We start from the raw sequence: 115,343 nt of genomic DNA, 5'->3' as shown, positions 1-115,343 counted from the left end.
CACACGGTCTTACCGATACGTCGACTACTGGGGCACGGCGGTGACGGCCTTCGACCTGCACGCCCCGCACACCGAGCTGGAGGTGACGTCGTCGTCGGTGGTGGAGACCGAGCGCGGCGAGATGCCCGAGACGGAGGCCGGGTGGGAGGATCTGCGCGCCGAGGCCGTGATCGACCGGTTCGACGAGGTGCTCTCGCCCAGCCACTACACGCCGCAGAGTAGTCGAATCACGCGGGTGGGTGAGCGCATCGTCAAGTATCACGATCCGCGCGAGGCGGTCATCGCCGCCGCGAATTGGGTGCACAGCGAGCTGAGGTACGTACCGGGCACCACCGGCGTGCATTCCTCGGGGCTGGACGCGCACCGCGAGGGCGAGGGTGTCTGTCAGGATTTCGCCCATCTGACGCTGATCCTGTTGCGCAGCATGGGTATTCCGGCCCGCTACGTGTCGGGGTATCTGCATCCGAACAAGGACGCCGTCGTGGGCGAAACCATCGACGGGCAGAGCCACGCCTGGGTGCAGGCGTGGACCGGTGGGTGGTGGAGCTACGACCCCACCAACGACGCAGACATCAACGAGCAGTACGTCAGCGTGGGGGTCGGTCGCGACTACTCCGACGTCTCGCCGCTGAAAGGGATTTACTCGGGTGAGGGGTCGACTGATCTCGACGTCGTCGTCGAGATCACCCGACTCGCCTGACGCTCAGCCCGCGAACGTTCCTTACCGCTCGAAGTTCACGAGAAATATGGAGCGGTAAGGAACGTTCGGCAGGATCGGGGTGGGATCAGGCGCCCAGTGTGCGCTGGATGTCGCCCTTCATCGCGTTCAACTGTGCACCCCAGTAGCCCCACCCGTGCGTGCCGTTGGGCGGGAAGTTGAAGGTGCCGTTGCCTCCACCGCTGGCGAGGTACGCCTGCTGGAATGCCTGGTTGCTGTCCTGGGTGATGCTCTCGAGCACCTGGCCGGGGATGTCGCCGCCGCCGCCGAGGTCGCCGGGCCTGCCGTTACCGGTGTACACCCAGATGCGGGTGCCGTTGGCCGCCAGCGTGCCTGCCTGAAGCGTCGGGTCGTTGCGCTGCCACGCCGGACCGCCACCCGGTCCCCACATCGCGGTGGCGTCGAAGCCGCCGGAGTCGCGCATCGCGAATCCGACCAGCGTCGGCCAGATGCCCTGGGACAGGTTGAGGAAGCCGGAGAGCGAGCCCGCGAAGCTGAACTGCCCGGGGTAGTAGGCCGCCAGGATCAGCGCCGAGCTACCCGACATCGACAGACCGACGACGGCGTTGCCGCTCGGCGAGATGCCTTTGTTCGCCGACAGGTACGCAGGCAACTCGGAGGTCAGGAACGTCTCCCACTGGTAGTTGTAGGTGGTGCCGTTGCCGACTGCCGGTCCCTGCCAGTTGGTGTAGAAGCTGGACATACCGCCGACCGGCATGACCACTGACACACCCGACTGGTAGTAGTTCTCGAACGCAGCGGTTTCGATGTCCCACCCGCTGTTGTCGTCGCGTGCGCGCAGACCGTCGAGCAGGTACACCGCGCGCGGTCCACCGCCCTGGAACCTGACCGGGATGTCTCTGCCCATCGCCGCCGAAGGAACCATCAGGGTCTCGACGGGAAGACCGGGACGCGAGTAGGCCGCTGCGGTAGCCGAACCACCTGCGACGGTGATCAGTCCCGGCAACAGCAGGGCAGCAAGGGTTCCGGCCATCAGCCTGCGAACCCATGTGTTCAGGAGTGTCATCTCATAACCTCTAAGAACGACCGCATCTGGTGCGGTTCGGTTTTCGGATGGCGGGCCGACGCGCTGTGCGCTTGCCGGTTCAGATGCCGCTGCTTCACATCTGCCGCATTTTTCGAGCACTGTCGTGATGCAGCGCTAGCTGCTCGGTACGTCGTCGGTCGACAGTGCAACGTTACGGATGCTCGTTATTCATCGCCGTAAACGTCACAGTTCGGATGAGCGCGGCTAAGCCCTGCGGCAGACACCCGGATGCACCTCGACCCGATGCAGGTCGTCACCCAGTTCGATCTGCCGATCGAACGCCGTCGCCGCCAATGCGCGCCAGTCGTCTTCCTTGCCAGGTTCGATGCTCGGTACGTAGTGGGTCAGGACCAAAATGCCGACGCCCGCGCGGGTCGCGGTGGCCGCGGCCTCCTCCACCGACGAGTGGTAGTCGCAGATGTCGCGGATGCGCTGCATCGGCATGGCCTCGATCAAATCTTTGCGAATCACGGTGTGCACCAACGCTCCCGCGCCGGCGGCGAGCTGGTCGAGGGTCTCGCACGGCACCGTGTCACCGGCCAGCACGACCGACGCACCGGCGTGCTCGACCCGAAATCCGATCGTCGGCGCGACGGGCCGATGGTCTGTCGGCGCCACGCTGATCGTCACGCCGTCGTGGTCCCACACCACGCCGGCGGTGTGCTCGTACACGTCAACCGGCGGGGGAGCCGTGAGGTCGGCGTGGTGCGCGATCCGGTAGCCGATATCGAAGCCGAATGCCTTGAGCGTCGCGTCGACCACTTCGGCCGTGCCGGGGGGTCCGATGATCGGCAACGGCGGGGCGTCGGGCGTGAAGGTGGTGACCCAGCGGGTGATCAACACGTCGCCCAGGTCGGCGATGTGGTCACTGTGCAGGTGCGTGAGCAGCAGCGCGGTCAGCCCGTTGGCGCCGGCGCCTGCCGCCGTCAGGCGCTGCTGCACACCACGGCCACAGTCAACGAGGAACGTCTGCCCGCCCGCCCGGACCAGCGTCGACGGTCCCGCCCGGCGCGCGTCCGGAATGGGACTGCCGGTGCCGAGCAGCGTGACCTCGATCATGGCCCAGGTATACCCCTCGGGCCCGCCTCGCGGGCGTTATTCGCGCCCCGCCGACACCCAACTGAGGTCTTCGAACCGGTTGCCGGACACCGCGGCTCCCGCTGCGTCGAGCGCGGCGCGGTGGTCGGTCGTGAGCGCGACGGTCAGCGAGCCAAGGTTCTCTTCGACGCGGGCCGCTCGACGGGTCCCCGGGATCGGCACCGACGCGATGCGCAGCGCGTCGGCGCGGTACCGCAACCAGGCGAGCGCCACCTGGGCCGGTGTCGCGCCCAGCTCGCCCGCGATCGAGCGCACCACCTCGACCACCGCGAGATTGGCGTCCAGGGCGCCCTCACGGAATCGCGGCAGACCGCGTCGGAAGTCGTTCGGACCGGTCAGGTCGGCGGCGGAGCGCACGGTGCCGGTCAGGAAGCCACGGCCCAGTGGGGAGTACGGCACGAAGCCGACGCCGAGTTCGGCCGCCGCGGGTACGACGTTGCGCTCCACGTCGCGGCTCCAGATCGACCATTCGCTCTGCACCGCGGCGATCGGGTGTACCGCGACGGCCGCCTGTAGCTCGTCGGCCGTCACCTCTGAGAGGCCGAGGTGGCGGACCTTGCCTGCCGCGACGAGTTCGGCCATGGCGCCGACGGTCTCCTCGATCGGCACATTCACGTCGCGGCGATGCATGTAGTAGAGGTCGATCACGTCGGTCTGGAGTCGCTGCAGGCTCTCGTCGACGCACTGGCGGACGTAGGCGGCGTCGCCGCGCGCACCCGGTCGGCCGGCGCCGCGATCGGCGGGATTGCCCGTGATACCGAATTTCGTCGCCAGCGTGACCTCGTCGCGGCGGTCGGCGAGCAGTTTGGCGATCAGCTTCTCGTTGTTGCCGCCGCCGTAGATGTTCGCGGTGTCGATGAAGGTGACACCGAGGTCCACGCAGCGGTGCAGGGTGGCCAGTGACTCGGCGTCGTCGACGTCGCCGTACACCGGGGTGAGGGCCATCGCTCCGAAACCGATTGCGCTGACGGTCAGTTCGTCGCCCAGCTTGACCGCGGGCACAGAGTTGGTCGCTGACATGTTCATTCCTTCGCGTCGGTGGGGGACACGTCGTGCAGCCGAGACGTGCGCGCATCTATTCCGGACACTTCATCCCAAAGCTTCCGCGCAGCGCGATCGAAGCCCTAGCCTGGTGTGAGGCAGATCACGAGCGGAGGCATGATGCGAATCGCGGACGTGTTGCGGAACAAGGGCGCTTCGGTGGCCACGATCACCCCGGAGACCTCGGTCGCGGGGCTGCTCACCGAGCTGTCCGTGCACAACATCGGCGCGATGGTCGTGGTGTCGCCCGACGGGCTGGTCGGCATCGTCTCGGAGCGCGACGTCGTCCGCGCGTTGCACCGCCAGGGCGGTGACGTGCTGACGCGGCCCGTCTCGGAGATCATGACGACGCTGGTCGCGACGTGCGACCCCAGCGATTCGGTGGACAGCCTCAGCGCGTTGATGACCACGAACCGGGTGCGACACGTCCCGGTGATGGAGAACGGCAGGCTCGCGGGCATCGTTAGCATCGGCGACGTGGTCAAAACCCGGATGCAGGAACTCGAAACGCAGCAGGAGCAGTTGCAGGCCTACATCACCCGTGGCTGAGATCGACGTCCGTCCCGCGCAGCGCGGCGACGTGCGGGACATCTCCCGCGTTCTGGCCAAGGCCTTCTACGACGATCCGGTGATGTCCTGGATGCTGCCTGACGACGGCTCGAGGCTGAAGTCGCTGACCCGCGCGTTCGCCGGGCTGACCCGCCATCATTTCCTGTCGCGCGGCGGCTCGGAGGTCGGCCTGAGTGGCGGAACACTCGGCGCGACCACGCTGTGGGACCCGCCGGGGCAACGCAAAGCCTCCCGACGTGAAGAGCTCACGATGTTGCCGCTGATGCTGTGGGCGTTCCGGTCCCGCGTTCCCGCCAGCGTGCAGGTGATGGAGTTGATGGAGGAACACCACCCCGAGGAACCGCACTGGTACCTGATGGTCATCGGCAGCGATCCGTCGGTGCGCGGGGCGGGCTTCGGACAGGCGCTGATGCGCTCGCGGCTGGACCGCTGCGACGCCGAGGGCGTGCCGGCGTATCTGGAGAACAGCAACCCCCGTAACGAGTCGTACTACCTACGCTTCGGCTTCGAGGTGATGGGCGAGATCACGCTGCCTGACGGCGGCCCCAGCATGTGGCCGATGTGGCGACAGCCACGGTAGAGCCGATGTGGCGACAGCCACGGTAGGTCACCCGGGCTAGCTCCAGGAGTATTCGGCGCGCAGGCGCATGGCGACTGCCTCGAACTTGTCCTGCTCGAGGATCGCGCCCTCGCGGCGGATGCCTTCCTCCGGGACGTCGAGCACGCGGTCCAGCCGCACCCAACTCTGCCGTTGTTCGTAATCCCACGAGCCGCTGCCGATGCCCACCCAGTCGGGGTCGTCGCGGTGGTGGTCCTGGCTCGACAACATCAGGCCCAGCAGCGTGGACCGGTCGCGGCCGACGACCAGTACCGGGCGGTCCTTGCCGCGCGTCGGGTCGTCTTCGTAGACCACCCACGTCCACACGATCTCGCCGGGATCGGCCCGGCCGTCGAGGTCGGGGGCGTACACGACCTTGCGCGCGCGGTGCGCCGTCGGGACGAAGTGCTTGCTGACGGGGCGGCCCTCAGTGATGGCAGGAGTGTCCTCGCGCGGTGGGCCCGCGAGGGCGTCGATCCCGATCTTGATTCCCTGCTGGATCCCGCGTGCCACCGCTTCGGACTGCCCGATCTGGCGGATCAACTTCGGCGCCTCGTTGAAGACGAGGTGTCCCGCGAAGCGCTGGAACGTCTTCCACGGCGGGGCCATGAATCCGAGCATAAGTGAAGGCAATGTCGCGCGATTGTGTCGACGGGGTCCGACCTCGATACCCTGGTAGCGCACACGACGCCCTCGAAAGCGACGGTTGCAGAGCGACCATCGGACCGCGCATCAGGAGATTCCCATCAGCAGCTTCGCCGACAAGACGTTCACTGCGCCGGCGCAGATTCGGAACTTCTGCATCATCGCCCACATCGATCACGGCAAGTCGACGCTTGCCGACCGGATGCTCGGGCTCACCGGCGTGGTCGCCGACCGGGACATGCGGGCGCAGTACCTGGACCGGATGGACATCGAGCGCGAGCGCGGCATCACCATCAAGGCGCAGAACGTACGGCTGCCGTGGAAGGTCGGAGAGGGCGAAGACGAGAAGAATTACGTTCTGCACCTGATCGACACCCCGGGCCATGTCGACTTCACCTACGAGGTGTCCCGTGCGCTCGAGGCGTGCGAGGGTGCGGTGCTGCTGGTCGACGCCGCCCAGGGCATCGAGGCGCAGACGCTGGCCAACCTGTATCTGGCCCTCGATCGCGACCTGACGATCATCCCGGTGCTCAACAAAATCGACCTACCGGCCGCGGATCCTGATCGATATGCCGGCGAGATCGCTCACATCATCGGGTGCGAGCCCAGCGACGTGCTGCGGGTGTCGGGCAAGACGGGGGAGGGCGTCACAGAGCTGCTCGACGAGGTCGTCCGGCTGGTTCCGCCGCCCGTCGGCGAGGCCGACGCCCCGGCACGGGCCATGATCTTCGACTCGGTCTACGACATCTACCGCGGCGTGGTGACCTACGTCCGCGTCGTGGACGGCAAGCTCACGCCGCGCGAGAAAATCAAGATGATGTCCACCGGGACGACCCACGAGCTGCTGGAAGTCGGCATCGTCTCGCCCGAACCCAAAGCCACCGAAGGGCTCGGGGTCGGCGAGGTGGGCTATCTGATCACCGGGGTCAAGGACGTCCGGCAGTCGAAGGTCGGCGACACCGTCACCTCGGCGCGCAACGGTGCCACTACGGCACTGACCGGTTACCGCGAACCCAGACCGATGGTCTACTCCGGGCTGTATCCCGTCGACGGCTCCGACTACCCGAACCTGCGCGACGCGTTGGAACGGCTTCAGCTCAACGACGCTGCCCTGACGTGGGAGCCGGAGACGTCCGTCGCGCTCGGATTCGGTTTCCGCAGCGGCTTTCTCGGCCTGCTGCACATGGAGATCACCCGTGAGCGCCTCGAGCGCGAATTCGACCTCGACCTGATCTCCACGGCGCCCAACGTCGTGTACCGCGTCGAGCAGGAGGACGGCAGCGAGATCGTGGTCACCAACCCGTCCGACTGGCCGGACGGCAAGGTCCGCACGGTGTACGAACCCGTGGTCAAGACGACCATCATCGCGCCCAGCGAGTTCATCGGCACGATCATGGAGCTGTGCCAGTCGCGCCGCGGCGAGCTCGGCGGCATGGATTACCTCTCGCCCGAACGAGTAGAGCTGCGCTACACAATGCCGCTGGGTGAGATCATCTTCGACTTCTTCGACGCGCTGAAGTCCCGCACCCGCGGCTACGCGAGCCTCGACTACGAGGAGGCGGGTGAGCAGGAGTCCGAGCTGGTGAAGGTCGACATCCTTCTGCAGGGCGAGCCCGTCGACGCGTTCAGCGCCATCGTGCACAAGGAGTCGGCGTACGCCTACGGCAACAAGATGACCACCAAGCTCAAGGAGCTGATTCCGCGTCAGCAGTTCGAGGTTCCGGTGCAGGCGGCCATCGGATCCAAGATCATTGCTCGCGAAAACATCCGCGCGATCCGCAAAGACGTGCTATCGAAGTGCTACGGCGGTGACATCACGCGCAAGCGCAAGCTGCTGGAGAAGCAGAAGGAAGGCAAGAAGCGGATGAAGACGATCGGGCGCGTTGAGGTGCCCCAGGAGGCGTTCGTCGCCGCGCTGTCGACCGACTCGTCCGCCGACAAGGCCAAGAAGTAACCGCGGTGCTGCGTCCATCGGCCGCCGCGGGTGCTGTGTTGAGCGCGTGCGCGGCGCTCGCCGGCTGCTCGGGCACTCCGGCCGCCGAACCGCAGGCCGTCACGATCGCTGAGGCCGCCAAGCCGGCGCCGTCACCGACGTTGGACTCCGTCCTGCCGACCGCCGACGAACTGTCCAGCATCCTCGGCGCCGCAGGGTTCATGGGACAACTCGTCGACGGCGGTGCCGACATGCTGCTGCAGGGCGTGAAGGAGGCGGACGCGACGCCCGCGGACTGCGTGAGCACCGGTTACCGGCTGCAGAAGGTCGTCTACCAGTCGAGCCCGGTGCTCGGCGTGGCCAGCCGGCCGTGGGCCGGTGGCGACGCCAGTGGGCCGTCGGCCTCGGGCTACTTCGGCGCCGTCGAGTTCGCCACCGCCGATGATGCGCAGGCCTTCTTCGCCGCGTCGGCCGACAAGTGGCACCGGTGCAACGGTCAGACACTGGTGCTGCACCAGGCGGGGCGCGAGGCGCAGGGGTCGAGCAGGATCGCCGATGTCGTGGTCGACGACCGGATCGTGTCGGCGGTCGTGATGCACGACGACGGTTCGACGATCCAGCGGGCACTCGGCTTCGCGACGAATCATGTTGTCGATGTTGAGGTTTCCGATGTCGCGGGTGCATCGGGTGGTGCGCCCGACGCCGTTGCCGTCGCCAATCTGATGCTGCAGAAGGTCGGCACGCCCTAACGGCGCGCCGGCGATTTGCGTTGCGACACTCCGCGTCGTCAGCGGCTACGCCACAATGTGTGAGTGATTCACGTCAGAAAATGTGCGCTGACCGGTGCGCTCGCGTCGGCCGTCCTGCTCACCGGATGCGTGAGCACCGTTTCGGGCAAGGCGGAGCGCGCGCAGAACGCCGCCCCCATCGATGCGCCGCCGTTGCGTGAGTCCGACCTCGATCGTGTGCTGCTGTCGGTCGGCGAACTCAACGGCATCATGGGCTCGACCACGATGACGATCACCAGTGAGCTCGAAGATATGACGGACCACTCCGGTGACGTGTCCGATCCTGACTGCCTGGGCGCGATCTACGGCGCCGAGGAGCCGGTGTACGCCGGCACCGGATGGACGGCGATGCGCGACCAGGTGGCGCGCGAACCCGACGAGAACAACGAACACTGGGTTGAGCAGACCGCGGTCCTCTACCCGACCGCGCAGGACGCGCAGGACTTCTTCGCCATGTCCCAGTCGATGTGGCAGAACTGCGGGGGCGACACGATCTCGGTGAACGACGGCGACTCGACCTACCTGTGGCGGTTGGAGAACGTCACGACGGAAGACACCCTGATCACCCAGACGTCGACGCAAGAGGACGCCGACGGATGGGCGTGCCAGCACGCGCTGTCGGTGGTGTCCAATCTGACCGTCGAGGCGTGGGCGTGCAGCTACGCCATCGGTGACGAAGCGGCCGCGATCGCTGCCGACATCGTGGCCAACGCGGAGAAGTAGGCGTTGCACCCGGTCAATCGGCCTGCGGTGGCATTCTGATCAGCGCGAGCGCAACGCGTGCGCCAGCCGACGCGACGTGACGGTGACGTGAGGGTGGAGGCCGGCATGCAGGTATCGGTGATCGAGACGTCGGGATTGGGCGACCGCAGTTACGTCGTCACCAGTGACGGCAATGCTGTGGTCATCGACCCGCAGCGCGACATCGACAGGGTGCTGGCGGTCGTCGACGAACGCGGCGCCTCCATCACGCACGTGCTTGAGACGCATATCCACAACGACTACGTCACCGGCGGGCTCGAGTTGTCGCGGGCGTCCGGAGCCGAGTACGTGGTGCCCGCAGGCGACGAGCTCGGCTATCGGCCTCGGCGAGTGCACGACGGCGACGTGATCGACGCGCATGCGATGTCGCTGGGCGTGATTCACACGCCGGGTCACACCGAGCACCATGTCAGCTACGCGCTACGCGACGCGGCGGGCGCCACGGCCGGGGTGTTCACCGGCGGCTCGCTGCTCTTCGGCAGCACCGGCCGCACCGACCTGCTCGGCCCCGAGCACACCCGATCGCTCACCCGGGCGCAATTTCGATCCGTCCGGCGGCTCGCCGACGAGCTGCCGGGAGATGCCGCCGTGTACCCGACGCACGGGTTCGGCAGTTTCTGCTCGGCTGCGCCCGCGACGGGTGACGCGTCGACCATCGACGAAGAACTGCGGAGCAATCCGGCTTTGACGAAGACCGAGCAGGCTTTCGTCGACGAGCTGCTCGACGGTTTGTCGGATTTCCCCTCCTACTACGCCCACATGGGAGTGATCAATGCCAATGGTCCGACTGCCGTTGACCTTTCGCTGCCATCACCGATCGACGCCGCTGGCCTGCGGAGGCGGATCGCCGCGGGTGAGTGGGTCGTCGACCTTCGCCACCGGGTCGCATTCGCCGCCGGACATCTCGGCGGCACACTGAGTTTCGAGCTGTCCGGGTCGTTCGTGACCTACCTGGGCTGGCTGTACGACCGGGCGGTCCCGCTGACGCTCATCGGCGAGGACGAGCAGCAGATCGTTGAGGCGCGCCGCGAACTCGTCAGAATCGGGGTCGACGACGTGGCCGGCGCCGCGGTCGGCCCGATCACCGCGCTGTCGGCCGCAGCGCCCATGCGCACCTACCGTGTCGCTGACTTCGCCGCACTGGGCCGCGAGGTCGCCGACTCCTCCGTGCACGTGCTCGACGTGCGGCAGACCGACGAGTTCGCCGAGAACCACGTCGCGGGCGCGGTCAACGTGCCGCTGCACGAACTCACCGACCGTGCCGACGAGCTGCCTGCCGGCCAGATCTGGGTGCATTGTGCCAGCGGCTACCGGGCCTCCATCGCGGCCTCGATACTCGATGACCGCGGCCGCGATGTGGTGCTGATCGACGACGAGTTCGAGGCCGCGGCCCGAGTGGGACTCACGACCGACTGACCGGCGGATCGGTCAGGCCAGCGCGACCACTCGTTCGCGGATCAGCTCGCCCCAGGCATTGAAGGCCTCGGCGTTGTCGGCCGACGCGGTGCCGCTGGCCACCGCGACCAATCCGGCGGCGATGCTGCCGATGCCGATTCCCGTCTGGCGCACGACCTGCACCAATTCGGCGAACGCAACCTCCGGAGTGCAGCCGCGTAGACCGACCAGGACGCCGATGGCGGTGTCGATGACCTTGCGCGAGGTGTCATGGGTGCGAGACGTGCGGTAGCTCATGAATGCCATGGTCGGTGACGGACCGGCGACCGCCAAGACATCCGCCCACGATGATCCTGAAGCGCAACCGCCCCTACATCGGAGCGTTAGCCGGCACGAACACGCCGGAACTGTCGGCCTCCTCCTCGGCGCGGATCACGTGCACAACGGCGTTGATCAACGCCAGGTGGGTGAACGCCTGCGGGAAGTTGCCCAGGTGCCTTCCGGTGCGCGGTTCGATCTCCTCGGCGTACAGGTGCAGTGGGCTCGCGAACGACAGCAGCCGTTCGCACAGATGTCTGGCCCGGTGAAACTCGCCGATCTCGACCAGAGCCGATACCAGCCAGAACGAACAGATTGTAAATGTGCCCTCCTCGCCGGAGAGCCCGTCGTCGGTCTCCTCGACGCGGTAGCGCAGCACGAGCCCCTCCTCGGTCAGCTCGTCGGCGATGGCCAGGACGGTGGCCCGCACCCGCGGATCGTCCGGCGGCAGGAAGCGCGTCAGCACGGCCAGGAGCAGAGACGCGTCGAGCGCGTCGTCACCGTAGCGCTGCGTGAGCACGCCGCGAGCGTCGACGCCGTTCTTGAGCACGTCGGCCTTGATTTCCTCGGCGATCGCCCGCCACTGCTGGGCGTAGGACTTCTCGCCTTGCAGCTCAGCAAGTTTCGAGCCGCGGTCCAGTGCGACCCAGCACATGATCTTGCTGGAGGTGAAATGCTGCGGCTCGCCGCGCACCTCCCAGATGCCGCGGTCGGGCTCTTTCCAGTGTTTGATGGCCTCCTCGACCTGTTGCTTGAGCACCGGCCACAGCGTGTCGGAGATCTGCTCGCGCGATTTGGCGTGCAGATACACCGAATCCAGCATCGTGCCCCAGATGTCGTGTTGCATCTGGTTGTAGGCGCCGTTGCCGATCCGCACCGGACGTGCGCCGTCGTAGCCCGACAGGTGGTGCAGTTCCTCTTCGACCAGGCTGCGTTCCCCGCCTACCGCGTACATGACCTGAAGTGGGTGGCGCTCACCGTTGTTCGCGCCCGACACGTCGGCGATGAATGCGAAGAAGTCGTCGGCCTCACGGTCGAGACCCAACGTGTACAGGCCCCACAACGCGAACGTCGAGTCGCGCACCCATGCGTAGCGATAATCCCAGTTGCGTTCGCCCTGAGGGGTTTCCGGTAGTGACGTCGTTGGGGCCGCCAGCAACGCGCCGGTCGGTGAGTACGTCAGGCCCTTGAGTGTCAACGCGCTGCGCTGCAGGTACGCCCGCCACGGGTGATCGGGGAAGTCGCCGATGTTGATCCACTGCCGCCAGCACTCGCTGGTCTGCCACATCTTGTCGGCTGCCTGGTCATAGGTCTGTGGGGCCGGATGCCTCGACCAGCTCAGCGCCACGTAGGCGTTGTCGCCTTCCTTCATCCGCGTGCGTGCCCTGGCTTCGTGGCCCTCCAGTCCCAGTCGCAGGTTCGTCGTCAGCCGCATCGTCGGGTGGGCATCGGGGTCGCGGCTGGCCCGCGCGATCGCCTCGCCGTACGCCTGCGCCGAGTATTCCCACGTGGCGGCGATGCGGTGATAGTCGAACGCCGGCTCGCAGTTCATCACCAACTCGACGGTGCCGCTCACACAGCGCACAGTGCGCAGCAGGATGTGCTCGGCATCCCAGTCCATCGGGGTGCGGCGGTGGGTGCGCGACCGGGTCTCGATGTCGTGCCACGGACCCATCACCAGCGCGTCGCGCACGATCATCCAACCGGTGTGGGTCTGCCAGGTGGTCTCCAGGATCAAGCTGCCCGGCAGGTAGCGCCGCGCGGCCGGTACCGATACGCCGTACGGCGCCAGCCGGAAATGGCCCGCGCCGCGGTCCAGGATCGCGCCGAACACGCTCGGGGAGTCCGGCCGCGGAACGCACAGCCATTCGACCGATCCAGCCGACGAGATCAGGCAGGTGGTTTCGCAGTCCGACAGGAACGCATAGTCGGCGATCGGCGGAAACGGGTTCCGTAACGACGCAGCGGGCGCATAAGGCACGGGAGCCGTCGTGGTGAGTGGGGCCTCACGCCGCAGATCTGCCGCAGCGGACGGGGACCCGTCGGTCGGCTCGGTGTGTTGCAGCATTCGGACATCATCGACCGCTGGGGTGCCCGGCGTCTACTCGACCAGCAGCGTGTCTACGGTTTGCCGGTCAGCGCCGTCGAGGCCGGAACGCGGCATCGAATAGGCTGGCCGGGTGGGCCGTTTCCTCAGTTGGTGGGACGGGGTGGAACTGTGGCTCTCCGGCCTGCCGTTCATCGCCCAGACCGCGGTGGTGATGCCCGTGGTGCTGGCCTTGGCTTATGGGACTGCGGTGGTACTCGACGGCGCGCTGGGCAACGGCATCCGGTTGTTGCACCGGGCGCGCCACTCCGAGGAGGACGTCGAGTGAGCGGGCTGCCGCGATCGCGGGTGACGCTGGCGCTCGTCCTGCTGGTGGTGCTGGTCATCGTCGCGTGGCTGCTGACGCGCTGACCGATCCGCTCGACATGAGCGGGTTGGCCGACTCTGTTATTCTTCCCGCCATGCAGACAGCGTCCGGCAACAAGAGTGGCCACATCTTGGCCCTCATTGCCGTGGGTTTCTCCGCTGTCGCTGATGTTTGTTGTTGTCGCTGACTCCAAACCCGTCCGTGGTGTGGTGTCGGTAGCGGCTGTGTGATGTCCAGACGCTGAAACCTTCTCCTTTCGACGTGACGGGACTCGTAGTCAAGTCCCCTCAAAGAAAGGTCATCAATGCCCGCTATCGGTAAGTCGTGGCGCACTGCCGCCGTACTGGCCACCACGGCCACCGTCCTGGCCGCCTGCGGCGGCGGGTCGAGTGACGTCGCCGGAGGCAGTGACCAGGGCAAGGCCGAGACGACCCTGACGCTGGTCGCCTACGCGGTGCCCGAGCCCGGCTGGAGCAAGATCATCCCGGCGTTCGCGGCCACCGAGGAAGGTAAGGGCGTGGCGGTCACCACCTCCTACGGCGCCTCCGGTGACCAGTCCCGTAGCGTCGTCGACGGCAAGCCCGCGGACCTCGTGAACTTCTCCGTCGAGCCCGACGTCACCAGGTTGGTCAAGGCGAACAAGGTCGCGCAGGACTGGAACGCCGATGTCACCGGCGGTGTGCCGTTCGGGTCGGTGGTTTCTCTGGTCGTCCGCGAGGGCAATCCGAAGAACATCAGGGACTGGGACGATTTGTTGCAGCCGGGGCTCGAGGTGGTCAGCCCGAGTCCCCTGAGTTCTGGCTCGGCCAAATGGAATCTGTTGGCGCCGTATGCGGCCAAGAGCAACGGCGGTCAGAACACGCAGGCCGGACTGGACTATGTCAACAAGCTCGTCGGCGAGCACATCAAGACCCGGCCGGGGTCGGGACGCGAGGCCACGGACCTGTTCTTGCAGGGCACCGGGGACGTGCTGCTGAGCTACGAGAACGAGGCGATCAACATCGAGCGGCAGGGTAAGCCGGTTGAGCATGTCAACCCGCCGCAGACGTTCAAGATCGAGAACCCGGTCGCCGTGGTGACCTCGAGCGCCCACGTCGACAAGGCAAACGCCCTGAAGAACTTCCTCTACACCCCTGAGGGTCAGAAGCTGTGGGCGGAAGCCGGTTTCCGCCCGGTGGACCCGTCGGTCGCCGAGGACTTCGCCGACGACTTCCCGACCCCGCAGAAGTTGTGGACCATCGCCGATCTCGGAGGCTGGGGCGAGGTCGATCCGGCCCTGTTCGACAAGGACAACGGCTCGATCACCAGGATCTACAAGCAGGCGACCGGATGACAACTGCTCTTGATCCCGAGGCGGCCCGGTCGACATCGGACGGGCCGCCGCGGGGCTTCTTCAAGAGCCGGTACGGCAGCACAAAGCTGCGCGTCGGGGTCGCCACGACCTGGCTGTCGGTCATCGTCCTGCTGCCCCTCGCCGGGATCGTGTGGCAGTCCACCGGCGGTGGGTGGCAGGCCTTCTGGCAGGCGATCACGTCGAACGCGGCACTGGAGTCGTTCCGGGTGACGCTGACGATCTCGGTGGGCGTCGCCGTGATCAACCTGTTCTTCGGACTGCTCGTGGCCTGGGTGCTGACGCGCGACGCGTTTCCGGGCAAGCGATTCGTCGACGCGATCATCGACCTGCCTTTCGCACTGCCCACCATCGTCGCCAGCCTGGTGATGCTGGCGTTGTACGGCCCGAACAGCCCGGTCGGCGTCCACATTCAACACACGAAGTGGGGCGTGGCGGTCGCCCTGCTGTTCGTCACGCTGCCGTTCGTGGTGCGCTCAGTGCAGCCGGTGCTGTTGGAGTTGGACCGCGAAGTGGAGGAGGCGGCCGCGTCGCTGGGCGCCGACAACTTCACCATCTTCCGGCTGGTGATCCTGCCGTCGCTGCTGCCCTCCCTGCTTTCCGGTGCCGGACTGGCTTTTTCGCGCGCGATCGGCGAGTACGGCTCGGTTGTGCTGATCGGCGGCGCGGTGCCCGGTGAAACCGAAGTGTCCTCGCAGTACATCCGTCAGCTCATCGAGTTCGACGATCGAACCGGTGCGGCGGCGGTTTCCATTGTGCTGCTGGTGATCTCCTTCGTCATCTTGTTCATCCTGCGCACCATCGGCTCGCGGGCGGCCAAGCGTGAGGAGCTCGAGTCGTGATCCTGAAACCCGCGACGCGGTTACTGCTCCGGTTCGTCGCCTTGGCCTATCTGCTTTTCCTGCTGGTCGTCCCGGTCGGGTTGATTCTGTGGCGCACATTCGAGCCGGGCGTGGGCGCCTTCGTCGACTCCATCACCACACCAGCGGCGATCTCGGCACTGCAACTGTCGCTGCTGGTGGTCGCCATCGTCGTGCCGCTCAACGTGGTCTTCGGAGTTCCGACCGCTCTGGTCCTGGCGCGCAACAAATTCCGCGGCAAGAGCGTGTTGCAGGCCGTGATCGACCTGCCATTCGCGGTGTCGCCGGTCGTCGTCGGCGTCGCGCTGATCCTGCTGTGGGGCAGTGCGGGCGCTCTCGGATTCGTCGAGAACAACCTGGGCCTCAAGGTCATCTTCGGCATTCCCGGCATCGTGCTCGCCAGCATCTTCGTCACGATCCCGTACGTCATCCGCGAGGTCGAACCGGTCCTGCACGAGCTGGGCACCGACCAGGAGGAAGCGGCCTCCACGCTGGGCTCGACCTCCTGGCAGACGTTCTGGTTGGTCACGCTACCGTCGATCAAGTGGGGACTGATGTACGGCGTCGTACTGACCGTCGCACGCACCCTCGGTGAGTACGGCGCGGTAATCATGGTGTCGTCGAACCTGCCGGGCACCTCCCAGACCCTGACGCTGCTGGTGTCGGACCGCCACGCCCGCGGTGCCGAATACGGCGCGTACGCCATCTCGACACTGCTGATGGCGGTGGCGGTGATCGTGCTGATCGCCCAGGTGATCCTCGACTCCCGTCGCGAGAAGTCCGGCAAGTAAGCCGCAAGGAGACCTGACATGAACAACGCCATCACCGTTCGCGGCGCGAACAAGCACTACGGCGATTTCGCCGCGCTGGACAACATCGACTTCGACGTCCCTGCGGGTTCGCTGACGGCCCTCCTCGGGCCGAGCGGGTCGGGCAAGTCGACGCTGCTGCGCGCCATCGCGGGCCTGGACCAGCCCGACACCGGCACCATCACGATCAACGGACAGGACGTCACTCGTGTGCCTCCGCAACAGCGCGGCATCGGCTTCGTGTTCCAGCACTACGCCGCGTTCAAGCATCTGACGGTCCGCGACAACGTCGCGTTCGGCCTGCGGATCCGCAAGCGGCCGAAGTCCGAGATCACCGAGAAGGTCGACAATCTGCTGGAAGTAGTGGGACTGGCAGGTTTTCAGACGCGCTATCCGAACCAACTGTCCGGCGGCCAGCGTCAGCGCATGGCGTTGGCCCGCGCACTGGCCGTAGACCCACAGGTGCTTCTGCTCGACGAACCGTTCGGGGCGCTGGACGCCAAGGTTCGCGAAGACCTGCGGGCGTGGCTGCGCAGACTTCACGATGAGGTGCACGTCACCACGGTCCTGGTCACCCACGACCAGGCGGAGGCGCTGGACGTGGCTGACCGAATCGCGGTCCTCAACAAGGGGCGCATCGAACAGGTCGGCTCGCCGACCGATGTCTACGACAAGCCGGCCAATGCGTTCGTGATGTCTTTTCTCGGCGCGGTCGCGTCGCTGAACGGCACATTGGTTCGGCCACACGACATCCGGGTGGGCCGCAATCCGGACATGGCGATCGCGAACACCGACGACACCGTTCAGGCGACCGGCGTTCTGCGCGCGACGATCGACCGAATCGTCATGCTGGGCTTCGAGGTTCGCGTGGAGCTGACCAACGCAGCCGACAAGACATCGTTCACCGCGCAGATCACCCGCGGTGACGCCGAGGCGCTGGGGCTCAGGGAGGGTGACACCGTCTACGTGCGGGCGACCCGGGTGCCGACCCTGCCGGGCGGCACCGACATCCCGAAGTCCGACGAGGCCGACGAAGACCAGGCGTTGACGAGGGCCTAGGTAACCGCTGGAGCGCGGTCAAGCGGTCGCGTCGCGCGCGCCGAGACGCAGGTGCTCGATGTGGTAGACGGCCTCGTCGAGCAGTTGAGCGACGTGGTTGTCGTACAGCCGGTAGATGATGGTGCGCCCGTTGCGATCACCGGTCACCAGCCCGAGGGTCCGCAGCAGTCGGAGTTGGTTCGAGACCGCCGGCTGTTCCATCCCGACCGCTGCGGACAACTCGGTGACCGAGCATGGCGAGTGACGCAACCGGGTGAGGATCAGCAGGCGATTGGGAGAGGCCAGGGCCTGCAGAGTCTCTGCGACTTTGGCCGCCGACGACGGGTCCAACGTCGCCGGGGGCGCCGACCGACCTTCCACTCCGTGGCCCATCTGTCCATTGAAACACCGTTTCACCCAGACAGATGACACATTTACATCTCTACATGTATACAGACAAGTATGACGACGAGGACGCCGACGCCTGCCGGCAGTGCACTGTCCGCACGCGACCAACGGCCGGCCAGTACCTGGCAGGTTGTGGCGTGGTCGGTGCCTTCGGTGCGCTGGGCGGCCGCCGCGCTGGCGTTGTTCCTGGTCGGGCTGGCAGCGCAGCTTCTCGAAGTGCCCGTCGCAGTGTGGTGGGCGTGCTACCTGGCGTGTTACCTGACCGGCGGGTGGCAGTCCGCCCTCGAGGGCCTGAAAGCGTTGCGCGCGAAGCGTCTTGACGTCGATCTGCTGATGATCGCTGCGGCTATCGGCGCGGCCGCCATCGGGCAGATATTCGACGGCGCTCTCCTGATTGTCATCTTCGCGACGTCGGGCGCTCTGGAGGATCTCGCGACCAGACGCACCGAGGACTCGGTCAGGAGCCTGCTGACCTTGGCACCCGATCGGACGGCGCGGATTCGGCCCGGCGGCGGCGAAGAGGTCGTTTCGGCCGATGACCTGAGAATCGGTGATGTCGTCGTCGTCAGGCCCGGTGAGCGAATCTCCGCAGACGGCGTGGTGGTGTCCGGATACTCTGACGTCGACCAAGCGTCGATCACCGGCGAATCCATGCCCGCGCAGAAGGCGACCGGCGACGAGGTCTACGCCGGAACTCTCAACGGCAGTGGGGGATTGCGCATCGAGGTCTCGCGCAATCCGTCGCAGACGGTAGTGGCACGCATCGTCGCCATGGTCGCGGATGCCTCCGCCACCAAGGCCAAGACACAGTTGTTCATCGAGAAAGTCGAGCAGCGCTATTCGGCGGCGGTCGTGGCGGCGACGATCGCCCTCGTCGTCGTTCCGATGACGCTGGGCGCGGATTTCGAGTCGACCCTGCTGCGCGCCATGACGTTCATGATCGTCGCGTCGCCGTGCGCAGTTGTGCTGGCGACGATGCCGCCCCTGCTGTCCGCCGTCGCCAACGCGGGCCGCCATGGCGTATTGGTCAAGTCCGCAGTCGCGATGGAACGGCTCGCCGATGTCTCGGTCGTGGCACTGGACAAGACAGGAACACTCACTCGCGGCAGGCCCCGCCTGACCCGAATCGTCCTCCTGCAGAGAGACTTCGACGCCGACGGTCTGTTGGCGGTGGCCGCCGCGGCCGAGCGTTCCAGTGAGCACCCGCTCGGCCGGGCGATCGTCGCGGCGGCGCAGGAACGCGGCGTGGCGGTGCCCGGCGCCGAGGAATTCATCGCGCTGCCGGGCCGCGGGGTGCGGGCGACCGTCCACGGCCGCCGAATCGAGGTTCTGAGCCCCGCCCGTAGCGGCAACCCGGCGGTCGTCTCGGACATGCAGAACGGCGGCGAGACAGTCGTCGTCATCACTGTCGACGGGTGCCCGGCGGGCGTCATGGGTCTGGCTGACGACGCCCGCTCGGACGCGGCCGACGCCGTGCGGATGATCGGCCGTCTCACCGCGACCGGACCCGTTCTGTTGACTGGCGACCACCGTCAGGCGGCGACGCGGCTGGCGGACGAAGTCGGGATTTCCGATGTCCGGGCGGGCCTGCTTCCGGCCCGGAAGGTCGATGCCATCCGCGATCTGCAAGCCGAGGGGGCCAAGGTGCTGTTCGCCGGCGACGGTGTCAACGACGCGCCCGCGATGGCCGCGGCACACTCCTCGATCGCGATGGGTTGCGCCGGCGCGGATCTGAGCATCGAGACCGCCGACGCGGTCGTCGTCCGGGACGACCTCGCGGCCATCCCGACAGCGGTCGCCCTCGCGAGACGGGCTCGCCGAGTCGTCATTGCGAACCTCGTCATCGCCGCGACCTTCATCGCGGTCCTGGTCGCGTGGGATCTGTTCGGGAATCTGCCGCTGCCGCTCGGCGTGGCAGGGCATGAAGGGTCGACGATCCTGGTGGCGCTGAATGGGTTACGTCTGCTTCGAAGTCGGGCGTGGCGCATGCCGTGACTACGCCGCGGTACGGACCTCGGCGACTGCGTCGAAGCGATCCAGTGCGGTCGCGGCGACAAGATTGTGCGAACCCAGCGGTTCGGACATCGCAATGCCGTGTGCCACGGCGTAAGACGCCACCCGGTCGGTGATACGCCCGTGTGCCAGGAACCACGGTGCGATTACCAGCCGGTGGGCACCGACGGCGCGCAACCGTACCGCCGCCTCGTCGAGGCCGGGATGCGGTCCGGTGGCGAACGCGACTTCGGCTCCGGCCCAACGGGTCCCGGTCCGCAACGCTTGTGCGACGGTGGCGGTTCGCGCGTTGGCGCGCGCGTCAGACGAGCCGACGGCGACGACGATCACCCCGAGGCCCGTGTCGTCCGGGGAGGTGCCCATCTCGGCCAGTCGCAGTCGCAGCACGGTCAACAGTGCGGGATCCTCGCCGAGCACCTGGGCCTGTTCCATTACGGCGCCTGACTCGTCGATCGCTGCCGGTATATCGGTTCGCGCGTGGTAGGCGTCGGCGAGCAGAAACGGAACGACGACACCGCCATCGGGCAGGTCGCGCAGCAGGTCGGGCAGGTTCGGGGCGTCCTTCTCGAGGAAGGCCGCCCGGACGTCGAGCCACGGCCGAAGTCGCCGGATCCGGCCCGCCACCGCGTGCGTCACCGCGGCCGACCGCGGATCGGCGCTGCCGTGGGCGGCCAGGACGAGCGTCACGACGCGTGCAGCCCGCATTCGATCTTGCCGGTCCCCGCCCAACGGCCACTGCGCGGATCGGCGCCCTCGACGGGCTTCGACGTGCACGGCGCGCAGCCGATCGACGGATAGCCCTCGTAGACAAGAGGATTGACGAGAACACCGTTGGCGTCGATGTAGGTCTGCATGTCCTCGTCGGTCCAGGCCGCCAGCGGGTTGATCTTGACCAGTCCGAAAGCCTTGTCCCAGCTGATCAGTGGCGCATTGGCGCGCGTCGGAGCTTCGACACGACGGATGCCGGTCACCCATGCGGAATATCCGCGCAGAGCCTTGGACAGCGGCTCCACCTTGCGCATCCGGCAGCACTCGTTGGGCTCTCGGGCGAAGAGGTCCTTGCCGAACAGTTCGTCCTGTTTGGCGACGCTGTTCTCGGGCCCGACGTTGACGATGTTGACGTCGTAGACCGCCTCGACCGCGTCGCGGGTCCCGATCGTCTCGACGAAGTGGTACCCGGTGTCGAGGAACAGAACGTCGACGCCGGGGCGCACCTTTGCGGCCATGTCGACGAGCACCGCGTCCTGCATGTTCGACGCGACGATGTAGTTGCCACCGAAGTTCTCATCGGTCCAGCGCAGCAGGTCCGCCGCGCTAGCGCCGTCCAGTTCGGCGGCGCCGCGCTCGGCCAGCGCCTGCAGGTCGCTCTCGGCCATCACTTCCGTCACCTCAGATCCGCCTCGTCTGCTCGTATCGCCCACGTAGCGAAACGCTCGCCCTGCTCTCTTTGTTTCACGAAGTTGCGAACGACCCGGTCGATGTAGTCGCCGAGCTCGGTCGACACCACTTTGTGCTGGCGCAGTTTGCGGCCGAATCCGCTGTCCAGCCCGAGGCTGCCGCCCAAATGGACTTGGAAACCCTCGACGGAGTTGCCGTCGCCGTCGTCGACCATTTGGCCCTTGAAGCCGATGTCGGCCACCTGAATGCGGGCGCAGGAGTTCGGGCAACCGTTGATGTTGACGGTGATCGGCACATCGAGTTGACCGTTGATGTCCTCGAGCCGCTTCTCCAGCTCGGGCACCAGCACCTGCGCGCGGTTGCGCGTCTCGGCGAACGACAGCTTGCAATACTCGATGCCCGTGCAGGCCATCAGATTCTTGCGCCACGACGACGGACGCGACGGCAGCCCCAGCGCGTCGAGGCCCGCGACCAGCTCGTCGAGCTTTTCGTCGGGGACGTCGAGAATGACCAACTTCTGATACGGCGTGAGCCGGATCCGATCGGAGCCCGCGGCCTCGGCGAGGTCGGCGACCTTGGTCAAGATGGTGCCGGTCACGCGGCCTGCGACCGGAGCGACGCCGACGGCGTTGCGCCCGTTCTTCTGCTTCTGCACACCGACGTGGTCGATCGGATGCTTCAGCGGTTCGGGTGCGGGACCGTCGATCAGCTTGCGACCCAGATACTCCTGTTCGAGAACTTCACGGAATTTTCCAATGCCCCAGTCCTTGATCAGGAACTTCAGCCGGGCCTTACTGCGCAATCGGCGGTAGCCGTAGTCGCGGAACACCGACGTCACGGCCTCCCACACCTCCGGCACCTCGTCCAGCGGCACCCAGACGCCGAGGCGCTGCGCCAGCATCGGGTTGGTGGACAGTCCGCCGCCGACCCATACGTCGAGGCCGGGTCCGTGCTCGGGATGGTTGACCCCGATGAACGCGATGTCGTTGACCTCGTGCGCGACGTCCTGCAGACCCGACACCGCGGTCTTGTACTTGCGCGGAAGGTTGGAGAACGACGGATTGCCGACGAATCGGCGAACGATCTCGTCGACCGCCCAGGTCGGGTCGAGGACCTCGTCAAGCGACTCGCCGGCCAGTGGCGAACCCAGCACCACGCGTGGGCAGTCGCCGCACGCCTCGGTGGTCTGCAGGCCGACCGCGGCGAGCCGGTCCCAGATCTCGGGGACATCCTCGATGCGGATCCAGTGGTACTGCACGTTCTCGCGGTCGCTGATGTCAGCTGTGTCGCGGGCGAACTCGGTGGAGATCTCGCCGATCGTGCGCAGCGCGGCGCTGGTGAGTGCCCCGCCGTCGCAGCGCACCCGCATCATGAAGTACTTGGCTTCCAGGATGTCGGCATTCTCGTCGCCGGTCCAGGTGCCGTCATAACCCTGCTCACGCTGGGTGTACAGGCCCATCCACCGCATCCGGCCGCGCAGGTCCTGCTTGTCGATGCTGTCGAAGCCCTGCTTCGAGTAGATGTCGACGATTCGTGCGCGCACGTTGAGCGCGTCGTCGTCCTTCTTGAACTGCTCGTTGGGATTGAGCGGCTCGCGGTAGCCGAGCGCCCATTGGCCCTCGCCGCGCGGGCGTTTGACGGGCTTTGCGGTGGTCATGTTTGGGCTCCTTCGTGGAGCCGGATCGCGCGGATCACCGGGGGGCTGTCCGGTGGCGCAGATCCGGCAGCCAAACTGAAAATCAGGTGGGCAGGTCTACGACGTCAAGGCAGACAGCAACAGGTACATACGCGCTTGAAGTCGACATGCAGCCGCGCCACCAGCGAGACACGCTGGGTCAAGCCGCGGGTGGCAGTCACGCGTCCAATTGTGCCACGACCGTCGGCGTATGCCCTAACCGGCCGAGATTTGCGCTCAGGGTGAGCAAAAGTCCGCTCTGGGAGACTGGTCGAATGACCGCCCGCACCGCGCCTGTGGAACTGCCACTGCAGGCAGTCACGCCAGGGCGCGCGTTCGGCATCTATATCCATGTCCCGTTCTGCGCGACGCGCTGTGGATACTGCGACTTCAACACCTACACACCCGCGGAGCTGAGCGGGGCGAATCCCGACGGCTGGCTCGAAGCGCTGCGCGTCGAGTTGGCGCTTGCGGCCGCTCGACTGGACTCACCGCCGTCCGTCGACACCGTCTTCGTGGGCGGCGGAACGCCGTCGCTGCTCGGTGCCGCCGGCCTGACGGCGGTCCTCGACGCCGTGCGCACGCACTTCACGCTGGCCGCAGACGCCGAGGTCACCACCGAGTCCAATCCCGAGTCCACATCGCCGGACATGTTCGCGGGTCTTCGCGCCGCCGGTTTCACCCGCGTCTCCCTCGGCATGCAATCTGCCGCGCCGCATGTGTTGGCGGCGCTGGACCGCGTGCACTCACCGGGCCGGGCGCTGGCCGCGGCGCGTGAGGCGCGCGCGGCCGGATTCGACCACGTCAACCTCGACCTGATCTACGGCACGCCGGGGGAAACCGACGACGATCTGCTGCGCTCCGTCGACGTGGTGCTCGAGGCCGGCGTCGACCACGTGTCGGGCTACGCGCTTGTGGTCGAGGACGGAACCGCGCTGGCAAGGCGGGTGCGGCGGGGTGAGATCGCGATGCCCGACAACGACGTGCTGGCGCAGCGTTACGAACTGCTCGACACCCGCCTGCGGGCGGCAGGCCTGGACTGGTACGAGGTGTCGAACTGGAGCAGGCCCGGCGGCGAGTGCCGGCACAACATCGGGTACTGGAACGGCGGGCAGTGGTGGGGCGCCGGACCCGGCGCCCACGGCTATGTGGGCGCGACGCGGTGGTGGAACGTCAAACATCCGAGCACCTATGCCCACCTGCTGAGCGACGGCAGTTTGCCGGTGGCCGACTTCGAGGAACTCGACCAGGTCGCGGCGCACACCGAGGAGGTCATGCTGCGGGTGCGGATGCGCGACGGCCTGCCGCTGGCGCTGTTGAGCGGCGCCGAACGACGGCGGGCCGAGGCCGTGATCGCAGATGGGCTGGTGACCCGCGACGCCGACCGGCTAATCCTCACCGACCGCGGTCGCTTGTTGGCCGACGCGGTGGTCCGCACTCTGCTTGACTGAGAATCTTCCTGCGATTTGAACGATTGACCGGTGGTGTTCCGTTGTGAGCAGTGACGACGACGGAGAGCGAGGATTGTTCGGGTGCACGGCACATGACTGCGCACGCGAGGTGCATCGATGAGCGCTGACGAGCAGGCCGCGCTTCTGCGGGCGATCCACGACGCCCACAGCCGGGACCTGCTGCGCTATGTACTGCGACTCACCAGGGGAGACATGCCGTTCGCCGAGGACGTGGTGCAGGAGTCGCTGCTGCGACTCTGGCGTAAGCCGGAGATCCTCGAGCAGTCGAGCGAGTCGGCGCGGGCATGGCTGTTCACCGTCGCCCGCAATCTCGTGATCGACGACCGGCGCAGCGCGCGATACGCCCGGGAACTGCAGAGCGACAACGTCCCCGAGCGGCCGTCACTCGACGCGATTGGGCCCGCCGTCGACAAGTGGGTGCTCGCCGAGGCGCTGAAGTCGCTGTCGCCCGATCACCGCTCCGTGATCGTCCGCGCCTACTACCTCGGCCAGACGGTCGCCGACATCGCCGGCCACGAGCAGATCCCGCCGGGAACGGTCAAGTCCAGGCTTCACTACGCGCTGCGCGCGTTACGAATTGCATTGCAGGAGAGGGGGGTTGTGCAATGACCAGCCATCTGCCCGACGACAACCTTGCCGAGTGGGACGCCGCTTATGTTCTCGGTGCATTGAGCCTGGAGGACCGACGCGCCTACGAGGACTATCTCGCCGCCAACCCGTCTCGCGCCTCCGAACTGACCGAGCTGGCCGGGATGCCCGCCATTCTCGACGCGCTGAGTCGCGACGAGGCCGTGGCGTTGGCCGGCCTCGACGACAGCGGAGCGGCCGCGGCTGACAACGATGTCGCATCGCTGGCGCACGCGGCGGCCAAGCGGCACCGGCGATCGCGGCGCGCCGGGCTTGGGGTCGCGGTCGCCGCGGCCGCCGGGCTGGCGATCATCGGTGGCGTCGTCGGGGCGACCGTGTTCCCGCGCACACCCGCGGTGCAGACGGTGGCGATGGCACCGATGCAACCCGGTGCGCGCGAGGGACTCACCGCGCAACTCGCCGTCAGCGAGAAGAAGTGGGGCACCGAGCTGAACTGGGCCTGCGAGTACACCAAGGACTGGTCGCGCGACGTCGACAGCTACGACATCGTCGTCACGACCGACGACGGCAGGCAGACCGTCGTGGGGTCGTGGAAGCCGGCTGGAGACGAGGCGACCGGACTCTCGGCAGCCACCAGCATTCCGACGCCGCAGATCCGCACGGTCGACATCCGGGTCTCCGGGACGGATCAACCGTTGGCGGTTGCCTCTGTGTGACGGGCCGTTGTGTGCCACGCCATGGCGCGAAACGCCTGGTAGGTCTCCGGCGGCTCCCGGCCTGTGCGAGTATTACCCGCATGGCGAGCGGCTCCTTAGGGAAGGCTAAGCACACTTGGCCCGGATCGGGGCCGCGCTGACGTGACCGAGTACGCGTCCGAACCGATCGCGATCGTCGGCATCGGCTGCCGGCTGGCCGGTGACATCACGACCCCAGCGAAGTTCTGGCAGTTCCTGCTCGACGGCGGCAGTCATGTCACCGAGATCCCCGCTGACCGCTGGGAGCCGTACCTGCGCCGCGACCCGCGCAACGCGGCGGTGCTCAAGGACACCACCCGGTTTGGGACGTTCCTCGACGATCTCGCCGGGTTCGACGCGGAGTTCTTCGGAGTGTCCCCGCGCGAAGCGGAGTTGATGGATCCGCAGCAGCGGCTGGCGCTCGAAGTCAGTTGGGAGGCACTCGAACACGCCGGTGTGCCTCCGCGGTCCCTCGCGGGCAGCGATACGGCCGTGCTGATGGGCGTCAACTCCGACGACTACGGCAAGTTGATCATGGAGGATCTACCGGGCATCGAGGCGTGGACCGGCATCGGTACCTCGTTGTGCGGCATCGCGAACCGGGTCTCACACCTGCTCGACCTGCGCGGGCCCAGTGTCGCGCTCGATGCGGCTTGCGCCGCGTCGCTGGTCGCGGTCCATCAAGCGTGTCAGATGCTGCGTGCGGGGGAGACGTCGCTGGCACTGGCGGGTGGGGTCAGCGCGCTCATCGGCCCCGGGCTGACGCGTGTGCTCGACGTGGCGGGCGCGACCGCTCCGGACGGCAGGTGCAAGACGTTCGACGCCGCGGCCGACGGCTACGGCCGGGGCGAAGGCGCGGGCGTGGTGGTGCTCAAGCGCCTCGCCGACGCGATGCGCGACGGCGACCGCGTGCTGGCCCTCGTGCGCGGAGGCGCCGTCGCACAGGACGGCCGCACGGTCGGCATCATGTCGCCCAACGGCGATGCCCAGGCCGACATGTTCCGTCGCGCATGCGCTTCCGCGGGCGTCGCGCCCACCAGTGTCGACTTCGTCGAGGCGCACGGAACCGGCACGCCGACCGGTGACCCCACCGAGGTGCGCGCGCTCGCCGATGTCTACGGCGCCGACCGGCCCGCCGACGACCTGTGCCGCATCGGTTCGGTGAAGCCGAACGTCGGCCACCTCGAAGGTGGCGCAGGAGTGGTCGGTCTCATCAAGACGACGCTGGCACTGCACCATGAGGCGATCCCGCCGACGGCAGGTGTCCGGCGGCTCACTCCCGCGATCGACTGGGCCGACAGCGGGCTGCGGGTGCCCACGGACGTCGAACCGTGGCCCCGTACGGACACCGCACCGCGGCGTGCGGCGGTGTGCAGCTACGGGTACGGCGGCACCATCGCGCACGTCCTGCTCGAGGAAGCGCCGACGCGACCGGCGCCCGAGGGCGCGCCTTGCACCTCGTCGCCAGCGGTGATCCCGATATCCGCGCGCTCGGCGACCCGACTGCGCGTGCACGCCCGTTCGCTGTCCGAACACCTACGCACGACCGAGGATTCGCTGGATCGCGTGGCCGCGACGATGTGGCTGCGTCGTTCGCACGAACCTGTGCGCGCGGCCGTCGTCGCCGAGGATCTCGACGGGCTGGTATCCGGCCTCGATGCGCTCGCGAACGACGTGCCCGACCCCGCGGTCGTCACCGCTGCCGCGGTGCCCGCCGCGACCGATGGCGCCGTATGGGTGTTCTCCGGCCACGGTTCGCACTGGCAGGGCATGGGCGGGCAGCTGCTCGACCATGAGCCGGCGTTCGCGGCGGTGATCGACGAGATCGACCCGGTATTCCTGCGCGAGTTAGGATTTCGCGCCCGTGACGCATTCACCTCCGGCGAGCTCGGTGGGACCGACCGCGTCCAGGCGCTGACATTCGCGATGCAGGTCGGACTGGCCGCCGTGCTGCGCGCACGCGGTGTGGCTCCCGCCGCGGTGATCGGGCACTCGGTCGGCGAGGTCGCCGCCTGCGTGACAGCAGGCGTGTTCGACCTGACGGTGGGCGCGGCGGTGGCGTGCTACCGGGCCAGAGGATTTCAGTCGGTGGCCGGACAGGGTGCCATGGCCCTTGTTCGCCTGCCGTTCACCGAGGCCGAGAGGCGGCTGCACGGACGCGCCGACGTGGTCGCCGCGATCAGCGCCTCACCCCAGTCGACGGTGATCTCCGGCGCGGTCGCCGCCGTGGACGACATCTGCACGTCCTGGATCGACCAGGGCGTCATGGTGCGTCGGGTCAACACCGACGTCGCGTTCCATAGCCCGGCGATGGATGCGCTCACCAGCGAATTGGGCCGCCTCACGGCACAACTGCCGACACCGCGAGCCGCCGAAACACCCTTGTACACAACGGCACTGGCCGATCCGCGGTCAACAGCGCCGCGCGATGACCGGTACTGGATGGCGAACCTGCGTGACCGTGTTCGGTTCGCAGAGGCGGTCGGTGCCGCGGCGGCAGACGGTCACCGGCGCTTCCTCGAGGTGTCCGCGCATCCGGTCGTCGCGCACTCGATTGTGGAGACGTTGACGCAAGCGGGGATCGAGGAGAACGCGGTGGTTCCGCTGCTTCGACGCGACCGCCCTGAACTGCAGTCAATCGCCATCGCATTGGCCGCACTTCACTGCGCAGGCGCGACCGTGGGCCACGGCACGGTGGACTCCGCGCGGTGGGCATCCGATCTGCCTGTCACCCAGTGGCAGCATCGCCGCTTCTGGCGCACACCCACACCGCCACCCGGCGGGCGTGGCGTGCACGACGTCGACAGCCACACGTTGCTCGGGGGGAGGATCGAGGTCACCGGAGCGGTCGCGTCGCAAATGTGGCAGACCCGGCTCGACCTGTCCACCCGGCCCTACCCCGGTAGCCATCCCGTGCAGAACACCGAAATCGTGCCTGCGGCAGTCATTCTCAACACATTCCTCGCCGCCGCGGCGGATCTGAAGACCGGCACCGACCTCGTCGACGTGCGACTTCGGACACCAGTGGCGCCGAGCCGCACCCGCGATGTCCAGGTGGTGCTGCAGGACCGGGGGCTGACCTTGTCGACGCGTCTGGTCGACGATGACGAGTCGGCCGACGACGGCGGGTGGCTCACCCACAGCAGCGCGGTCGCCGCCGCGGACGACGACATCGGGGATCTCCTCGGGCAGGTGCTCGACGAGCGCGCCGCCCGACGGCGGTGCGCCGAGGAGCTACCGTCCGGGCACGTGGTGGACACCCTGGCCACCCTCGGCGTCGCGGCGATGGGCTTCCCCTGGGAAGTAGTCCAATTGCACAGAGGTGATGGTGAGTTGATCGCCCGCGTTGCCGCACACACCAACAGGTCGCAGCCCGACACCTGGGCGTCGCTCCTGGACGCCGCGACCTCGGCCGCTTCGACGGTGTTCGACGGTCCGCCGCGGCTGCGGATGCCCGCCCGGGTCGAACGGGTGCGGGTCCACGGCAAGCCACCCTCGTTGGCGCTCTTGCAGGTCCGGCGCCGCCCGGGAACGACGACCACCGACGTCCTGATCTCCGAGGAGTCGGGTAGCGTATGTGCCGCGCTGACCGGAATGTCATTCGAGGAGTTGGAAAGCCCAACGGGCAACGACGTTTCGCGGATGCTGCACCACGTGACCTGGCACTCCGTGCCGTGGCGGCAGGGCAGCCCACCGAGCGCGGTGATCCTCGTCGGCGGCGACGCAGAGACCCGCGGCTTCGTCGCCCGAGATCTCGCGACCGCCGAGGTCCCGTACCTCGCATATACCGATCCCATCGAAATCGTCCCGACAGAAGCGGAATTCGACCCCGACGCGGTGGTACTCGTTCTCCCGGGCCTCGACGAGGCGCCGGCGACGGCGGTCGACCTAGTGATGCGCACGTTGCGACACCTTCTCGATCGGGGCGCGACAGCGCGGCTGTGGGTGCTCACCCATCGTGTGCACGAGGGTGCGAACGTCACACACGCGCCGCTGTGGGGCCTGGCGCGGGTGGCCGCCGCCGAGCACCCGGCGCTCTTCGGCGGCGTGCTCGATCTGGCCGATGCGCATCTTCCCGTGGGCGCGTTCGCCTCGCTGCCAGGCCATTCCGTTGTGGTGCTGCGCGAGGGCGTCGCGCAGGTCGCCCGGCTGGCATCCGCGGGTCCCGGTTACGGGGCGCCGATGCAGTGCTCAGCGGGTGGCACCTATGTCATCACCGGCGGAACCGGCGTTCTGGGGCTGCGAATGGCCCAGCGCCTCGCCGACATCGGCGCGCGGCGGTTGGTGTTGTTATCTCGCAGCGGAATGCCCGACCGGTCAAATTGGCAGGCCGACACCGAACTCGTGCGAACCGTCGCGGGACTCGAGGAGCGCGGGGTGTCGGTGCACGTCGTCGCTCTCGACATCGCGGCACCCGACGCCGCCGACGCACTGCGGGCGGAACTGCGGCACCTGCCGGCGGTGCGCGGTGTCATCCACGCCGCAGGCGTGGAAGCCGGCGCGCTACTGGTCAATACGACGGCGGACGACGTCGCGGCGGCGATGCGGCCCAAGGTCGACGGAACGCTGACCCTGCACGAGGTCTTCCCGCCCGAGCAGCTGGACTGGATGGTGCTGTTCTCGTCGTGCGGTTACCTGGCCGGCTTCCCCGGTCAGGGGGCATACGCCTGTGCGAACTCGTTCCTCGACGTCATGGCCCGGCACCGCCGCAGCCTGGGCGACCGCACCGTCAGCGTGGCGTGGACGGCGTGGCGTGGCCTGGGCATGGGGTCGACCTCCGGCTTCGTCGCCGCGCAGCTCGACGCGCTGGGCATGGGCACCATCGGCGCCGACGAGGCGGTGCGGGCGCTCGATCTGGCCATGCGCAGCGACCAGCCGAATGTCGTCGTACTGCCTGTGCTTCCGGCTGCCGCCGCGGTGCCGATGCTCGCCGATGTGGCACCGGCCGAGGCCGAGGACACCGTGCAGCCGCAGGCGCACGCCCGTGCTCTCGTCGGCGACGACGGGGAACCGGATCGGGAGCGGGTGGCGACCGTTGTCCGCACGGCGGTTGCCGCACAGCTCGGATTGTCCGAAGGCGATGTCGACACGGGCCTGCCGTTGGTGGAGATCGGCGTCGACTCGATCATGACCGTTGGGCTGCTGCGGCAGTTGGAGAAGCAGACGGGTCTGCCACTGCCGCCGACGTTGCTGTGGGAGTACCCGACGGCGACGGCGGTTGCTGCGCGGATTACTGAACTACTCGCGACTACTGCCGAACCGCAAGAGGTCGAGGTGTCCTGACCGGCGCCCGTGCCGCAGCCCCCGTCCTCAGCCCGACGCGAGCTGCGCGACGACCTTCTTCTTGTCGACCTTTCCGACCGCCGTTTTGGGCAGCGTCGGCATCGCCGCGAGTACGTCGGGACGCGCGTGCGCGGACACGCCCCGCTCGTCGAGAAATTGGTTCAGTTCGGCCAAGGTGATCGGTGCAGCGCTGAACACGACGGCAGCGCAGATCTTCTCGCCCAAGTACTCGTCGGGCAATGCGACCGCCGCGGCGGCATAGATCGCAGGATGCGCGAACAGGTGCTCCTCCAGATCCGACGCGGATACGGTCTCACCGCCTCGGTGGATGACGTCTTTGATGCGTCCGGTCACCTCGACGTAGCCGGCCCGCGGGCCGTCGGCGAAGATGCGAACCCGGTCACCCGTCCGGTAGAAGCCGTCCGGGCTGAACGACCGGGCGTTGGCCTCGTCGGCCCGGTAGTAGCCGTTGAGGGTGTAGGGCCCACGGACCAGCAACTCGCCCTCCTCACCGGGTGCCACCTCCGCGCCCGCTTCGTCCACCACGCGCATCTCGTCATGCGGCGACATCGGTCTGCCCTGCGTGTTCACCACGACGTCGATTGGGTCGCCGAGGCGGGTGAAATTGAGCATCCCCTCGGCCATTCCGAAGATCTGCGACAGTCCCGGCGTCAGCCCGTCTCGGATGTATCGGGCTTCCTCGGGTGTCATCCGTGATCCGCCCACCTGCACCAGGCGAAGCGATGTGGGTAGCACCGGTTCCCATTCACACGCCTGGGTCCACACCTTGGCAAGCGCGTTGACCAGTCCGGTGACCGTGATCTTGTACCGGTCGATCAGCGCGAACGCCGATTCCGGACTGGGGTCGGTGGTGAAAACCGTTGTGGCGCCCACCGTCATCGAACCCAGCAGGCCCGGGCAGGCCAGTGGAAAGTTGTGCCCGGCTGGGAGCGCGACGAGGTACACGTCGTCGCCGCTGAGCTCGCAGGCCTGCGCGCAAGCGACAGCGTTGTAGAGATAGTCGTTGTGGGTGCGGGCGATCAGTTTAGGCAAGCCGGTCGTGCCGCCCGAGACCAGTAGCAGCGCGGGCAGGTTCGGGTCGACCGGCTCGCGCTCGGCCGCAGGTGCGTCGAGATCGGCTAGCGCCGACCAGGATTCGAACGGTCCGGGATCGCCGTCGACGAACACGTGACGTAGCCCAGGGTGGGCATCGACCAGCTCCTGGGCCAGTTGCCGGTAGTCGAAGCCGGCGATGGTGTCGGCGACGATGAGGCCAACGGCTCCGCTGACCCCGGCGAAGTGGCTGAGTTCAGCCGCGCGGTGTCCCGGTAGGCACATCACGGGAACCGCACCCGCCCGCAGCGCACCGAACAATGCGACCGCGAACTGGCAGGTGTTGGGCAACTGCAGTAGCAGGCGGTCACCGGTGGCGATGCCGCGTTGGCGCAGCGCCGCGGCGACCCCGTCGGCCCGCTTCAAGAGTTCGGCGAATGTGTAGCTGACATTCGGGTCCGTCACTGCCGTGCGGTCCGGCCACGTGGCCGCCGCGTCGGTGAGGATCGAGTCCAGCGGACGATCCATCCAGTAGCCCAGGCGGCGATACTCGTCGGCACGGTCGGCGGGGAACGGCACGAAACCAGCCGTCAGGTCATCGAGATGAGACTCGAAACCGGTGCTCATGGGTGATATCGCCCCTGTCGGGTAGGTGTGTCCGGCAAATCGAAGATAGGGTAGCGTCCACCCGAGTTAGTTAGGGCAGCCTCTACTAATTTGGAGGAACGTGTGGGCGGTGGGACCACATCAGCGACGGTGCGGGACGAGGTCGCCGAACTTCTCGGCGTCAGCCCCGACGATGTCGACCCGGATGCCGACCTGATCGCCTCGGGTCTCGATTCGATCCGGATGATGTCGTTGTCAGGACGGTGGCGCAAGCAGGGCATCGACATCAACTTCGCGGCGCTGGCCGAGGCGCCCACCGTCGCGGCGTGGACGGCGTTGGTGGCCGAGCGATCCTCGGTCAGGCAGCAAGTCCAGTCCGCCACACCAGCCGACAGCGACGCCGCCGACGCGGACGAGCCGTTTCCGTTGGCCCCGATGCAGCACGCGATGTGGTTGGGGCGCAACGCCGATCAGCAACTCGGCGGCGTGGCCGCACACCTGTACGTCGAGTTCGACGGCGCGGGCGTCGACCCCGACCGGTTGCGCGACGCTGCAACGAGACTGGTTGCGCGCCATCCGATGTTGCGTGTCGAGATCCTTCCCGACGGCACTCAGCGAATCGGGGACCGCGGTCTTCCCGTGACGGTCTATGACCTCCGTGAGCTGAGCGGAAACGCGGCCGAGGAGCGTCTCGAACAGATTCGGCACGAGAAGTCACATCAGCTCCTCGACGGTGACGTGCTCGAACTGAGCCTGTCGCTGTGCCCCGACGGGCGCACCCGGCTGCACGTCGACATGGACATGAACGCCGCCGACGCGGTGAGCTACCGCAAATTCATGGCCGACCTCGCGGTGTTCTACCGCGGTGGGAACCTGCCCGACCTCGGCTACACCTACCGCGAATACCGGGCCGCCATCGCCGCATCGGACCCCGGGCCGTCCGAGGAGGACCGCCGGTGGTGGGCCGAGCGGGTGCCGGAGTTGCCGGAACCGCCGGCGCTGCCGCTGGTTCCGCCGGCCGAACAAGCCGATCCTCGGCGCAGTGTGCGGCTCTGGCACATCTTCGACGTGCCGACCCGCGATGCGCTGTTCGCCGCAGCGCACCGCCGGGGACTCACCCCTGCGATGGCCGTGGCCGCGTCGTACGCCAACGCGTTGGCCCGGTGGTCGAGCGGATCCCGCTTCCTGCTCAACCTGCCGATGTTCGGCCGTGAGCCGTTCCACCCGGACGTCGACAAGCTCGTCGGTTGCTTCACCTCGTCGCTGATGCTCGACATCGACCTCACCGGCGCCGACACGCCCGCAGCGCGGACCCGCGCGGTGCAGGAGACGTTGCACGGCACCGCCCGCCACTCGAGTTACTCGGGTTTGTCGGTGCTGCGCGACCTCGGCAGGCACCGCGGCAACCAGGTTCTGGCGCCCATCGTGTACACCAGCGCGCTCGGCCTCGGCGACCTGTTCGCCGGCGAGGTCACCGACCAGTTCGGCGCCCCGGTGTGGACGATCTCGCAGGGCCCGCAGGTCCTGATCGATGCCCAGGCGACACCGTTGGCGACCGGGCTGATGATCAACTGGGACGTCCGTGTCGACGCGTTCCGGCCCGGTGTCGCCGACGCGATGTTCGAATACCATCTCGCCGAATTGACCCGGCTGGCCACCGACGACTCGGCATGGGAGACCGCCGATCCGCCCGCGGTGCCGCAGTCGCAGCGCGACGTCCGCGAAGCGCTCAACACCACCGCCGCGCCACCCAGCGGCGAAACCCTGCACGGCGGCTTCTTCCGCAATGCAAAGTCGACGCCCGACGCCCCTGCGGTGTTCAGCAGCGCGGGTGACCTGACTTACGGTGAGGTGGCCGCGCAGGCGCGGTCGGTCGCGGCGACGTTGCGCGACAATGGGATTCGTCCGGGCGATCTCGTCGCGCTGATCGGGCCGAAGTGTGCCGAGCAGATACCCGCGGTGCTCGGCATCCTGGCCGCAGGTGCCGCCTACCTGCCGATCGGCGCCGACCAGCCCGCAGAACGCACCGCGCGCATCCTCGAGTCCAGCCACGTGGCCGCGGTGCTGACATGCGGCGCGTTCGATGCGAATGCCGTTGCGGCGGCGCGTATCACGGTGGCCGATGCCGTCCGCAACGACGCACACCCGACGCCGGAGGCCACGGATCCGGGGGCGCTGGCCTACGTGCTGTTCACTTCGGGTTCGACGGGGGAACCCAAGGGTGTCGAGTTGACGCACGACGCGGTGATGAACACCGTGGAGTTCGTGGCGGACCGCTACGCCCTCGGGCCCGCCGACCGCAGCCTCGCGCTGGCCTCGTTGGAGGCCGACATGTCGGTGCTGGAGATCTTCGCGATCCTGCGTGCCGGGGGTGCGGTCGTGGTCGTCGACGAACAGCAGCGGCGTGACCCCGACACATGGGCTGACCTGATTGCCGCGCATTCCGTCACGTTCTTGAACTGGATGCCCGGTTGGCTGGACATGCTGCTCGAAGCCGGCGGCGCCCACCTGTCGACGTTACGAACCGTGCTCCTCGGCGGTGACTGGGTGCGCCCGGAGCTCATTCGCGGACTTCGCCGTTGTGCGCCGGACGTCCGCGCGGCCGGCCTGGGTGGGGCGACGGAGACCGCCGTGCACGGCACGATCTGCGAAGTGGACGACCCGCCGCCGCACTGGACGTCGGTGCCGTACGGCACCCCGTTTCCGAACAACGCCTGCCGTGTCGTCGCCCCCGACGGCTCCGACTGTCCCGACTGGGTCCCCGGCGAATTGTGGTTCACGGGCCGCGGCATCGCACGCGGGTATCGCGGGCGGCCCGACTTGACCGCCGAGAAATTCGTCGAACACGATGGCCGAATCTGGTATCGCACCGGCGATCTCGTCCGATACCTGCCGGACGGCACACTGGAGTTCCTCGGCCGTATCGACCATCGGGTCAAGATCAGCGGCTATCGCATCGAACTCGGTGAGGTGGAAGCCGCGCTCAAACGCGCACCGGGCGTCGACGCGGCGGTCGCCGCGGTGATCCCGGGGGAGCGCGACACTCTCGCCGCGCTGGTCCGGGTCGGCGACCCCACCGTCGACTCGCGCGCCGTCACGGCCGCGATGACCGAGTTGGTGCCGGCCCACATGATTCCGAAGATCGTCGTTGTCAGCGACCGGATACCGTTCACCGTTGCGGGCAAGATCGATCGCACCGCGGCTGCGCGGATATTGGCCGAGGCGGAAGTGCCTGCCGCGCAAACATTTCGGGCGCCCTCCTCCCCGTTGGAGTCGGCCCTGGCCGCGATCGTCGGCGAGGTGCTCGACATCGAACCGCAGGGGATCGGGGTTGACGACGACTTTTTCTCGTTGGGCGGAGACTCGGTGCTCGCCACGCAGGTGGTCGCGCGGATCAGGGACTGGCTGGACACCCCGACGGCGATGGTGACTGACATGTTCGCTGCGCGGCGCGTGTCGGCGCTCAGCGAGAAGCTGATCGCGCGCGAAGCGGGCCGCGAACGCCTGGACATGGTCGCCGAGGTGTACCTGGAGGTCGCGGACATGGACAGCGCAGACGTGCTGTCCGAGCTGGAGTCGTCAGCGTAACGCGGCGGCCAGGCGGCGCCACTGCTCGCGCGGGAACTCCCTCGGATCTGCGGTGAGCACCTGAACGCAGACGTGATCGGCGCCTGCCGCATGGTGGGCGTTGACCCTGTCCAGGACGGCGCTCTCGTCGCCCCAGGCGATGATCGCATCGAACAGACGGTCGCTTACCGACGAAATGTCGTCCTCGGTGAAGCCGGAGCGCAGCAGATTGTTTGCGTAGTTGGGCAGCGCCAGATAGGCCCGCAGCCAATCGGTCCCGAGAGTTCGGGCTTCGTCGCGGTCCTCGGTCAGGAGCACCGTCTGCTCCGGCAACAGCAAGGGGCCCTCGCCCAGCACCTCGCGGGCATAACGAGTGTGGTCCGGCGTGACGAGATACGGGTGGGCGCCACGGGAACGGTCGGCGGCCAGCTGCAGCATCTTCGGACCGAGCGCGGCCAGCACACGACTGCCGACGGGCACGGGCTGGTCGGCCGCGTCGAGTTGATCGAGGTAGGCCCGGGTGGCGGCCAACGGCTTGCGGTACAGGCCGGGTTCTTTCGAGTCGATCAGCGGCGCATGGCTGACGCCGATGCCCAGCAGGAACCGGTCTCCGTGCTCGGTGGTCAGCGATGCGTGCCTGGCGGCGACCTCCGCGGGATCCTGCATCCAGAGATTGAGGATGCCGGTGGCGATCACCACGCGTTTGGTCGACCCCAGCAGATTCGCCACCGAGTCGAGTACCGGGCCGCCGACGTCGGGGATCCACAGCGCCGAGAAGCCGAGTTCCTCCAACTCCGCCGCCGCGTCGGCCGCTTCGGCCGCATCGCCGTATCGCAGTTGCGAGGTCCATACACCGACGCCTGCCAGATCCATGCGCTGTCCCTTCCCGATCACCGACCCCTCACGCTACCGGGGTGGATGGACGGCGCCGGGGGCCGATTCGCGCCCCATGTATGCGACTGAGCACGACTGAAGATAGGCTACCCTTACCCACGGCGCAGCCGGCGCCCGAGTGATGACGGAGATCTCGTGAGCCAGGTCCGAGAGGTGAAGACCACGCGTGACTGACACCGCCGATACTCGTGAGGATGTCGACAGGCACCGGCTCGAGCTCCTGCGACGCAGGCTTACCGAGCAGGGCCTGCGGTCGACTCGCGAGGTCGCTCACGCGTCGGTGACGACGGAGTTGTCCGACGGGCAGCGCCGGATGTGGTTCGTCCAAATGGCTGACCCCACCGGCGTGATCCTCAACATCTGCTTGTCCTACCAGATCACCGGGCAGTTGGATGCGACGCGTTTGCGCAACGCCGTCAACGCCGTCGCGTCACGCCACCGCATGCTGCGAACCACCTATCACGCCGATGTGAACGGCGAACCGCGGCTCACCGTTCACGACGACCTGACCCCGGGCTGGTCCGAACACGACCTGTCGGGACTGTCCGACCCAGCCCGCCGGTTGCGCCTGGAAGTGTTGGCCCAACGCGAATTCAACACTCCGTTCAACCTGACCACCGATGCGCCACTTCGTATCTCGCTGATCCGCACCGAGGCACAGGAACATCTTCTGCTGCTGGTCGCCCACCACATCGCCTGGGACGACGGCTGCTGGCCGGTGTTCTTCAACGACCTCACCCGCGCCTATCTCGGCGAGCGCCTCGTCCCGTCGGAGTCCGCACAGGTGGCGGCCGTCGATCACGAGGGGGCCGACCTCGAATACTGGCGCTCTGTGCTCGCGGACCTGCCCGAGCCATTGGAGCTTCCTGGGCCGAACGGCTCCACCGTTCCGACGAACTGGCGATCGCAACGCACCACGCTGACGTTGTCGAGTGAGACGATGGCGCGGGTCGCAACCGTGGCCAAGGACTGCGGCGCGACACCGTACATCGTGTTGCTCGCCGCGTTTGGTGCGCTGATCCACCGCTACACCCATTCCGACGACTTCCTGGTCGCCTCACCGGTGCTCAACCGTTCCGTCGGATCCGAAGACGCCATCGGGTATCACGGCAACACTGTCGCGCTGCGATTGCGTCCGCGCGCCCGCCAGACCTTCCGCGAGGCGATCCTGCAGGCCCGGGACACCGCGGTGGGAGCATTCGCCCACCAGAGGACCAACCTCGACAGGGTGGTCCGCGAGCTCAATCCGGACCGCCGCAACGGCGTCGACCGGCTCACCCGGGTGGCGTTCGGTGTCCGAGGCAGCGACGGTGAGGGCTTCAGTCCGCCCGGGATCGTCTGCAGAAGAGCGGAACTGCGCGGTCAGTACACCCAGCTGCCGTTGGCATTCATGCTGGAACTCGACGGCGCCGAGGGCGCAGCGGTGGTGGAAGCCGAGTTCCTCGTCGAGGTGCTCGACCGTGCGCTGGCTCACCAGATGCTCGAGCACTTCGCCGTGATCCTCGGTGACGCGCTGGAGAACCCCGACCGGCCGGTCGGGGAGCTCACCATTATGAACGCCGTCGACGCCGAGTGGCTGCACAAGACCACGCTAGGCGAGCGGTTCAGCACTCCGGCAACGACATTGGTAGCCCTGATCGAAGACCAGGTCGCCCGCACCCCGGAGCATGTGGCCGTCGTCCATGAGGGCCGCAGCTACACCTTCCGAGAGATCAACGAATCGGCGAACCGCGTCGCCCACTGGTTGATCGCCCAGGGCGTCGGCACCGAGGACCGCGTCGCGGTCCTGCTCGACCGCTCACCCGAACTGGTGATCACCGCGCTCGCGGTCATAAAAGCCGGCGCGGTGTACCTGCCGGTGGACCCCGCCGATCCGGGCGCCAGGATCGACTTCATCCTTTCCGACTCCGGTCCGAAAATGGTGATACGGAAGGAGGTCGGCGCGCTTGGGGGCGTACGCGTCGACAACCCGAGCGACGATGACCGGGTGCGGCCACTTCGACCCGACAACGCCGCCTACTTGATCTACACGTCGGGATCCACCGGGCTGCCGAAGGGTGTGTCGGTACCTCACCAGCCGATCGCCGAATACTTCGTCTGGTTCAAGGGCGAATACGCGATCGACCACCGCGAACGTCTGCTGCAGGTCGCCTCACCCAGCTTCGACGTATCGATCGGTGAGATCTTCGGAATGCTGGCGTGCGGTGGGCGCCTTGTGGTTCCGCGCTCCGAGCGATTGCGCGACGTCGGATACCTGACCGAGCTGTTGCACGACGAGGGCATCACCTCCATGCACCTCGTGCCCTCGCTGCTGGGCCTGCTGCTGTCCCTGCCCGGCGTCAACCAGTGGCGCGGACTGCAAAGGATACCGATCGGAGGGGAGGCGCTGCCCGGCGAGCTGGCCGACAGGTTCCACGCGACCTTCGATTCGCTGCTGCACAACTTCTACGGGCCAACCGAGACCGTGCTCAACGCAAGCCGCTACCGGGTCGAGGGCAAGCAGGGCCACCGCACCGTCCCGATCGGCACGCCCAAGATCAACACCCAGATCCACCTTCTCGACGACGCGCTGCAGCCGGTACCGGTCGGCGTCGTCGGCGAGATCTACATCGGCGGGTCACACGTGGCGCGCGGCTACCACGACCGGCCTGGGCTGACCGCCGAACGGTTCGTCGCCGACCCGTTCAACCCGGGCGGTCGGCTCTACCGCTCGGGTGACCTGGCCCGGCGCAACGCAGACGGTGACATCGAATTCGTCGGCCGGGCAGACGATCAGGTGAAGATCCGGGGCTTCCGCATCGAGTGCGGGGAGGTGGCCGCGGCCATCAGCGTTGACCCGAGCGTCGGTCAGGCCGTGGTCGTCGCCAGAGATCTGCCGGGCACCGGGCGGAGTCTGGTTGCCTACCTCACTCCTGCCAACGGCGCTGCGGCACAGGTCGACGTGGGCCGCATCAAGGCCCGCGTCGCCGCCGCGCTGCCCGCATACATGACGCCCGCTTTCTACGTCGTGCTCGACGAGATCCCGATCACCAACCGCGGCAAGATCGATCGCGCGGCACTGCCGGCGCCCTCCCACAACGAAAGCGTCACTTTCCGGCCGCCGGCGGCGGGCACTGAACGCCGAGTCGCGAACTTGTTCGCGGAGTTGCTGCAACGCAACGGAATACGGGCCAATGACTCGTTCTTCGAACTCGGAGGTCATTCCCTGTTGGCGACACGTTTCGTTGCGGCCGTGCGCAACCTGTTCAACGTCGACATCGGCGTCAGGGACGTCTTCGAACTCGGTACGGTCGCGAGCCTTGCCGAGCGCATCGACTCGGCGACCTCGGATTGCCCGGTGCGGCCGCGGCTGGTCGCGGCGCCGCACGACGGGCCGCAGCCGCTGTCGGCGTCTCAATCACGGATGTGGTTCCATCACCGCCTCAACGGTCCCGACGCGGTGAACAACATTCCGTTCGCCGCACGCATCACCGGGCCATGCGATGTCGAAGCGTTCGTCGCCGCGGTGCGCGACATCGTCGCCCGCCATGAGGTGCTTCGGACGACCTATTGCGAAATCGACGGCGTACCACACCAGATCGTCAACGACGCCGACACCGTGGCGGTGCGCCGGGCACACGGCGACGATCGCGAATGGCTGAACGCCGAACTCGCCAGAGAGCGCGGGGGTGCCTTCGACCTCGACCGTGAAACCCCATTGCGAGCGGCGGTGTTGTCGACGCCTGCCGAGCACGTGGTCTCGTTGGTGGTTCACCACATCGCCGCCGACCACTGGTCGGCTCCCGTGGTGTTCTCCGAGCTGGTGGCGGCCTACCGGGCGCGGCGTGCGGGCCGGGCGCCCAGGCTGGCGCCTCTGCACATTCAATACGCGGACTTCGCGGCGTGGCAGACGGCCCATCTGGCCGACACAGACGGCATCGTTGCGGCGCAACGAGATTACTGGCGCGATCAGCTTGCCGAGCTGCCGCAGACCGGCCTGAGCCCGGATTTGGCCCGTCCGCCCGTGTTGACCGATGCGGCGGATTACGTCGAGTTCACCGTCGCTGAGGCCACCCGCGGAACCCTGACCGAGCTGAGCAGGCAGCTCGGCATCACCGATTTCATGCTCCTGCAGACGGCGGTCGCCGTCGCGTTGCACAAGGCCGGTGACGGGTTCGACATCCCGTTGTTGGCACCGGTCGCTGGCCGCACCGAAACCGAACTCGACCAGCTGATCGGCTCTTTCGGCAATCTCGTGGTTCTGCGCAACGATCTGCGTGACAACCCCACGGTCCGCGAGATGCTGCGGCGCACCCGCGAAACGGCACTGGCGGCCTACGCCCATTCCGATCTGCCGTTCGACCACGTCGCCAACGTCGTCGGCCCGGTGCCGACCTCGCCGCGCGACCCGTTGTTCGGCGTCGTCGTGCACATGTGGGATGCGTTGCCGAAGAACCAGCTCGTCGAGTCGGGCGTCGACGGCGTGACGATGCTCTCCGCGCTCGAGCCGCCGATCGAGGGCACCCACGCCGATCTGGCCGTGCTGTTTTCTGCGGCCGACAACGGTTTTCGCGGTCAGGTCATCTACCGCACCGACCTGTATCGACGCGCTACCGTGCAACGATTCGCCGATTGGCTGAACCGGGTGCTGCAGGCGTTCGCCGACGATCCAGGTCAGCGGTTGCGGGACGTGCAGATCGCCGACCGCGAGGAGCGTCGTGCGGTGTGGGAACTGAGCGTGGCGAACGGTGTCAGCGTGCTCGACCGCTGGCGCGACCCGGTAGCCATCAACGCCGTCGGCGACGTGTACGACCATGTGCCCGACGAGCACGGCGGTACTCGACTGCGTCCGAGTGACAAACGGGCCAGGTGGACTACGGCCGGTCAGCTCGAGTACGTCGTGGCGACACGATCGGTCGGCGGGCTGTCGCGACACGACGCTCAACGGGACGGGGTGCTGTGACCGCCACGCTCGCGGTCGTCGGTGCGGGCGCGAAGGCGATCGCGGTCGCCGCCAAGGCGGCCGAGTTGCGCGCCATGGGCGTCGACGTGCCCGAGGTGGTTTCCGTCGAACGCACCGCGGTGGCCGCCAACTGGCAGGCCTGCGGCGGCTGGACCGACGGCCAGCACCGCCTTGGTACCAGCCCGGAGAAGGACGTCGGTTTTCCGTACCGGTCGTCGCTGGTGCCGAGGCGCAACGCCGAACTCGACGAGCGGATGACCCGGCACAGTTGGCAGTCGTACTTGATCGCCACCGGGCAGTTCGCCGAGTGGATCGACCGGGGCAGGCCATCGCCGGCGCACCGCAAGTGGAGCCAGTACCTGCGTTGGGTGGCAGGCAACATCGGCATGCGGGTCATCGACGGTGAGGTACAGCGCATCGCGGTCGAGAATCAGCGGTGGGCCTTGCACGCGAACAACGTGACTGTGCATGCCGACGCGGTGATGATCACCGGCCCGGGACGGGCGGAGCGGTCGATCCTGCCCGGCGATCCCCGGGTGCTGTCCATCGCCCAGTTCTGGGAACGCGCCGCGGGAAACGAACTGCTCAGTGCCGAACGGATCGCGGTCATCGGCGGCGGCGAGACAGCGGCGTCGATGCTCAACGAGTTGTTCCGGCACCGGGTTTCAATGATCACGGTGATTTCGCCGCAGGTCACGTTGTTCACCCGCGGCGAGGGATTCTTCGAGAACACGCTGTACTCGGATCCCACGCACTGGTCGAGCCTGACGTTGGCGGAGCGGCGCGACGCGATGTTGCGCACCGACCGCGGTGTGTTCTCAGCGCGGGTGCAGGAGGCGCTGCTGGCCGATGACCGGATCCGGCACCTGCGGGGCCGAGTCGCCCATGCCGTCGCCCTCGACGACCGAATTCGCTTGACGCTGAGCACGAATCGCGGCAGCGAAAGTTTCGAGACGGTCCACGGCTTCGATCTGGTGATCGACGGATCGGGCGCCGACGGGCTGTGGTTCGTGCCACTGCTCGGCCAGGAGACCAGAGACCTGATCGAACTCGGCATCGGCGCTGAACTCACCGGTGATGCGCTAGCGGAGAACATCGGCTACGACCTCGCCCTGGCCGGTGTGACGCCGAAGCTGTTCCTGCCCGGCTTGTCCGGGCTCACGCAGGGGCCCGGGTTCCCCAATCTGTCGTGCCTCGGCTTGCTGTCGGACCGGATCCTCGGCGCGGACTTCGGCACGGAGCGAGGCTTGGCCGAGCGACCATCGAGCACGGAGCGAGGCTTGGCCGAGCGACCATCGAGCACGGAGCGAGGCTTGGCCGAGCGACCATCGAGCACGGAGCGAGGCTTGGCCGAGCGACCATCGAGCACGGAGCGAGGCTTGGCCGAGCGACCATCGAGCACGGAGCGAGGCTTGGCCGAGCGACCATCAGAAGCGGGCGTCGATTCCGCACACAGGAGAAGCGATGAGCAACAACCCATTCGATGACGACAACGGCACCTTCGTCGTGTTGGTCAACGACGAGGAGCAGTACAGCCTGTGGCCGACCTTCGTCGATGTGCCGGCCGGCTGGCGGGTGGTGTTCGGCGAAAGCACGCGCGCCGAATGCGTCGCCTACGTCGAGCAGCACTGGACCGACATGCGCCCGCGGAGTCTGCGCGAAGCCATGGCTTCCGATGAGCGCTCGCGCGAAGAGGTGACGGCTTCCGATGAGCGCTCGCGCGAAGAGGTGACGGCTTCCGATGAGCGCTCGCGCGAAGAGGTGACGGCTTCCGATGAGCGCTCGCGCGAAGAGGTGACGGCTTCCGATGAGCGCTCGCGCGAAGAGGTGACGGCTTCCGATGAGCGCTCGCGCGAAGAGGTGACGGCCAACGACTGACCGACGCGCGGTGGCCTACCGTTAGGAGCCGTGGCGACGATCGAAACGACCAGGCGGGCATCCGCTTGGGTCGGCCCTGCGGCGTGGCTGGTCGGCGGCATCGGCTATCTGATCATCGAGGCGGTGGCGGCTGCGGCGGTCGAACCGTCCTACAGCTACGCCAACGCCTACATCAGCGCGCTGGGGGTGCCCGCGTGGTCGCCGCTGGCGCACTTGATGAACGCGGGCTTCGTCATGCAGGGCCTGTTGTACTTCGTCGGCGCCTATCTGGCGGTCCGTGTTTCCGGCCGGCGCGCGGTCGTGTTTCTGGTCCTCGCCGCCGCCAACACGGTCGGCAACCTTCTGGTGGCGACGGTCCACGGTGGCTCACCGCTGGCCGAAGGCGACGGGATGCGCTGGCACACGGCCGGTGCCTTCCTGGTGTTCCTGTGCGGAAACGCGGCGATCATCGCCGGATCGTCGGTCGTCGCCCGCGCGGCGGGGGTGCGGTGGTGGTACCGCGCCGTGTCGTTACTGATAGCGCTGACGGCGTTCGCGGCCGTCGTGATCATGGCGAATTACGCGGTGTGGCCGATCGCGCCGCTCGGCGCCGTTGAGCGCACCGCGGTGTATTCGATCATCGGGTGGCAGCTGTTGAGCGCCGCCGTGCTGTTGTCGGCGCGGCACGGCAGAAGCCGTCAGATCTGCTGACCGAGAGGCACGTCCATGTCGAAGACCCGGGCGTGCAGGACGGTCCGGTTCCGCAGCGCCGCCCGCACGGCGCGATGCAGCCCGTCCTCCAGATAGACGATGCCCTTCCACCGGACGGCGTGGGGGAACAGATCGCCGTAGAACGTCGAGTCCTCCGACAGCAGGCGATCGAGGGCGAGCACAGTGGTGGTCATGACCAACTCGTCGAGCCGGATTTGGCGCGGCGGAATTCGCGCCCACTGCCGGTGCGACAGCCCGTGGTCCGGGTAGGGTCTGCCGTCGCGGACCCCTTTGAAAATCATCGGGTTGACCTCCCCCGCATCATCCCCCCGGGAAAAGGCGTCACCCTGCGAAGGCTAGTCGTCACGGGGCTGTTCGCCACGCTAACCACCTCTCGGGCGACATCGGCCCAGTTAGACACCGTAAAATGAAACCCTGTCTCGCGTGGGAAGGGAAGGTGAACAGTGGGTAGTGCCGACGACCGTCGCTTCGAGGTGCTGCGGGCCATCGTCGCCGACTTCGTTGCCACCAAGGAGCCGATCGGTTCCAAGACACTCGTCGAGCGCCACAACCTCGGCGTGTCCAGTGCCACCGTGCGCAACGACATGGCGGTGCTCGAGGCCGAGGGGTACATCACCCAGCCGCACACCAGCTCGGGTCGCGTGCCCACCGAGAAGGGCTACCGCGAATTCGTCGACCGGCTCGACGACATCAAGCCGCTGTCGGCGGCCGAGCGCCGCGCGATCCTGGGCTTCCTGGAGTCCGGCGTCGACCTCGACGATGTGCTGCGCCGCGCGGTGCGGCTGCTGGCGCAGCTGACCCGCCAGGTCGCGATCGTGCAGTACCCAACCTTGTCGGCGTCGACGGTGCGCCACCTGGAGGTCGTCGCACTGACGCCTGCGCGCCTGCTGCTCGTGGTGATCACCGACTCCGGACGCGTCGACCAGCGCATCGTCGAACTCGGCGACACGCTCGACGAGCACGAGGTGGCACAGCTGCGAGACCTGCTGGGCCAGGCCCTCGAAGGCAAGCGGCTGACTGCGGCGTCGGTCGCCGTGTCGGACCTGGCCACCAATCTCAACGGCCACGGCGGTCTCGCCGACGCCGTCGGCCGGTCGGCGACGGTGCTGGTGGAGACCCTGGTCGAACACAGCGAGGAGCGTCTGCTGCTCGGCGGCACAGCCAATCTGACGCGCAACACCGCCGACTTCGGGGGCTCCCTGCGGCCCGTGCTCGAAGCGCTCGAGGAGCAGGTGGTGGTGCTGCGCCTGCTGGCCGCCCAGCAGGAGGCAGGCAAGGTGACCGTGCGCATCGGCCACGAGACGGAGGCCGAGGAGATGGCGGGCACCTCGGTGGTGTCCACCACGTACGGCAGTTCGGGCACGGTGTTCGGCGGCATGGGTGTGTTAGGTCCCACTCGGATGGACTATCCGGGAACTATCGCTAATGTCGCTGCGGTTGCTCTCTATATCGGGGAAGTCCTAGGTAGCCGCTAGTCGGCTAGAGACCAGTAAGCAAAGACAGGCGAGGTCAGCGTGGCACGCGATTATTACGGGCTGCTCGGGGTGGGCAGAGGCGCGAGTGAATCCGAGATCAAGCGCGCCTATCGCAAGCTGGCCCGCGAACTGCATCCCGACGTCAACCCCGACGAAGAGGCGCAGGCGCGGTTCAAGGAGATCAGCGTCGCCTACGAGGTGCTCAGTGACCCGGAGAAACGCCGGATCGTCGACTTGGGCGGCGATCCGCTCGAGACGGCGGGGGCCGCGGGCAACGGGTTCAGCGGCGGCTTCGGCGGCCTCGGTGACGTGTTCGAGGCGTTCTTCGGTGGCGGCACCGCGTCTCGCGGGCCGATCGGGCGGGTGCGGCCGGGGTCGGACTCGCTGCTTCGGATGCGGCTGGACCTGTCGGAGTGCGCCACCGGAGTGACCAAGCAGGTAACCGTCGACACCGCGGTGCTCTGCGATCTGTGTCAGGGCAAGGGCACCCACGGCAATTCCACCCCGGTCACCTGCGATACCTGCGGCGGCCGCGGCGAGGTGCAGACCGTGCAGCGCTCACTGCTGGGCCAGGTCATGACGGCACGCCCGTGCCCGGTGTGCGGCGGGGTCGGCGAGGTCATCCCGGATCCGTGTCACCGCTGCGGCGGCGACGGCCGGGTCCGCTCCCGGCGCGAGATCAGCGTGAAGATCCCCGCAGGTGTCGGCGACGGGATGCGGGTGCGCTTGGCCGCCCAAGGTGAGGTCGGACCCGGCGGCGGCCCCGCGGGTGACCTTTACGTCGAGGTGCACGAGAAGGCGCATGACACGTTCGTGCGCGACGGCGACGACCTGCACTGCACGATCTCGGTGCCGATGGTCGACGCGGCGCTCGGCGCCTCGGTCACCGTCGACGCGATACTCGACGGCCCTATCGAGGTCGAGATCCCGGCGGGCACGCAGCCCGGGGCGGTCATCACGATCCGTGGGCACGGCATGCCGCACCTGCGCTCCGGCGTGCGCGGCGACCTGCATGCACACGTCGACGTGATGGTGCCGACCCGGTTGGACCACGACGATATCGAGATTCTGCGCAAGCTCAAGGAGAAGCGGGCCCGCGATGTGGCCGAGGTGCGGTCGACGCAGAGCCAGGGCGCTGCGGGCGGCGGCTTCTTCAGCAGGTTGCGCGAAACCTTCACCGGCCGCTAGGCCAGCGTGATCGGCACGCTGTTCTACGTCGACGCCCTGCCGTCGACCGGTGAGCTTGCCGTCGTCGACGGCGACGAGGGCTTCCACGCCGCGAATGTGCGCCGGATCCGGACGGGGGAGCGAGTGGACCTCAGCGACGGCGCCGGCGCCTTGGCGCACTGCGTCGTCGAAGAGACCGGCAAAGGCCGGTTGACCGCGCGGGTACTCCAGCGCTTCACCGTCGGAGAAGCGATCCCGAAGGTCACCGTCGTGCAGGCGTTGCCGAAGTCCGACCGCGCCGAACTGGCCGTCGAACTGGCCACCGAAGCCGGCGCGGACGCGTTCGTCGCGTGGCAGGCCGCGCGCTGCGTGGCGCGGTGGGACAGCCCAGCCAAGGTCGACAAGGGGCTGCGGCGGTGGCAGGCGGTGGCCAGGTCGGCGGCTCGGCAGTCGCGCCGCCCGCACATCCCGGCCGTGACCGGCATGGTGAAGACCCCCGAGTTGGTGGAGCGCATCCGCGACGCTCGCGGCGCGCTGGTGGTCGCACTGCACGAGTCGGCGACCCGACCGCTGGCCGATCTTCCTGTGGCGCAAGCTCATTCGCTGATGCTTCTGATCGGGCCTGAGGGCGGAATAGCCGATGACGAGGTGGCCGCACTCACGGATGCGGGCGCCGTCGCGGCGCGGTTGGGCCCCACGGTGCTGCGAACGTCGAGCGCGGCGGCCGTCGCGTTAGGGGCGCTGGGCGTCTTGACGAACCGGTGGATGTGAGTTGACCTGCGCAGATAAGCATTGGGTTGGGTAGGCACCCGACGGTAAAGTGGGTACTCACGAGCAAACCACCAGGCCACGACCCAGAAAGTAGGCAGAAAGCCCCACGTGACGCCTCGCGAAACGAACGCTGACTCGGACGCTCTCGTTCGCAGCAGCATCGATGTTCCGCCCGACCTCGTCGTGGGCCTACTGGGTTCCGCCGACGAGAATCTGCGCGCACTCGAGAGCCTCCTGGCCGCTGACATCCACGTCCGCGGCAACGCGGTCACCCTCGTCGGCGAGCCCGCTGACGTGGCGCTGGCCGAACGGGTGGTCTCCGAACTCATCGCGGTCGTTAACAGCGGCCAGACCCTGAGGCCCGACGCGGTACGCCACAGCGTCGCGATGCTCACCGGCACCGGAAATGAATCGCCCGCCGAGGTATTGACCCTCGACATCCTGTCGCGGCGCGGCAAGACCATCCGACCGAAGACGCTGAACCAGAAGCGCTATGTCGACGCGATCGACGCGCACACCATCGTCTTCGGAGTCGGCCCAGCGGGCACCGGAAAGACCTACCTCGGAATGGCGAAGGCGGTCAGCGCTTTACAGACCAAGCAGGTCAGCAGGATCATCCTAACCCGCCCCGCGGTCGAGGCCGGGGAACGCCTCGGCTTTCTGCCCGGCACGCTCAGCGAGAAGATCGACCCGTACCTGCGGCCGCTGTACGACGCGCTGCACGACATGATGGACCCCGAGCTGATTCCCAAGCTGATGAGCGCCGGTGTCATTGAGGTCGCGCCGCTGGCGTACATGCGAGGCAGGACGCTGAACGACGCGTTCATCATTCTCGACGAGGCGCAGAACACCACCGCTGAGCAGATGAAGATGTTCCTGACGCGATTGGGGTTCGGCTCGAAAATCGTTGTGACCGGCGACATCACGCAGGTCGACCTGCCGGGTGGTGCGGAGTCCGGATTGCGCGCCGCGATGCGGATTCTCGACGGCATCGACGATATTCACTTCGCCGAGCTCACCAGTGCCGACGTCGTTCGGCACCGGCTGGTGTCCGACATCGTCGACGCTTACGCCAGAGTCGAGGACCCTGCGCTGGCCAACCGCGCGCAGCGTCGCGCCTCGGGCAACCGGCCGCGACGGTAGACCGCGATGAGCATTGAGGTGTCCAACGAATCGGGCATCGACGTCTCCGAAGACGAGTTGATCAGCGTCGCCCGATTCGTCATCCGCAAGATGAAGGTGCATCCGGCGGCCGAGTTGTCGATGGTGCTGCTCGACACCGCCGCGATGGCCGACCTGCACATGCGATGGATGGACCTGCCGGGTCCGACCGACGTCATGAGCTTTCCCATGGACGAGCTCGAGCCGGGTGGCCGGCCCGACGCGCCGGAGCCTGGACCGTCGTTGCTCGGCGACATCGTGTTGTGTCCGGAGTTCGCGGCTACCCAGGCCACTGCGGCCGGACACTCGCTCGGTCAGGAGCTGGCCCTGCTGACGGTGCACGGGGTGTTGCACCTGTTGGGCTACGACCACGCCGAGCCGGACGAGGAGAAAGAGATGTTCGCCCTGCAGCGCCAGCTCCTCGCGGAGTGGGTGGCCGAGCAGGTCGAGGCGTACCACCAGGACCGTCAGTCCGACAAGGACCGGCGGTTGCTGGAGTCCCGATATTTCGACGAGCCATGAACGGGACCGCCCCGCTGTTCGGCGCGATTGCGCTCGTCGCATTCGGTGGACTCTTCGCGGCCGTAGACGCCGCGCTGAGCACCGTGTCGGTGGCGCGCGTCGAGGAGTTGATGCGCGACGAGCGCCCAGGCGCGGTGCGGTTGGCACGGGTGATGGCCGAGCGGCCGCGCTACATCAACCTGATCGTGCTGTTGCGCATCGCCTGCGAAGTCACCGCGACCGTGCTGCTCGTCGCGTATCTCGACGGCCTGCTCGGCGTGGCGTGGGGTCTGACCGCCGCGGCCGCGATCATGACTGTGGTCAGCTTCGTCGCGATTGGTGTCGGTCCGCGGACGTTGGGCCGCCAGCACGCCTACTCGTTCGCGCTGGTGGCCGCGCTTCCGCTGCAGGCGATTTCGGTGCTACTGACCCCGATCAGCCGGCTGCTGGTCCTGATCGGCAACGCGCTGACGCCCGGGCGCGGCTTTCGCAATGGGCCGTTCGCTTCCGAGATCGAGCTGCGTGAGGTCGTCGACCTGGCGCAGCAGAGCGGGGTGGTGGCTGACGACGAGCGCCGGATGATCCAATCGGTGTTCGAGCTCGGCGACACCCCGGCGCGTGAGGTGATGGTGCCGCGCACCGAGATGGTGTGGATCGAAGTTGACAAGACGGCAGGACAGGCCACGTCGCTGGCGGTGCGCAGTGGACATTCGCGCATCCCGGTGATCGGTGAGAACGTCGACGACGTCGTCGGTGTGGTCTACCTGAAAGACCTGGTGCAGCGGACGTACTACTCGCGAAACGGCGGCCGGGACACCAAGGTCTCGGATCTGATGCGACCCGCGGTCTTCGTGCCGGACTCCAAGCCGCTCGACGCCTTGCTGCGAGAGATGCAGCGCGACCGCGTGCACATGGTGCTGCTGGTCGACGAATACGGTGCGATTGCGGGCTTGGTCACCATCGAGGATGTGTTGGAGGAGATCGTCGGGGAGATCGCCGATGAGTACGACACCGACGAAGTCGCCCCGGTCGAGGAGTTGGGCGACGAGAGCTACCGGGTGTCGGCCCGGCTGCCGATCGAGGACCTCGGCGAGTTGTACGACATCGAGTTCGACGAGGGCCTTGACGTCGACACCGTCGGCGGACTCGTCGCGCTGGAACTCGGTCGCGTCCCGCTGCCTGGAGCCGAGGTGACGTGGGACCGTCTGCGACTTCGCGCTGAGGGCGGGCCCGACCATCGCGGCCGGGTGCGCATCGGTACGGTCCTGGTCAGTCCGACCGAGCCGGGGTCCGAGGAGACACATGACGGATCTTGACGCCGAGGACGCCAAGTTGGTGACGCTGGCCCGCGGCGCCATGGGCCGGGCCGAAGCGAGCACTGGCGCGGCGGTTCGCGACGCCGACGGCCGCACCTACGCCGGAGCGCCGGTGACGCTGAAAGCGTTGCAGCTGAGCGCTTTACAAGCTGCTGTTGCCGCCGCGGTGTCCAGCGGCGCCACCGGGCTCGAGGCTGCGGTGTTGGTCGGCGGTGCCGAGGACGACGCGGGCGTGGCCGCGGTGCGAGAGTTGTCGGCCGACGCGACGGTCATCGTCACCGACCGGTCGGGCAAGCGCATATGAGCGTCGAGACTGCGCACAGATCGCGAAATCGCGTCACAGCGCGACCTCCCCGCAGTCTCGGTGCGAAATGAACGACGAATTCCGTTCCGGCTTCGTCTGTTTCGTGGGGCGGCCGAACACCGGCAAGTCGACGCTGACCAACGCGCTCGTCGGCGCCAAGGTCGCCATCACGTCGAACCGGCCGCAGACCACCCGCCACACCATCCGGGGCATCGTGCATCGCGAGAACTTCCAGATCATCCTCGTCGACACCCCCGGTCTGCACCGGCCGCGCACCCTGTTGGGGCAGCGTCTCAACGACCTGGTGAAGGACACCTACTCCGAGGTCGACGTCATCGGACTGTGCATCCCGGCCGACGAGAAGGTCGGACCGGGGGACCGGTGGATCTACGAGCAGATCCGCGCCGTCGCGCCGAAGACCACTCTGGTGGCCGTCGTCACCAAGATCGACAAGGTGGCCAAGGACCGCGTCGCCGCGCAACTGCTCGCGGTCAGCGAGCTCGTCGGCCAGGACACCGAGATCGTGCCGGTGTCGGCGACCGCCGGCGAGCAACTGGATGTGCTGACCGACGTGCTCGTCGAGCAGTTGCCGCCCGGTCCGGCGTTCTATCCCGACGGCGAGCTGACCGACGAGCCCGAGGAGACGTTGATGGCTGAGCTGATTCGGGAGGCCGCCCTCGAAGGCGTGCGCGACGAGCTGCCTCACTCACTTGCCGTCGTCATCGAGGAGGTCAGCCCGCGTGAAGGCCGAGACGACCTGATCGACGTGCACGCCATCCTGTTCGTCGAGCGTGACAGCCAGAAGGGCATCGTGATCGGCAAGGGCGGTGCGCGTTTACGTGAGGTGGGCACCGCCGCGCGCACGCAAATCGAGAAGCTGCTGGGGACCAAGGTGTATCTCGACCTACGGGTGAAGATCGCCAAGAACTGGCAACGCGACCCGAAACAGCTTGGCCGACTGGGCTTTTAGCCCGGTTGACCGAACGCACGACCCGGGCCCTGCGCGGGCGGCGCGCTGTCGCCCTTCCCGTACACCGCGACGACAACCGTGCGGTCGATCAGGTTCTCTGACCACACTCCGATGTCGACGTTCGCGCAGTCGGCCATGATCGCGTGGTAGTCGGGCCGGTGATACCACTGGTTGATCAGCTCGACGCCGCTGATGGCCAGCGCCGGATTGGTCGCCACCGTCTCGGCCACCGCGCCGTCGTAGCCGGCCTTGCGCGCGCGGTCGGTGACCGTCGACCCGTCAGAACCGATGTCGCCGTTGAGTGCGCGGTTGTTCACAACGTCATTGGTGTGCCACTGCGCGGCCAGCCGCAACTTCGGGTTGATCTCGATGTCTGTGTCACAGCCGGCCTGGTGCTGCACGGTGTAGACGTTGGCGACGACCCCGTCGTTGAGACGCTTGTTGTCGGCGACGGCCGTGGGTGTCCCCAGAACCGCACCGCCGAGGACGGCCAGTGCCGGAAGCGCATAAGCGCAGCGCAGCGCTCTCATGACCGAGGACATTACGCGACTTCGTCGGACCGCTCCTCGTGGACCGGAGTTACGTCGGCGGGGGTCGGAAACCACCACGCCTCGGGCTGTTTGTTCACCCAGCCGTTGATCGCCTCCAGCTCCGCGGCCAGCGAGATCAACAGCGGCTCACTGTTGGCCGGGCCCATCAGCTGAACGCCGATCGGCAGGCCGTCGGAGGTGAAGCCCGCGGGCACATTGATCGACGGCCAGCCCAGCAGGTTCCACGGCCACGTCACCGGGCACGCCTTGATCATGGTGCGGTCGGTCGACAGCCCGCCGCGCCGATCGAAGTCGTGCACCGGCGGCGGCGGCTGCGCGGTCGTCGGCGCCAGCACGACGTCGGCGATGTTGAACGTCCACCCGATGCGCCGGTGCGCACGCGCTTCGTGTGCGCGGGCCTTGCGCAACACGTTCTGCGACAACAACCAGCCCGTGCGGATGTTGGCTCGGGTGCGCTTGTCGAGCTCCACGTCGTGGCCCAGCCGGTCGGCCCACTCGACCAGCCCCGACGTGGACCGGGACAGGAAGTTCCACGACATGCCCAGGGTGTAGTCGGGATCGTGCGGCTTGACCGTGTGCCCCAGCTCTTGGAGTTGACCGGCGACGGTTTCGAGTGCGGCGCGGATCTCGGGGTGCAGTTTGGCGCGGAACACCGTGTACGGGAACTTCGTCGACATCGCGATCCGCAGCGGACCGGGCGCCTGGCCGACGAAGTCGGTGGCCCGCACCGGCGGTGGTTGGTGCAGGTCACCCGGGGCGTTGCCGGAGGCGGCATCGAGGACCAGAGCCGCGTCGGTGACCGTCCGCGCCAGCACCCCGTTGACCGTGATCCCGTTGAACGCCTCGGGCAGTGGCCAGGTGGAGATGCGTCCGCGCTGCGGCTTGATTCCCACCAGATGGGTCCACGCGGCGGGAATGCGGACGCTGCCCGCACCGTCTGATCCGATGGCCGCGGCCACCAGGCCCGCGGCCACCGCCGCCGCACTGCCGCCCGACGATCCGCCCGGTGTGTGCGCACGCGACCAGGGGTTGCGGGTATGTCCGAACGCCGGCCCGCTGGTGAACGGCCATTGGCCCAACTCGCATGTATTGGTCTTGCCGACGATCACCGCACCCGCGGCCTTCAGCCGGCGCACCACCTCGGCGTCGGCCGCCGCGGGACGCACGTTCCCGTCGGCGCCGAACCGTGTCGGCACACCCGCAATGTCGACGTCGTCCTTGACCGCGATCGGAATCCCTAAAAGGGGATGTTGTGAAAGATCCTGGCCTGCCGCACGTTTGCGGTCCGCCTTGGCCGCGTCGGCCAGAGCCTGTCGGCGCAGCACCACCCGGAAGGCGTTGAGCGACGGCTGGCTGGCGGTGATCGCGTCCAGCGACCGCCGGACCAGCTGTTCGGACGTGACTGTGCCGCTCGCCAGCTGGAACAGCTGCTGAGTCAGGGTGGGGAAGCGGGAAGAATGAACCATCGCTTAGGAGGATAATCGGCGCTGCGTTCCGGGTTCTGTCAGAACACAGTGCGAGACTGTACTGATGCGGCTGTATCGGGACCGGGCGGTGGTGCTGCGCCAGCACAAGCTCGGCGAGGCCGACCGCATCGTCACCCTGCTCACCCGCGACCACGGGTTGGTGCGCGCGGTGGCCAAGGGTGTGCGCCGCACCCGCAGCAAGTTCGGCGCCCGGCTCGAACCGTTCGCGCACATCGACGTTCAGCTGCACCCCGGCCGCAACCTCGACATCGTCACCCAGGTGCAGGCCATCGACGCGTTCGCCACCGACATCGTCTGCGACTACGGCCGCTACACCTGCGCATGCGCGGTGCTGGAGACCGCCGAACGGCTGGCCGGGGAGGAGCGGGCGCCGATGCCCGCACTGCACCGGCTGACCGTGGCCGCTCTGCGGGCGGTGGCCGACGGAAGCCGGCCGCGCGAGCTTGTCCTCGACGCGTACCTGTTGCGCGCTATGGGGATCGCGGGGTGGGCGCCCGCGCTGACCGAATGCGCCCGCTGCGCCACGCCGGGCCCGCACCGGGCGTTCCACATCGCGGCGGGCGGTGCCGTGTGTGTGCACTGCCGGCCGTCGGGTTCGGTGACACCGCCGCAGGGCGTGCTGGACCTGATGACCGCACTGCACGACGGAGACTGGGAGCACGCCCAGGCGTCGCCGTCGTCGTACCGCAGCCAGGCCAGCGGTCTGGTTGCTGCGCATCTGCAATGGCATCTGGAACGGCAGCTGCGAACATTGCCGCTGGTGGAGCGCGTCTACCGGGTCGATAGGACGGTCGCTGACCAGCGGGTGGCTCTGGTCGGGAATGATATGCGCCATGGCAGCGAGAACCGGCGGGCGACGGGTGAGCAAGCGCACCTACCCACAGCTGCCCCCGGCGCCTGAGGACTATCCCACCTTCCCCGACAAGTCTTCGTGGCCTGTCGTGTTCCCGGAGCTGCCGCCGCGCAGCAACGGCCGATTCGCGCGTCCGCCCCAACACACGTCCATGGCGGCCGCGCCGGAGATCCCGGCCGACCAGGTGCCCAAGCACGTGGCCGTCGTGATGGACGGCAACGGCCGCTGGGCGACCCAACGCGGACTGCACCGCACCGAAGGCCACAAGATGGGTGAGGCGGTGCTGATCGACATCACCTGCGGCGCCATCGAAATCGGTATCAAGCACCTGACGGTCTATGCGTTCTCCACCGAGAACTGGAAGCGCAGCACTGAAGAGGTCCGGTTCCTGATGGGCTTCAACCGCGAGGTGGTCCGCCGGCGCCGTGAGAACCTCAACGACATGGGCGTGCGCATGCGCTGGGTCGGCTCGCGGCCGCGGATGTGGCGCAGCGTCATCAAGGAGTTCGACATCGCCGAGCAGATGACGGTCGGCAACGACGTCATCACGATCAACTACTGCGTCAACTACGGCGGGCGCACCGAGATCGTCGAGGCGACCCGCGAGCTCGCACAGGCGGCGGTCGACGGCAAGGTCAATCCGGGTCGGATCAGCGAGGCGACGTTCGCCAAACACCTTCACCGGCCCGATATTCCGGATGTCGACCTGTTCATCCGGACCTCGGGGGAGCAGCGGGCCAGCAACTTCCTGCTGTGGCAGGCCGCGTACGCCGAGTTCGTTTTCCAGGACAAACTGTGGCCCGACTACGACCGTCGCGACCTGTGGGCGGCCTGCGAGGAGTACGTGCACCGCAACCGGCGCTTCGGCAGAGCCGAATGATGTATCTGAGCGGTTGGGCCTGATGGATTTGCAGGAGCGGCTGGTCGCCGTCCTGGACGGGGTGCTGACGGTTCAGCGCGAGGACGACGGCGCGGTGACGGTGCACCACGACGGCACGTTCGCGTCGCTGCGGGTGGTCACCGTCGCCGAGGGGCTCGACCTGGTGTCGCTCACCCAGATCCTGGCGTGGGATCTGCCGTTGGACGCCAAGCTGCGGGCCAAGGTCGCCGATCACGCCCACGCCACCATGCTCGGCACGGTCTCGCTGGCGGCCAAGAGCGGACACAAGGAGATCGCCGCCGGCGCCAAGCGCAACTCCAAGAAGGTCGCGGATGTGTTGTTGCGGTACAACTTTCCGGCGGCCGGCCTGACCGATGACGCGCTGCGCACGCTGGTGCTCATGGTGCTGGCCACCGGGGCTGATGTGCGGCGCGCGTTAGCCGGCTGACGCGGCGGAGCTCAGGTCGGCGTGGCCTTGGTGCAGGCGCCGCAGATCCCGAAGATCTCGATGGTGTGGCTGACGTCGGAGAAACCGTGCTTGCGGGCGACGTCGGCGGCCCACTTCTCGACCTCGCGGCCCACCACTTCGACCGTCGATCCACACGCCCGGCATACGAGGTGATGGTGGTGGTCCTCGGAGCATCGGCGGTAGACCGACTCGCCGGTGTCGGTGCGCAGGGTGTCGACGACACCTGCGGCGGCCATCTGCTGCAGGGTTCGGTAGACGGTCGTGAGCCCGATGCCCTCTCCGCGACGGCGCAGCTCGTCGTGCAGGTCCTGGGCCGAGCGGAAGTCGTCGATCTTGTCCAGCAGCGCGGAGATCGCTGCGCGCTGGCGGGTCGCGCGCACGGCGGGCTGGGTCACTGCGTGCCCTCGGCGGCGTGGGTGACTGCCGCGACGACGATGTCGGCGAGGTGGTGGTCCACGAGCCGGTACATCACTTCGCGCCCCGACCGTTCACCGGCCACGACACCCGCGGCCTTGAGAATGCGCAGGTGCTGGCTGACCAACGGCTGCGGCACGGCCAGCGCGTCGACGAGTTCGTGCACGCAGCGCGCCGACTCCCGCAGCTGAAGGACGATCGCGATGCGCACCGGCGCGGCCAGTGCGCGCAGCAGATCGCCGGAGGTGTCGAGCAGTTCACGTTCCGGCAGCTCCGGGTACGGCGCCCCGCTGTGTTCGTGGCCGGTCTCAGGCAAAGTGGAAACGATTTCCATTATGACGCCAACAATACATGCGGACCCATGCATGTCAACGCCGGCCCGGCCGGTCGCTAGGCTGTGTGCCCGTGGCTTCCATCATCGACACCGTCGCCAACCTGGCCAAGCGTCGCGGTCTGGTTTACCAGTCCGGCGAGATCTACGGCGGCACGAAGTCGGCGTGGGACTACGGCCCGCTCGGGGTGGAACTCAAGGAGAACATCAAGCGCCAGTGGTGGCGCTCGGTCGTCACCAGCCGCGAGGACGTCGTCGGCCTCGACTCGTCGATCATCCTGCCGCGCGAGGTGTGGGTGGCCTCAGGTCACGTCGAGGTGTTCAACGACCCACTGGTCGAATGCCTGAACTGTCACAAGCGGCACCGGCAGGACCACCTGCAGGAGGCATATGCAGAGAAGAAGCGCCTCGATGACCCCGACGCGGTGCCGATGACCGAGATCGCCTGCCCGGACTGCGGCACCAAGGGGCAGTGGACCGAGCCCCGCGACTTCAACATGATGCTCAAGACCTACCTCGGGCCGATCGAGACCGAGGAAGGTTTGCACTATCTGCGGCCGGAGACCGCGCAGGGCATCTTCGTCAACTTCGCCAACGTGGTGACGACGTCGCGGCGCAAGCCGCCGTTCGGTATCGCCCAGACGGGCAAGAGCTTTCGCAACGAGATCACGCCGGGCAACTTCATCTTCCGCACGCGCGAATTCGAGCAGATGGAGATGGAATTCTTCGTCGAACCGTCGACCGCGCGTGAATGGCATCAGTACTGGATCGACGAACGGCTGCAGTGGTATGTCGATCTGGGTATCGATCGCGACAACCTTCGGCTCTACGAGCATCCCAAGGAGAAGCTGTCGCATTACTCGGACCGCACCGTCGACATCGAGTACAAGTTCGGCTTCCAGGGCAGCACGTGGGGCGAGCTGGAAGGTGTCGCCAACCGCACCGACTTCGACTTGTCCACGCACTCCAAGCATTCCGGTGCCGACCTGTCGTACTACGACCAGGCCACCGACACTCGTTACGTGCCGTATGTGATCGAGCCGGCCGCGGGGCTGACGCGGTCGTTCATGGCCTTCCTGGTCGACGCGTACGCCGAGGACGAGGCGCCCAACGCCAAGGGCGGCGTCGACAAGCGCACCGTGCTGCGGCTCGACCCCCGGCTGGCGCCGGTCAAGGCGGCGGTGCTGCCGTTGTCGCGGCACGAGAACCTGTCGCCGAAGGCGCGTGACCTGGCCGCCGAACTGCGCCGAAACTGGAACGTCGAGTTCGACGACGCCGGCGCGATCGGCAGGCGTTACCGCCGCCAGGACGAAATCGGCACACCGTTCTGCGTGACGGTCGACTTCGACACGCTCGACGATCAGGCGGTGACGATCCGCGAGCGTGACGCCATGACTCAAGACCGCGTCGGCCTCGACAACGTCAGCGACTATCTCGCCGCCCGCCTCAAGGGCTGCTAGAAGCGGCCGCCGCCACCGCTGTAGCTGCGGCTCGACGAGCGTGAGGATCCGCCGAACGACGTCGACCGTCCCATACCCATGCCACCGCCGAAGCCGCCCCCAAAGCCACCGAAGCCTCCGCCGAATCCGCCGCGCCCGCTGAACCCGCCGCTCAGGACGTTGCCGATGATGATGCCGCCGATGACGGCGCCCATGTCGGAACTGCCACCACCGCCACCCCAGCCTGAGGTGTAGAGCTGCTGCGCGGCCTGCACATCGTCGTTGGCCAGCGACTGCGCCTGCGCCGCAAGCATGGACGCGCCGTTGGCGTGCGCGATCGCCTCGGCCAGATTCGTCGACTTCTTGTCCTGTGCGGCTTGGAGTTGACGCACCGCCTCGGCTAACCGGGTCCGCGCTTCAGAACCGATGCTGCCCCGGCGGGTGTCGATGAAATCCGACACCCCCTTGACGCGTGCCTGCGCGGTGAACAGCGCCTGATCGAACGCCCTGCTGAGCCGATTGGCGGCCTCGCGTTCCTCCGCGACGCTGGCCAGTAGCTGATCCAGATCCGCGTCGGCCTTGGTCAGTTGTGTGAACGCGCCGAGCGGATCGTTGCCGCCGTCTTTTTGCGCCTCGGCCACCGCGGCGACTGCGGCGTCGCGCGCGGCCGCGAGCTCGGTCTGCTTCGGCGTGTTCGGTTGTTGCAGTTGACCAGTCGCCGCGTTGATGCCGTTCTGGATGTCGGCGATGGCCGACGGCAGCGCGGCTACGGCCCGATTGATGTCGAAACCTGCGCTGTCCACCGCGTCGAGCAACGAACGAGCCTGCCCCAGTGCCGACTCCGCCGCGCGGATGGCGTCGACCAGTCCCATCTGCTGACCCGCCGGGCGCGCGACCAAACTGCGGGCGTTCGTGATGTTCTGATCGGCGAACGACAGCCGTTGCCTGGCGGTCTCGACATTGCCCTCGACGGACGTCAATGCAGCGGCCGCGAACTGGTTGTGCAGCGCTGCCAACGCCTGCTCGGAAGGGCCCAGTCGCGCGGTGAGGTCGACCATCTGCTGGGTCAGCGCGTCGAGGCGGGACGGGGCGTTGATCACCAGATCCCGCAGCTTGTCGAAGGCCTCGGTCTGCGCGTCGAGTTCGCGGTCCGCCTTGGCCGCGGCGACGATCGCCCGGATCAACAGATCGCGTCGCTGCTGCGGGGACTCGGGGGCGGCGTCGTCGAGAATCTGCCGGACGTTGAACGCCTGCGCCAGCGTCGTCTTGGCGTTGCCGAGCGCCCGGCTGAACGGTTCGGTCTGCGTTGGGCCGAATTCCTCGACAGCCAAACCCAACTCGCTGTCGCTGGTGCGTACCGCGTTGTCGACGTCCACGACGATCGCCTTGGACAGGTCGTCGAGCGCCTCGATCGGCACCGATGCCAGGGCGTTGGGGTCGGTGGGGTCGATCCGTCGCGCCGCAGCGAACTCGGCCTCGCGTCGATTGCGTCGCCGCCGACGGGTCCACAAGACCTGGACGAGCAGGAGCACCGCGATGATCCCCAGCACAACGGTGATCCCGACCCACGTGACGCCCGTACCCGTCGATGCCGACGCCGTATTCAGTCCCTCGGCCGCGGCAACGGCCGCGCCGGCCCAATCGCTCTGGCGCAGGTGCGGCTCGATCTCGTTGCGCTGCAACGACGTCGTCTCGGATTGGTCGGCGATGGTGGTCGGTACCTGGAACGCGAACGCACGCTCCTCGGTGGCGACGGCGAGCAGAGCGTCGTAGTCACCGAAGCTGCTGATCTGCATGGTGGTTCGCGCCCAGCGGACGGGGTCCTGTCCGAAGCTGTCGACGTAGACGACCCAGAGCCGGATCCGCCGGTCGTTGTACAGCCGCTCGACGGCATTCTCGACCTCGGCGCGCTGGCCGCTCGTGAATGCGCGCGCGTTGTCGGTGACATAGTCCGGCACCCGAAACGGCGGTTCAGCGCCTGCCGCGGGCGCCAGCAGGAGTAGAGAAGCGAGCACCGCGAGCACGAGGCTCTGCAGACGGGCGAGGCGCATGGTCGCCATCCTGGCAGACTGTCCGACGGTGGCTACGAATAAAGACCCATACAGCGAGTTCGACCGGCAGCGCCCGGTGGTCGAACCGCGCAAGGGTGCTGCGCTGCCCGGTACCGACACCGAGCATCGGACCGCGTTCGCACGCGACCGGGCCCGCGTGTTGCACAGCGCCGCGTTGCGCCGGCTCGCCGACAAGACCCAGGTCGTCGGACCGCGCCAGGGCGAGACGCCGCGCACCCGTCTGACGCACTCGCTCGAAGTGGCCCAGATCGGCCGCGGCATGGCCATCGGGTTGGGTTGCGACCCCGACCTCGTCGACCTGGCCGGCCTGGCGCACGACATCGGTCATCCGCCGTACGGCCACAACGGCGAACGGGCACTGGACGAGATCGTCACCGAGCACGGCGGCTTCGAAGGCAATGCGCAGAACTTTCGCATACTGACCCGCCTGGAACCGAAAGTGCTTGACCCACAAGGTCACAGCGCCGGACTCAACCTCACCAGGGCCGCGCTGGACGCGGTGACCAAATATCCGTGGCGGCGCGGCACGCGGGCGCGCAAGTTCGGATTCTATGAGGACGACACGGTCGCGGCCAGGTGGGTACGTGACGACGCGCCCACGGACCGGCCGTGCCTGGAGGCCCAGGTGATGGACTGGGCCGACGATGTCGCGTATTCGGTGCACGACGTCGAGGACGGGGTGGTGTCGGGCCGTATCGACCTGCGGGTGCTGGCCGACGACGACGCAGCGGCCGAGCTGGGCCGACTCGGAGAGTCCAGCGGGATGGGGGCGGGTCTGTCCGCCGGCGTGCTGGTGGCCGCGGCGGCGCGACTATCGGATCTGCCGGTCGTGGCGGCCGTCGGTAAGTACGACGGAACCCTGGCCGCGTCCGTCGCGCTCAAGCGGCTGACCAGCGAGCTGGTCGGACGGTTCGCCTCGGCCGCCATCACGGCGACCAAGGAATCCGCAGCACGCTTGCCACTCGTTCGGTATGCCGCGGACCTGCAGGTGCCCAAGCTGGTCAGGGCCGAGGTCGCGGTGCTGAAGATCCTCGCGCTGCAGTTCATCATGTCCGACCCGCGGCATCTGGAACTGCAGGCGCGTCAGCGTGAACGTGTCCAGACCGTCGCACACTGGCTACTGGCGGGCGCGCCCGCCACGCTCGACCCGATCTTCGTGCCCGCGTTCAACGGCGCGGCCGACGACGGCGGGCGAATGCGGGTGGTCATCGACCAGATCGCGTCGTTCACAGAAGGCCGATTGGAGCGCATCGAGCCCGGCCTAGACTAGGCCGGTGGCCGGCCGAATCTCTGATCGCGATATCGCGGCCATCCGTGAACGCGTGCGCATCGAAGAGGTCGTAGGCGACTACGTGCAGTTGCGTCGCGCGGGCGCCGATTCGATGAAGGGCCTGTGCCCGTTCCACGACGAGAAGTCTCCGTCGTTCCATGTGCGGCCAAATCACGGTCACTTCCACTGCTTCGGCTGCGGCGAGGGCGGCGACGTGTACGCGTTCGTCCAGAAGATCGAGCATGTCAGTTTCGTCGAGGCGGTCGAACTGCTCGCCGACCGCGTCGGGCACACGATCACCTATACAGGGGCGTCGTCGACGACCGTCCAGCGCGACCGTGGTAGCCGCAGCAGGCTGCTGGCCGCCAACGCGGCCGCCCAGGAGTTCTACGCGCAAGCACTGCAGTCCGAGGAGGCCGCGCCGGCTCGGCAGTACCTGCTCGACCGCAACTTCGACGCCGACGCTGCCGCGCGATTCGGCTGCGGGTTCGCCCCCTCGGGTTGGGAGACGCTGACAAAGCATCTGCTGCGCAAGGGATTCGAGTTCAAGGAACTCGAGGCCGCCGGGCTTTCACGAGAGGGTCGTCGCGGCCCGATGGACCGCTTCCACCGTCGGCTGCTGTGGCCGATCCGGGCCAGCGGGGGCGAGGTCATCGGATTCGGTGCGCGCCGCATCTTCGACGACGACCAGATGGAAGCCAAGTACATCAACACCCCGGAGACCGTGCTCTACAAGAAGTCGGCGGTGTTGTTCGGCCTCGACCTGGCCAAGCGCGACATCGCCAAGGGCCACCAGGCCGTCGTGGTCGAGGGCTACACCGACGTGATGGCCATGCACCTGGCCGGAGTGACCACGGCCGTGGCCTCCTGTGGCACCGCCTTCGGCGACGAGCACCTGTCGATGCTGCGCCGACTCATGATGGACGACAACTTCTTTCGCGGCGAGCTGATCTACGTCTTCGACGGCGACGAGGCCGGCCGGGCGGCGGCGGTCAAGGCGTTCGAGGGTGAGCAGAACCTGGCCGGCCAATCGTTCGTGGCGGTGGCCGACGACGGGATGGACCCGTGTGACCTGCGCCTGGCATCGGGCGACGGTGCACTTCGCGACCTGGTGGCGCGTCGAACTCCGTTGTTCGAGTTCGCCATTCGCACTGCGTTGAGCGAACACGATCTCGACAGCGCCGAGGGCCGTGTCGACGCGTTGCGGCGGTGTGTCCCGATGGTGGCGCGCATCAAGGAGCCGATGCTGCGCGACGAGTACGCGCGGCGGCTGGCCGGTTGGGTCGGCTGGGCCGACGACGCTCAGGTCCTGTCACGGGTCCGCGAAGAAGCGCAGAAGCAGGGGCTGCCGGAGCGGGCCAGGCGCCGGACGGCCGCGGAAGCCCAGACGAAGCGGGCCCGCCAGGATCCGGCCTCGCGGCCTGACCCCGCCGACCCGACGTTGTGGCCGCAGCGCGAGGCGTTGAAGTCCGCGCTGCAGTACCCGGCGCTGGCCGGGCCGGTGTTCGACTCGCTGACGATCGAGAGTTTCACCCACCCGGGGTACGCGGCAGTCCGCGCCGCGGTCGACGGGGCGGGCGGTACGTCGGCGGGCAAGTCGGGCGCGGAGTGGATCGAGACCGTGCGCGGCCAGACCGCGTCACCGGCGGCGGCGAACCTGATCAACGAACTGGGCGTGGAAGCCATCAACGTCGACGACGACGAGAGGCTGCCGCGCTACATCTCCGGGGTGCTCGCCCGGCTGCAAGAGGTATGGGTGGGCCGGCAGATCGCCGAGGTGAAATCCAAGCTTCAGCGGATGTCGCCGGTGGACCAGGGCGACGAGTACCACGCCCTGTTCGGCGACCTCGTCGCGATGGAGGCCTATCGGCGCAGCCTGCTCGAACAGGCCAGCGGCGACGACCTTACTGCGTGATCGGCGTCGGCGCGTTAAGGTAGACCCGCTCACCACCGTCGGGGAACGGTCAGAAAGGCACTCTCGTGACATCGACCAACATCCGCGCACGTCGGATCATCGCCGCGGGCGCATTCGCGGCGGCCGCCATCGCGGCGCCCTTCGCGGCAGCGCTGACTGGTAGCGGTGTGTCCGAGGATCTGGCGGGCCCGGCCTGCCTGGCGTGGTTCGGCAACAAAGAGGACGGCAAGTGCCTGTCCTACTCGAACGGCAACGGGGTCAACGTCGGAACCCCTGAGTTCGGCCTGTGGGGCCCGGACGGCGCGGGCATCAGCACCGGGCCGCTGTTCCCGGGCCGGATCTACGGCAACCCCTAGGACCTGCGCGTCGCGCTGTTCTGCCCGGCCTCGGGACCGATCACTGCGGTCCCGGGGTCGATTTCTGTAAGCGTGACCATCGGCGCGTCCGGTGACACCCGGTCGGCGATCTTGCGGCGTCCTGCGTCCAGCACGGCCTTGGCGGCCGGGCTCTCGGTCACGGCCTTGTACGTGCCCGCGATCTGCTCATATCGACGACGGCCGGCCTTGGTGCCCATCACGTAGCCGACGGCCAACACGGCCAGATACCGGATCACAGGACCCCTCCCAGACGACGGTTCGTTCGACTCCATCCTGCCTCACCCGCAGGGGTGCGCGCCGGGCGGCAACACATTGGCGACCCAACCGGCACGTACGCTAGAGTCATCCCTCGGTCCGTGGACATCGCTTCGCGGGAAGGGCAATCCCCTGTAGCTCAATTGGCAGAGCATTCGGCTGTTAACCGAAGGGTTGCTGGTTCGAGTCCAGCCGGGGGAGCAAGGTCAAGGCGATAGTCGCCCATTGTGCACAACATCTGCACAACGTTGGACCCGAGTTCGTGTCGCGTCGTGCCGGCGACTTGCGGGCGTCCGGACGTACCGTCCTCGAATCAATCTGCAGAGCCGTAGCAAGCGGTGGCTCGCGGCGATTGAGCTGGCCAAGCCGGTCACGACCGGGATGCTGCTGTACCGCAAGAACATTATCGGGAGAGCCGGAATCCCACAGCAGGCGCAGGATCTTTTGTTAAGAAGATGCTGGACCCCGCTTCGGCTGACTATTGAGTCCGACCGGGTGCCACCCGGGCAATCCGCTTGACGGTGTGTTGGGCGAGGTGGTGCGCACGGTCAACGAGGTGACGCGGGAGACGGAAGCAGCCAATCATTCGGGCGCGGTTGGACGCTTTTTGCGCAGACTTCGCCAGGCCGGGGCGTGTCCCATGGCACCACCAATCGAGGAGTCGCAGGCGGAAAGTGGCGACGGCCACGACGATGGAGTCACTGACGACGACTCTGGGTCGCACCAGCGTGAATGCTGCAGGCGTGCTGCCGCTTCGGATCATGGCCAGCTCAATGCTGCCCGGCCCGCCACGGTCGGCGAGTCCCAGCGCGGCGCAGACCTGGGGGTGGTCGATGGCTGAGCCATAGCTCGCGTTTGACGATCACGTCATCACCGTACGTACCATCAGATTCGACTTGGTGATCAGGACAACGCACAGCGCTGGGAGTTTGCACCGTGACCACGACGGACTTCCGGAGCGGCGGCGTCTTCGCCCTGTCCACCTCCGAACGGGTCGCATACGGCGCTGGGTCCTTGGCGACGGCCACCTATGCCGTAGTGCCGGGGCTCGTATTGCTCTACTACCTGACGAACGTGCTCGGAGTCGAAGCCGCGGCGGCGGGGTTCGTGGTCTTCCTGCCCAAGCTCCTCGATGTCGTGTACAACCCGATTGTTGGCAGGTTGTCCGATTCCACGGTGTCCCGACTGGGGCCTCGGAGACCGTGGATGATCGCTGGGATGATCACGTTTCCGCTGGGATTCGGGTCGATCTTCTTCTCGCCGTTCACCGGGGTTGCGGCTGCGTGGTGGGTCGCGATCGCTCTGGCGCTGACGGGGCTGGGGTTCTCAGCGTTCGTCGTCCCCTTCGGCGTGCTTCCCGCTGAGCTCGGGGCCAGCACCGAGGAACGAATGTCGATGACGGCGTGGCGCATGGCTTTCCTTGGTGTGGCGATCTTGGGGGCGGCCGCTGTCGCTTCGTTGATCACCGCGGTCGATGGTGGCGGGCGGGAGGGATATCGCGTCATGGCGGTCGTGATGGGCTGCGTGGTCTTCCTGGGCACGTGCGCCGCGTTGTACAGCGCGCGTCGTCCAGCCCGCACAACGGTAAGTGCAGCGCCGAAGGGGGCCGGATCTCTGCGGGAAGCATTGGCTGCGGCCCGCCGCAATCGACCGTTCTGTGTTCTCTTCGGTGTGTTCATGCTCATCGAGGTGATCATCTCGGTTGCGTTGGCAAGTCTGCCCTACATGGCGGAACAGATTCTTGGTAGCGCAGAGGCGGTTGCACCGCTGTTCGTGTGCGTCCTGGGGCCGATGCTGCTGACGATGCCGGTGTGGAGTCGCTCCGCGCGCCGATACGGTGAGAAGCGTTGCTTGCAGGTCGCTTTGGCCATCTTCGGAGTCGGGACGTTCACGGTGACTGCCCTGCCCTGGGTTGCCGACCCGAGCAAGTTTTCCATCGCTTGGGCCGCTTTTCTGATGGCCGGCATCGGTTTCGCCGGTGCGCAATTACTGCCCACCACGATGCTGGCTGACACCTTGGCCGATGACGCCGGTGAGTCGGGCCAGCGGCGCGCCGGGGTGCTGGTGGGACTGTGGTCGGCCGGTGAGACCACTGCAGCGGCCGCTGGAGCGGGGGCTTATGGCTTCGTGCTCGCAGCCAGCGGTTTCCTCTCGGCGACAAGCGATGAGGTCGTGATCCAGCCGCGAAGCGCCCAGTTGGGCATCGTCCTCGGCTTCTCCGTCATCTCAAGCGTGTGCATCCTCGCCGCGCTCGCTCTAATGACGCGCTACACGCCACACGGCGACCGCACCGACGGCTCGACTCGGCGGCGGCCGGCAAAACAGCCGGGCGACTGAAGAAACAACATAAGGCCCGCACCGACCCGTGTGGACGGTGCGGGATGTGCTGCAGTCGCAGCGGGTAACCGGTCGCCTGCATATGAGTGAACCGCTGCGAGCGATTTCGACGGGAAAGCGTGGTCGTCTGTCTGGTGACCCCTCACCGTGTTCGGGCATCGAGGGTGCGTGCCGCCGCCGCGGCTCGCCTATCGGGCAGGGTCCACGGCACGGTGATTTGCGGCTCGCTGACGTGCCAGGCGGTTGGCGGCGGTGCCCGCGCAGCGCACGCCGTGAAGGGGGTCGGTGCGCTTGGCGCGCATTCGAAGGGGTCCGCCGCTGTGGGCTTTACGCGGCTGACCCTGCGTCGTCGCTCGCGGCGATGTCGGGCAGGGGCTGCGACGTGAGCTGTTGAGCCTGCCTGGCCGTCATGCCGAACAAGCGCAAGACGTCTCGTGCGACCTCGTCGGTGGCGTGAGCGTCGTCTCGGTCGGGCTGTTCGAGCAGCAATTGTCCCAGTCCCAGTAGCGCACCACCGGCAACGGCGAGTGCAATGTCGGGATCGTGCACCTTGAAGCGGCCAGCGTTCGACGCGGCGACGATGTCGCGCTTGGCACGGGGGGCGAGCCCGCGGTCGGAGGATAGCAATGACAATCCGATGGACAACATGATGCGACTTTCCTGCGGTTGCTGCCGGAAGAGTCGCCCGCACAGGCGGTATCGGCAGGCAAATCTCTCCGCCGGATCGGTCAACGTCTCGGTGAGTTGATCCAGCAGATCGCCTTGGGAGTCGAGGACGTCGGTGACTGCGGCCGCGAACAGGTCATCCTTGGATTCGAAGTGGTTGTAGAACGATCCCATGCCGACGTCGGCGGCTTGGGTGATCTCCAGAATCGGAGCATTGAGCTTGCCCGCGGCGATGAATGCCTGCGCCGCTTGGAGCAACGCCCCGCGGGTGCGTTGCTTCCGTCGCGCCAGCCGGTTCTGCGGCTGATTCTGTCCGTCGTTCACCAGTGACACCTCCACGTTTGCGACCAGTTTAAGCCACGGAATCAGTCATGATTCTTTCGTCAGTTTGGTGCGCAGGGCGCGATTGCCGCGCCGCCGCATCCCAGCAGGCCGGCGACCGCGGGGTCGGCCTGCGGCTCGACCTTCGTGCACTGGCCGGCGGCGACGAGGGTCTTGTCGGCGAAGGCCCCGATGCCCACGGCGGGCGTGAGTTTCGTGCCGTCGATGAGCGTCATCTTCTGCTCGGCGGTGAATGTGTTGAGGCAGTACCATGGCCGTCCCCGCTTGCAGGCCGGGCAATGGCCGCAGACCGCGCGCCAGTTCAGCACCGAAGTCGCCGGGAGCCACGGCCGTGACGCCGGGGCCCACCGACTCCACGGTGCCCGACGCCTCGTATCCGAGCAGGAAGTGGTAGTCGTCGTTGATGCCACCTTCGCGGTAGGTCAGATCGATGTGGCAGACGCCGCAGGCGATGACGTCCACACCACCTCGCCCGGGCCTGGGTCGGGGATGACGATGTCGACCAGTTCGACGGCTTGCTTCTTACTCGGGCTGATCGTTCCGCGCACAGTCTGAGGCATGGGTCAGGGCGATTCGCTCAGCGCTGCGACGGGGCACACGCCGATCGCCGCGCGAACGTCGTCCTCCATGTCGGCTGGCACGTCGTCACCGTCGAAATGGTAGTCCAGCTCCCCGTCGTCGTTGAGCGAGAAGGCATCGGCTGCTTGCGTCACGCACAACCCGTGGCCCTCGCAGCGGTCAAAGTCGACGTTGACCTTCATGACTTTTCCTCTCCAGCGGGAATCAACTCGAGCGGGAGTCGCTCGAACTGGTGAATGACGTTGTTGACCGCCCAGATTGGTTCTGCGGTGCCTCGAATGGTCTCGACCCGCTCGGCGAGGGCGGTCAAGATCGCCTGCGTTTCCATCCGTGCCAGGCCCTGACCCGCACAGCCGTGAGTCCCATAACCGAAGCCGAGCTGGCCGGTGGCGTCACGGTGTATGTCGAAGGTGTCCGGATCGGTCCACTCCAGTGCGTCGCGGTTGGCCGAGGCGTAGATCACCAATATTCGGGCGCCCTTGGGGATGGTTGTGCCGGCGAATTCGACGTCGCGGGTGGTGCTGCGGGAGAAGGCGCGCAACGGGGATTCGATGCGCAACACTTCGTTCACTGCGTTGGGGATGAGGCTGGGATCGGCGCGTACCGCCTGCCATTGATCCGGGTGGGCGGCGAAGAGGTGCAGGGCACTGGCGATCGCACTGATGGTGGTGTCCAGCGAGGGGGCCAGGTAGTCGATCATCAGCGGGGGGACTTCAGACTTGTCCAAGGTGCCGGCGTCGACGGCGGCCATCACGTCGTGGCCCATGCTGCCGTCGAGGACGGATCGCTCGCGGACCACCCGGCGCGAGAAGCGCAGCATCTGCAGGGTGGCGGGTATGGCTCGGATGCTGACTTTGTTCAGCGGGCCGAGGGCGTCGAACGTTGCTCCGGCCCACTCGATGAGGTGGTCGCGGCCATCGCGAGGCCATCCGACCAAGTCGGGCACAATGGCCAGGGGCAGTGCGGTCGCGAGATCTCGGACTCCGTCAACGGTGCGCTTGGCAACCGCCGCATCCACTATCTGCTCTGCTTGGCTGGCGACCGCGTCGGACATGGTGCGCAGTGCCTTGGGTGTCAGGCGGTGTGCGACGAGTTTGCGTCGCTTGTTGTGCTCGTCGCCGTCGCTGGTCAGTGTGGTGCCACGGGATCCGCGGTTGGTGAACGGGTTGAGGGCCACCCCGCGGCCGGAGACGAACGTCTTGTCGTCGCGCAGCGCGGCCTTGCATTCGGCGTAGCGGGGTAGCGCGTAGACCCGTTGTTTGGACAACCACACGACGGGACCGAGTTCCCGCAGGCGTGCGTAATGCGGGTAGGGGTCCAGGATGGCCTCGGTCGAGTAGATATCCGGGCGGTAGGACGGGACGTTCCGGCGTTTAGGCATCGGCGACTCGCTTCGACTCGGGGCTGTCGGCAGTGGAGGTCGGGGGCGGTGGTGGGGGCGTGAACACCGGCACACGTCGGCACAACGTTGCGACGCTGCGTCCGGCGCGCATCACGGTCATGTCCGGGCGAATGATGGCCGCGGTTGCGTGGCCACGGTCGAGCCACTCGGCGAGTTCGCTACCGGAATCCGCGTGAACGACAACGGCACCTCGACGTTCCAACATCTCGCGCTCTCGTGAGTCCAGCAGCGCTTTCGAGACCAGGGCGAAGCGGTTGGACGTTACGTCGTTGAGCCGAACATTCGGTCCGACTACGGCGTTGGGACTCAAAGTGCCCGCCAACGGACGAAATGCCGGGGTCTTGACGACGAGTGCCGACCGGCGCAGGGGTGGAGTTCGGCTGTCCACGACGCGGGTCCGCAGCCCGGGTAGGAGATGGAGCCGAGGTACCACCGCTCGACGGATGAGGTCGCCGATGTCGCCGCCGGCGGTCATCGTCCATCCGATGGCCAGGGTGAGTCGAATGAGTGCACGGACGTGGCGTTTTCGTTCCTGCTCGTACGTGTCGAGCACCGTGGGGGAGAGGGTGCCCGCCAGCACGCCGGAGATCTTCCATGTGAGGTTCATCGCGTCGCGAACGCCCGCCCCCATGCCTTGTCCGATGAACGGTGGGGTGAGGTGTGCGGCGTCACCCAAGATGAACACGTTGCCCCTCCGCCACCGACTCGCGAGCTGGGCACGAAAGGTGTACTCGGTGACCCGAATCAGATCTAGTCGATCGATGGGCGTGTCTGCCACCCACGGTGTGATGAGCGGCATGACGCGCTCGATCGCGTCGAAGTCGGCGGCCGACTCTTCGTCGAGCAGGCGAAATTCCCAGCGATAACGGGTAGGGCCGATCCGCATGTAGGTGGCGGCGCGGGTCGAGTCACAGACTTGGTGCACACCCTCCCACTGGCCCAGATCGGCGTCGGTGTCGACGTCGATGACCAGCCATCGTTGCTCGAACCGCAGGTCGTCCATGTGGGCGCCGATGTCTGATCGGACGAGACTGTTCGCGCCGTCGCACCCGAGCACGAAATCCGCGCGCACCGCGTGCTCGGTGCCGGTGTCCTTGTCGGTGAATAGCACTCGTGCGGGTCCCGACTCGTCGGGTGAAACGCTGGTCACCTCCACGTTGCCTCGGAACGTCACGGCGGCATGGCGTTTCATCTGGGCCCGCAGCAGGGATTCCAGCTCCGGCTGGTCGAACATGTTGGCCTGTGGAAATCCCTGACGGCCGGGTGCGCTGTCCCGCTGGAACTCAGCGAGAACGTTCAAGTGTTTGTCGAGCAGTTGCAGTCCGCGCGCCGGCCGGGAGATGGCCGCGAAGGACTCGGCCAATCCGAGCCGGTCCAGTATCCGGTAGACCTCGTCGTCCAGGTGCACCGCGCGCGGTTGCGGGTAGACGTCGTCCCAGCGATCGAGGACCAGACTCTTGATGCCGTATTGGGCCAGCAGGATGGCGGCGGTCACGCCAGTTGGCCCGGCGCCGACAATGACAACAGGAACGCGGGATGACTCCGAGGAGAGGGGCATGGGTTAGTCCTGTGGGTCAGCCGAGTAATCCGCGCCGGCCGAGGGCATCGCCTCGATGTCGGCGAGGTCATTGGGACCGGCGTAGCGCGGCCACAGCAACTCCTCGTGGAGCTGTTGGCTCACGCGTCTTTGACCACCGTGCGTTGCCGGCCGAGGTCGAGGGCCCCGTCGTCGGTGGCTATTGCAAGTTCGACGACGTCACCGTGCTTCAGGTACTTGGGGTTTCGGGCCTGTTTTTTGAAGAAGACCTTCCACTTCAGCTCAGGTGGCAGCAGGGCGCCGATCTTCTCGACGGGTTTGGGCGGCGCGCTCAACGCAGTACCCACCGGCGTTCCGGTCAGGACGAGATCGCCGGCTTGCAGGTGCTGGAAGCGGGCCAGTGCCTGGAGTGTGTGTAGCGGTGGGTAGATCATGTCGGCGACGGTCATGTTTTGGCGGGGTTCGCCGTTGACCCACAGTTGCAGGCGCAGGTCGGTGAAGCGTCGCAGTTCCTCGGCGTCGATGAGAACCAACCGCGGTCCGACCGGAGTGAACGTCGGGTACGACTTGCCCTCGAAGAACTGGGTTTTCGACAGTTGGACGTCGCGCGCGGAGACGTCGTTGGTGATCACCAGGCCGGTGATGTACTCAGCCAGATTGGCCTGGGTGAGGGACGATCCGACGGGCATGTCGCGACCAATGACCAGGCCGACTTCCACTTCGTAGTCGAGCAGGGTGACGTGGCTGGGCTTGATGATGTCGTCGAATGGTCCGCTGATCGAACCGGAGGTCTTGCGGAAGAAGGTGAGCGGCACGGTTTTCGGGTTCATGTTGGCATCGACGACGTGGGAGACGAAGTTCGTCATCTGTGCCACGACCCGGCATGGCGCGGTGATCGGCGACAGTAGATGTAGCTCGTCGACGGGCACGGTGTGGCCGCGCGCCGCGGCATCGCTGATGGCGGTGCGCTCGGCCAGGAGCTGCGCGGTCGTCTGCGCGTTGGTGTCGACTTTGGCGGCGCCGGTGGGGGTCAGTACCCACCAGGCTTCGGCGGTTCTCATGATGGACACGGTCACGAGGTGGCAACTTTCATTAGGCCGCGCAGGCGGGTGAGGTCGAATTCGTTGTCGTTGCGGATGGCTGTGACGATGGACTTGAGTTCATCGAGGGCTTCGCGCCCCGGCGCGATGCCCAGGAAGTCCTTGGTGGCCGGGGGGCCCCATTGCGCGAGGCCGGAGGCGGCCATCGGCGCCCAGCCCGGTTCCAGTGTGTCGTCGAACATGTCGCCATCGCTGAAGTGCTCGACCAGGAAGCCGTCGGTGTCGCGCCAGTAGTCGAAGATCTGACTGCCCTGGATGTGACGGCCGATGCCCCACGAATGTTGGTAGCCGCGGTCTTTGAGGTACTCCCCGCCTGCTGCCATGGCGTCGAGGTCGCAGACTTGGTAGGCCGAGTGCACGTACCGGTTGCGCGGGCCCAGGGCCATCGCCAGGGAATGGTGGTCGGCGGGTGATTGCCCGCGGTCGCAGCGGATGAAGCTCATGACGGGGCCACGCTCGCGCTGCCCGGCGTAGTAGAGGAAGTCGCTGACGATCAGCCCGAGGTGATCGAGATACCAGTTCAACGCTTCTTGGAATTTGGTCGTTTGGAGCACCACGTGGCCGAGCCGCTCAACCGTAGCCGGCGTCTGTGGTGGGCGCTGCGTCGCGTTCGTGCGGTGAAGTTTGCCGCCGAAGTTGAAGGTGTGCGGGGTCTGGGTGGGCAGCGCTGAGAGCTGGTGCATACCCGAAGCCACCCGAACCGGCAATCCACTGGGATCAGTGAGTTCGACGGCGATACCGCCCAAAGTTTCCGGCAAAGGCTGAGTGCGGGTACCGGTCGCCTTCGCCAGCGTGACCACGTCCGCCGCGTCCTGGGCGGCGAATGTTGCGCCGACGAACCTTGAACGATTAGACCGCCGGATGAGGACACACGGCGCTCCGACGCCGGTGCCGCGCAGATGCAGCTCATCGCGGGTCTGCAGGGTGATGCCGAAGCCGAAGTCGTGGGCGAAGGTCGCCGCCCGCGTCAGATCGGGCTTCTCGAACTCCAGCCACGCCAGGTCGTGCACTTTGATGATCGGATTCTTCGAACGACCCGAATGTTCGCCAGGCAGGGCCCCCTGGTCGAAATGCATATCACTGTGGGCATCCGCATGCGTGGTAAACACTGACACCTCCTCCACCTGCAGTGACGAAATCGTCACATACGAGCTGATGATCAGTCAAGTCTGCTGAGGAAATCCTCACTAATGAAGAATTGTGTTAGAGGGCATTCGGGGGTCGTATTTTACGCGGCCGAGCTCATCGCCGGGTGGCGTCGTCCCGTTGACCTGCACTGGAGATCTGCGCGCAGACCGGTGATTGACTGACGCTGTAGTCGCATGTGACGATTTCCTCACTTGCTGATCGGTGTGTGCCGTGCGATGCCGGGTCGCGTGAGGACGAGAGGTCGTGGTCATGTCCAGCGAAATAAGCGTGTACGACGTCGTCATCGTCGGCTTCGGCCCCTCTGGGGCGGCCGCGGCTAACGCTGCGGGGGGCCTCGGCCTGCACACTTTGGTCATCGAGCGCGATCTCGCCATTTTTGAGCGCCAGCGGGCGATCGCCCTAGACGACGAGGCATTGCGGGTGATTCGCGGGCTCGGTCTCTACGACGAGGTCACCGCCCACATGCACTTGGGTGTGACGGCCAGGTTCGTCGGGCTGGACGGAAAACCGTTTCTGGCTACCCCGGCGGAGCCGACTGCATACACCGGGCATTCGCTGACCAACTTCTTTCACCAGCCGTCACTGGAGCGCGCCCTGCGGGACGGCCTGAAGCGCTATGCCGCGGTCGAGATCAAAGCGGGCTGGACCGCTCAGTTCGTCGACCAGGACTCCGATGGGGTGACACTTCGGTTGGGCAACGACGATGGTGATCGACGGGACGTGCGAGCGCAGTACGTGCTGGCGTGTGACGGTGGTAGCAGTTCTCTGCGAAAGCAATTAGGCGTCGCTTTCGCCGGGACGTCGTACGCGGAGCAGTGGATAGACGTGCAGGCGCTCGTCAAGCGTCCCCTGCACCGCGATCCGCATTTCGACTTCGTCTGTTCGCCCGATCGCCCGGGTGTGCGGTGCCCGTGCCCCGGTGGTTATTACCGATGGGAGTGGAGGGTCAACCCGGGCGAGGACGCCGAAGCCATGCTCGACGAGGACAACGTGTGGAAGTTGCTCGCCGAAGAGGGGGTCACCCCCGATGACGTCGACATCGCCCGCACCTGGTCGTACACGTTCCACGTCCGGAAGGCCCAGCAGTGGCGGGTGGGGCGGGTGCTCCTACTCGGCGATGCCGCCCACGTCATGCCACCCTTTGCCGGTCAGGGCATATCGGGTGCATTCCGCGACGCAGCGAACGTCGTCTGGAAACTCGAGGCCGTGGTGCGTGGCCGAGCCAGCGACGACCTGCTCGACACCTATCAGACCGAACGCGAACCTCACCACGACGCGATGACCCACCGCGCCGTGACCTTCGGCCGCATCGTCATGACATCGAATCACACCATAGCCCGGTTGCGCGACAGAGCGTTTCGTGCCGCCACGAAGATTCCGGGAGTCATGGCAGCGCTCCTACGCCGCTTCGGCGCGCCGACGCCTCTGGGGCCAGGATGCCTGCGCGCGCGGGACGGCGGAACGCACTGGTCGGATACCTGATCGCACCATCGCGGGTTGCCTTACCCGGAACTCACATGACCTCCATCGACGAGGCCCTCGGGCCGGGGTGGGCCATCCTCGGGCTCGACGAGGACCCGCGAACGGCGATGTCAGCGGCCGCCATGGATGCGTGGGAGCGCTATGGGGCGCGATTCTTCACGATTCGGCCCGGTACCTCCGTTGTCGAACGTGACGAACTCGGCGATCCAACGGGCCAGCTGTGGGACGTCATGTGCTCCCACGGCGTGAAGTTTGTGGTTGTCCGGCCCGACCGCTACGTGTACGCCGCCACTGCTGACGCACACGCTATCGGCATGCCCTTGTTAGCCGCCGCAGCCACGCGCCCCGGGGGCGTCCCGAGGTCCACATAGATCGATGACTCGCGAACCGAACCGAAGTTCTGATCGCTGACCACGATTTGACCGTTCTACCTCGCGCTGCTCACCGCGAGCATGAGCGAGCACGACCTGGGCGGGCTACCGGGACCCGGCGAGGTATCTCTCCCCTCGGTCAACACCCGGTAGCTCTCGTGACCCGGCGATCACTCAGCATCGCCGCTCGGATGCGCAGGTGACTGTCGGGGCCTGGCGCCGAGATAAGGCCCTCCCAGTGCCCTGAGTCGGCTGTGCCGCCAACCCCCGACCGCCTGCCGCCTCAAGCCAACCGTTCCGTGCCGTGGATTGGCTTTGCTGACGGCATTAGGAAATACATATCTTTCCGATGTTTGCTAATTCGACGACAAAATCATCCATAAGCCAGGTTATGGGGCCCTCGAGTAGCAAAGAACTTTGCTTAACTCGCGCGCCGATGTAACGATTGGCATCCCGCAGATCTGATCATGATCGCGCAAACAAGATCACCTTGTAACCCTCCTGAAATGGGGTTATTTTGTTTGCGCAGAAGTTAATTTTGCAGTCTCACTAATTGCACGCCACCGCCCCGGCTCGGCGCGGTACACGCACGAAACTCTCAGCAAGCGGGGGTTCCAGAAATGGGATATAGCAAACACATCGGACGCGTCGGCGCTTTAGCTGTGGCACTGGGAATCGGGTGCGCTATTGCACCGCCGGCCGGCATCGCCTTCGCCGAGACGACGGACGCGTCCGCTCCGTCCGCGGATGGCGATTCGGACACGGCCTCGGTCGACTCCGTCGGCGCCGCCGCGAACGCTCCCGCGGGTCCCGCAAGCGAACACACTGATGTGGGTGAACCCACAGACGTCGGAGGCAACCCCGCAGCGGATCCTGCACCGCAGCCGTCGTCATCCCCGTCGGCTCAGACAGTCGAGGTCGCACCCGGAGTCGTGGTGTCGAACTCGGGCGGAGCTCAGACCTCGACCGACGACGAAGAGGAACTCGAAGACACAGACTCCTCGCCGGGACCGGCCGACGACGACGCGGTGCCCGACACGGACGGCCGCGACCAGGTCGACCAGGACATCCCGTCCTCCATCGATTCTCCGGCGACGCAGACAAGCGCACAGACCGTAGAGGCCGTGGGGGCCGACACCGCCGAGGTCGTCGTCCCCGCGATTGAAATAGACAAGCCTTCCGAGACGGCCAGCGTCGTGCTGAGCGCACCCAACCCGTCGCGAGCGAGCACACAGCCGATCGCGGCAACGCCCGTCACGACGATCAACGCGATGCTGCAAGCCGTTCTGACGCCGATCCTGTCGCGGGTCTTCGACGCGCTGCCCGGCGGCCCGGACAGCTCGCCCCTCGGCTGGGCGCTGCTGGCCGTAGCCCGCCGCCAGGTCGGGGTCGACGCGCCAAGCCTCACGCTGGCGACGGAATCGGCGCCCGCGCTCTTGAGCCTTGCCGCCGCCGCCGACAGTCCGCCGGACGTCGAGGTCGTCCTCGGCAAACCCGTCGTCGCGACGGGCGCCGTCTCCGGCCAAGTCGTCGCCGTCGATCCTGAAGGCGGCACGCCCACCTACGCCGTGACCACGCCTCCGAACGGCGGAGCACTGGTATTCAACAACAGCACAGGCAAATTCACCTACACGCCAACCATTTCCCAGCGCATCGCAGCTGCGCTCACCGGCAACGCCACCATCGCCATGACCGTCACCGTGTCCGACGGCGCCAACAGCGTGGCCACCGTCGTCAACATTCCGGTCAGCGCGTACCCGCTCAACAGAGCGGCAGTAATCGGCGGCGTCGGCGGCGCACATGCCATAGCCATCAGTGGCACTCGTGCCTACGTCACCAATAAGGCAGCGGGCACCGTCACGGTGATCGACACGGTCACCAACGCCGTGATCCGTACCATCGCGGTCGGAGCCGCGCCCGACGGCATCGCCGTCAAGCACGACGGAACGCGAATCTATGTCTCCAGCTTGGAAGGCAACACCGTCAAGGTCGTGAACACCACGACTGGCGCCGTCGTGAAAACTCTCTCGATCGCGACGCCGAGCGCCGTCACCATCCACCCCAATGGAACCGTCCTCTACGTCACCAGCCTGGACGCAGGCACGTTGCGCAAAATCAACCTGACCTACTGGACCACAGCCACCGTCAAACTGCCGACGGGAGCGCGACCGACCGACATCGTCATCAGCCCCGACCGCACCAAGCTGTATGTCATCAGCGGTACCGCCGCCGGTGGCGGTACGGTGGCGCTTGTCGGCAGTTCGTCCTCGGCGGTGATCGCGACATTCTCCAGCACACCAACGTCTTTGGCGATCAGCGGCGACAGCAAGCGGCTGTACGTCGCCTCGGCGGACGGCACGGTCAAGGTCGTCGACGCCGCCACGCGGGCCGTCCTCGCCACCCACACCGTCGGAGGTGTGCCCGCAAGCGTCACGGTGAGCCGTGACGGCAGTGCGTTGTTCGTCACCGATGCCCGGGGAGCGGTCAGGGCGCTGGACACGACAACCGGGGCAGTGCTCGGCTCGTTCGCGACCCGGACCCCAACAGCGACGCCCTCGACTGCTCCGCGAGCCGTCCAGAGCGCAGACGGTACAAAGCTATACGTCACCGACTCAGCCTCCGGTGCGGTGCACGTCGTCTCGCTACCGCCAACCAACAGCGCACCGCAGGTCGGCCCCCCGAACCTCAGTGCCCCCATACCGACGACAGGTGTGGTCACGGGGAAGGTCCAGGGGACCGACCCCGACAACGGCGACGTGCTCAAGTACTCAGTGGCGACGGGCCCGAAGAAGGGCACCCTCAGCGTCAGAGCGGACGGCACCTTCACCTACACCCCGACCGCCGCGGCCCGGCACGCGGCAGCGAAGGTCGGCGCGCTCACCGACGTCACCGCAGACACGTTCTCCGTGACCGTGACCGACCTCAAGGGCGCGACGGCCATCGCCCAGGTCACCGTTAATATCCTGCCCGCCAACAAGACTCCCGTCGTCTCGGCGACTGTGGGCACACCCAACACCACGACCGGCGTCGTCACCGGCAAGGTCAGCGCCACCGACGGCAACAACGATGTCCGCACCTACACCGCGGCCGCGTCCCCGCTGAAGGGAACAGTCGTCGTCAACACCGCCACCGGGGCGTTCACCTACACGCCGACCGCGACCGCACGCCACCAAGCCGCCAAACTCGGCGCACCCGCAGATGCCAAGGTCGACACATTCAGCGTCACCGTCGACGACGGGCACGGCGGGGTCGTGGTCAAGACGGTCACGGTGAGCATCAGGCCCAGTAACTCGATACCCAGCACGCCGACCATCGGCTCCTCCACCAACACCGCCACCGGAACGGTAACGGGCACAGTAAAATTCGCCGATATCGACAACGACACGCTGACCTACAAGGCGACGGCGGCGGCGAAGGGCACGCTCACGATGCAGCCCGACGGTTCGTTCAGCTACACACCGACGGCGCCCGCGCGTCAGGCCGCCGCGGCGCCCGGGGCCACCACCGCAACCAAGACCGACACCGTCAAGGTCACGGTCACCGACGGATACGGCGGCACCGCGACGATGACGCTGACGCTGACCGTCGCACCGGCGATGCCCGCGAACAGCGGGTACCAGGCCGCCAATCCGACACTCGCGATCGGAACCGTCACCGGCAAGATCACGGCGGTCAACCCCGCCACCGGCGTGTCCTACACCGTGGCAGCGGGGCCGGCCAAGGGCCTGGTGAAAGTCGACGCGGCCGCCGGGACATTCGTCTACGTGCCGAATGTCGACGCCCGGTACGCCGCCGCGGCCACCGCGGGTGTCGACACCGACATGTTCACCGTCAGTGTCACCGATGCTCTGGGAGTGAAGACCTCGGTGACGGTCACGGTCGAGGTGGCCCCGCCGCTGACGTCGGCCATGGACCAGCGCTCCACCACCATCGCGGTCACGGCACAGGAGATGTACTTCTTCACCCAGGCCGAGACCGACAAGGCCCTCGATCTGCTGAAGGCGGCCGGCGTCACCAACATCAGGATCCTGGTGCCGTGGATGGGCGTCGAAGCCTTCGACGACTGGTGGTCATGGGGTGCGGTCGACCGGACGGTCAACGGCGCCGCCGCACGGAACATCGAAGTGCTCGCGGTGCTGAACTCACCGCCGATCTGGGCTTCGGTGCCCAACGTTCCGATACTCACCGGCCGGCCGGCCAACCCGGCCGAGTTCGCCGAGTACGCCGGGATGGTCGCGACGCGATACGCCGGCAAGGTCTCGGCCTACGAGATCTGGAACGAGCCGAACTACGTCGGGTTCTGGGCTCCGGGCCCCAACGCCGCGCAGTACACCGAGATCCTCAAGGCCGCGTACCCGGTAATCAAAGCCGCTGACCCGAATGCGGTCGTGATCGCAGGCTCGGTCGCTTCGGTCATCGATTGGCTCAACCTCACCGCCAACCCGGTCCGGTTCGTCAAGGAGATGTACGCCGCGGGCGCGGCAGGCTACTTCGACGCGTTGTCGTTCCATCCGTACCTGTACAGCCTGCAGTTCTCGAAGGGCGGCAGCACCATCAACGCGCCACTGTGGCAGGCCAAGGAGATCTACAAGCTGATGGTGGCCAACGGCGACGGGAACAAGAAGATCTGGGCGACCGAATACGGTCAACCCTCGCACCTGGTGTCGGAGGACAGTCAGGCCGCATTCATCGGTGACTTCCTGCGGACCTGGCGGAACCTCGCGTTCGCCGGACCGGCATTCATACAAACCATCAAGGACAACACCGAGTCCGACGTCAACGCCGCCAATATGGGACTGCTGCGCGCGGACTGGAGCGCCAAGCCTGCGATGGGCATGGTCACGACGATCATCCTGGAGAACGTGCGGTTGCGCACCTAGGAACACCGTTCATCGATCGGTCCAGTGAACGGCTTCGCCGTCGTTGCGAACTCTCACAGAACCCGGACGCTGAGCGCGGTGCCGTTGTTGCCGGGATTGGCGTCGGCGCCGGGTCCGCTGATCGACGCGTGAATGGTCCCGTTACCCGGCCCGGTGAACCTGACGATCACCGCCGGACTGGTCGTTTGACCTTTCGCGAGTTTGCCTCCCGTGCAGCGCAATGCCGCCGTCTCACCCCCAGAGGGGGCGCGGGGTGCGCACGCGAAGCCAGCCGCCGTCCAGCCCCCGGCTCCAGCGCTCTGATCGGACAGCGTCGCCACGCCCGAGGTGCTGACGTCGACCGTGATGCCGGTGGCGTCCCCGCCGGGATTGCGGATTGCCACGAGATAGGCGGGCGCCTGACTCTGCACCGTCGTCCATTGCTGCTCTGCCTTGCCCCTGATGTTCTCCAGCGCAAGATCGGTGGCGCTGGCCGCGGTCGCGGGATCGGCGCAAACGGTGTTCGAGGGCCCCGAAACCCTTTCGAGCCCGGCGAGTTCAGCGACACCGCCGTCGGTGCTCAACCCCCATGATTGGACGGAGGCACACAGCGGCACTCCCGACGGCAGGTTGCCGACCTGCTGGGTGACGACGCGGTTCCTGCCGGGAGCGCCGCCGCCGGGCAGCGGGGCATGGTCGAGGACCACTCGGTCCGGATTGTCGCGTTCTCGCACGGTGATCGTGAAGCCGCTCTCCTCCTCGCTCAGGTCCTGGAACGCGACGTAGGCTTGCGTGCCTTCCAACCGCAGGCTCTGAAGCTTCGGCGCGGGAAGCGACTGGGCCGCGGCCGGGCTGACGCCGACGGCAACGACGAGAACGGTTGCAGCTGCGGCAGCGATGCCGAACCGCACCGCGGGTGGATGAGTCATGCCGGGCTCCTGTCGGATTGGGTGTTGTCGGGTGTCAGCGGGCGGTTACGCCGGAGGCGGCAAGATGCCGTCGCCGCGGTACGGATCGCCGATCTCTTCGATGCGCAGAGTGCCGCCCCATGAGGCCAGCCTTCCGGTATTGCAGCCGCCGGTGACGCCCTCGGCCTGTACGCCGATGTTGTGCTGGCCGGGGCCCAACGGAATCTCGTGGCCACCGTCGCTTTGACCGGGTGCGACGACGTTGCTGCCCCACTCGTTTCCGTCGACGAAGATGTGGGCGATGATGGCCGAGCAGTGGTCGGAGCTGGCGCTGAAATCGACTTTGACGGTGGGGGTTCGGGGGTCGATCGGTGGCGCGGACGATATGCCGGGACACAGTTGTCCCTCCGGCTGGGTGCAGTTGGCCACCCCGACGGGCTGCACGATCGGAAACGGTGGCCGTGCGTGAACGGGGCCGGCCCACGCGAGTGCCGCAGCTGCGGTCGCTGCCGCGACCACGGTGCGGGTGATCGAGATGGAGGCGGTAGCAGTCGTCATCGTTTCTCCTCAGCTCATCGCAACCCTTTGCCTAGCCCGTCGGATCGGAGCCGACCCAGACTTCTTCGCCGTCGCGCATCCCATCGCCGTCGGTGTCCGGGTTGTCCGGATCGGTCCCGTACACCTCTGTTTCGTCACTGTCGAACAGTTGGTCACCGTCCCGGTCGGGGCGCTCTTCGGTCGGCGGGGGCTTCTTTCCGATCGACTTGGTCGGTCTCGGCGCGAGGTTGCTCACCAACGGATCGGTGCCAGTAGCGATTTCGAACGTGTCGCTCTCCCCGTCGCCGTCGGTGTTGGGATTGTTCGGATCGGTTCGATGTCGAAATACCTCGTCCGCATCGTTCGTCCCGTCCCGGTCACTGTCCGCGCTGTCCGGATTCGTCTTGTACTGGTTGATCTCGACGTGGTTGACGATCCCGTCCCCGTCGGCGTCACCGCGATCGAGGGGCGCGCCGGAGGCATAGGGCGCCAAGACCACCATCGATACACAGGCCGCCAGCCCCACCGTCGAAGACTTCTTGAGTCTGCTCATCGGATTCTCGCTCCCCTCACCAGTTCCGCACTGCGGCGGTGAATCGACGGTAAGCAGCGACTCGATGATTTGAATTAGGGATTCCCCTATGGTTTGACGACCCGTGATTCGGAGCGGTTCAGGGCTATGCCGCGATGACCGCCCGTAGGCTTGGCGCCATGCGACGTATCGGCATCATCGCCGCGGTTCTGCTCTGCGCCCTTTTCTGCGTCGGCTGCGGGTGGAGCCCGCCGTCGGCGTCACCGACGACGTCGGTCGCCTGCACCCCGGCCGACGGTCCGACTGCGGATGCGATCTCCGATGAGATCAATCGGTTGCCGGCCGGACAGTGGCGGGAGGCGTCGCGCGGTCACGCGGCCGACTGCCGTCTGCACTGGGTGGTGGTCGCCGGGGGAGATGCTTCCGACAGTCCCCAGCAGGTGTTGTTCTTCGACCGCAGCACGCCGATCGGCACGCCGACGCCCGAGCCGCGGCCGTACATCACCGTGACGCCCACGGGCAACGACAACGCCACCGTTCAGTACCAGTGGCGCCAGGGTCAGGAGCCGGCGTGCTGTCCGACGGGTATCGGCCAGGCGCGCTTCTCGATCGAGGACGGCAAACTCAAGGCGCTTGACCCGATCCCGAACTCGTAATCACACGTCGCGAAACTGCTGCGGCCGACGCTACTTCGGCCCGATGGTGCCCGCGCTGGTCGCGTCTTTCTCTTCGTGCTCATCGGCGTCAGGAATGTTCTCCGGGTGCAGCATCTCCGCGTAACGCAGCTGCTCGGGGATGCCGAAACCGTCGACCAACATCTCGGCGTACGGACGCAGGTTGCGACACCGCTCGTTGATGCCCCGGGTGACGGCCTTGGCGCGCTCGGTGGACAGGAAACGGTGCTCCATGAACCATGCCCGATCCTTTTCGATCACCGACAGCGCGTACAGGTCGCACACCATGTTCAGGATCTTGCGGGCCTCCTCGTCCTCGCACGAGTCGATACCGGCGACGAACGCCTCCAGAATGATTCGCTCGATGTGCGTCCGCGCGGTGTGCAGCACGTGATCCTGTACGGAGTTGAACGCGTCGAACGCGCTCATCTCCTTGGACTTGCCCTGCAGGCGCCGTGCCACCGTGGCCAGCATGTACTGCTCGCGATCCTCGAACATCTGGACCTGGGTGCCGCGGTTGAACAGGCTGCCTTCCTCTTCGTTGTCCTGTCGGGTGTCGAGGATGGTCTGCATGATCGTCTCGGCCGCAGTGCGTTTGAGCACCCGCTCGCCGGCGAAGTTCGCGGCGAACCGCACCCATTCAACCGGACTCATGCCCTTGATGTCGTCGGCGTAGGCGGTCAGCAGCTCTTTGGCCACCAGCTGAGTCAAGACGTGATTGTCACCCTCGAAGGTGGTGAACACATCGGTGTCGGCTTTCAGCGCAATCAGGCGGTTCTCGGCGAGATAGCCTGCGCCGCCGCATGCTTCACGCGCCTCCTGAATCGCGGCGGTGGCGTGCCAGGTGTTGGCCGCCTTGAGGCCCGCGGCGCGGGATTCCAACTCCCGCTGCTCTTCTGGATCGGGTTCCTCGGCGGTCTGCAGTTCGTGGCACTTGGCCACCAACTCGTTCTGCGCGAACTGCAACGCATACGACTTCGCGATCAGCGGAAGCAGTCGGCGCTGATGGACCAGATAATCCATCAGCAGGACCTCTTTGTCGTCACCCGGCGCCTCGAACTGTCTGCGCTTCAGCGCATACCGTGTCGCGATATCGAGCCCGACGCGCGCGGCGGCGCCCGCGCTGCCGCCGACCGTCACGCGGCCCCGGATCAGCGTGCCGAGCATGGTGAAAAACCGGCGGCCCGGATTCTCGATCGGTGACGAGTAGGTGCCGTCCTCGGCCACATCGGCGTACTTGTTGAGCAGGTTCTCCCGCGGGACGCGGACCTTGTCGAACTGGATGCGGCCGTTGTCCACACCTGGCAGCCCACCTTTGTAATGGCAGTCCGAGGTGGTCACGCCCGGCAGGTCGTTGCCCTCGTCGTCGCGGATCGGCACGACGAAGCAGTGCACGCCGTGACCCTCGCCCTGCGTGATCAGCTGTGCGAAAACAGCGGCCACGCGGGCGGTTTCAGCGGCGCCGCCGATGTAGTCCTTGCGCGACGTGGGGGTGGGGGAGTCAATGACGAACTCCTGCGTGTCCGGATCGTAGGTCGCAGTCGTCTCCAGCGCCTGCACGTCGCTGCCATGACCGGTCTCGGTCATGGCAAAGCAGCCCAGCAGATCGAGGTCGATGATCTTCTGGACGTACGCCTCATGGTGGCGTTCGGTGCCGAGGTTCTCGACCGCCCCGCCGAACAGGCCCCACTGCACACCTGCCTTGACCATCAACGACAGGTCGGACATCGCGAGCATCTCGATCTGAGTGATGGCAGCGCCGACGTCACCGTTGCCGCCGTACTCCTTCTTGAAGCCGTCCTCGGCGGCGCCTTGTGCCGCCATGATCCTCATCTGCTCGCCCACCTTCGTGCGGGCGATCACAGTGTTGGGCGTGTAGTGCGGACGGAAGATCTCGCTGGAGAGTTCGTTCCGCATTCTGTTCTTCACGTCGCGCCAGCGACCGTCGAGCGTGTTGCGTAGGTGCTCCGCAGTGGTGGTCATACCTCGACGGTAGCCCGGGATCAGGCCAGGCAAACTGTGATGTCGCAAACCCAGGTGATCCTGAGTAGATCCGTCACAACTGGTAGGCGTTCAATCGAGCCATGACGCAGGGTGATCGCCCCAGGGAACTCCGAACGTGGCGACCGCATGAGTTCGACCACCGGCACGGTGACGTGAGCGGGGGCTGGTTGCGGGCGGCGACGTTCGGCGCCATGGACGGTTTGGTGTCAAACACCGCGCTGATCGCCGGGGTGGGCGCGGTCGCCAACGCGCACACCGTGATTCTCAGCGGTTTCGCAGGCCTGGTGGCCGGAGCCTTCTCGATGGCGCTCGGCGAGTTCACGTCGGTGCGGACCGCCAACGAGCAGATCGAATCCGAGGTGGGCGTCGAGCGGCGAGCGTTCCGGAGGCATCCGCAGGCCGAACGCGCTGAGCTCACCGACATGCTCACCGACATGGGCATGACGCAGGAGACGGCGGCGCGGGCCACCGACGAGATCCATCGTGACGAGAACCGGGCGATCAACTTCCACCTCGTCCAGGAGATCGGCGTCGACCCGCGCGAGAAGCCGTCGCCCTATGTGGCGGCGATCTCATCGTTCGTCACATTCGCTCTCGGCGCGGTCACCCCGCTGATCCCCTATCTGATCGGTCTCGAGAGTCTGTGGCTGGGCCTGCTGTTCGGCGCGCTGGGCCTTGTGGTGGCAGGGGCGCTGGCGGCACGTTTCACCAGGAAACCGCTGTGGTTCGCGTCGATGCGGCAGCTGACGCTCGGAGCGGTGGCCGTCGCCGCCACCTACGTGGTCGGCATGCTCGTCGGCACTGTGACAACCTAGGGCCATGCTGCGCGGCGCCGTTCTGGCGTGCTGTCTGGTGCTCGGCGCCTGTGCCACGGCCGAGACGCCCCCGCCCGACGGGCCGACGTATCTGGGCCAGCAGCGTCTGACGCCCGGGGAGACGTTCGATGGGACGGCGGTCGGCGGCCTGTCGGGCATCAGCTACGACCCGGGTAGCAGGCTGTACTACATCGTCAGCGACGACCGTTCCGCCAAGAATCCCGCCAGGTTCTACACGGCGCGCATCACGCTGTCGGACAACGGCATCGACGGCGTTGAGTTCGTCTCGACGCACCCGTGGCGCAACGTGGACGGCAGACCGTTTGCGCCGCTCGACACCGCGACGCGGCCGCCGGTGGTGCCGCCTGACCCCGAGGGCATCGCGTTCGACGGCGGGCGGCAGCGCCTGTACTGGTCCAGTGAGGGCGAGCGGGAGGGTGAGGCGTTGCTCGATCCGTGGGTGCGCATCGCCACGCTCGACGGTGCATACGTCGGAGAATTCGCATTGCCGCCGTCGCTGCACGTGTCGGCAGGTCAGGCGGGCCCCCGGCAGAACCGCGCACTGGAGGGACTCGCGTTGACGCCCAGCGGGCGGTACCTGTGGGTGGCGATGGAAGGCCCCGGCTCGCCCGACGGACCGCTGCCAACCGAAGCGGACGGCGCCCTCACCCGCGTCACCCAGCTCGACGTCGAAACTCGTTCGGCAACAGCGCAATACGCCTACCCAGTCGACCGCGTGAGCGCCGGACCCGACGGCGACAACGGCCTGACGGATTTGGTGGCACTTGACGACCAGACGTTCCTGACCGTCGAACGCGGCTACGGCACGCACGTCGCGGCGCGCCTCTACCGGGTGAGCGTCGGCGATGCCGAGGACGTGCTGGCGCGGCCGTCGCTGGCCGGGGCGAGGCCCATGACCAAGACCTTGCTCGCCGATCTGACGGCGACTGTCGAGAAGTTGGACAACATCGAGGGCATCACCCTGGGACCGCAGTTGCCCGACGGGCGTCAGTCGCTGCTGTTGGTCAGCGACGACAACTTCTCGCCGCAGCAGGTCACCCAGTTCGTGGCGTTCGCGCTCTAGCTGTCGCTGCCGACGGTGATTGCCTCGGCCTCGGCGATCTCGTCGAGCTCCTCGTCGGCGTCGATGCCGCGCAGGTGCGGCCACGTCAGCGCCAGTACACCGGCGCCGAGCAGCACGGCCGTTGCCCCGACCCAGTACGGCATGTGCATGTTGACCTGCTCTCCGAGCACGCCGGCCAGCCACGGCGCTAGGGCAGCCCCGGAAAAGCGCACGAAGCTGTACGCCGCGGAGGCGACCCCGCGTTCGACCGGCGCCGCCTTCATCACGGTCTCGGTGATCAGCGTGTTGTTGATACCGATGAACAGACCCGCGACGACGATGCACGTCGCCAGCACGCCCTTGTTCTGCGTCTCGACGGCCATCACCGCCAGCGTCGCGGTCATCGCCAGCAGGTTGACCAGCAGCGTTGGGACGGTCCCGAAGCGGAGCTGTAATCGCGGTGCGACGACGACCGACGTGAAGGCCAGCGCGACGCTCCAGCCGAAAAAGATGAGTCCGATCTCGCGGGCGCCCATGTCGAGTGGGAAGGGGGTGAACGCCAGCAAGGTGAAGAAGCCGAAGTTGTACAGCAGCGCGGTGACCGCGACACCGAGCAGGCCGCGGTGGCGCAGTGCGCGGAACGGGTCGGCCAATGTGGTTGCGCGCGCGGCGCGCGGAGTGGATGGGAGCAGGAACACCGTGACGACGAGTGCGAGGGCCATGAGTGCCGAGACGCCGAAGAACGGCCCGCGCCAGGAGATCTCACCGAGGAGTCCGCCGACGAGGGGGCCGACGGCGATGCCCAACCCCAGTGCGGCCTCGTAGAGGATGATCGCCTGTGCGACCGAGCCGCGCGCGCTGTTGACGATGGTCGCCAGCGCGGTCGCAATGAACAACGCGTTGCCCAGGCCCCAGAGTGCCCGCCAACCAACGATTTCGGAGATGGTGTCGGACATTCCGGCCAGCCCCGCGCCGGCGATGATCACCGCCAGGCCCAGTAACAGGGTCCGCTTGGGCCCGATGCGGCTCGCGACGACGCCGGTGATCAGCATGGCCACACCCATCACCGCCATGTAACTGGTGAACAGCAGCGACACCTGCGACGCAGACGCGTCGAGGTTCTCGGCGATGGGCTTGAGGATCGGATCGACCAGGCCGATGCCCATGAACGCCACAACACACGCGAAAGCAACGGCCCAAACGGCTTTGGGTTGACGCCACATAAGGGCGATGACTCCTTACGTCGTTATTTGCTGGTGGATTTGGGGACGGCGGCATCGGCGAGCAGTCGGCGCAGTACCAGGACCGCCTCACCGAGCGTCTCGCGGTCGGCGGCATCCAGCCGCTCCAGATACGGGTCGATGGCCGCACCGCGGTCCAATCGGACTTGCCGCAGTGTCTCGACGCCCTTCGAAGTGATGCGGATCAACACCGCGCGTGCATCGCCGGGATCGGTGGTGCGCGATACGAGGCCCGCGTCCTCGAGCCGACGGACCTGGGTGGTCATGGTCGGCTGCGAGCAGTGGTCGAGCGCGGCCAGGTCGGAGATGCGCGTCGCGCCCTCGTCCTCGATGGTCGACAGCAGCCGAGCCTGAGCGAAGCCGAGCGGCATCCGCGCCCGCTGGGTGGCCAGTCGATTGATCCGGGCGACGACGGACAGTAGGTCGGCGCCGAGCGTCTGAGACATGCGCCCATGGTTACATAGGTTCACTATGTAGATCAACTGGGGCCGGGCGCAGTCGCCGGTCACGGCGTCGCCGTGCAGGCGCTTATCCCGCGACTGGCAGAATCGTGCAATGACCGCGACCGGGGGCCAGACTCGACGATCCGGTCGTCTGCGTCCCGGAGAACTCGCGCAGGCCTCGGTGATGGCGGCGCTGTGTGCGGCCACCGCGATCATTGCCGTCGTCGTTCCGTTCGCTGCGGCGCTGTCGCTGCTGGGCACCGTCCCGATGGGCCTGCTGGCATACCGCTACCGGCTGCGGGTGCTGATCACCGCGACCGTGGCGGGCGGGATCATCGCGTTCCTGATCGCCGGCATGGGTGGGTTCATGACCGTCATCAACTGCGCTTACATCGGCGGTCTGACCGGCATCGTCAAGCGCCGCGGCCGGGGCACCCCGACGGTGATCCTGGCGTCGCTGGTGGCGGGCGCGCTGTTCGGGGTGGCCGTCGTGGCGGCGCTGACCGTCCTGGCCCGGTTGCGCCATCTGATCTTCGAGTCGGTGACCGCCAACATCGACGGTGTCGCCGCCGTACTCGCCCGCTTCCCCGACATGCAAGGCGCCGCCGACCGGCTCAAGAGCGATTTTGCCACCGCGCTGGAGTACTGGCCGTACGTGTTCTTCGGGTCCTCGATATTGTCCATTGCCTTCGTCAGCCTGGTCGGCTGGTGGGCGCTGTCGCGTGTGCTGGGCAGGCTGCTCGGCGTGCCCGACGTGCACAAGCTTGAGTCCTCGGCCGACTCTGCGCCGGTCGCTCCCGTTCCGACAACGTTGCACGACGTCCGGTTCCGCTATCCCACCGCCGACCACGACGCGCTCGGCCCGGTGTCCATGACCGTCGAACCCGGCGAGCACCTGGCCGTCACCGGCGCCAACGGATCCGGGAAGACGACGCTGATGCTGGTGTTGGCCGGGCGTGAGCCGACCGCGGGCTCGGTCCAGCGGCCCGGTGCCGTCGGATTGGGCAAGCCGGGCGGCACGGCGGTGATCATGCAGCATCCGGAGAGTCAGGTCCTCGGCACCCGCGTCGCCGACGACGTGGTCTGGGGACTACCGCCGGGCATGAGCACCGACGTGCACCGACTGCTCGCGGAGGTCGGCCTCGACGGGATGGCCGAACGCGACACCGGCGGCCTGTCCGGCGGCGAATTGCAGCGCCTTGCCGTGGCCGCCGCGCTGTCGCGCGAACCGTCGCTGCTGATCGCCGACGAGGTGACAAGCATGGTCGACCAGGATGGCCGCGACGGCCTGATGGCGGTGCTGTCCGGGTTGACCGAGCACCATCAGATGTCGCTCGTGCACATCACCCACTACAACGACGAAGCGGACAGCGCCGACCGCACCGTCAATCTCAGCGGGAACGGCGGTGCCGCCGACAACACGGAGATGGTGGAGACGGCGGCGGCGCCGAAGGCGACGGTCAACTCCAGTCACCGCGGCCACGCGCCGGTACTCGAGCTGACCGATGTCAGCCACGAGTACGGCAGCGGAACACCCTGGGCCACAACGGCACTGCGTGATATCACGTTCACGGTGAACGAGGGCGACGGGCTGCTGATCCACGGCCTGAACGGTTCGGGCAAGTCGACGCTGGCCTGGATCATGGCCGGCCTGGCCGAGCCGACGTCGGGCACCTGCCTGCTCGACGGGGCGCCGGTTTCCGATCAGGTGGGGGCGGTCGCCCTGTCGTTCCAGGCGGCGCGTCTGCAGTTGATGCGCAGCCGCGTCGATCTGGAAATCGCCTCAGCGGCGGGCTTTTCGTACCGCGACCGCGACCGGGTGGTCGACGCGCTGGCCATGGTCGGCCTGGATGGGGGGCTGGCCAAGCGGCGCATCGACCAGCTCAGCGGAGGGCAGATGCGGCGCGTTGTGCTCGCCGGTCTGCTGGCACGCGCGCCGCGCGCGATCATCCTCGACGAGCCGTTGGCCGGTCTCGATGCGGCCAGTCAGCGTGGGCTGCTGCGGCTGTTGGAGGAACTGCGACGCGACGCCGGCCTGACCGTCGTCGTCATCTCCCACGACTTCTCGGGCCTCGACGATCTGTGTCCGCGCACACTGCATCTGGAGAACGGCGTGTTGATGCCGGCGTCGACGGCGGCGGGAGGCATGGCATGAGCTCACAAGCCGGTGCTCAGCGCGCGCGCGGGACCCGACAGCAGCGCAGGCCCGTGGTGCTGCTGCGGCCCGTGCCCGGCGACAGCGTCGTGCACCGACTGTGGGCGGGCACCAAACTGCTTGTGGTGGCGGCCATCGGCGTGCTGCTGACCTTCTACCCGGGGTGGGTTCCCATCGGCGCGGTCGGCGTGCTGGTGCTGGTGGCCGCCAGATTGGCCCGCGTGCCGCGTGGTGCGTTGCCGTCCGTTCCGGGTTGGTTGATCTTCCTCGTCTTTCTCGGCGGCCTGACCGCGACGTTCGCCGGCGGTAGTCCCGTCATCGACCTGGGGTCTGTCGAGGTCGGTCTCGGGGGATTGTTGAACTTCCTGCGAATCACGACGTTGTCGATCGTGTTGCTCGGGCTCGGCGCGATGGTGTCGTGGACGACGAATGTCGCCGAAATCGCCCCGGCCGTCGCGACTTTGGGCAGGCCGCTGCGGCCCTTGCGCATCCCGGTCGACGAGTGGGCGGTGTCGCTGGCGCTGGCGCTGCGGGCGTTCCCAATGCTGATCGACGAGTTCCGGGTTCTCTACGCCGCGCGCAGGCTGCGCCCCAAAGAGGTGCTGACGTCGCGGCGCGCACGGCGGCGACGGTGGTTGATCGAAGTGATCGACCTGCTGGCGGCCGCCATCACGGTGGCGCTGCGACGCGCCGACGAGATGGGCGACGCGATCACCGCACGTGGTGGTGCGGGTCAGATCTCAGCGGCGCCGTCGCGGCCCAAAGCCATTGACGGGTGGGCGTTTCTGCTCGTGCTCGTGGTGTGTGGTGTCGCCCTCGCGTTGGAGCTGACGGTGTTGGGCACCAGCGCCGTCACGCGCTGAGCTTGCGCTGAGAGGCGCGGACTTCGCTGATGTCGTTGCGGCTCATGTAGCCGATGAGTTGCGCGCGGGAACGAACTCCGAGTTTGCGGTAGATGCGGGTGAGGTTCACCTCGACGGTCTTGGTGCTGACGAACAGTTGCGCGGCGATCTCGCGATTTGTCATGCCGGAGGAGGTCAGTTCGGCAACCAGTTGCTCTGTCGGCGTGATCCCGTCGGGATTGCGAACCACATCGGCCCGGTTCAGCTCCGCTCGGGCGCGTTCGGCCCACGGCTGCACGTCGACCTCCTCGAAGGAGGCAACCGCGTCGGCCAATACCGCCGCCGCGGCGGTGTTTCGGCGGCGACGCCGCAGCAGCTGCCCGAGCAGTAGCTGCGCGCGGCCCCGCTCGAAGGGCATCACGATGGTCCGGTGCATGGCCACCGAATGCTGTGCCGCGGCCAGCGCGGCGTCGAGGCGTCCCTGATGCGCCAGTATGGTCGCCCGGCACCGCGCGCAGATCGCCGCCGTCCACGCCGGCTGTGTTTCGTCTCCCTCCAAGAGTTCCACGAGCCGGTGCGCGTCCGTGGTGCGTCCCAAAGCGATCAGCGCGTCGACGGCATCGACGATCAGACATGCGACAACGGTGTGCGTCACGTCGTCGTCCCCGGCTGCCGTCGCCACAAGAATTGCCCGCACGAGGGCGGTTCCCTGCGTGTCCACGGCGCTTGCGCGATCCATAGGCGGGTCGGACATCACGGGGGCGGGCATCAGATTCTCCTCGTTCGGCGTGTCGGTCCGCTTCCTGACCGGCTCACTCGGGCTGTCGCCCTTCACGTGCGGTAGCCGTCTGGACGGACTCGAACTTCGCTTCGGCCATGCGGTACAACCCGTCGAGGTGATCGAGATCGAGGTCGAGGTACTCACTGACGACCTCAGGGGCGGCCCCGGAGGCCCGCAGTCGCAGCGCCAGCGAGTACGGCAGCGGCAACCGGCGCAGCGTCGATTCGTCCGACCACGACTTGTCGACCATGAGACCTCCGCTCGGAACGTCGGGTGGCTGACCGTGTGGAAACGTCGGTCGGCACCTCATCGTCATGCTCTGTTCCGCCGGCCGTCTCAGTGGTGCACTACTGCAATACGGGGCCCGCGCATGAAATCCTTGAGGCTCTACTGAATCGGAAGGGGTGCTACATGGGTGTCCAGCTTCGTCGGGCGACGTCGGCCGACGTCGAGCACTGCGGGCGGATCTGCTACGACGCGTTCGGTGCCATCGCCGATGCTCATCGCTTCCCGCGCGAGTTCCCGGCGGTCGAGGCCGCCATCGGGGTGATCGGGGAGTTGACGAACAGTGCCGGTTTCGTCGGCTTCGTCGCCGAACTGGACGGCAGGATCGTCGGCAGCAACTTCCTCGACGTGCGGTCACCGATTCACGGGCTCGGGCCGATCACCGTCGACCCCGGCATCCAAGACGGAGGCGTCGGCCGCGCGTTGATGGCCGCGGCACTCGACTACAGCGACGATCAGGGGGCCCAAGGGGTGCGACTGCTGCAGGCCGCCTACCACAACCGGTCGCTGAGCCTGTACGCCAAGCTGGGCTTCGCCGTGCGCGAACCCGTCGCCGTCCTGCAGGGCCCACCTCTCGGGGGTCTGCCCGGCGGACCAGACGTCCGGGCGGCGCACCGGAACGACCTCGAGGACGCCAGTCGACTGTGCGTACGGGTGCATGGGCACGAACGATCCGGTGAACTCGGCGATGCGCTCGACCGGGGGACTGCGACGGTCGTCGAACGTGACGGTCGTATCACCGGTTACAGCACGGGAATCGCATTCTTCGGGCACTCGGTTGCCGAGACCAACACGGACATGCAGGCGCTCATCGGAGCGGCCCCGGGCTTCGGCGGTCCAGGCTTCCTGCTGCCGTTGCGCAACGCGGATCTGCTGCACTGGTGTCTGGATCACGGTCTGCGCGTTGTGCAGATGATGAACCTGATGAGCATCGGATGGTACCGCGAACCGGAGGGCGCCTATCTGCCGTCGGTCACCTACTGAGCATGTCCAATGCTCGTAGCGCGAACACGTGCTTGATTACGCTGTACGGGTGCCATGCAACTGGGCGCTGACCGGCAGGGAACAGGAGATGCGTCTCATCGAGGCCGCACTCTGCGATCCCGGCACGTCGGGCGTCGTCGTCGGCGGGGGCGCAGGCGTCGGTAAGAGCCGGTTGGTCAAGGAGGCAACAAAAGCCGCGGCGGTGCACGGGTTCGTCACGCAATGGATCACCGGGTCGACCGCCGCGCGCTCAATTCCTTTCGGAGCGTTGAGCGACTGGGCCACCGAATTATTCGACGAGTCGGTGCCACTGGTCCAGCTTGTCCGCGGCTTGATCGACAGTCTCACGTCCGGCGCGCCCGACACGTCGCTGATCGTCGCAGTCGACGATGCGCATCTGCTCGACGATATGTCGATCTTCGTCGTGCAGCAGCTCATCGCGCGGCGCGCCGCGAAGGTGGTGCTCGTCATCAGGGACGGCGATCCGGTCCCTGAGGCTGCGCGAGATCTATGGAAGGAGAACAGGTTCGAGCGGCTTGTGCTGCAGCCGCTGGCCCGCCAGGAGGTTGCCGAGCTGATGGAGTCCGCCCTCGGCGGCCTGGTGGATGCCGAAGATGTAGCGCGGCTGTGGAGACTGACCCGCGGCAACGCCTTGTACGTGCGGACCTTCGTCGAACAGGAGTTGGCGGCAGGCCGACTGGCGCTCCGTACCGGTCGGTGGCGATGGCTCGACGAACCCGTTGTGCCAGCGGATCTGGCCGACCTGATCGAATCACGGATGGGAGCCCTTGGCCCGGCCGTGAGCGAGGTCGTCGATCTCCTCGCGGTCGCCGAACCCCTACCGCTCGAGATGCTGATCCGCATCGCCGAATCCAGAGCCGTCGAGGAGGCCGACGACCGGGGACTGATTACCGCGCATCGCACCGACACCGACATGTCCGTCCGGCTGTCTCATCCGCTCTACGGGGAAGTCAGACGACGTCGGGCGTCGCCGATCCGGTTGCGGCGGCTACGCGGACTGGTGGTCGAGCAGCTCGCGAACGCGCCCGATGCCGACGATCTGCGTGCCGTGGTGCGGCGGGCGACGCTGTGGATCGACTCCGACCTTCCACCCGACGCAGGCCTACTCGTGCGCGCCGCCAGGGGTGCCTTGTCGATGGCCGACATGCCGTTGGCGGATCAACTTGCCGCGGCGGCGGTCCAGGCCGGAGCCACGGGTGAGGCACACTTGTTGCGGTCCTTCGCATTGAGCTGGATGAGCCGGCCTCAGCAAGCGGAAGAAGTCGTGGCGAGCATGCCGGCGAATGCGCTTGGCGCCGAGGTCCAACCGATGCTCCTGGCTCACCGCGTGGTCAACATCCTGTGGGGGCTACGAGACCCACAACGAGCCAAGCGACTCCTCGACGAGGCGGCCAGCGCAACCGGGCCGGGCGGCAGCGTCTGGGTTGACGCGCTGCGGGCCATGTACTGGGCGACCATCGGCAGGCCCGACGAGGTGGAAGACACCGCCGCCCGACTCGATCTGTCCGAAATACCCAGCGACATCGGCGGCCTGACAGCATGGGCACTCGCCGTCGCGGCCGGGGATCGCGGACGGACAACCGAAGCGCTCGGGGCCGCCGGTACCGGATATGCAATCGTCCGCCGCGACCTCGCCGCTCCGCAGGTTCGGTTCGCCATTGCAGACAGGCATGTTGGTGTCCTGCTGCAGGCGGGACTCCTCGACAACGCGAGGTCAGTCGCAGCAGAACTCCAACGCGATGCGGCCGACTTGCCCGGCGGTGCGCAGGCCATGGCCGCGGCCGTCTCAGCCCGGGTGGCACTGGCCGCAGGTCGTCTCGAAGAGGCGCAGGTGCTGTTGAAACCTGCCATAGACCGCACGATCTCGGCCGGCGACACCAACGGTTTCCTGTACCGATACCAGCTGACGCTCACCCTGGCCACCGCTCAACGCGGAGAGGCGCACGCCGCGGCGGCCGAGTTCAGACGGCTCGACCAGAACCGCCATCCGGGCTGGGGCTTCATCGACTACGAGTTAGCCATCGCCCGAGCCTGGGTGGCTTCTCTCCAGGGAGTCGTGTCTGAAGCCGTCGACACGGTGTTGAGCGCCGCCGAAACTGCGCGGGCACGAGGCCGATTCGCCGTAGAGGTCATGTGCTTGCAGGCCGCTGTGCAGTTCGGCGACGGGCGTTGCGCGAGCCGGTTACGCGAACTCGCGGATGTGGTTGAGGGGCCACGCGTCGGTCTTGTCGCCCGGTTCGCCGAAGCGCTGCACGCCGGCGACGGGGACGGCTTGCACGCGGTCTCGGTCGACCTCGAATCGATGGGCGACGTCGTCGCGGCGCTCGACTGCAGCGCGCATGCCTCGCTGGCCTATCGGCGCGCGAACCTACGTGGTTCGGCGCTGAAAAGCGCTACCAGAGCGCAGTTCCTCGCCGAATGTTGCGCCGCGAATACCCCTGCACTGCGGCAGGTCGTCGCGCCTCTGCCGCTGACCGATCGGGAACGCGAGATCGTGATGCTGCTGGGCAGCGGAGCGTCCAATCGCGACATCGCGGCGCGCCTGACGCTGTCCATTCGTACCGTCGAAAGCCACGTTTACCGTGCGATGGCCAAGACCGGTACCACCACGCGCGAGGATCTGGCTGCGCTCTTGTCGAGGGGCCAGCACTAAGTTGGTGGACGTGACAGCAAGCCGACGCGTCGACGCCGACTTCCTCGCACTGCCGCGACACCACCTCGCCGATGCCGCGTTGTCGGCCGCGGTGGCCTCCGGTGCGAGTCATGCCGACCTGCGTATCCACGCGATCACCGAGGAACTCGTGCAGTTGCGCGACGGCGATCTGGAGACGGCGGTCGTCAACCGGGAGATCGGCCTGGCGGTGCGCGTCATCGTCGACGGCACGTGGGGTTTCGCCTCCCACGCCGAATTGACCGCCGACGTCGCGGCCGAGACCGCGAGGCGGGCCGTGCGGGTCGCGACGACGCTGGCGCCGCTGAACGCCGAGCGGATCGAACTGGCACCCGAACCGGTGTATTCCGACGTGAGCTGGGTGTCCGACTACGGCGTCGACCCGTTCAGCGTCGCGTCGACCGAAAAGGTCGCTGTGCTCGGCGACTACTCCGAGCGCCTACTGGCCGCCGACGGCGTCGACCACGTGTCGGCGGGCCTGCACGCGGTCAAGGAACAAACCTTCTACGCCGACACGTTCGGTTCGTCGATCACCCAGCAGCGGGTGCGGGTGCAGCCGTCGCTGGATGCGGTGGCCGTGGACGCCGCCGCCGGAACGTTCGAGACGATGCGCACGCTGGCGCCGCCGACCGCTCGCGGCTGGGAATACGTCGCCGGCGACGAAGTGTGGGACTGGTCGGCGGAACTGGCGCAGCTTCCGGCACTGCTGGCGGAGAAGGCGAAGGCGCCCAGCGTCATCGCGGGACCGACCGACCTGGTGATCGACCCGTCGAACCTCTGGCTGACGATCCACGAATCCATCGGCCACGCCACCGAATACGACCGCGCCATCGGGTATGAGGCGGCGTATGCCGGGACTTCGTTCGCAACTCCCGACAAGCTGGGATCGATGCGATACGGCTCGCCGGTCATGAACGTGACCGCCGACCGCACTGTCGACTACGGTCTGGCCACTGTGGGTTTCGACGACGAAGGCGTGCGCACGCAGAGTTGGGATCTGGTGCGCGACGGTGTCTTCGTCGGCTATCAGTTGGACCGGGTGTTCGCGCCGAGGTTGGGCATCGCGCGGTCCAACGGCTGCTCGTATGCCGACTCGCCGCACCACGTGCCGATTCAGCGGATGGCCAACGTGTCGCTGCAGCCGGGCTCCGACGGCTTGAGTACCGACGACCTCATCGCCCGCGTCGAGGACGGGATCTACATCGTCGGCGACAAGTCGTGGTCAATCGATATGCAGCGCTACAACTTCCAATTCACCGGTCAGCGGTTCTTCCGCATCCGTGACGGCCGGTTGGACGGACAGCTGCGCGACGTCGCCTACCAGGCGACCACGACAGACTTCTGGGGTTCGCTGGAAGCGCTTGGGGGACCGTCGACGTGGCGTCTCGGTGGTGCATTCAACTGCGGTAAGGCGCAACCGGGGCAGGTCGCCCCGGTCAGCCACGGGTGCCCGTCGGCGTTGTTCCGCGCAGTGAACGTGCTCAACACGCAGGCAGAGGCGGGGCGGTAGGCAGTGATCGGGGCACAGCAAGTCGTCGATATCGCGCTGGCCGAAGCCGGTCGGCTGGGCAAGGTCGACGAGACGATCGTCTTGGTCACCGACCGGTCGGATGCCTCGCTGCGGTGGGCCGGCAACTCGATGACCACCAACGGCGAATCGGTGAGTCGGCACACGACGGTGATATCGGTTGTGCGGCAAGGTAACAACGCGCGCGTAGGATCTGTGCGGTCCAGCGATGTGGATCCGTCGACGCTCGGCGGGCTCGTGGCCGCGTCGCAGGACGCAGCGGTGTCGGCACCTGACGCCACGGACAGCGCGCCACCACTGCCGGGCGGCGATCCGCCTGGGGACTGGGATACGCCGGTGCCCACCACCGGAGCGCAGGTGTTCCTGCCGGTGGCCAGTAGTCTCGCCGAACACGGGTTCCGTGGCGCTGATCAGTTGTACGGCTACGCCCGCCACATTCTGGAGACGACGTTCGTGGCCACGTCGGATGGACTGCGGCGCCGCTACACGCAACCGACGGGCTCGGTGGAGATCAACGCCAAACGCGACCGAGCCAGCGCGTGGGCGGGGATCAGCACGCCTGACTTCGCGGACGTGTCAACGGATTCGATGCTCGAGCAACTGTCGACACAGCTGGGCTGGGCGCAGCGCAGCGTCGAGTTGCCTGCCGGAAGGTATGAGACCATTCTGCCGCCGTCGACCGTGGCCGACCTGATGATCTACCTGACGTGGTCGATGGACGGCCGGGGCGCCCAGCAGGGACGTACTGCGCTTTCGGCGCCCGGCGGCGGGACGCGCGTGGGGGAGAAGCTCACCGATCTGCCCTTGACGCTGTATTCCGATCCGCTTGCCCAGGCGTTGGCCTGCACGCCGTTCGTGGTGACGGCCAGCTCGTCGGATCGCGCGTCGGTGTTCGACAACGGGATGGACATCGGTCGGGTCGACTGGATCCGGGACGGGGTGATCAACGCGCTGGCGTATCCGCGCGCCGCGGCGGCGGAGTTCGGCGCGCCGGTTGCGGCGGCCGCCGACAACCTGCTGATGACGGGCGGGTCGGCCGACATCGCCGACATGATCGCTCGCACTGAGCGCGGTCTGCTGCTGACGACGCTGTGGTACATCCGGACGGTCGATCCGACGGTGCTGCTGTTGACCGGGCTGACGCGCGACGGCGTGTACCTCGTCGAGGACGGTGAGGTGACGGCGGCGGTCAACAACTTCCGGTTCAACGAGAGCCCGCTGGATCTGTTGCGTCGCGCGACCGAGGCCGGCCAGAGCACGACCACGCTGCCGCGCGAATGGGGCGACTGGGCGACCAGGGCGGCGATGCCGACGCTGCGAATACCTGACTTTCACATGTCTTCGGTCAGCCAGGCGCAATAATCCTTGCGTGGGGCAAGAAACACTGGCCGAGCGGCTGGCCGGGCTGGTCGCGATGTCCTCGGGCAATGGGCGGCTCGACACGGTGATCCGGTTGACGTGTGGCAGGGCGCTGTGCCTGCCGCCGCTGCCGCCGGAGGAAGACGTCTCCGACGGGGCCTCGGACACCGACGCGGTGGTGGCGGCGTTCGCTGAGCAGTTCGCCGTAGATGTGTCGCGGATCGGCGACAATCAACGGGCGTGTCTGATGTCGGCGTTGGGCGACAACGCATTTCGCACGGTAGTGGCGATCTTCATCGCCGACTTCGTGCCCCGGGTGTGGGCCGGCTGCGAGGCGCTCGGGCTGGGGAGACCGGGCAACGGGTCGGCGGTGTCCTGGGACCATGCGGGCGATCCGATCGACGCGCTGCTGAACGGGTTCGTCCCGGCGGTCGCGCGGCTGCGCACGTTGGACCCGGTGACGACCGAAGTCGTGCGGTTGCGCGGGGCGGCGCAACACAACTGCCGGCTGTGTAGGTCGTTGCGGGAGGGCCATGCGCTGGACGCGGGCGGGTCGGAGGACATGTACGAGCAGATCGAGGCCTACGAGTCGGCGGCCGATCTGAGCGAGGCGCACAAGGCGGCGCTGCGCTACGTGGACGCGTTGATCTGGACGCCGTCGCAGATCTCGGCCGAAGTCGCGGCAGGCATGCGCAAGCACTTCTCCGAGGAACAGGCGTTCGAGTTGACGCTGGATGTGATGCGTAACGCGTGCAACAAGATCGCGGTGTCGCTGGGTGCCGACGCGCCGCGGGTTGCCGACGGCACGGAGCGATACGAGGTCGATGCGGATGGGCAGACGGTGTACGCCGACATCGCGTGAGGGCGCCGGCGGGGCTGGCAGGTGAGCGCCCGGATAGGCGATTGCCGATGTGCGACCATAGTGGCCGCATATCGCGCTGGGGGCGGTAGCTCAGTCGGTTAGAGCCGTGGACTCATAATCCATTGGTCGCGGGTTCGAGCCCCGCCCGCCCCACTTCACAGGCCTCGAACCCTTGACCGGAAAGGTCCGACAAGGTGAGTGGGTCTGTCGAGGAATGAGAGAAAGCCTTCGCACGGCGCGGGGGCTTTCTTGTTGCCTGATGTCGGACCGGCTGGCCGAGTCCGCCGCGGCGCAAATCTCAGCGAACAGCAGTGTCTTCTCGTGTGTTGGCGACCTTGAGGTCATCGATGTAGAAACCGCTTGTAGAACGTCTGGTTGAGATGGCGGCGGACTAATTTCGAACCATCGCGGTACAGCCTGTGGATCTTCGACTAGGTCCAGTGCGTCGCGAAAACTGCGGCGTCAACCCCGATTCCGCAGTGGTGTTTGTGAGGCTGGCGCGGCTACGTTCACGGTCGAGGTGGAGCTCACTGAGCTATCGCGGATCTTCCCCTGCGACAGCGCAGAGCCCGATCACCTGACTGAGTTCTTCCCCTCCACCGGCTGAGTCCGCCGCCGAGAACCGGAGCGTGTCGGATCTGGCGGTCAGGCCCTCGCCGCAACTGGCCGTGACGGCTCGTCGGCCGGGGTGTCGTCGAGGCGCAGAAGCCGAAACAGTCGGTAGGCGACACCGGTTCGTGGCCACACCACGGCCACCCAGATTGCTGCCGCAGCGACGAGAACGCCCATGAACCAACCCAGCAGGTGGACAAGCACACTGGCCACGATCGCCGACAGCACGCACACCCCGAACACCATGCCCAGCAGAGTGACAAGCAGTAGTGCGGTGCTGGGTTCACGGTGAATGCCGGCGTCGCGGTACCCCTCCCGCAGCGAATCGAGCATCACCCATAGCAGCACGATGACGATGACGCTCATGGCGGCCAAGGTGAAGGCGACCGGTGAGGTGAGCCAGCGGCCTATTCTGTCGAGTGCTTCGCCGAAGGACGGATCGGCGGGCCATGTCTTGAATGTTTCTTGGTCCGCAGAGAAGAACCGCTGGTAGCCCCGTCCGTCCCAGCCGTGGACCAGAACGAAGAACATGGCGAAGTATCCGAGGCCGGCTTGCAGGAGCGCTGCGTAGCGGTGCCCGGCGAGGATCAGCCGCTCGGCGACCCAGTACCCGAGCAGCCCCTGCGTGACGTTCGTGATGGCGAACAGCGTCACCAACCAGGCAGGTATCGATTCGTGATCGGTGGCGACCTGCATGGTTTCCCAATCCGGGAACGCCCACAAGAGGTATATCCCGCTCGCGGCGAACAGCACCGCGCAGTACAGCAGTGTGACGGCTCGATGCGGGGAGCTGAACCGCACCCAGCGGTTCGGCGCCGGGCTGGACGCGGAATTGTTGCGGCCGGCACGAGCGATTTGACGTGTGGCCGCGACGGCGAAACCGGCGCCGATGGCGTAGGACCAGAAGACGTCGACTTGAACCATGTTGCCTACCTTCGAGATGGTGCTCAGCGGTCATGAGTGGCCGAAGCGGGGAGTTGATGTGGTTTCATCCGGATATCGATTGGCGGTTGAGGCGACGCCGTCGGAGAGCAGCCCGCGAATCACTGTCCGGGCGGTAAATCGCACCGTGTCGTCCCACGTGTAGCGATGCATGAGATGACGGACGCTGGTGAAGTGATCGGCCAGGCCGCTGACCGTCGACCACAAAAGCGACAGGACCAGGTCAGGGTCCGGCGCGTCAGCAGGTTCGAACTGCGCGAGTGCGCGTTCGACGATCACACGGACCGCATCGAGCACACGGCCGGTGGCTTCGACGAGGCGGTCGCGGATTTCCGGCTTGAGCCGCGATCCGTCATTGATCGCGGCCAGAATGTCAAGGTTCCCGCCAGAATCAACGTAGACGTCGCGGTAGCTCGTCGCGACTGCGACGAACAACTCTTCGAGGTCGGTCACTGCTGCCAGCGTCGGAGCGAGTTCGGCAGACATCTGCTCTAGCCGCTCAGCAAACAACGCGACGAATAGCGACTCCTTGGTTGGGAAATAGATGTAGACGGTGCCCAGCGCCACACCCGCGCCACGCGCCACCTCACGCATCTGAAGCGCCGCGAGCCCCTGCTCACGCAACAGCGACCGCCCAGCGCGCAAAATGTCGCGCCGCCTCGACTCCTTATCGCTGGCCCTCGGCACCACTCGCGTATTCCCTAAAGTTTGATGAACCATGTTCAGTGAACGATGTTCATAGTTCACTGCCAATTCGGCGGTGTCAAGACACCCAGCACGGGCGCCTTGGGCGCCCGCTGAGCAAGCGCCCTACCCCGCAGCAAGCAGGCATCTTCCCCTCAGGGGGTCGAGTTCATGCTGGCGTCTGAGGTGAGCTAGCGCAGACACCCCGAGGCCCACCAGCAGCATCGGGTCGGCATCGACGTGACCCCGACACCATCTGGCGCCAGCTCAACGCCGCGGCGCGAGGAATCGCGAGTGCCGGCTATCGAGTTGTATGCAACGAGCGGCAGGCCTATGGAAAACCTGGTCACCGGCGGCCACCGCCGCGGTGCGGTTCCCCGTCGTCCGGGCGACATCGGTGAACCCTTACTGCGGGTGCTCGGCCAGGTATTCCTCGACCAGGATCGGCGACGTGGACTCGTAGCCGATGGGCAGCAGTACGTCACCGGCGGCTGTGCGGTAGTAGACGTCCCATCGGTAGTAACCGACGAACGCGGCGGGGTCGGCGGCCAACACGGCGGCATAGTCGTTGACCGCGCGTACGTAGTGGTCCGAGTTGTTGTACCGGAAGATGGCCTGATCGCGATCTTCGGCAAAGCCGTTGGCGGCGAGGTGGCGGCCCGCCGCCATGATGCTGTCCCGGGGCGAGCGGATGTCGCCTCCGTTGCCGTAGGCCTCGAACGTCGACGGCAGGAACTGCATGGGGCCTTGCGCACCGGCCGTGCTGAGGCCCTCGATGCTGCCGAACCGGCTCTCGATCAGATTGATCGCGGCCAGATAATTCCAGCCGACACCGGACGCCGCCTCCGCCTCGCGGTAGTGCGCCAACAACGTATCGGCCGGGGCCGGCGCCACGATCCGCCACGCGGGCAGCGTGTCCTTGACCTCCGTCAACACGTTCAGCTGCCGTCGGGCGTCGACATTGAGGTCGTAGATCTTGAGAAGTTCCGGCGGTATTCGAGGCCGCGTGATCGCGTCCCAGTCGGGGTGGCGCCCGATGGCTCGGTACGCCGCTTGCTGGCGGCGTGCGGCGGCGACCAACGCCGACTCCGGCGCCGACGGATCACGCAGCGTCCGCTCGTCGGCGACGAGGTCGTCGGCCAGTCTCGTTGGGTCTGGCGAGATCTGGGGCTGCGCTCGCGCGGCGGTCGTCGCTGCGGGAGGTGCGGTCGTCGCGGGCGCCCGGGTAATCGCGGGGACCGTCACCGTCGCGCTGGATGGGGGTGCGGGCGGGGCACTGTCCGTGCAGCCGAGCAGTGCGCACAAGACGGCGGGAAGCATCAATGAGGCGCGTTGGCGCCCTGCCGCGCGGAGTCCGCTCACCGCGCCGAGTCTTCCGGGTCGACGAGCAGCGTCGCCTGATGGACGGTCCCGGGGTTGGTAGCAATGGAGCCAGCATAATGCCGTCGAACACGAGCAAAAAGGCTCATGCACCTGCTGCGGCCTCCGCCGCCGTGGATTGCGGCCCCAATGCGCAGACCTGCATCGCGGTGTGAGATCAAGATGACACACTGCGAGCATGGCGTGGGATTTCAGCACCGAACCGGAGTTTCAGGAAAAGCTCGACTGGGTCAAGCAGTTCTGTGAGGAAAAGGTAGAACCGCTCGACCACGTCTTCCCGCATGCGGTGCGCTCACCCGATCCGGCGGTCAAGGCTTATGTGCGCGAACTGCAGCAGGAAGTCAAAGACCAAGGTTTGTGGGCGATCTTCCTCGACAAGGACCTCGGCGGCCCGGGTTTCGGACAGCTCAAGCTCGGCCTGCTCAACGAGATCATCGGGCGCTACGCGGGCGCCCCGCACATGTTCGGTGCGTCGGCTCCCGACACCGGCAACATGGAAATGCTCGCCGCCTACGGCACCGAAGAACAGAAGAAGCGATGGCTTGAGCCGCTGCTGAACCAGGACATGTTCTCGGCCTACTCGATGACCGAACCTCAGGGCGGCAGCGACCCCAATCTGTTCAAGACTCATGCTGTGCGCGATGGCGATGAGTGGGTGATCAACGGCGAGAAGTGGTTCACCTCTGCCGGCCGCGTCGCCGACATTCTGTTCGTGATGTGCACCAACGGCATGTTCGTCGTGCCGCGAAAAACGCCCGGTGTGGAGATCATGCCGGAACCCCGCAACCACAACCACATCGTCTATCGCGACGTGCGCGTCCCGCTGGACCATCTGCTCGGTCCTGAGGACGGCGCAAAGACGTTGGCGCAGCGACGACTTGGCGGAGGGCGCATCCACCATGCGATGCGTACGATCGCGCAGTGCAACCTGGCCTTCGACATGATGTGTGAGCGTGCGCTGAGTCGCCAGTCGCACGGCAAGGTCATCTCCGAGCATCAGATGGTGCAGGAGAAGATCGCCGAGTCCTACGCGATGATCAGGATGCTGCGCCTGTTCGTTCTCGAAACGGCGTGGAAGATCGACAACACCTCGACGCAGGAAGCCCGCACGGAGATTTCCGCGGTCAAGTTCACGATGGCGAAGGTGCTGCGCGAGGTGTCGTTCAACGCGCTGCACATCCTCGGGTCGCTCGGCACCACCGATCTCACGCCGATTCAGGCGATGTACGCCGGCGCTCCGACGATGGGTATCGCCGACGGCGTGGACGAGGTGCACAAGGCCACGGTGGCCCGTCGCGTGCTACGGAGCTATCGCCCGCACGAAGGCGACTTCCCGACCGAGTTCGTGCCGTACAAGCGCGAAGAAGCCAAGAAGAAGATGCAGCAGGTGCTCGACGCCAGACCGGAACTGGCCACCGCAGCCGAGGCGTATCAGAAGTACTTCGCAGGCAGGCGCTGAGCGCTACTTGCCGTTGCGTTCGCGGTGCTTGCACCCCGGCCAGCAGCAGGGCCGGCGCATACCTTCTTCCAATTCCTCCTGAGTCCGGCGGATGCGGCGCTCGCGGGTCTTCTCCTGCTTGGCGTCCTCGACCCAGCAGATGAATTCGTTGCGCGCCAGCGGCGTGATGTCCTTCCATGCCGCGAGCGCCGAGTCATTGCCGATGAGCGCCGTGCGCAGGTCCGCCGGCAGCTTGTGCACCACTCCGCCGGGTACTTTCTGGCTGCTCACGCGGTCAGGTTAACGCGGTTCAGCCACTGGTCGACACCGTGAACGGCCGGCGTGCCGTGCCCAACCCGTTCAGCGTGCCGTCGGCAGTGACCGCCGTCGCGGCGACACCGCCCTCACCGTCGACCATGTTGGCGTCCAGTGCGAACCGGTATCGCAGCGTCAAGGCCTTGCCCTTCGGCAACGGTTGCACGTTCATGAACGCGCCGAGGTAGTCCATGCCCGTGCCTGCCGACGGGTAGTCCGAGGCTGTCCACGTCCCGGTGACCGGGTCGAGCGTCTCGACCGAACCTCGCGCGATCGGCAGCGGGCCGGGTGCGCAACTGCACTGCTCCAGGAACACCGTCAGGCCGACCGACGGGTAGGAGACCGGCGAGTCGTTGCATACCGTCACCTCGAACTCGATCGGCGCCGCACCGGGCCGGACCGTGTCCGACGCTAGGCCGCCGAGCGCAACCGACACCTGATCGGCCTCTGGCACCGTGTCGTAACGCTCGACGGTCGGCACCGGCGCATTCGCCGGATTCACCGGGCATCCGGCGTCCCCAGAGGAAACGGGCGCGGTCGGCGAACTGCTCGGCGCCGCGGTGGTCGGACCGCTGGGCGCCGGCGCGGTCACGGTGACCGTGGACGCAGTCGGTGCCGCCTCCGGCGCGTTTGTCGAACACGCAGGCGCGACGACGGCGACCGCCGCCGCGATCAAAGCGAGTCTGCACTTCATCGGCTTGATGCCTTCCGGTCGGTATTTGCTGACGCATTTCACATCGCTGGCCGTGCTACCGATCCCAACTTGGATTCAGAACGTCTGTATTGTGGTGACAATTAGCTTGTGCCGCTTGCGAACTCGCAGCGTGCGTTAGTCGAGCGCCAAACTGGGAACATGGACCGGAGCTGCTCGTCAATGTTGACGGCGGCGACAAGACTGTGTCGGGGAATGCAATGAAGGGAACGCAGATGGTCTCGCCGAAGGGCGGCTCTCGCCTCGGCACCCGGTTCGGCCCCTATGAGCTGAAGTCCCTGATCGGCGTCGGTGGCATGGGTGAGGTCTACCGCGCGTACGACACGACCAAGGGCCGCACCGTCGCGGTCAAGCTGCTCCGCACCGAAGTGGCCGCTGACCCGGGCTTTCAGGAACGATTCCGGCGCGAGTCGCGAGTCGCGGCCCGGCTGCAGGAACCGCACGTCATCCCCGTGCACGACTTCGGCGACATCGACGGCGTCCTCTACATCGATATGCGCCTGGTAGAGGGCCCCAGCCTGAAGGACGAACTGCTCCGCACCGGCCCGTTGCCGCCGCAACGCGCCGCCTCGATCATCGCGCAGGTCGCGGCGGCGCTGGACGCCGCGCACGCCGACGGCCTCGTGCATCGCGACATCAAACCCGAGAACGTCCTGCTGACCTCCGATGACTTCGCCTATCTGGTCGACTTCGGTATCGCCCACGTCGGCGGCGACGCCAGCGTCACCTCGACGGGCATGGTCATCGGATCGTCGGCGTATATGGCCGCCGAACGGTTCAGCGGGGGCCAGGTCGGACCCGCATCCGACGTCTATTCGCTGACCTGCCTGCTCTACGAATGCCTCACCGGCCGGCCGCCTTTTGAGGCCGGCGACCTGCGGCAGATGATGAGCGCCCATATGTTCTCGCCGCCGCCGCGTCCCAGCATCATGGCCCGCGGCGTCAACCGCGCATTCGACGACGTGGTCGCCCGCGGCATGGCCAAGGATCCCGCCGCGCGCTTCCCGACCGCCGGTGCGCTGGCGAAGGCGGCGAAAGCCGCGGCCGCCGCGGCCCCGCCGCCATCAGCGCCCGCTCCGCCTGCTCCGCCAACGCACACTCGTCAGTTCTCGACGCTTTATCCGAGTCCCGCCGCGACGGGGTACACCCCGTATCGCGAAGCACCTGCCCCTGCGCCCCCGCCGCGCAAGTCGCGGTTCAGTCGGACGCAACTGACGCTGATCGCGGCGGTCATCGTGTTGTTCGGCACCGCGGCCATGCTCGCCACCGTCTTGGTGCTGGGCAATCACAACTCTTCGCAGACGACGGTGGCTGAGGCTCCGCCGAGCAGCAGCACGGTCGAGGCTCCGCCGCCGTCGACCACCACCATCACCAAGACTCCGACTTCCACCCCGACAACCACGCCGACCACAACCGGCACTGCGCCACCCGGGATAACCGGCGCCGATGGTCAGGGCTTCGTGGGGCACTCGGCTCGCTGTGACTCCGGCAGTTCACCCGCGGCGATGGTCCGCACCGCCAATTCGCTGGCGGTGGTGTGCGAAACCGCGTCGGGGTCCTACTACTACCGGGGCGAGCGCCTGCGCGACGGGGCCAACATCGAACTCGCCGGAGCGGTGCCGTCCTCAGGCGGCGGATACGACGTCGTCAACCCCGCTGATGGCACCCGTTACGAAGTGCGACCCGACCGGCTGACAATCATCAGCTTCGGCCGGGTCGACACCAACGAGTCGGTCCTGCAGTACGCAGCGCGCTAGCCGCGGTCTGCCTTGCGCTTCTCCTTCTCGGAATCGGCGAGCTTCTCCACCGCATCGGCTTGGGCGCGCTTGGTCGCGGCCGTCGTGCGCTTGTCGCTTGCGTCGTCGAGCTTGGCATCAGCCGCCGAGGCGGCCGCGCGCTCGGCCGCACGAGTGACGGCTTCCTTCTGCCGCTTCTCGTTCTCGACCGCCTTCACCCGCGCAGCAGCGGCGTCTTCGGCCTGCTTGGACACCGCCGCGTTGCGCTTCTGGGCGGTCTCCACCGCGGCCTGCTTGCGGTTCTCGGCCTCAGTCCGAGCCTGCTCGGCCTCGCGCTCCTTCTCGGCTCGGGCCTCCTGCTGCTCCCTGTTGGCCTGCTCGCGTGTCGCCTTCAGTTCGGCTTCCGCCTGCTGCTCGGTCCGCTCAGCAGCGGCGTCCAGACGGGCGGCCCTGCTCAGGGCGTCACTGCGCTCGATGAGCTCGGCGCCCCGCTCGACCAACTGCTGGTCCCGCAGCACGCCGCCGACGGTCGCGTCCAGCGTCCCCAGCGTGCGCTCGTAGAACAGTCTCGCGGGTGCCTCGGCATCGAACCGCGCGACGACACGGTCCTCGATGACCTGCAGCGGTAGCCGCGCAATCTGGTACTGGAATCGAAGTACGGCGAATGGGATATCGGTGATCGGCATGGTCAGCTCCTGTCCTCGACCTGGCGGCGGATGCGGTCGGCTTCGGCTCGGGCACTCTCGGCGGCTTGATCTGCGGCCTTCTGGTCGAGAATCGCGTCGACCACTTCGTCAGAGGCCTCGGCGACTTCCTGATGCTCCTCGGCCTTGGCTTCCTGAATTTTGCGCTGCGCATCGACTTCGGCTTGCGCCTTCTGCCGCGCGGCGTCCTGGTGCGCGGCCTGCATTCCCGCCTGCTTCTGCGCGGCTGCCTCGGCCCGGATCTCGGTCTCGGCGGCCGCGGCGTCGGCGTTGACCTCGGTCCGCGCCGCAGCGGCCCGCTGTCGCGTCTGCGCCATGTCGGCACGCGCCTGCTCGGCTTCAGCGTCGGCGATCGCCTCCGCGCGACTCGCTTCCTTGCGCTGCTGAGCCTGCGTCTGCTCGAGTTGGCCCTCTGCGGTCAGTGAGTCGTTGCCGGTTACGGCTCCGGCGACTTCTTTCGCTTTGCCCTTGATTGAATCGACGAAACCCTTACGAGTCTCGTCGGCCTTACTTTGCTCGGTCATGACACACCCATTCCCGACTGAGCAGGATTCAATCGCGATGTGGCATGGACCACTACGCCAAACTGAAAGCGGCCCGCCGAGCTGCCGGTATCTTTCACCGGCCGGCCTCTAGGGTGGAGCCATGCGCATCGCCATTGTCGTGCTCGGTGTCCTGGTCGCGGCGGCCGGTCTGTTGTTCACCTTCCAGGGGCTTGGCGCCGTCGGCGGTAGTCCGATGAGTAACACGACCACGTGGTCGATCCTCGGGCCGATCATCGCGATCATCGGCATCGCGCTGGCCGTCGGCGCCTGGCGCGGACGCAATCAACCGCCGCTGTAGCGGTCGCGCCGAACTGTCGCGGTGGCCCTGTAACTACTTTGGCCGGGTAAGCGATCTATCTCCTGAGCGTCGCGGCAACTGCTGGAACAGGCACCAGCGTTGGGGGAGTTACACCTGCCGCGGGACTGTTAAGGAGCCACGCACTATGGGTTCACCGCTTGAAATATGCCGTAAGCGCGGCGTTGTCGCCGTGCTCGCGTCGGGAGTGGTGATCTCCCTGACGGCACTCACCGGTGGAATCGCTCCCGCGTTCGCCAAACCCGACGACGAACAGCCGGTTGTGCCCTCGACGACCTTCGTCGTTCCGGCACCGGAAGTGACGGCGCCGGAGCCCGAAGAGGTCGCACCGGCACCCGAGCCCGATGTCGTTGCTCCCGAGCCCGCTGCGCCGCGGCCCGCCCCTGCGGTCGAGGAGGCCCCGAAGGTGCAGGCCCCGAAGGTGCAGGCCCCGCCGCAGACGCAGGAACCCGCACCGGCTCCGATCGTCGCACCCGAACCCGAGCCCGTCGCTGAGCCGGAACCCGAACAGCAGTCGCAGGCGCCTGCGGCACCCGCTCGTCCGCCGGTGACTAGCGTCGAGCCTGCCGCCCCGAGTGCTCCGGCCGCGCCGAGCGAAGAGACCGCGACCTCAAAGCCCGAGCCGTCGACCGCGCGCCGCGCGCCGGTCACGGAGTCCGATGCGCCGACGGCGACGTCGCCGGCAGAAACCCCGGCCGAAGCCGGCGATGTCCCACAGCCGTCTGGCACTGCTGTGCCGCCGTCGGAAGCCCTCGCGCCGGCGACCGCAGACGAGAATGCGCCGTCGAGCGCCACCGAAAAGCCGACCAGCGGCTCGGCCACCGAGGAGTCGGAGGCGACCACTGAGGCCGAGGACTCGTCGGGTTCTGAGAGCGCGACGCCGCAGGGGCCCGAGGCCGCGCGGGTGCTCAAGACCGCGCAGCCCGAGACGCTGCAGGCCGACAAGCGCGACATCGAGGTGGCCAAGACCGCCAAGGTGATCGAGGAGAAGCCGGCCCCGGCCGCCGCCAAGGACGTCGACGACTTCGCCAGCTCGGTCAACCTGAGCCTGGGCCTCGGCGGCCGCGACGGCATCAAAGCGGGCGCCAACGCTGACTTCCGCGTCGGCGTCGACCGTGACCGCGACTGGGAGTGGGGCCGCAAGGTCCGGCAGTGGCGGCCCGACTGGGTGGAGTACGACCAGTTCTACCGGCCGATCCTGATGAACCCGTTCCGGGCACCGGTGCGCATCGTCTACATCTACGATTTCGCCCCGCGGATCGTCTACATCCCACCGCTGGCCCGGATCGTGCTCGACGTCGCCCGGTACGCGGCGTACAGCTTCACCGCGCTGGTCCTCAACCCGATCAACACCGCGATCGATCTTGCACAGGACGTGGTGCAGACGGCGGCCAACATCGCGGTCGGCAGCTTCTTCGGCGGCGGATTCGTTCCGCGGTTCGGATTGCCGTTGCCGCCACCGCCGCCGCGGGTGCTGCGTTACGACAACGTCCCGGTGCTTGTGCGCTATCCGCAACAGACCTACGAGCCGTTCCGGGTGCGGCGCATCGTCGACGTCGGTGACGACGCACAGTACGGCGAGCGCAAGGTGCTGCTCGACGGCGTCACCCCGGCGTGGGGCCAGTGGACGCAAACAGCAACCGGTGAGCGGCAATTTGAGGTGCACAAGACCCAGCAGTTCCCGGGTCTGGACGCGCCGGCGCACGGTCCTCTGCCGGGCGACTACCCGCTGCGGCTTGCCGCAGACGAGTCGTCGACCGCAGGACTGTCCGGGCGTGACGTGTTCCTCTACGTCGCAGCCGGAGTGGTTGGCACGCTGGGCTTCGCCGCTCTCGGTGGGGCGTTCTTCCTCGGGCGTCGCCGGCTGGAGCACTGAGCCATATTCACGAGTAGCGCCTCGCCGATGGGAGACGGTGGGGCGCTACTCCTCTGTCCGGGACCGGGGTGATAACCGAGGTGGTGTGCTCGGGTCTGCGCAAGAAGCCCAGCCGGCCGGCGAGCGAATCGTGTTGCGGCTCGGGCACACCCGATTCGCTGTGGCCGGCGCAAGCCGCATGTCATCGAGCGCGAGCTCCGCTATCCGGCGCCCTTGCCGTTGTCGACGCGGTACACCGCACCGTGGATTGCCGCGGCGTCGTCGCTGGCTAGGAACGCGATCGCTTTCGCGACGTCCTCGGTCTCCATGAACCCACGCGGCGACGCGATGCGCATGATGAGGTCCCAGTCGGCGTTGTCGGGTGCGGTGAATTCCGTCGCCTGCGGCGTCGGCATGCCGCCCGGGCACAGCGCGTTGACGCGGATCTTCTCCTTGGTGTACTCGACCGCCAGGGCGCGCGTCAGCCCGACGAGTCCGTGCTTGGCCGCGCAGTAACCGGCCGAGTAGACCTCGCCCTCCACGCCCGCGATGGAGGTGACATTGACGATGTTGCCTGCGCTTTGCAGCAGGTGTGGCAAGGCAGCGCGGCACAAGTAGAACGGCCCGTTGAGGTTCACGGCCAGGTCGTGGTTCCACTCCTGGTCGGTCATGGTCGTGGTGTGGCGCATTTGATGGAACCCGGCGACGTTGACCAGCACATCGAGCCGGCCGAACTCCGCGACGCATTGGGCAACAGCGTCATTGCAGGCGTCGGCGGTGGTGATGTCCACCGACGCGTACTTGCCGCCGGGAACCGATTCGAACACCGTGGCCATCTGGTCGGCGCTGCGCGCGATGCCGAATACCGATGCGCCGCGTTGCGCGAATACCCGCGCGACGACCGCGCCGAGACCCGACGATGCGCCGGTGACCAACGCGACCTTGCCGCTGAGCTGAGTCATGGGCATGACTCTCTCATGCGGCTGCTCAGGTGGTGACCCGCGGTCGCTCGGGCGGAACGGCGGCCAGCAGCGCGCGGGTGTACTCCTGTTCGGGCGTGGCGAACAACTCGGTTGCGGGCCGGTACTCGACAGCTCGACCGTCGCGCATCACCAGCACGTCATGGCTCATCTGCTGCACGATCGCCAGATCGTGTGCGATGAACAGAAAAGTCAGACCCAGGTCGCGTTGCAATGACGTCAGCAAGTCAAGTATGCGCGCCTGTACCGAAACATCCAGCGACGCAGTCGCTTCGTCGAGAATCACCAGGTCCGGCTCACCGGCGAGCGCGCGTGCGATGCTGATCCGTTGACGCTCACCGCCAGACAGCTCGTGCGGGTAGCGCTCTGCGAAAGACGTTGGCAATCCCACAACTTCGAGCAGCTCGGCGATCCGCGCCCGGCGGGCCTGTCTCCCCTTGGTGAGCCGGTGCACCGACAGCGGTTCACCGATCGCGTCGCCTACCCGGGCCCGCGGGTTGAGCGACGAGAACGGGTCCTGAAACACCAGGCTGATTCGCCGACGAAGCATCTTGCGCTCCGGACCTCGCACACCCAGCACGTCGGTGCCGTCCAGCGTGGCGGTGCCCGCCTCGGGCCGGATCAGACCCACCAGCGCGCCGGCGACCGTCGATTTGCCCGACCCCGATTCGCCGACCAGGCCGAGCGTGGCGCCGCGCCGGATGGCGAAGCTCAGGTCCCTGACCGCGTGCACGGTTGATTTGCCGACCGGCGTCGTCACGTCGAACCGTACGTCGAGACCGTTCACCTCCAGCAGCACCTCGGCGTCGGCGGGCGCGGGCTGCGGTCCTGGCCGTCCGACGATCGGCCTGGCGGCCAACAGTTCTCGGGTGTACTCGTGCTGCGGGCGGTCGAAGACGCTGCCGATCGCCGCCTGTTCCACCGCTTGGCCCTCCCGCAGCACGGTGACCTCGTCGGCGACCTGCCCGATAACCCCGAGGTCGTGACTGATCCACACCACCGCGGTGCCGAAGTCGCGCTGCAACGTGCGCACCAGTTCGATGATCTGCGCCTGCGTCGTGACGTCGAGCGCGGTTGTCGGCTCGTCGGCAATCAGGAGTTCCGGGTCGCACGCCATGGCGATCGCGACCATCACCCGCTGCTTCTGTCCGCCCGACAGTTGGTGCGGGTACGCGTGCAAGCGGGACTCGGGGTCGGGCAGGCCGACAGCCTCCAACAGCTCTAGCGCCCGCGTGCGTGCCTGTCTGCGCGTCGAATGACGGTGAGTCTCCAGTGATTCGGTGATCTGCCGTTCCAGCGTCAACAGCGGGTTCAGCGATGTACCGGGATCCTGGAACACGAAGCCGATGCGGCCGCCGTGGACCGTGCGCAGCAGCCGTGCCGACGCGTCGACGAGCGCAGTCCCGCCCGACGGACCGGCCAGTGTGCTGGTTCCGGTGACCTTGGCGCCCGGGGCGTCGAGCAGGCCCGTTGCCGCGAGGACCGTCATCGACTTGCCCGACCCCGATTCGCCGACGATGCCCAACGTCTGTTCGCGGGCCACGTCGAACGAGATGCCGCGCACGATCTCACGGCTGCCGATGCGCACCCGCAGATCGGCCACACTCAACACCGGGTCACTCACTGCTGCATCCCTTGTCGCCGGGCCTCGATCATGGTGCGCTGCTTCGGATCCAGCACGTCGCGAAGGCCGTCGCCCAGCAAATTGAATGCCAGCACCGCAACGAAGATCGCCGCGCCCGGGAATACCGCCATCCACCACGCGAGCGTCACGAAGCCCTGCGAGTCGAAGATCATCCGGCCCAGCGACGGCTGCGGCGGCTGAATGCCGAGCCCGAGAAACGACAGCGCCGCCTCGGAGAGGATGGCGAACGCCAGCGACAGCGACGTCTGCACGATCAGCGGTCCGGCGATGTTCGGCAGGATGTGACGGCCGAGGATGTAAAGGTGGCCGGTGCCCATGCTGCGCGATACCGACACAAACGGTTCCACCCGCACGCTCATGGTGCTCGCCCGCGCGACGCGTGCGAAGATCGGCGTGTACACGATGCCGATCGCCAGGATCGTCGTCGTCATGCCGGGGCCGAGGATCGCCACCACCGCCAGCGCGAGCAGCAGCACCGGAAATGCGAACATCACGTCGACGATCCGCATGAACACCGCGTCAACCCAGCCGCCGCGGTAGCCGGACACCACGCCGATCGCCACGCCGACCACCACTGCGAACAGCACGCTCACGACGGCGACCCGCATGGAGGCCTGCGTGGCGACCAGCACGCGCGAGAACACGTCGCGGCCCAACTCGTCGGTGCCGAACCAATGTTCGCCGTTGGGCGGGCGCAGGGCGTTGGGCACATCGACGTCGTTGACACCGTACGGAGCGACCCAATTGGCGGCCACTGCGACGAACACGATTACGGCGAGTATCGAAGCGCTGACGACCGTTACCGGGTTGCCCATCAGCAGCCGCCACGACGAGACCCGGGTGTTGGTGGTCATTGGAGCCGAATCCTCGGGTCGACGACCGCGTAGAGCACGTCGACGATCAGGTTGATCAGTAGGAACAACGCCGCCATCAGCAGCACTGCGCCCTGGATCACCGGATAGTCCCGTGCAGCGACGGCGTTGTACACCAACCGCCCCAGCCCCGGCCACGCGAACACCACTTCGACGACGATGACGCCGCCCAGGATCGTCGCGAGCTGGATTCCGGCGATGGTGAGCACCGGGATGAGCGCATTGCGCACGGTGTGGCGGAACGTCACCACGCTCGGCGCCAACCCCTTGGACCGTGCCGTGCGCACATAGCCCATCGCGGCGACCTCGAGCACCGCGGAGCGCACGTAGCGCGTCATGATGGCGCCGGCCACCAGGCCAACCGTCACCGCGGGCAGCACGATGTGCCGCAGCCAGCCGGCTGGATTGTCCAGCAGCGGTTGATAACCCGAGGTGGGCAGCCAGCCCAGTGTCGAGGCGAACAACGCGATCAACAGAATGGCCATCCAGAAG

98 protein-coding genes, 2 tRNA genes and 3 pseudogenes (2 of these 103 only partly in view) are annotated in these 115,343 nt (G+C 67.1%); 58 read left to right on the top strand and 45 right to left on the bottom strand.

Translation table 11 applies throughout. The annotated features are described in order from the left end of the window. On the top strand, positions 1–700 hold the 3' portion of the coding sequence (locus N4S67_RS18495) for a transglutaminase family protein (protein WP_260994449.1). It extends 140 nt beyond the left edge of the window; the window shows 700 of its 840 coding nt (coding positions 141–840); its start codon lies beyond the left edge, outside the window; its stop codon occupies positions 698–700. A gap of 85 nt (positions 701–785) precedes the next feature. Here the strand turns inward: N4S67_RS18495 and N4S67_RS18490 are convergent, their stop codons facing one another. The 3 genes from N4S67_RS18490 to N4S67_RS18480 form a co-directional block, all read right to left on the bottom strand. Continuing rightward, positions 786–1,745 (bottom strand): esterase family protein, encoded by a 960-nt coding sequence (locus N4S67_RS18490; protein ID WP_260994448.1) that lies wholly within the window; start codon positions 1,743–1,745, stop codon positions 786–788. A gap of 225 nt (positions 1,746–1,970) precedes the next feature. Then, on the bottom strand, positions 1,971–2,825 hold the full coding sequence (locus N4S67_RS18485) for a ribonuclease Z (RefSeq protein WP_260994447.1): 855 nt from the start codon (positions 2,823–2,825) through the stop codon (positions 1,971–1,973). Between the two features lie 36 nt (positions 2,826–2,861). Continuing rightward, positions 2,862–3,884, bottom strand: a complete 1,023-nt coding sequence (locus N4S67_RS18480) for an aldo/keto reductase (protein ID WP_260994446.1) — start codon at positions 3,882–3,884, stop codon at positions 2,862–2,864. 141 nt (positions 3,885–4,025) lie between these two features. Here N4S67_RS18480 and N4S67_RS18475 point away from each other — a divergent pair, with 141 nt between their 5' ends. After that, positions 4,026–4,454, top strand: coding sequence for a CBS domain-containing protein (locus N4S67_RS18475; protein ID WP_260994445.1), 429 nt, complete (start codon positions 4,026–4,028; stop codon positions 4,452–4,454). After that, complete coding sequence (locus N4S67_RS18470) at positions 4,447–5,055, top strand: GNAT family N-acetyltransferase (protein ID WP_260994444.1); 609 nt, start codon at positions 4,447–4,449, stop codon at positions 5,053–5,055. Before N4S67_RS18475 ends, N4S67_RS18470 begins: the two co-directional genes overlap by 8 nt. Positions 5,056–5,091: 36 nt before the next feature. On the opposite strand, the gene N4S67_RS18465 is transcribed toward N4S67_RS18470, so the two are convergent. Next, complete coding sequence (locus N4S67_RS18465) at positions 5,092–5,694, bottom strand: type II toxin-antitoxin system PemK/MazF family toxin (protein WP_260994443.1); 603 nt, start codon at positions 5,692–5,694, stop codon at positions 5,092–5,094. An 85-nt stretch (positions 5,695–5,779) separates the two neighbouring features. Here N4S67_RS18465 and lepA point away from each other — a divergent pair, with 85 nt between their 5' ends. The 4 genes from lepA to N4S67_RS18445 all read left to right on the top strand — a co-directional run bounded on the left by lepA (position 5,780) and on the right by N4S67_RS18445 (position 10,617). Then, on the top strand, positions 5,780–7,672 hold the full coding sequence (gene lepA, locus N4S67_RS18460; protein WP_260994442.1) for a translation elongation factor 4: 1,893 nt from the start codon (positions 5,780–5,782) through the stop codon (positions 7,670–7,672). A 5-nt stretch (positions 7,673–7,677) separates the two neighbouring features. Next, positions 7,678–8,400 carry a sensor domain-containing protein gene (locus N4S67_RS18455; protein WP_313959962.1) on the top strand — a complete coding sequence of 241 codons (723 nt, stop codon included), beginning with the start codon at positions 7,678–7,680 and terminating at the stop codon, positions 8,398–8,400. A gap of 63 nt (positions 8,401–8,463) precedes the next feature. Continuing rightward, positions 8,464–9,162: a sensor domain-containing protein gene (locus N4S67_RS18450; RefSeq protein ID WP_260994441.1), complete on the top strand. Its 699-nt coding sequence runs from the start codon at positions 8,464–8,466 to the stop codon at positions 9,160–9,162. Between the two features lie 105 nt (positions 9,163–9,267). Beyond that, positions 9,268–10,617 (top strand): MBL fold metallo-hydrolase, encoded by a 1,350-nt coding sequence (locus N4S67_RS18445; protein WP_260994722.1) that lies wholly within the window; start codon positions 9,268–9,270, stop codon positions 10,615–10,617. Between the two features lie 12 nt (positions 10,618–10,629). On the opposite strand, the gene N4S67_RS18440 is transcribed toward N4S67_RS18445, so the two are convergent. Further along, on the bottom strand, positions 10,630–10,893 hold the full coding sequence (locus N4S67_RS18440; protein ID WP_260994440.1) for an ANTAR domain-containing protein: 264 nt from the start codon (positions 10,891–10,893) through the stop codon (positions 10,630–10,632). A 73-nt stretch (positions 10,894–10,966) separates the two neighbouring features. Continuing rightward, positions 10,967–12,982 carry a glycoside hydrolase family 15 protein gene (locus tag N4S67_RS18435; RefSeq protein WP_260994439.1) on the bottom strand — a complete coding sequence of 672 codons (2,016 nt, stop codon included), beginning with the start codon at positions 12,980–12,982 and terminating at the stop codon, positions 10,967–10,969. A 112-nt stretch (positions 12,983–13,094) separates the two neighbouring features. Here N4S67_RS18435 and N4S67_RS18430 point away from each other — a divergent pair, with 112 nt between their 5' ends. The 6 genes from N4S67_RS18430 (at position 13,095) to N4S67_RS18410 (ending at position 17,407) form a co-directional block, all read left to right on the top strand. Beyond that, positions 13,095–13,289: a hypothetical protein gene (locus N4S67_RS18430; RefSeq protein WP_260994438.1), complete on the top strand. Its 195-nt coding sequence runs from the start codon at positions 13,095–13,097 to the stop codon at positions 13,287–13,289. Next, entirely contained in the window at positions 13,201–13,515 is a 315-nt protein-coding gene (locus N4S67_RS28060; RefSeq protein ID WP_390893420.1) for an Ms4533A family Cys-rich leader peptide, read from the top strand. Before N4S67_RS18430 ends, N4S67_RS28060 begins: the two co-directional genes overlap by 89 nt. Positions 13,516–13,632: 117 nt before the next feature. Beyond that, a complete protein-coding gene (locus tag N4S67_RS18425) occupies positions 13,633–14,661 on the top strand; it encodes a sulfate ABC transporter substrate-binding protein (protein ID WP_260994437.1) in 1,029 nt (342 codons plus the stop codon). Continuing rightward, positions 14,658–15,521 (top strand): sulfate ABC transporter permease subunit CysT, encoded by an 864-nt coding sequence (gene cysT / locus N4S67_RS18420; RefSeq protein WP_260994436.1) that lies wholly within the window; start codon positions 14,658–14,660, stop codon positions 15,519–15,521. The genes N4S67_RS18425 and cysT overlap by 4 nt, the downstream gene beginning before the upstream one ends. After that, entirely contained in the window at positions 15,518–16,330 is an 813-nt protein-coding gene (gene cysW, locus N4S67_RS18415; protein WP_260994435.1) for a sulfate ABC transporter permease subunit CysW, read from the top strand. Before cysT ends, cysW begins: the two co-directional genes overlap by 4 nt. 18 nt (positions 16,331–16,348) lie before the next feature. Then, the gene (locus N4S67_RS18410) at positions 16,349–17,407 is read left to right on the top strand and encodes a sulfate/molybdate ABC transporter ATP-binding protein (protein ID WP_260994434.1); all 1,059 of its coding nucleotides are present in this window, start codon (positions 16,349–16,351) and stop codon (positions 17,405–17,407) included. A gap of 18 nt (positions 17,408–17,425) precedes the next feature. Here the strand turns inward: N4S67_RS18410 and N4S67_RS18405 are convergent, their stop codons facing one another. Continuing rightward, on the bottom strand, positions 17,426–17,779 hold the full coding sequence (locus tag N4S67_RS18405; RefSeq protein WP_260994433.1) for an ArsR/SmtB family transcription factor: 354 nt from the start codon (positions 17,777–17,779) through the stop codon (positions 17,426–17,428). Between the two features lie 69 nt (positions 17,780–17,848). Between N4S67_RS18405 and N4S67_RS18400 the strand changes: the two genes are divergently transcribed. Further along, the gene (locus N4S67_RS18400; protein ID WP_260994432.1) at positions 17,849–19,789 is read left to right on the top strand and encodes a heavy metal translocating P-type ATPase; all 1,941 of its coding nucleotides are present in this window, start codon (positions 17,849–17,851) and stop codon (positions 19,787–19,789) included. Here N4S67_RS18400 and N4S67_RS18395 read toward each other — a convergent pair whose 3' ends face one another. The 3 genes from N4S67_RS18395 to N4S67_RS18385 are packed head-to-tail and all read right to left on the bottom strand — an operon-like array spanning position 19,790 to position 22,862. After that, positions 19,790–20,512: a sirohydrochlorin chelatase gene (locus tag N4S67_RS18395; RefSeq protein WP_260994431.1), complete on the bottom strand. Its 723-nt coding sequence runs from the start codon at positions 20,510–20,512 to the stop codon at positions 19,790–19,792. Beyond that, positions 20,491–21,183: a phosphoadenylyl-sulfate reductase gene (locus N4S67_RS18390; protein ID WP_260994721.1), complete on the bottom strand. Its 693-nt coding sequence runs from the start codon at positions 21,181–21,183 to the stop codon at positions 20,491–20,493. Before N4S67_RS18390 ends, N4S67_RS18395 begins: the two co-directional genes overlap by 22 nt. Before the next feature lie 8 nt (positions 21,184–21,191). Next, positions 21,192–22,862: a nitrite/sulfite reductase gene (locus tag N4S67_RS18385; RefSeq protein ID WP_260994430.1), complete on the bottom strand. Its 1,671-nt coding sequence runs from the start codon at positions 22,860–22,862 to the stop codon at positions 21,192–21,194. 293 nt (positions 22,863–23,155) lie between these two features. Between N4S67_RS18385 and hemW the strand changes: the two genes are divergently transcribed. The 4 genes from hemW to N4S67_RS18365 all read left to right on the top strand — a co-directional run bounded on the left by hemW (position 23,156) and on the right by N4S67_RS18365 (position 30,957). Beyond that, positions 23,156–24,331 (top strand): radical SAM family heme chaperone HemW, encoded by a 1,176-nt coding sequence (gene hemW / locus N4S67_RS18380; RefSeq protein WP_260994429.1) that lies wholly within the window; start codon positions 23,156–23,158, stop codon positions 24,329–24,331. A 117-nt stretch (positions 24,332–24,448) separates the two neighbouring features. Beyond that, positions 24,449–24,961 (top strand): sigma-70 family RNA polymerase sigma factor, encoded by a 513-nt coding sequence (locus N4S67_RS18375; protein ID WP_260994428.1) that lies wholly within the window; start codon positions 24,449–24,451, stop codon positions 24,959–24,961. Next, positions 24,958–25,656: a hypothetical protein gene (locus N4S67_RS18370; protein WP_260994427.1), complete on the top strand. Its 699-nt coding sequence runs from the start codon at positions 24,958–24,960 to the stop codon at positions 25,654–25,656. Before N4S67_RS18375 ends, N4S67_RS18370 begins: the two co-directional genes overlap by 4 nt. A 141-nt stretch (positions 25,657–25,797) precedes the next feature. After that, positions 25,798–30,957: a type I polyketide synthase gene (locus N4S67_RS18365; protein ID WP_260994426.1), complete on the top strand. Its 5,160-nt coding sequence runs from the start codon at positions 25,798–25,800 to the stop codon at positions 30,955–30,957. Positions 30,958–30,984: 27 nt separating this feature from the next. On the opposite strand, the gene N4S67_RS18360 is transcribed toward N4S67_RS18365, so the two are convergent. After that, complete coding sequence (locus N4S67_RS18360) at positions 30,985–32,637, bottom strand: (2,3-dihydroxybenzoyl)adenylate synthase (RefSeq protein WP_260994425.1); 1,653 nt, start codon at positions 32,635–32,637, stop codon at positions 30,985–30,987. Positions 32,638–32,739: 102 nt separating this feature from the next. Here N4S67_RS18360 and N4S67_RS18355 point away from each other — a divergent pair, with 102 nt between their 5' ends. Further along, positions 32,740–36,204 (top strand): non-ribosomal peptide synthetase, encoded by a 3,465-nt coding sequence (locus N4S67_RS18355; RefSeq protein WP_260994424.1) that lies wholly within the window; start codon positions 32,740–32,742, stop codon positions 36,202–36,204. Here N4S67_RS18355 and N4S67_RS18350 read toward each other — a convergent pair. Further along, positions 36,196–37,056 carry an LLM class F420-dependent oxidoreductase gene (locus N4S67_RS18350; protein ID WP_260994423.1) on the bottom strand — a complete coding sequence of 287 codons (861 nt, stop codon included), beginning with the start codon at positions 37,054–37,056 and terminating at the stop codon, positions 36,196–36,198. The genes N4S67_RS18355 and N4S67_RS18350 overlap by 9 nt on opposite strands. 187 nt (positions 37,057–37,243) lie before the next feature. Here N4S67_RS18350 and N4S67_RS18345 point away from each other — a divergent pair, with 187 nt between their 5' ends. The 4 genes and pseudogenes from N4S67_RS18345 to N4S67_RS18330 all read left to right on the top strand — a co-directional run bounded on the left by N4S67_RS18345 (position 37,244) and on the right by N4S67_RS18330 (position 44,587). Next, positions 37,244–42,019 carry a non-ribosomal peptide synthetase gene (locus tag N4S67_RS18345; protein WP_313959961.1) on the top strand — a complete coding sequence of 1,592 codons (4,776 nt, stop codon included), beginning with the start codon at positions 37,244–37,246 and terminating at the stop codon, positions 42,017–42,019. Then, a pseudogene (locus N4S67_RS18340) lies at positions 42,016–43,257 on the top strand (SidA/IucD/PvdA family monooxygenase); the annotation flags it as partial. The gene N4S67_RS18345 and the pseudogene N4S67_RS18340, both read left to right, overlap by 4 nt. Before the next feature lie 226 nt (positions 43,258–43,483). Then, positions 43,484–43,696: pseudogene (locus N4S67_RS18335) on the top strand (MbtH family protein); the annotation flags it as partial. Positions 43,697–43,927: 231 nt separating this feature from the next. Continuing rightward, positions 43,928–44,587, top strand: a complete 660-nt coding sequence (locus tag N4S67_RS18330; RefSeq protein ID WP_260994422.1) for a DUF998 domain-containing protein — start codon at positions 43,928–43,930, stop codon at positions 44,585–44,587. On the opposite strand, the gene N4S67_RS18325 is transcribed toward N4S67_RS18330, so the two are convergent. Then, the gene (locus N4S67_RS18325; protein ID WP_260994421.1) at positions 44,575–44,889 is read right to left on the bottom strand and encodes a type II toxin-antitoxin system VapB family antitoxin; all 315 of its coding nucleotides are present in this window, start codon (positions 44,887–44,889) and stop codon (positions 44,575–44,577) included. The two genes, N4S67_RS18330 and N4S67_RS18325, sit on opposite strands and share 13 nt — an antisense overlap. A gap of 162 nt (positions 44,890–45,051) precedes the next feature. Here N4S67_RS18325 and hrcA point away from each other — a divergent pair, with 162 nt between their 5' ends. The 8 genes from hrcA to era all read left to right on the top strand — a co-directional run bounded on the left by hrcA (position 45,052) and on the right by era (position 52,273). Beyond that, a complete protein-coding gene (gene hrcA, locus N4S67_RS18320; RefSeq protein ID WP_260994420.1) occupies positions 45,052–46,083 on the top strand; it encodes a heat-inducible transcriptional repressor HrcA in 1,032 nt (343 codons plus the stop codon). 39 nt (positions 46,084–46,122) lie between these two features. Beyond that, positions 46,123–47,271 carry a molecular chaperone DnaJ gene (dnaJ, locus tag N4S67_RS18315; RefSeq protein ID WP_260994419.1) on the top strand — a complete coding sequence of 383 codons (1,149 nt, stop codon included), beginning with the start codon at positions 46,123–46,125 and terminating at the stop codon, positions 47,269–47,271. 6 nt (positions 47,272–47,277) lie between these two features. Beyond that, complete coding sequence (locus N4S67_RS18310) at positions 47,278–48,021, top strand: 16S rRNA (uracil(1498)-N(3))-methyltransferase (RefSeq protein ID WP_260994418.1); 744 nt, start codon at positions 47,278–47,280, stop codon at positions 48,019–48,021. Between the two features lie 108 nt (positions 48,022–48,129). After that, positions 48,130–49,164, top strand: a complete 1,035-nt coding sequence (locus N4S67_RS18305) for a PhoH family protein (protein WP_260994417.1) — start codon at positions 48,130–48,132, stop codon at positions 49,162–49,164. A 6-nt stretch (positions 49,165–49,170) separates the two neighbouring features. After that, entirely contained in the window at positions 49,171–49,704 is a 534-nt protein-coding gene (gene ybeY, locus N4S67_RS18300; RefSeq protein WP_260994416.1) for an rRNA maturation RNase YbeY, read from the top strand. Beyond that, positions 49,701–50,999 carry a hemolysin family protein gene (locus N4S67_RS18295; RefSeq protein WP_260994415.1) on the top strand — a complete coding sequence of 433 codons (1,299 nt, stop codon included), beginning with the start codon at positions 49,701–49,703 and terminating at the stop codon, positions 50,997–50,999. Before ybeY ends, N4S67_RS18295 begins: the two co-directional genes overlap by 4 nt. Then, positions 50,986–51,303 carry a cytidine deaminase gene (locus N4S67_RS18290; protein WP_260994414.1) on the top strand — a complete coding sequence of 106 codons (318 nt, stop codon included), beginning with the start codon at positions 50,986–50,988 and terminating at the stop codon, positions 51,301–51,303. Before N4S67_RS18295 ends, N4S67_RS18290 begins: the two co-directional genes overlap by 14 nt. Before the next feature lie 67 nt (positions 51,304–51,370). Next, on the top strand, positions 51,371–52,273 hold the full coding sequence (gene era, locus N4S67_RS18285) for a GTPase Era (RefSeq protein ID WP_260994413.1): 903 nt from the start codon (positions 51,371–51,373) through the stop codon (positions 52,271–52,273). On the opposite strand, the gene N4S67_RS18280 is transcribed toward era, so the two are convergent. Together N4S67_RS18280 and N4S67_RS18275 are read right to left on the bottom strand one after the other, a co-directional pair. Then, positions 52,270–52,803: a CAP domain-containing protein gene (locus tag N4S67_RS18280; protein ID WP_260994412.1), complete on the bottom strand. Its 534-nt coding sequence runs from the start codon at positions 52,801–52,803 to the stop codon at positions 52,270–52,272. The two genes, era and N4S67_RS18280, sit on opposite strands and share 4 nt — an antisense overlap. Before the next feature lie 11 nt (positions 52,804–52,814). Next, entirely contained in the window at positions 52,815–54,290 is a 1,476-nt protein-coding gene (locus N4S67_RS18275) for an amidase (RefSeq protein WP_260994411.1), read from the bottom strand. A 64-nt stretch (positions 54,291–54,354) separates the two neighbouring features. Here N4S67_RS18275 and recO point away from each other — a divergent pair, with 64 nt between their 5' ends. From recO to N4S67_RS18260, 3 genes are read left to right on the top strand one after another with little or no spacing between them, the layout of a single operon-like run. After that, entirely contained in the window at positions 54,355–55,212 is an 858-nt protein-coding gene (gene recO, locus N4S67_RS18270; protein WP_260994410.1) for a DNA repair protein RecO, read from the top strand. After that, on the top strand, positions 55,145–56,044 hold the full coding sequence (locus N4S67_RS18265) for a decaprenyl diphosphate synthase (protein WP_260994409.1): 900 nt from the start codon (positions 55,145–55,147) through the stop codon (positions 56,042–56,044). The genes recO and N4S67_RS18265 overlap by 68 nt, the downstream gene beginning before the upstream one ends. A 22-nt stretch (positions 56,045–56,066) precedes the next feature. Continuing rightward, a complete protein-coding gene (locus N4S67_RS18260) occupies positions 56,067–56,492 on the top strand; it encodes a hypothetical protein (protein ID WP_260994408.1) in 426 nt (141 codons plus the stop codon). Between the two features lie 11 nt (positions 56,493–56,503). Here N4S67_RS18260 and N4S67_RS18255 read toward each other — a convergent pair whose 3' ends face one another. Next, the gene (locus tag N4S67_RS18255; RefSeq protein WP_260994407.1) at positions 56,504–56,908 is read right to left on the bottom strand and encodes a Fur family transcriptional regulator; all 405 of its coding nucleotides are present in this window, start codon (positions 56,906–56,908) and stop codon (positions 56,504–56,506) included. Next, positions 56,905–57,261: an ArsR/SmtB family transcription factor gene (locus N4S67_RS18250; RefSeq protein WP_260994406.1), complete on the bottom strand. Its 357-nt coding sequence runs from the start codon at positions 57,259–57,261 to the stop codon at positions 56,905–56,907. The genes N4S67_RS18255 and N4S67_RS18250 overlap by 4 nt, the downstream gene beginning before the upstream one ends. A 17-nt stretch (positions 57,262–57,278) precedes the next feature. Here N4S67_RS18250 and N4S67_RS18245 point away from each other — a divergent pair, with 17 nt between their 5' ends. Then, on the top strand, positions 57,279–58,718 hold the full coding sequence (locus tag N4S67_RS18245; RefSeq protein ID WP_260994405.1) for a glycine--tRNA ligase: 1,440 nt from the start codon (positions 57,279–57,281) through the stop codon (positions 58,716–58,718). Here N4S67_RS18245 and N4S67_RS18240 read toward each other — a convergent pair. Then, positions 58,715–60,748 (bottom strand): TPM domain-containing protein, encoded by a 2,034-nt coding sequence (locus N4S67_RS18240; RefSeq protein WP_260994720.1) that lies wholly within the window; start codon positions 60,746–60,748, stop codon positions 58,715–58,717. The two genes, N4S67_RS18245 and N4S67_RS18240, sit on opposite strands and share 4 nt — an antisense overlap. On the opposite strand from N4S67_RS18240, the gene N4S67_RS18235 reads away from it, so the two are divergent. The 3 genes from N4S67_RS18235 (at position 60,747) to N4S67_RS18225 (ending at position 64,310) form a co-directional block, all read left to right on the top strand. Further along, positions 60,747–62,039, top strand: a complete 1,293-nt coding sequence (locus N4S67_RS18235) for a deoxyguanosinetriphosphate triphosphohydrolase (RefSeq protein WP_260994404.1) — start codon at positions 60,747–60,749, stop codon at positions 62,037–62,039. The two genes, N4S67_RS18240 and N4S67_RS18235, sit on opposite strands and share 2 nt — an antisense overlap. Positions 62,040–62,043: 4 nt before the next feature. Beyond that, the gene (dnaG, locus tag N4S67_RS18230) at positions 62,044–63,954 is read left to right on the top strand and encodes a DNA primase (protein ID WP_260994403.1); all 1,911 of its coding nucleotides are present in this window, start codon (positions 62,044–62,046) and stop codon (positions 63,952–63,954) included. Positions 63,955–64,019: 65 nt separating this feature from the next. Further along, positions 64,020–64,310: a DUF7155 family protein gene (locus N4S67_RS18225; protein ID WP_260994402.1), complete on the top strand. Its 291-nt coding sequence runs from the start codon at positions 64,020–64,022 to the stop codon at positions 64,308–64,310. Here N4S67_RS18225 and N4S67_RS18220 read toward each other — a convergent pair. Then, a complete protein-coding gene (locus tag N4S67_RS18220; RefSeq protein ID WP_260994401.1) occupies positions 64,307–64,567 on the bottom strand; it encodes a hypothetical protein in 261 nt (86 codons plus the stop codon). The genes N4S67_RS18225 and N4S67_RS18220 overlap by 4 nt on opposite strands. 147 nt (positions 64,568–64,714) lie before the next feature. On the opposite strand from N4S67_RS18220, the gene N4S67_RS18215 reads away from it, so the two are divergent. Then, positions 64,715–64,787: transfer RNA gene (locus tag N4S67_RS18215), tRNA-Asn, on the top strand. A 735-nt stretch (positions 64,788–65,522) separates the two neighbouring features. After that, positions 65,523–66,923, top strand: coding sequence for an MFS transporter (locus N4S67_RS18210; RefSeq protein WP_260994400.1), 1,401 nt, complete (start codon positions 65,523–65,525; stop codon positions 66,921–66,923). Between the two features lie 327 nt (positions 66,924–67,250). On the opposite strand, the gene N4S67_RS18205 is transcribed toward N4S67_RS18210, so the two are convergent. From N4S67_RS18205 to N4S67_RS18175, 7 genes and pseudogenes are all read right to left on the bottom strand, one after another. Then, positions 67,251–67,913, bottom strand: a complete 663-nt coding sequence (locus N4S67_RS18205) for a TetR/AcrR family transcriptional regulator (protein ID WP_260994399.1) — start codon at positions 67,911–67,913, stop codon at positions 67,251–67,253. An 80-nt stretch (positions 67,914–67,993) separates the two neighbouring features. Further along, positions 67,994–68,491: pseudogene (locus tag N4S67_RS18200) on the bottom strand (alcohol dehydrogenase catalytic domain-containing protein); the annotation flags it as partial. 3 nt (positions 68,492–68,494) lie between these two features. Then, on the bottom strand, positions 68,495–68,692 hold the full coding sequence (locus tag N4S67_RS18195; RefSeq protein WP_260994398.1) for a ferredoxin: 198 nt from the start codon (positions 68,690–68,692) through the stop codon (positions 68,495–68,497). After that, on the bottom strand, positions 68,689–69,891 hold the full coding sequence (locus N4S67_RS18190) for a cytochrome P450 (protein WP_260994397.1): 1,203 nt from the start codon (positions 69,889–69,891) through the stop codon (positions 68,689–68,691). The genes N4S67_RS18195 and N4S67_RS18190 overlap by 4 nt, the downstream gene beginning before the upstream one ends. Then, positions 69,884–71,470, bottom strand: coding sequence for a bifunctional 3-(3-hydroxy-phenyl)propionate/3-hydroxycinnamic acid hydroxylase MhpA (mhpA, locus tag N4S67_RS18185; protein ID WP_260994396.1), 1,587 nt, complete (start codon positions 71,468–71,470; stop codon positions 69,884–69,886). The genes N4S67_RS18190 and mhpA overlap by 8 nt, the downstream gene beginning before the upstream one ends. A 119-nt stretch (positions 71,471–71,589) precedes the next feature. Then, a complete protein-coding gene (locus N4S67_RS18180) occupies positions 71,590–72,525 on the bottom strand; it encodes a fumarylacetoacetate hydrolase family protein (RefSeq protein WP_260994395.1) in 936 nt (311 codons plus the stop codon). Further along, entirely contained in the window at positions 72,522–73,625 is a 1,104-nt protein-coding gene (locus N4S67_RS18175) for a VOC family protein (RefSeq protein ID WP_260994719.1), read from the bottom strand. The genes N4S67_RS18180 and N4S67_RS18175 overlap by 4 nt, the downstream gene beginning before the upstream one ends. Before the next feature lie 322 nt (positions 73,626–73,947). Here N4S67_RS18175 and N4S67_RS18170 point away from each other — a divergent pair, with 322 nt between their 5' ends. The 3 genes from N4S67_RS18170 to N4S67_RS18160 all read left to right on the top strand — a co-directional run bounded on the left by N4S67_RS18170 (position 73,948) and on the right by N4S67_RS18160 (position 80,431). Continuing rightward, the gene (locus tag N4S67_RS18170) at positions 73,948–75,180 is read left to right on the top strand and encodes an FAD-dependent monooxygenase (protein WP_260994394.1); all 1,233 of its coding nucleotides are present in this window, start codon (positions 73,948–73,950) and stop codon (positions 75,178–75,180) included. A 35-nt stretch (positions 75,181–75,215) separates the two neighbouring features. Beyond that, on the top strand, positions 75,216–75,551 hold the full coding sequence (locus N4S67_RS18165) for a hypothetical protein (protein WP_260994393.1): 336 nt from the start codon (positions 75,216–75,218) through the stop codon (positions 75,549–75,551). 620 nt (positions 75,552–76,171) lie between these two features. After that, on the top strand, positions 76,172–80,431 hold the full coding sequence (locus N4S67_RS18160) for an Ig-like domain-containing protein (RefSeq protein WP_260994392.1): 4,260 nt from the start codon (positions 76,172–76,174) through the stop codon (positions 80,429–80,431). A 53-nt stretch (positions 80,432–80,484) separates the two neighbouring features. Here N4S67_RS18160 and N4S67_RS18155 read toward each other — a convergent pair whose 3' ends face one another. Genes N4S67_RS18155 through N4S67_RS18145 form a run of 3 tightly spaced genes read right to left on the bottom strand, consistent with a single transcriptional unit; the run spans position 80,485 to position 82,408 of the window. Continuing rightward, complete coding sequence (locus N4S67_RS18155) at positions 80,485–81,339, bottom strand: hypothetical protein (protein ID WP_260994391.1); 855 nt, start codon at positions 81,337–81,339, stop codon at positions 80,485–80,487. Positions 81,340–81,384: 45 nt separating this feature from the next. After that, positions 81,385–81,876 carry a hypothetical protein gene (locus N4S67_RS18150; RefSeq protein WP_260994390.1) on the bottom strand — a complete coding sequence of 164 codons (492 nt, stop codon included), beginning with the start codon at positions 81,874–81,876 and terminating at the stop codon, positions 81,385–81,387. Positions 81,877–81,907: 31 nt separating this feature from the next. Further along, positions 81,908–82,408, bottom strand: a complete 501-nt coding sequence (locus N4S67_RS18145; RefSeq protein ID WP_260994389.1) for a binary toxin-like calcium binding domain-containing protein — start codon at positions 82,406–82,408, stop codon at positions 81,908–81,910. A 158-nt stretch (positions 82,409–82,566) separates the two neighbouring features. Between N4S67_RS18145 and N4S67_RS18140 the strand changes: the two genes are divergently transcribed. Beyond that, on the top strand, positions 82,567–83,043 hold the full coding sequence (locus tag N4S67_RS18140) for an LppP/LprE family lipoprotein (protein WP_260994388.1): 477 nt from the start codon (positions 82,567–82,569) through the stop codon (positions 83,041–83,043). Positions 83,044–83,073: 30 nt separating this feature from the next. Here N4S67_RS18140 and N4S67_RS18135 read toward each other — a convergent pair whose 3' ends face one another. Continuing rightward, positions 83,074–85,044, bottom strand: coding sequence for an acyl-CoA dehydrogenase family protein (locus N4S67_RS18135; protein WP_260994387.1), 1,971 nt, complete (start codon positions 85,042–85,044; stop codon positions 83,074–83,076). Between the two features lie 101 nt (positions 85,045–85,145). Between N4S67_RS18135 and N4S67_RS18130 the strand changes: the two genes are divergently transcribed. After that, positions 85,146–85,880 (top strand): VIT1/CCC1 transporter family protein, encoded by a 735-nt coding sequence (locus N4S67_RS18130; protein ID WP_260994386.1) that lies wholly within the window; start codon positions 85,146–85,148, stop codon positions 85,878–85,880. A 4-nt stretch (positions 85,881–85,884) separates the two neighbouring features. Further along, positions 85,885–86,964, top strand: a complete 1,080-nt coding sequence (locus tag N4S67_RS18125) for an esterase-like activity of phytase family protein (protein WP_260994385.1) — start codon at positions 85,885–85,887, stop codon at positions 86,962–86,964. Here the strand turns inward: N4S67_RS18125 and N4S67_RS18120 are convergent. Together N4S67_RS18120 and N4S67_RS18115 are read right to left on the bottom strand one after the other, a co-directional pair. Further along, on the bottom strand, positions 86,961–88,166 hold the full coding sequence (locus N4S67_RS18120; protein ID WP_260994384.1) for an MFS transporter: 1,206 nt from the start codon (positions 88,164–88,166) through the stop codon (positions 86,961–86,963). The two genes, N4S67_RS18125 and N4S67_RS18120, sit on opposite strands and share 4 nt — an antisense overlap. 23 nt (positions 88,167–88,189) lie before the next feature. Further along, positions 88,190–88,630: a MarR family winged helix-turn-helix transcriptional regulator gene (locus N4S67_RS18115; protein WP_260994383.1), complete on the bottom strand. Its 441-nt coding sequence runs from the start codon at positions 88,628–88,630 to the stop codon at positions 88,190–88,192. Between the two features lie 109 nt (positions 88,631–88,739). Between N4S67_RS18115 and N4S67_RS18110 the strand changes: the two genes are divergently transcribed. Together N4S67_RS18110 and N4S67_RS18105 are read left to right on the top strand one after the other, a co-directional pair. Continuing rightward, positions 88,740–90,782 carry an ABC transporter ATP-binding protein gene (locus tag N4S67_RS18110; RefSeq protein ID WP_260994382.1) on the top strand — a complete coding sequence of 681 codons (2,043 nt, stop codon included), beginning with the start codon at positions 88,740–88,742 and terminating at the stop codon, positions 90,780–90,782. After that, positions 90,779–91,645, top strand: a complete 867-nt coding sequence (locus tag N4S67_RS18105) for an energy-coupling factor transporter transmembrane component T family protein (protein WP_260994381.1) — start codon at positions 90,779–90,781, stop codon at positions 91,643–91,645. Before N4S67_RS18110 ends, N4S67_RS18105 begins: the two co-directional genes overlap by 4 nt. Here N4S67_RS18105 and N4S67_RS18100 read toward each other — a convergent pair. Continuing rightward, positions 91,635–92,393 (bottom strand): helix-turn-helix transcriptional regulator, encoded by a 759-nt coding sequence (locus tag N4S67_RS18100; protein ID WP_260994380.1) that lies wholly within the window; start codon positions 92,391–92,393, stop codon positions 91,635–91,637. The genes N4S67_RS18105 and N4S67_RS18100 overlap by 11 nt on opposite strands. 43 nt (positions 92,394–92,436) lie before the next feature. Then, positions 92,437–92,655: a hypothetical protein gene (locus N4S67_RS18095; RefSeq protein ID WP_260994379.1), complete on the bottom strand. Its 219-nt coding sequence runs from the start codon at positions 92,653–92,655 to the stop codon at positions 92,437–92,439. Between the two features lie 161 nt (positions 92,656–92,816). On the opposite strand from N4S67_RS18095, the gene N4S67_RS18090 reads away from it, so the two are divergent. The 6 genes from N4S67_RS18090 (at position 92,817) to N4S67_RS18065 (ending at position 100,268) form a co-directional block, all read left to right on the top strand. Beyond that, positions 92,817–93,674 (top strand): GNAT family N-acetyltransferase, encoded by an 858-nt coding sequence (locus N4S67_RS18090; protein WP_260994378.1) that lies wholly within the window; start codon positions 92,817–92,819, stop codon positions 93,672–93,674. Positions 93,675–93,723: 49 nt separating this feature from the next. Then, positions 93,724–96,348: a helix-turn-helix transcriptional regulator gene (locus N4S67_RS18085; protein WP_260994377.1), complete on the top strand. Its 2,625-nt coding sequence runs from the start codon at positions 93,724–93,726 to the stop codon at positions 96,346–96,348. 10 nt (positions 96,349–96,358) lie between these two features. After that, on the top strand, positions 96,359–97,876 hold the full coding sequence (locus tag N4S67_RS18080) for a TldD/PmbA family protein (protein ID WP_260994376.1): 1,518 nt from the start codon (positions 96,359–96,361) through the stop codon (positions 97,874–97,876). Between the two features lie 3 nt (positions 97,877–97,879). After that, the gene (locus N4S67_RS18075; RefSeq protein ID WP_260994375.1) at positions 97,880–99,256 is read left to right on the top strand and encodes a metallopeptidase TldD-related protein; all 1,377 of its coding nucleotides are present in this window, start codon (positions 97,880–97,882) and stop codon (positions 99,254–99,256) included. Between the two features lie 52 nt (positions 99,257–99,308). Continuing rightward, on the top strand, positions 99,309–100,115 hold the full coding sequence (locus N4S67_RS18070; protein WP_390893447.1) for a carboxymuconolactone decarboxylase family protein: 807 nt from the start codon (positions 99,309–99,311) through the stop codon (positions 100,113–100,115). Positions 100,116–100,194: 79 nt separating this feature from the next. Beyond that, positions 100,195–100,268, top strand: a tRNA-Ile gene (locus N4S67_RS18065). 492 nt (positions 100,269–100,760) lie between these two features. Here N4S67_RS18065 and N4S67_RS18060 read toward each other — a convergent pair. From N4S67_RS18060 to N4S67_RS18050, 3 genes are all read right to left on the bottom strand, one after another. Then, entirely contained in the window at positions 100,761–101,651 is an 891-nt protein-coding gene (locus N4S67_RS18060; RefSeq protein ID WP_260994373.1) for a hypothetical protein, read from the bottom strand. Between the two features lie 30 nt (positions 101,652–101,681). After that, the gene (locus N4S67_RS18055; protein WP_260994718.1) at positions 101,682–102,416 is read right to left on the bottom strand and encodes a TetR/AcrR family transcriptional regulator; all 735 of its coding nucleotides are present in this window, start codon (positions 102,414–102,416) and stop codon (positions 101,682–101,684) included. Between the two features lie 342 nt (positions 102,417–102,758). Next, positions 102,759–103,673, bottom strand: coding sequence for a lytic transglycosylase domain-containing protein (locus tag N4S67_RS18050; protein WP_260994717.1), 915 nt, complete (start codon positions 103,671–103,673; stop codon positions 102,759–102,761). 238 nt (positions 103,674–103,911) lie between these two features. On the opposite strand from N4S67_RS18050, the gene N4S67_RS18045 reads away from it, so the two are divergent. Next, positions 103,912–105,192, top strand: coding sequence for an acyl-CoA dehydrogenase family protein (locus N4S67_RS18045; RefSeq protein WP_260994372.1), 1,281 nt, complete (start codon positions 103,912–103,914; stop codon positions 105,190–105,192). A 3-nt stretch (positions 105,193–105,195) separates the two neighbouring features. Here N4S67_RS18045 and N4S67_RS18040 read toward each other — a convergent pair whose 3' ends face one another. After that, positions 105,196–105,462 carry a YdeI/OmpD-associated family protein gene (locus tag N4S67_RS18040; protein ID WP_260994371.1) on the bottom strand — a complete coding sequence of 89 codons (267 nt, stop codon included), beginning with the start codon at positions 105,460–105,462 and terminating at the stop codon, positions 105,196–105,198. Between the two features lie 19 nt (positions 105,463–105,481). After that, positions 105,482–106,180 (bottom strand): hypothetical protein, encoded by a 699-nt coding sequence (locus N4S67_RS18035; RefSeq protein ID WP_260994370.1) that lies wholly within the window; start codon positions 106,178–106,180, stop codon positions 105,482–105,484. Positions 106,181–106,413: 233 nt separating this feature from the next. On the opposite strand from N4S67_RS18035, the gene N4S67_RS18030 reads away from it, so the two are divergent. Then, positions 106,414–107,955 carry a serine/threonine-protein kinase gene (locus N4S67_RS18030; RefSeq protein WP_260994716.1) on the top strand — a complete coding sequence of 514 codons (1,542 nt, stop codon included), beginning with the start codon at positions 106,414–106,416 and terminating at the stop codon, positions 107,953–107,955. Here N4S67_RS18030 and N4S67_RS18025 read toward each other — a convergent pair. Both N4S67_RS18025 and N4S67_RS18020 read right to left on the bottom strand, forming a co-directional pair. After that, a complete protein-coding gene (locus tag N4S67_RS18025) occupies positions 107,952–108,620 on the bottom strand; it encodes an IF2 family translation initiation factor (RefSeq protein WP_260994369.1) in 669 nt (222 codons plus the stop codon). The two genes, N4S67_RS18030 and N4S67_RS18025, sit on opposite strands and share 4 nt — an antisense overlap. Positions 108,621–108,622: 2 nt before the next feature. Continuing rightward, positions 108,623–109,162 carry a CsbD family protein gene (locus N4S67_RS18020; protein ID WP_260994368.1) on the bottom strand — a complete coding sequence of 180 codons (540 nt, stop codon included), beginning with the start codon at positions 109,160–109,162 and terminating at the stop codon, positions 108,623–108,625. 121 nt (positions 109,163–109,283) lie between these two features. Between N4S67_RS18020 and N4S67_RS18015 the strand changes: the two genes are divergently transcribed. After that, entirely contained in the window at positions 109,284–109,481 is a 198-nt protein-coding gene (locus tag N4S67_RS18015) for a hypothetical protein (RefSeq protein ID WP_260994367.1), read from the top strand. 145 nt (positions 109,482–109,626) lie between these two features. Then, on the top strand, positions 109,627–111,375 hold the full coding sequence (locus tag N4S67_RS18010) for a hypothetical protein (RefSeq protein ID WP_260994366.1): 1,749 nt from the start codon (positions 109,627–109,629) through the stop codon (positions 111,373–111,375). Positions 111,376–111,575: 200 nt separating this feature from the next. Here the strand turns inward: N4S67_RS18010 and N4S67_RS18005 are convergent, their stop codons facing one another. The 4 genes in view from N4S67_RS18005 to N4S67_RS17990 are tightly spaced (at most 25 nt apart) and all read right to left on the bottom strand, a layout consistent with a single transcriptional unit that may run on beyond the window. Further along, on the bottom strand, positions 111,576–112,316 hold the full coding sequence (locus N4S67_RS18005; protein ID WP_260994365.1) for an SDR family NAD(P)-dependent oxidoreductase: 741 nt from the start codon (positions 112,314–112,316) through the stop codon (positions 111,576–111,578). Between the two features lie 25 nt (positions 112,317–112,341). Next, a complete protein-coding gene (locus tag N4S67_RS18000) occupies positions 112,342–113,958 on the bottom strand; it encodes a dipeptide ABC transporter ATP-binding protein (RefSeq protein WP_260994364.1) in 1,617 nt (538 codons plus the stop codon). After that, entirely contained in the window at positions 113,955–114,833 is an 879-nt protein-coding gene (locus N4S67_RS17995) for an ABC transporter permease (RefSeq protein ID WP_260994363.1), read from the bottom strand. Before N4S67_RS17995 ends, N4S67_RS18000 begins: the two co-directional genes overlap by 4 nt. After that, positions 114,830–115,343 carry the 3' portion of an ABC transporter permease gene (locus N4S67_RS17990; RefSeq protein WP_260994362.1) on the bottom strand. The gene runs 455 nt beyond the window's last position, so 514 of the gene's 969 nt are visible here — the last part of the coding sequence; its start codon lies off the right edge, out of view; the stop codon is at positions 114,830–114,832. Before N4S67_RS17990 ends, N4S67_RS17995 begins: the two co-directional genes overlap by 4 nt.

The sequence above is a fragment of the Mycobacterium deserti genome, assembly GCF_025345615.1.
In the GTDB taxonomy this organism is placed as follows: domain Bacteria; phylum Actinomycetota; class Actinomycetes; order Mycobacteriales; family Mycobacteriaceae; genus Mycobacterium; species Mycobacterium deserti.
Note: the sequence above shows the minus strand (reverse complement) of the source record. Positions and strands in the feature narration are given on the sequence as shown.

Coding starts and splice junctions, on each gene's coding strand:
- N4S67_RS18490 (WP_260994448.1), bottom strand. CDS start 1,745: ATGACACTCCTGAACACATGGGTTCGCAGGCTGATGGCCGGAACCCTT.
- N4S67_RS18485 (WP_260994447.1), bottom strand. CDS start 2,825: ATGATCGAGGTCACGCTGCTCGGCACCGGCAGTCCCATTCCGGACGCG.
- N4S67_RS18480 (WP_260994446.1), bottom strand. CDS start 3,884: ATGTCAGCGACCAACTCTGTGCCCGCGGTCAAGCTGGGCGACGAACTG.
- N4S67_RS18475 (WP_260994445.1), top strand. CDS start 4,026: ATGCGAATCGCGGACGTGTTGCGGAACAAGGGCGCTTCGGTGGCCACG.
- N4S67_RS18465 (WP_260994443.1), bottom strand. CDS start 5,694: ATGCTCGGATTCATGGCCCCGCCGTGGAAGACGTTCCAGCGCTTCGCG.
- N4S67_RS18445 (WP_260994722.1), top strand. CDS start 9,268: ATGCAGGTATCGGTGATCGAGACGTCGGGATTGGGCGACCGCAGTTAC.
- N4S67_RS18440 (WP_260994440.1), bottom strand. CDS start 10,893: ATGAGCTACCGCACGTCTCGCACCCATGACACCTCGCGCAAGGTCATC.
- N4S67_RS18435 (WP_260994439.1), bottom strand. CDS start 12,982: ATGCTGCAACACACCGAGCCGACCGACGGGTCCCCGTCCGCTGCGGCA.
- N4S67_RS28060 (WP_390893420.1), top strand. CDS start 13,201: ATGGGACTGCGGTGGTACTCGACGGCGCGCTGGGCAACGGCATCCGGT.
- N4S67_RS18425 (WP_260994437.1), top strand. CDS start 13,633: ATGCCCGCTATCGGTAAGTCGTGGCGCACTGCCGCCGTACTGGCCACC.
- cysT (WP_260994436.1), top strand. CDS start 14,658: ATGACAACTGCTCTTGATCCCGAGGCGGCCCGGTCGACATCGGACGGG.
- N4S67_RS18410 (WP_260994434.1), top strand. CDS start 16,349: ATGAACAACGCCATCACCGTTCGCGGCGCGAACAAGCACTACGGCGAT.
- N4S67_RS18405 (WP_260994433.1), bottom strand. CDS start 17,779: ATGGGCCACGGAGTGGAAGGTCGGTCGGCGCCCCCGGCGACGTTGGAC.
- N4S67_RS18400 (WP_260994432.1), top strand. CDS start 17,849: ATGACGACGAGGACGCCGACGCCTGCCGGCAGTGCACTGTCCGCACGC.
- N4S67_RS18395 (WP_260994431.1), bottom strand. CDS start 20,512: ATGCGGGCTGCACGCGTCGTGACGCTCGTCCTGGCCGCCCACGGCAGC.
- N4S67_RS18390 (WP_260994721.1), bottom strand. CDS start 21,183: ATGGCCGAGAGCGACCTGCAGGCGCTGGCCGAGCGCGGCGCCGCCGAA.
- N4S67_RS18385 (WP_260994430.1), bottom strand. CDS start 22,862: ATGACCACCGCAAAGCCCGTCAAACGCCCGCGCGGCGAGGGCCAATGG.
- hemW (WP_260994429.1), top strand. CDS start 23,156: ATGACCGCCCGCACCGCGCCTGTGGAACTGCCACTGCAGGCAGTCACG.
- N4S67_RS18375 (WP_260994428.1), top strand. CDS start 24,449: ATGAGCGCTGACGAGCAGGCCGCGCTTCTGCGGGCGATCCACGACGCC.
- N4S67_RS18370 (WP_260994427.1), top strand. CDS start 24,958: ATGACCAGCCATCTGCCCGACGACAACCTTGCCGAGTGGGACGCCGCT.
- N4S67_RS18360 (WP_260994425.1), bottom strand. CDS start 32,637: ATGAGCACCGGTTTCGAGTCTCATCTCGATGACCTGACGGCTGGTTTC.
- N4S67_RS18350 (WP_260994423.1), bottom strand. CDS start 37,056: ATGGATCTGGCAGGCGTCGGTGTATGGACCTCGCAACTGCGATACGGC.
- N4S67_RS18325 (WP_260994421.1), bottom strand. CDS start 44,889: ATGATTTTCAAAGGGGTCCGCGACGGCAGACCCTACCCGGACCACGGG.
- ybeY (WP_260994416.1), top strand. CDS start 49,171: ATGAGCATTGAGGTGTCCAACGAATCGGGCATCGACGTCTCCGAAGAC.
- N4S67_RS18295 (WP_260994415.1), top strand. CDS start 49,701: ATGAACGGGACCGCCCCGCTGTTCGGCGCGATTGCGCTCGTCGCATTC.
- N4S67_RS18290 (WP_260994414.1), top strand. CDS start 50,986: ATGACGGATCTTGACGCCGAGGACGCCAAGTTGGTGACGCTGGCCCGC.
- era (WP_260994413.1), top strand. CDS start 51,371: ATGAACGACGAATTCCGTTCCGGCTTCGTCTGTTTCGTGGGGCGGCCG.
- N4S67_RS18280 (WP_260994412.1), bottom strand. CDS start 52,803: ATGAGAGCGCTGCGCTGCGCTTATGCGCTTCCGGCACTGGCCGTCCTC.
- N4S67_RS18275 (WP_260994411.1), bottom strand. CDS start 54,290: ATGGTTCATTCTTCCCGCTTCCCCACCCTGACTCAGCAGCTGTTCCAG.
- recO (WP_260994410.1), top strand. CDS start 54,355: ATGCGGCTGTATCGGGACCGGGCGGTGGTGCTGCGCCAGCACAAGCTC.
- N4S67_RS18265 (WP_260994409.1), top strand. CDS start 55,145: ATGGCAGCGAGAACCGGCGGGCGACGGGTGAGCAAGCGCACCTACCCA.
- N4S67_RS18260 (WP_260994408.1), top strand. CDS start 56,067: ATGGATTTGCAGGAGCGGCTGGTCGCCGTCCTGGACGGGGTGCTGACG.
- N4S67_RS18250 (WP_260994406.1), bottom strand. CDS start 57,261: ATGGAAATCGTTTCCACTTTGCCTGAGACCGGCCACGAACACAGCGGG.
- N4S67_RS18245 (WP_260994405.1), top strand. CDS start 57,279: ATGCGGACCCATGCATGTCAACGCCGGCCCGGCCGGTCGCTAGGCTGT.
- N4S67_RS18235 (WP_260994404.1), top strand. CDS start 60,747: ATGGTCGCCATCCTGGCAGACTGTCCGACGGTGGCTACGAATAAAGAC.
- N4S67_RS18240 (WP_260994720.1), bottom strand. CDS start 60,748: ATGCGCCTCGCCCGTCTGCAGAGCCTCGTGCTCGCGGTGCTCGCTTCT.
- N4S67_RS18195 (WP_260994398.1), bottom strand. CDS start 68,692: ATGAAGGTCAACGTCGACTTTGACCGCTGCGAGGGCCACGGGTTGTGC.
- N4S67_RS18190 (WP_260994397.1), bottom strand. CDS start 69,891: ATGCCTAAACGCCGGAACGTCCCGTCCTACCGCCCGGATATCTACTCG.
- mhpA (WP_260994396.1), bottom strand. CDS start 71,470: ATGCCCCTCTCCTCGGAGTCATCCCGCGTTCCTGTTGTCATTGTCGGC.
- N4S67_RS18175 (WP_260994719.1), bottom strand. CDS start 73,625: ATGCATTTCGACCAGGGGGCCCTGCCTGGCGAACATTCGGGTCGTTCG.
- N4S67_RS18170 (WP_260994394.1), top strand. CDS start 73,948: ATGTCCAGCGAAATAAGCGTGTACGACGTCGTCATCGTCGGCTTCGGC.
- N4S67_RS18165 (WP_260994393.1), top strand. CDS start 75,216: ATGACCTCCATCGACGAGGCCCTCGGGCCGGGGTGGGCCATCCTCGGG.
- N4S67_RS18160 (WP_260994392.1), top strand. CDS start 76,172: ATGGGATATAGCAAACACATCGGACGCGTCGGCGCTTTAGCTGTGGCA.
- N4S67_RS18155 (WP_260994391.1), bottom strand. CDS start 81,339: ATGACTCATCCACCCGCGGTGCGGTTCGGCATCGCTGCCGCAGCTGCA.
- N4S67_RS18150 (WP_260994390.1), bottom strand. CDS start 81,876: ATGACGACTGCTACCGCCTCCATCTCGATCACCCGCACCGTGGTCGCG.
- N4S67_RS18145 (WP_260994389.1), bottom strand. CDS start 82,408: ATGAGCAGACTCAAGAAGTCTTCGACGGTGGGGCTGGCGGCCTGTGTA.
- N4S67_RS18140 (WP_260994388.1), top strand. CDS start 82,567: ATGCGACGTATCGGCATCATCGCCGCGGTTCTGCTCTGCGCCCTTTTC.
- N4S67_RS18135 (WP_260994387.1), bottom strand. CDS start 85,044: ATGACCACCACTGCGGAGCACCTACGCAACACGCTCGACGGTCGCTGG.
- N4S67_RS18130 (WP_260994386.1), top strand. CDS start 85,146: ATGACGCAGGGTGATCGCCCCAGGGAACTCCGAACGTGGCGACCGCAT.
- N4S67_RS18125 (WP_260994385.1), top strand. CDS start 85,885: ATGCTGCGCGGCGCCGTTCTGGCGTGCTGTCTGGTGCTCGGCGCCTGT.
- N4S67_RS18120 (WP_260994384.1), bottom strand. CDS start 88,166: ATGTGGCGTCAACCCAAAGCCGTTTGGGCCGTTGCTTTCGCGTGTGTT.
- N4S67_RS18115 (WP_260994383.1), bottom strand. CDS start 88,630: ATGTCTCAGACGCTCGGCGCCGACCTACTGTCCGTCGTCGCCCGGATC.
- N4S67_RS18110 (WP_260994382.1), top strand. CDS start 88,740: ATGACCGCGACCGGGGGCCAGACTCGACGATCCGGTCGTCTGCGTCCC.
- N4S67_RS18105 (WP_260994381.1), top strand. CDS start 90,779: ATGAGCTCACAAGCCGGTGCTCAGCGCGCGCGCGGGACCCGACAGCAG.
- N4S67_RS18100 (WP_260994380.1), bottom strand. CDS start 92,393: ATGCCCGCCCCCGTGATGTCCGACCCGCCTATGGATCGCGCAAGCGCC.
- N4S67_RS18095 (WP_260994379.1), bottom strand. CDS start 92,655: ATGGTCGACAAGTCGTGGTCGGACGAATCGACGCTGCGCCGGTTGCCG.
- N4S67_RS18090 (WP_260994378.1), top strand. CDS start 92,817: ATGGGTGTCCAGCTTCGTCGGGCGACGTCGGCCGACGTCGAGCACTGC.
- N4S67_RS18070 (WP_390893447.1), top strand. CDS start 99,309: ATGTCCTCGGGCAATGGGCGGCTCGACACGGTGATCCGGTTGACGTGT.
- N4S67_RS18060 (WP_260994373.1), bottom strand. CDS start 101,651: ATGGTTCAAGTCGACGTCTTCTGGTCCTACGCCATCGGCGCCGGTTTC.
- N4S67_RS18050 (WP_260994717.1), bottom strand. CDS start 103,673: ATGCTTCCCGCCGTCTTGTGCGCACTGCTCGGCTGCACGGACAGTGCC.
- N4S67_RS18045 (WP_260994372.1), top strand. CDS start 103,912: ATGGCGTGGGATTTCAGCACCGAACCGGAGTTTCAGGAAAAGCTCGAC.
- N4S67_RS18035 (WP_260994370.1), bottom strand. CDS start 106,180: ATGAAGTGCAGACTCGCTTTGATCGCGGCGGCGGTCGCCGTCGTCGCG.
- N4S67_RS18030 (WP_260994716.1), top strand. CDS start 106,414: ATGGTCTCGCCGAAGGGCGGCTCTCGCCTCGGCACCCGGTTCGGCCCC.
- N4S67_RS18025 (WP_260994369.1), bottom strand. CDS start 108,620: ATGCCGATCACCGATATCCCATTCGCCGTACTTCGATTCCAGTACCAG.
- N4S67_RS18020 (WP_260994368.1), bottom strand. CDS start 109,162: ATGACCGAGCAAAGTAAGGCCGACGAGACTCGTAAGGGTTTCGTCGAT.
- N4S67_RS18015 (WP_260994367.1), top strand. CDS start 109,284: ATGCGCATCGCCATTGTCGTGCTCGGTGTCCTGGTCGCGGCGGCCGGT.
- N4S67_RS18010 (WP_260994366.1), top strand. CDS start 109,627: ATGGGTTCACCGCTTGAAATATGCCGTAAGCGCGGCGTTGTCGCCGTG.
- N4S67_RS18005 (WP_260994365.1), bottom strand. CDS start 112,316: ATGACTCAGCTCAGCGGCAAGGTCGCGTTGGTCACCGGCGCATCGTCG.
- N4S67_RS17995 (WP_260994363.1), bottom strand. CDS start 114,833: ATGACCACCAACACCCGGGTCTCGTCGTGGCGGCTGCTGATGGGCAAC.